Source organism: Nonomuraea sp. NPDC049624 (assembly GCF_040675255.1).
GTDB lineage: Bacteria > Actinomycetota > Actinomycetes > Streptosporangiales > Streptosporangiaceae > Nonomuraea.
Map to the genome: position 1 here is coordinate 222,494 of NZ_JBFAOR010000005.1, position 111,785 is coordinate 334,278.

Consider the following 111,785-nt stretch of genomic DNA (forward strand, 5'->3'; position numbering starts at 1 on the left):
ACCCGTACTTCTCCGAGCCGGTCGACTACTTCGGCGGGCAGCCGGTCAACAAGATCTTCGCCGACCAGGTGCGCGCCATCCCGGCCGTGGAGTCCACCGACGACGACGCCGAGGCCAGTGAGCTGCTGAAGAAGCTGCTGCAGCGTGCGGTGGTGGGCGGCAAGGACCCCAAGGCCGTGCTGGACGAGGCGGCCGCGCAGATCGCGTCCGCCACGAAGCGGGAGATCGGATGATCGTTCGGCGCCGTCTGGTCCCCTGGATCTTCGCGGGGCCCGCCGCCGCGCTGCTGGCGCTCTTCTTCGCCTACCCCCTCGGGGCCAGCCTCTGGCAGAGCCTCCAGCGGACCGAGGACGGCGTGGCCGAATGGGCCGGCCTGGAGAACTACCAGCGTCTCCTGCACGACGACAGGTTCCTGCAGTCCCTGGTCAACGTCGGGCTGATCCTGGTCGTGCAGGTCCCGATCATGATCGCGCTGGCGCTGGCGCTGGCGTACGTGCTCAACCAGTCGTGGCTGCGCTTCCGCGCCACGCTGCGGATCGCGTACTTCCTGCCCGCCGTGACGACGCTGGTCGCCTACGCGGTGGTCTTCCGGGTGCTGCTGCGCACCGACGGCGGCATGGTCAACCAGCTGCTCGGCGCCGAGATCGCCTGGCTGGACGACCCGGCCTGGGCGCGGGTGGCGCTGATCGCGTCCATCACCTGGCGGTGGACGGGCTACAACATGATCATCCTGCTGGCGGGCCTGCAGGCGATCGGCAAGGAGCAGTACGAGGCCGCCTCCATCGACGGGGCCGGGCCGCTGCGGTCCTTTGTCAGCGTGATCGTGCCGCAGCTCAAGCCGGTGATCCTCTTCTGCTCGATCACCTCCACGATCGGCACGCTGCAACTGTTCGACGAGAACAAGCTGCTCACCGACGGCGGCCCCGACGACGCGACCACCTCGCCGATCCTGCTGCTCTACCAGGTCGGCTTCAAGCAGTTCGACTTCGGCTACGCCGCGGCGATGGCCTGGGTGGTGGTGCTGCTCATCGGGGTGCTCTCCTACGCCCAGTTCAAGTGGTTCGGGAAGGAGAAGTCATGAAACGCCTGCTGCTCTGGCTGTTCATGGCGGCCGGCGCGGTGGTCAGCGTCGCGCCGTTCTACTGGATGTTCGTCGCCTCCACGCACGACACGTCCGAGCTGTTCCGCAGCCCGCCTCCGTTCCTGCCCGGCGACCACCTGCTGGACAACCTGCGGTCGCTGGAGGAGACCATCGGCTTCTCCCGCGTGGTGCTCAACAGCCTCGGCACGGCCCTCGTCTACACCGCGCTGTCCGTGCTGGTCAGCGCCATGGGCGGGTACGGCCTGGCCAAGTACCGCTTCCGCGGGCGCGGCCTGCTGCTCGCGGTGATCCTGGCGACGATGATGATCCCGTTCCAGGTGCTGCTGGTGCCGCTGTTCCAGATGATGGCCAGCATCGGCTGGGTCGACTCCTACGAGTCGATCGTCATCCCGTTCCTGGCCAACTCGTTCGGCATCTTCCTCATGCGCCAGGCCTTCCTCGACTTCCCCGACCAGCTCATCGAGAGCGGACGCCTGGACGGGGCCGGAGACCTGCGGATCTTCTACCGGATCGTGCTGCCCGTGGTCCGGCCGCAGCTCGGCGCGCTGGTCATCTTCACGTTCATGAGCCAGTGGAACTCCTTCATCTGGCCCCTGCTCATGCTCACCAGCGAGGAGAAGTACGTGCTGCCGGTCGCGCTCAGCCACCTCACCGGGCTGACCCGCGTCGACTACTCGGGCCTGATGCTGGGCGCGCTGCTGGCCACGCTGCCGCTGATGCTCATCTTCTTCGTCTTCCAGAAGCAGTTCGTCTCCGGGCTGCTCGGCGGAGCGGTGAAGGGGTGAGCCCGACGGTGGGCCACTGCCGCGACAGCGGCTCATCGTCGCCGGGCGTCCCGCTCCGCCACCTTGGCGGAGCGGCGGGCCGCCGCGGAGGACGAGTGGGACCGGCTGCGGGCCGCGAGAGCCGGCCTACGGAGTGAGGACCACCTTGTTGCACTCGTCCTGCTTGTGCTTGAACAGGTCGAACGCGTGCGGCGCCTCGCTGAGCGGCATCCGGTGCGAGATGACGAAGCTCGGGTCGATCTCGCCCGCGCGGATCCGGTCCAGCAACGGAGCGGTGTACCGCTGCACGTGGCACTGGCCGGTGCGGATGGTCAGCGACCGGTTCATGACGGTGCCCATCGGGAACTTGTCGACGAATCCGCCGTAGACGCCGACGACGGAGACCACGCCGCCGTTGCGGCAGGCCATGATGGCCTCGCGCAGCACGTAGGGGCGCTCGGTCTCCATCCGGGTGGCCTGCTTGGTGCGGTCGTAGGCGTACATGGCCGGGGTCGGGTGGTGGGCCTCCATGCCGACGGCGTCGATGCAGGCGTCCGGGCCGCGTCCGCCGGTCATGTCGCGCAGCGCCTCCAGCACGTTCACCTCCTCGTAGTTGAGGATTTCGGCGCCGGTCCGCCGGACCCGCTGCAGCCGGTAGGGGAAGCGGTCGATGACGATGACCCGGTCGGCGCCGAGCAGGAACGCGCTGGCCGCGGCGAACTGCCCGACCGGCCCCGCGCCCCAGATCGCGATCGTCTGGCCCGGCTTGATGTCGCACATCTCCGCGCCCATGAAGCCGGTGGGGAAGATGTCGGACAGGAACAGCACCTTCTCGTCCGGCAGGTCGTCCTCGATCTTGATCGGGCCGACGTCGGCGAACGGGACGCGCACGTACTCGGCCTGCCCGCCGGGGAAGCCGCCCAGCATGTGGGAGTAGCCGAAGATGCCGGCGGGCGCGTGGCCCATCAGCTTCTCGGCCATCCCGGCGTTGGGGTTGGAGTTCTCGCACACCGAGTACAAGCCGTCCTGGCAGGCGAAGCAGGCGCCGCAGGCGATCGGGAACGGCACCACGACGCGGTCGCCGACGCGCAGGTTGTGCACGCCCGGGCCGACCTCGACGACCTCGCCCATGAACTCGTGGCCGAGCACGTCGCCCTTCTTGACGGTCGGGATGTAGCCGTCCACGAGGTGCAGGTCGGAGCCGCAGATCGCGGTGGAGGTGACGCGGACGATCGCGTCGCGGGCGTTGAGGAGCTGCGGGTCCGGGACGTCCTGGATCTCCACGTGGTTGCGGCCCGCCCACACGTTGGCCTTCATGCCCGTCCTCCGATCGGCTGTGCGGGACGCTGGTGGAGCTGGCGCAGGGCGCGGTGGCCCTCGGGGCTGCCCTCGGAGCGGAGCACCTCGCCGGTCTCCATGACCTGCTTGAAGCGGCGCAGGTCGTCGCGGACCTGCTGCTCGGGGTGCTCGCCGAACATGCGGGCGACGGCGGCGGCGAGCTTGCGGCCGGGCGCGCCGTACTCCAGGGAGGCGTCCACGACGGTGCCGCGTCCGCCGGGGCCGTCGGTGAAGCTGACCAGGCCGGCGGTGGAGACGCCGGTGCCGGGCACGGTCCGCCAGGCGATCAGGTCGCCCACCCGCTCGTCGATGATCTCGGCCTCCCACTCCAGGTCGACGATCGGGCCCTTGGCCTTCCAGCGGGAGCGGCGCTGGTCGATGGTGCGCACCGAGTCCAGGTGGACCATGAAGGAGGGCAGGTTCTCCAACTCGCGCCAGAAGCGGTAGACCTCCTGGCGCGGCTTGTTGATGGTGATGGAGGCGCGCACCTGCAGCGGGCCCTTGGTCCTGGCGGTGCCGCGCCGGGCGCAGGCGGCGTCCAGGGCGGTGATCCCGGCGACCGCGCCGAGCGCGGCCAGCGCGCGGGCACGGCGGGCGCCGGTGCGGTTGGCGGCGGCCCTGCCCAGGACGCCGAGGTCCATCGTGTCGCCGGCGACCCTGGTCCATGCCCACCGGGCGGGGCTCTTGGCGCCCAGCAACAGCGCGGCGTGCAGGAGTTCCCGCCCGCCGACGAGCCTGGCGACGGCCGTGGCCCCCGGGGCGTCGTCGACGCCGCACAGGCGGGTCACGGCCCGTGGTGCCCCCAGTTGCGCCGCGCCCAGCGCGAGGCTGGCCCACCCGAGCGCACGGGCGAATCTGTCGGTCATCATGCGTCCTAACACAGGTTGCGGTGGAATATGCATGCGCCGCAGGCGGCCCCAATCTGCTGACGCCCCCGCGTCCTCCACCCCTTGCCCCTGGCAAAACCGATGACACCAGCGGATTCAGGCACGAAAGGTGCACACCCCCTCGACCGCCGTCCATCCCCCTGTCCCGGCCCAGCCCGTCGCTCCGGGAACGAGCCGTTATGACGTAACTCACCCTCCTCGACGTCACATCTCGGCCGCCGATCTCGTCTTGAAGGCGAAGGCGAAACGAGGAGGATCCGATGCGCTCATCGGTGCGGAAACGTCAGTCGTCGGGGCTCGGTCATTGGTCGTTCATGTTCGCCGAGGTGGCGATCTGGTCCTTCGCCGTCCTGGTGGTGACCGGGCTGTTCCTCATGGTGTTCTTCGACCCGGACATGTCCCCGGTGCTCTACCACGGCGTGTACACGCCGCTGAGCGGCGTCCCGGTCAGCAGGGCGTTCGACTCGACCATGCGGCTGAGCCTGGAGGTGCGCGGCGGGCTCTTCGTCCGGCAGGTGCACCACTGGTCGGCCCTGGTGTTCGTGGCGGCGGTCGCGATGCAGTTGCTGCGCATGTTCCTGACCGGCGCGTTCCGGCGGCCGCGCGTGCCGCAGTGGCTGATCTGGGTGACGCTGCTGCCGCTCGGGATGGCCGCGGGGGAGACCGGCAACATCCTGCCCGACGACATGCTCTCCGGCGGCAGCCTGTGGCTGATCCAGTCGGTGCTGCTGTCGATTCCCGTCGTCGGGTCGTACGCCGCGCAGCTGCTCTTCGGCGCCGGGTTCCCCGGCGACAGCATCATCCCCACCATGTACTGGACGCACGTGCTGCTGATCCCAGTGGCCATGGTGGCGCTGCTCGCCGCCCGCGAACGGCTGGTGCGGCGGCACGGGCACTCGCGGTTCGCCGCGCCGGTCCCGGCGCGCGCGGGCGTGCGCCCGTTGATGGCGGGCACGACGATCGGGGTCCTGGTCATCCTCGGCCTGGCCTTCCAGATCGCCCCCATCTGGTTGTACGGCCCGGCCGGGCCCGGCCAGATCTCGGCCGGCTCGGTGCCCGACTGGTACATGGGCTTCCTCGACGGCGCTCTGCGGATCATGCCGGGCTGGGAGCTGACGATCGGGGGGTACACGCTCAGCCTGGCGGTCCTGGTGCCCACGCTGGTGGTCCCCGGGGTGTTCCTCACCGCCCTGGCCGGCTACCCGCTGGCCGAGCGCCTCGTCCTGGGGCGGCTCGGCCGGCGGGACGCGCTCGGCCGGCCCAAGAGCAGGAGCCGCCTGGCCGCCGAGGCGACCGGCCCGGCCGTGCTGGACCGGCCGCGCGAGGCGCCCGTGCGGACCGCCGTCGCCGCCGCCGGGGTCGCCTTCTACGGCCTGCTGTGGGCCGCCGCGGCCAACGACCAGCTCGCCCACCAGTTCCACCTCTCGGTGGAGGCCGTGACGATCTTCTTCAGGTACGCCGTCCTCCTCGGCCCGGTCGTCGCCTTCTGGCTGACCCACCGGCTCTGCCTCGGCCTGCGGCTCCAGGACCGGCACGACCTGGAGCACGGGCCGGAGAGCGGCGTGATCGTGCGGAGCGCGCAGGGCGGCTTCCACGAACGCCCGATGCACCTGGAGCCCGAACGGCAGCACGCGGTCACCGCGCCGCGTGACTGACCGCGCCGGCCCGGCAGCTTGACCTTGACACTGTGACAAGGTCTTCACTGGTCGCCGAGGAGGTGGTCCCGATGACCAGGCAGGAACAGGCCCCGGACACGACCGGCGCCGTCGCGGGGCTGGCGGCCGGCGACCCGTCCGTACGGCTGCGGGCGGCCCTGGCGGTGGGCACGACGCCCGACCCGCGCCTCGTCGGCGCGCTCGTCGAGCGCTGCGCGGTCGAGCCGGAGTTCCACGTGCGCGACATGCTCACCTGGGCGCTCACCCGCCATCCGGCGGAGCTGACGGTCCCGCGGCTGCTCGGCGAGCTGCGTTCGGAGCGCGCGCAGGCACGCAGCCAGGCGCTGCACACGCTGTCCAAGATCGGCGACCGGCGGGCGTGGCCGGCGATCACCCGGCAGCTGCTGACCGACGCCGACGACGAGGTGGCGCGGAGCGCCTGGCGGACCGCGGTGCTGCTGGCCCCCGAGGAAGAGAAGCCCGGACTGGCCGAAGTATTGTCGACACAGCTCGGGCGCGGCCGACGGGAGACCCAGCTGAGCCTCAGCCGGGCGCTGGTCGCGCTCGGCGAGGTGGTCGAGCCGGTGCTGCGGGCCGCGATGGCCGACCCGGATCCCGGCGTGCGCACGCACGCGGGGGCCACGGAACGGCTGCTGCGCGACCCGGAGGCCGGATTCGAGTTCGCGATCGAGGAGGCGAAGCGCGTCGTGGCCCTCGGCGCCGGCGGCCAGGAGGGATGATGGGCTGTGCTGATCGGCGACGTCGCGCGACGGTCCGGGGTGAGCGCCCGCATGCTGCGCCACTACGACGCGCTCGGCCTGGTGCGCCCGACGGGCCGCAGCCACGCCGGCTATCGGGAGTACTCCGGCGCGGACATCCAGCGGATCTTCCACATCGAGAGCCTGCGGTCGCTGGGCCTGTCGCTGCGTGACGTCGGCCGGGCGCTCGATGATCCCGGCTTCACGCCGTCCGGGCTCGTCGAGGACCTCATCCGGCGCACCCGGGAACGCATCGCGGCCGAGACGGAGCTGCTCACGCGGCTGCGCCGGATCGACGCCGCCGACCCCGCCGGCTGGGACGACGTGCTCCAGGTCGTCTCCCTGCTGCAGGCGCTCGGCTCGAAGAACGCCGGCCGCCGCCAGAGCGCGGCCCTGTCCTCGGTCGCCGAGGTCCCGGTGGAAGCGCTCGTCGAGGCGGCGCTGGGCGAGAGCGATCCGCACGTCGCCGGAGCCCTGCGATGGGCTCTGGCGCAGTCGGGCGAGGACGCCGCCGAGCTGCTGGCGCAGGGCCTGCACGCGCCGGTGGCCGAGGTGCGCAAGCGCGCGGTCCAGTCGATCGCCGAGCTGCCGGACGCCGCGGCGACCGCCCTGCTCCGGGACGCCCTGACCAGCCCCGACGTCGTGGTCCGCCGCTACGCGGCCCTGGCGCTCGGGGCCCGCGGCGTGGACGAGGCCATCCCCACCCTCATCGACATGATCGTCGAGGGGACGAACGACGTCGACGCGGCCGACGCCCTGAGCACACTGGCGGGCCGCCCCGGAGCGGCAGACCCGATCGCCGCCGGGCTCGTGGACCGCCTCACCCGGCCTGGCGCCGAGCCGTCCGCGCGCCGGCGGCTGACGCAGGCGCTCGCCGACATCCCCGGAGCCACCGCGTCACGTGCCCTTGCCGACCTGGCGCAGGACGACGACCGCGCCGTCGCGCTCACCGCCACCTACATCGTCGGACTCCGCAGGCGATAAGCAACCACGGTTGACCAACGTCGATTAGTCAACTAGGGTTGCTTATATGCCGGTAGACGACGTACCCGTGCCCCAGGGGCCCGCCGACGCGCTCGCGGCGGTCGTGGCGCTGCGGCGCCGGGCCGACCAGCTGGAGGACGCCGCCGTGGAGCAGGCCGTGCGCGCCGGGTGGGGCTGGCCGCAGGTCGCCGAGGCGCTCGGCGTCACCCGCCAGGCGGTCCACAAGAAGCACGCCAAGCGGCTCATCGCCGCCGGCGCGATGCCGAGGAGACGACGGTGAGCGCGATCGACCACTACATCAACGACATCATCGCGCGGGGAGCGGCCGAGGCGCGGGCGGACGGCTCCGCCGCCACCGAGGCCCACCACCTCCTGCTGGCCATCACCGCGATCGAGGGCACCGCCGCACACCGCGTGCTGACGGCCACGGGGCTCCGGCGGCAGGCGATCAGAGATGCGCTGGACCGGGAGTTCGAGCACAGCCTCGGCGTGGCCGGGGTGTCCCTCGCCTCCTACGGCCTGCCGGAACCCGTCCGCCACGCCAAGGATCATCCCAAGCTCGGCGCCTCCGCCCGGCTCGCGCTCGAACGCGGCTTCGCTGCCGCCAAGGGCAAGAAGGACCTGCGCCCCGCGCATCTGCTGCGCGGGGTCCTGGCCGCCGGCGTCGGCACCGTGCCGCGCGCGCTCGCCCTGGCCGGCGTCGACCGGGCCGGCCTGATCGATCGCGTCGAGGAGACGCTCACGCGCGACAGCTGGTAACCGGCCCCCCCGTTCCCGCGCTCCGGCCCCGTTCGGGCCGCGACGCGTCATGCCCTCGCGCCGGACTTGCGCCGGCGGGTGCTCAGGCGCGGGGTCATCCGATCACGAAGAGAGGTCATCTCATGACGAAGAGCGACGGTCTCGTGCTCGACGTCGACGGGCTGCGCATGCGCTACGGCCCGCTCGACGTCCTGCACGACGTCACGTTCCAGGCCCGCCACGGCGAGGTCGTGGCCTTACTGGGGCCCAACGGCGCGGGCAAGACCACCACGATCGAGATCTTGGAGGGCTTCCGCATCCGGTCGCAGGGGCGGGTCTCGGTGCTCGGCGCCGATCCCACCCACGGCGACGAGCGGTGGCGGGCCAGGCTCGGGATCGTGCTGCAGTCCTGGCGCGACCACGGCAAATGGCGGGTGCGCGAGTTCCTCGCCCACCTCGGCGGCTACTACGCCCCCTACGCCGTCCCCGGCATCCCGCGGCCCTGGGACCCCGACGAGCTGATCGAGCGGGTCGGCCTGACCGAGCACGCCGGCAGGAAGCTCAGGACGCTGTCGGGCGGGCAGCGGCGCAGGCTCGACGTGGCGATCGGCCTCGTGGGGCGTCCCGAGCTGCTGTTCCTCGACGAGCCGACCACCGGCTTCGACCCGCAGGCCAGGTCCGACTTCCACGACCTCGTACGCGACCTGGCCGAGGCCCGCGAGACCGCCGTCCTGCTCACCACCCACGACCTGGACGAGGCCGAGAAGCTGGCCGACCGCATCCTCGTGCTGAACGGCGGCCGGATCGTCGCCGACGGCACCACCGCCGAGCTGGCCCGGCGGATCGCCGGCGAGGACGAGGTGCGCTGGATGCGCGACGGGCGGCGGTACGCCGAGACGACGCCCGACTCGACCGCGTTCGCCCGCGAGCTGTTCGCCCGCCACGGTGACGAGATCCAGGAGCTGGAGGTCCACCGGGCCTCGCTGGAGCAGACGTACCTGGCGCTGGTGCGCGAGGCCGAGGAGGCGGCCCGGTGAACGCGACCGTCCTGCGCGCCGGCTGGTCCCGGGGCCTGATCGAGCTGCGGCAGTCGTTCACCAACAGCGCCGAGCTGTTCTCCCACTTCCTGTGGCCCGCCCTGATGGTGGCCACGTTGTTCTTCATCCGGGACCTGTCGGTCGGCGCCCTCCCGCTCGGCGCCCTGGCCCTGCCCGGCATCCTCGGCATGAACGCCGCGACCGGCATGATCGGCATGAGCCAGCAGCTCACCGCCGACCGCGAGGACGGCACGCTGCTGCGCGCCAAGGCCACCCCGCACGGGATGCCCGCCTACCTGATCGGCAAGGTGATCTCGGTGTCCGGCGGTCTGCTGGCCGACCTGGTGATCTTCCTCGTGCCCGCCGCGCTCCTCGTCGAGGGCCTGCGGATCGGCCCGGACTCCTGGCCCGGCCTGGCCTGGGTGCTGCTGCTCGGCCTGGTCGCGACCCTGCCGATCGGCGCGGTGCTGGGTTCGGTGTTCACCACCGCACGCGCCCAGGGGCTGGTCCAGCTGCCGTTCCTGGCGTTGATCGGCATTTCCGGCATCTTCTACCCGATCACCGCACTGCCCGAGTGGCTGCAGGGGATCGCCCAGATCTTCCCCGTCTACTGGATGGGGCTCGGCATGCGGTCGGCCCTGCTGCCTGACTCGGCGGCCGCCGTCGAGATCGGCGAGTCGTGGCGGCAGCTGGAGACCGCCGGAGTGCTGGGCGCCTGGGCGGTGCTCGGCGTGCTCGTGGCGCCGGTCGTGCTGCGGCGGATGGCACGCGGGGAGTCCGGCTCGTCGGTGGCGGCACGCCGTGAGCGTGCCCTGCGGCGGGTCGGGTGAGCGCCGTGACCGCCACGACGGCGACCGGCCGGTCCCTGGCGCCGGACCTGGCCCGGGGCGTGATGTTGCTGGCGATCGCGGTGGCGCACGCGCCGGTGTTGGCCACCGGCACGGCCTTCGGGGTGCTCGACGGCGTGGCCGCGTTCCTCGATCATCTGCTCGCCCACAACCAGGCCCGGCCGATGTTCGTGTTGATGTTCGGCTACGCGCTGGGCCAGTTCGCCCACCGGCATCAGGCCAGGGGCGGGGACTTGGGCTCGCTCAGGAGGCTCCTGCGGCGCCGGGGCCGATGGTTGATCGTCATCGGCTTCGTGCACGGACTGCTCGTGCCGCTGGACATCATCGCGGTGTACGGGCTGACGCTGCTGCTGCTCGTCCCGCTCGTGCGCGCCCGGGACTCGGTGTTGTGCTGGACGGCCGGCTTCCGGGGGCCCTGCTGCTGTCCGGCGCGTGGACGCCCCCCGCACCCTGGGTCGCCGTGCTCGCGCACACCCTCACCGGCCAGGCCGGCGGCATCGGCCTGGCCGCCCTCATGGGGCTCATCGCGACACGTTCCCGCATCGGCCCCCTCACCGCCGCACTCGCCGCACTCGGCCGACGCTCCTGACCTTCTACCTGTTCCAGTCAGCGGTGTTCCTCGTGCTGTTCTACCCGTTCACGCTGGGCCTGTCCGACGACGTGGGCTTCGCCGCCGCCTTCGGCACCGCCCTCGCGGTCGGCGCCGTGTCGATCGTCCTCGCGAACTGGCTGGAGCGCGCAGGCCGTCGGGGCCCGATGGAGGTCCTGCTGCGGCGCCTGACCTACGGCCGCCGCAGCACGGCGGCCCGGTCGAAGGCTGTCTCCTAGACCTGCCGGCGGCCGGCGGGGTCGGGACGCGCCGCCGCGGCGGCCTGGCCGACACCCTGCCTGATGCGGCTCTCCATCCGCGCGACCGCGCCCGTGCCGGCCGCCATGCTGGCCCCGGTGACCTGGGCCTGGCCGGTGACGAAGATGCCGTTGTTCAGGATGGTCGTCTGGCGCTCGCGCAGGTCGCTCACGTCGACGTTGTGCTCCTCCAGGAAGTCGGCGACGGCGTCCATGATGCGCTGTTCGGCGGCCTTGACGTACATCTCCTTGTCAAGCTGCTGGAAGTAGCGGTGGTAGAGGTGGTCGGTGGCGTGCTCGCGGGGGTTGTAGGCCGCGCCGTAGTTGAAGGTGTGGCCGCGGATGGCCTTGATGCTGGCCTTCTGCTGCCGCCTGCGCCTTCTCGGCTCCGAGAGCGCGGCGAGGGTGTTGGGCAGGGCCAGCACCAGCGCCGCGGCGGTGCGCCGCAGCGCCGACAGCGCGATGCGGGCCATCCGCTCCGAGGGCGCGCAGTTGACCAGCCGGTCGACCTCGCGGTAGGCCTCCCGCAGCGGCGGCAGCAGCGAGTAGCCGGCCTCGGTGAACATCATGCCCTTCTCGGCGAGCAGCACGAACCGCAGGAAGATCGAGATCACCACCTCGCCCTCCCAGCCGGTCACGCTCACCGTGAGGTAGGGGCGGGCCCGCGTGCGCGGGTTGTCGCGCAGCTGGTGGATGAACCTCTCGCTCACCGTCGGCACGGGCGGCAGGAGGGCGTCGGGCAGCACGGCGGCCTGGAGCTCGGGGTCGGTCTCGTAGCGCAGGTCGAGGCCGTTGACGAAGAGCTTGTCGCCGACGGTGAGACCGGGCAGGCCGAGGGCGGCGATCTCGGCGGCCACCCGGTCGTAGAGCTCGCCGACCGCGAAGGGCACGACCGTCTCGCCGGGCCGGGCCTTGGCGACGTTCATGGTGAACGACCAGTTGTTGATCCGGCTGCCGTAGCCGACGAAGGGGGAGTAGTCGGCGAACACCGTGACGTTCCCGGCGCCGCGGTCGGCGATGTCCACCAGATGGTCGCGCAGCGCGGGCGAGCTGGGCAGCGGCGCCTCGGCCGGGTCGAAGGAGTGGCGGGTCAGCCTGGTCAGGATGACCGACTCGTGGGCGTCGTAGAGCTCGGCGAAGACGACGAGCCAGGCCAGGAAGATCGGGAGCAGGACGAGCGGGCTGGACAGCAGGGCCAGCGTGGCCAAGGCGAGCACGGCCAGCACGGCGTCACGCACCTGCTGGCGCCTTTGGGCCATCAGGCCGTACTTGAGCATCGTGGCCAGGTCGACGCCGGGGGACTGGGCGACGGCCCGGAAGCGGTCATGAAGAATCGAGCGAATGGTGGAATTACGCACTTTCGCGTCGAGCATCATGGCGATGCAGAGATATCGCGTGACTTCCGTCGCGGCCGGGCGATCACCTTGGAAATGACGGCCACAATTAGCGCATACCAGGGAATCGGGCGAATTCGGGCTGTCGCAGTGACCGCAGTTCATCAGCTCAGTCCTCTGGTCGGGGGCTTTGTGGACTCTGACGTCACCTCGACTTTAACGAGCGCACGGCCGGCGTCGCCAGGTAAAAAGAATTCGCCCGGAGGACATCATTCGCCAAACGCAATAAACAACAATGCCGGGCCTCAGATCTCCTTGAGGAAGACGATCGCGTCCGCCTGGCCGACGGTGGCGGGGTCGAGGGCCAGGTAGGTGTGGTCCACCGGGACGCGGGGCGCCGGCCCGCGGTCGAGCGCCCCGGCCAGGCGGCGGGGATCGACGACGGCGCGGGCGTCACACACCTCCGACAGGATGCCTTCAAGGGTGTCGGGGGCCGGGACGTCGGCGCCGCGGGAGCCGAAGGTCGAGGCGGCGAAGGCGTACCGGTCGCCGACACCCGCGGCGAGCACGGCCCCCGCGCTCCACCACCGCAGCTCCTCGCCCGCGAACCGCCACCGGCTCTCGTCGCGCTGCAGGTGGCGGTTGTGGGCGAAGACGAGGGTGGGGCCCCGGCGCTCCTCGCGCCGGACGATCGCGTCGAGGTTGCCGGCCATCATCGCGTCGCGCAGGCCCATGAGCGCGCCGAGCCGGCGCGGCGAGGGGTCGGCCATGCCGGCGTGGTAGCGCAGCAGCCCGGCGGCGGCGCGGGCGTGCAGGCCGGCGCGCCACCGGTCGTCGCCGGACGTGACGGCCGCCAGGTGCGGGGCGTGCGCGGTGAGCAGCACGCAGAGGTCGTCGGCGATCAGGCGCAGCTCCGCGACCTCCGGCGCGCCGCCGATCGAGCGGGCCGGGTCCGTGAGGGCGGCCGGGTCGGTCCAGCGCTCGTCGGGGCCGAGCAGCTCATCCAGCCTTTCGCGGGTCAGGGGCAGGTCGAGGTGGGGGGCCAGGTAGTCGTACAGGGCGGTCAGGGCCGGGCGCGGGGCGGCCGGACCGGTGATCTCCACCGGGGCGTCGAAGCCGTCGAAGCGCAGCCGGTCGCCTGGCGCGCACCGCTCGTTGCGGGCCCGCATCCAGCGCAGGAGCTCGCGGTTGGCGGGCGAGGCGCCGAACCCGTGGCTGAAGCCGCGGCTCATCGCCTCGTCGAGGGTGACGTCGCCGCCGGTGACGTACGCGTCGGCGGTCAGGCCGGCCAGGCAGTCGCTCTCGACGGCGATCGACCGGTAGCCCTCGTGCTCGACGAGGTGACGGAAGAGCTCGTTGCGCAGCTCCAGGAAGGCTTCGACGCCATGCGTGGGCTCGCCCAGGCCGAGCACGCGGACGCCGGGGCGCAGCAGCGCGGCGAGGGCGCCGCCGGTGAACGCCTGGACGGCGTCCCGGATCGAGGTCGTCATGCCTTCAACCGTATCGTTGAACTTCTAGTGTAAACTTCTGGCCGATCCACCGGCGGGCAGGGAGGCATACCCTCAACATGCGGCCCATCGATCTGGCGCGCGCGCACGGCCTGTCCACGCAGGCGGTGCGCAACTACGAGGACGCGGAGATCCTGCCGCCGTCCGAGCGTTCCGCGCACGGCTACCGCGTCTACACCCCCCGCCACGCGGCGGCGCTGCGCACGTTCCTGGCGCTGGTCCCCGCCCACGGGCACGCCACCGCGACCGCGATCATGCGGGCCGTGAACGGCGGCGGCCTCGCGGCGGCGCTGCGCCTGATCGACGAGGGCCACGCCCAGCTCGCCGAGGACCGCGGCACGCTGGAGGCCGTCGAACGCGCGCTGCGCGACCTGGCGCCGCCGCGCGAGGCGGAGCCCGGCGTGACGTTCATCGGCCCGCTGGCCCGCCGGCTGCGCATCAAACCGGCGACGTTGCGCAAGTGGGAGCGGGCCGGGCTGACCGTGCCCCGGCGCGACCCGCGTACCGGCTACCGGGTCTACACCGCCGCCGACGTCCGCGACGTGCTGCTGGCCCACCAGCTGCGGCGCGGCGGCTACGGGCTGGAGCAGATCCGGCAGGTGCTGGACCAGGTGCGCGCGGCGGGCGGCATGGAACCCCTGCAGGCGACGTTGCGCGACTGGCACGACCGGCTCACCGCCAGGGGCCTGGCCATGCTCACCGCAGCGGGCGCGCTGGACGCCTACCTGCGCGAGGGGAACTTTGCCACCGGGGAGGGCATCTAACACGCCGTGGAAGCGTCGAACGCCGGAGAACCGCAGCGCATAGGGCAGTACTGGCTGGCCGGACGGCTCGGGTCCGGGGGCCAGGGCGTGGTGTACGACGCCTACGACCCCGAAGGCCGCCGGGTCGCGCTCAAGGTCCTGCACATGGCCGACAGCCCGGCCGGCCGCGAGCGGTTCGCCAAGGAGGCGGCCGCGGCCGGGCGCGTGGCGTCGTTCTGCACGGCGCGGGTGCTCGACTGCGACCTGTCGGGCAGCAGGCCGTACATCGTCAGCGAGTACGTGCCGGGCCCGAGCCTGCGCCGGGCGGTCGAGCAGGGGCGCCGGTTCGCCGGGGACGACCTGCACCGGCTGGCCACGGCGATCGCCACCGCCCTGACCGCCGTGCACGACGCGGGCGTCATCCACCGGGACCTCAAGCCGGACAACGTGCTGCTCGGCGCCGACGGCCCGCGGGTGATCGACTTCGGCGTCGCGCGCACCGCGGACATGTCGCTGACCAGGACCGGCGAGGTGGCCGGCACGCCCACGTACATGGCGCCCGAGGTGTTCACCGGGCAGCGGGCGGGCGCGCCCGCCGACGTGTTCGCCTGGGGCGCGATCATCGTGTTCGCCGCCACGGGCGCCGACCCCTTCCGCGCCGACAACCTCGGCGGGGTCATGCACCGGGTGTTGTCGGCCCAGCCCGACCTGAGCGGGCTGCCGCCCCGGCTGGCCTCGCTGGTGTCGGCCGCGCTGGAGAAGGATCCGGCGGCCCGTCCCACCGCCCGCGACCTGCTGCTCGCCCTGGTCAGCGGCAACAGCGCCGACACCCGCGGGCTGCTGACGGCGGGCAGCCGCGCCGCCAGGGGCGTGCACGTCCCCGAGCAGGCCGACCCGGCGCTCGGCACGATCGCCGAGGACGCCTACGGCGCGCTCGCGCCCGAGGAGCGCGAGCTGGCCGCCGAGGTGTTCCTGCGCCTGGTGACGGTCACCGAGGACGGGCACGAGGCCGTGCGCTGGGCGTTGAAGGAGGACCTGCTCGCCGGCCGCTCCGAGCGGGAGACGCAGGCGATCGAGCACATCCTCCAGGTGTTCTCCTACCTGGTGACGCAGAAGGACGAGGCGGTGGCGCTGTCACGTCCCGCGCTGCTGCGCGCCTGGCCGCGGCTGCGCGTCTGGGTGGACGGCGACCGCGACGGGCTCGCCGTGCTGGGCCAGCTCAGCGACGCCGCCCGCCAGTGGGCCGGCAACGGCCGCAAGGACGGCGACCTGCTCCAGGGCAGCCGCCTGGACCAGGCGCTGACCTGGGCCGCCACCGGCCGCAGGCACATCACGCTGACCCCTCTCGAACGTGACTTCCTGGCCGCGGGCACCGGCCTGGCCAGGCGGCGCGTGCGCCGCCGACGCCTGACCACGGCCGCGCTGGCCGGGCTGCTGGTGGTGGCGCTGGCCGCGGGCGGCCTGGCCGTGCTGCGCGGCCGGCAGGTGACCGAGCAGAGCCTCCTGGCGGGCCGGCAGCGCGACCAGGCGGTCGGGCGGCAGGCCGCCGCCGAGGCCGACCGGCTGCGGACGAGCGACCCGGCCACGGCGATGCTGCTCAGCGTGGCGGGCTGGCGGCTGGCCCCCGGCCCCGGCACCCGGCGCAGCCTGACGACCTCGCTGACGATGCCGGAGAGCGCCGTCTTCCGCGACCCCGGCGCCAAGGGCGTCTCGGCGTCGGCGTCGGCGGCCGGCGGGCGCGTGCGGGCCATCGCCGGCGAGGACGGCGTCCGGGTCTACGACGTGCCCTCCGGCCGGCAGACCGCGTTCTGGCGGTGGCCGCGCGGACTGGAGGCGCTGCCGTCGGCGGCGGCGCTCAGCCCGAGCGGGCGCACGCTGGTGGTGGTCAGCAGGGACACGGCCTACGCCTGGGACGCCAGGACGGGCGCCAAGCTGCACGAGCACCGCATCGGCGAGGGCAGCCCCGGCGTGCACGTCACCTTCGACGGCAACGAGAACCTGGCCGCGGTGATGCGCGAGACCACCCTGGAGTTCCTGTGGGACACCAGGACCGGCGCGTCCTACACCCCGGACCTGGAGTCGGGCGTCGCTCCGGCGATCGCGCCCTCCGGCGCCTACATCGCGGGCGTCGGCCCCAACCAGGGCGGGCTCAAGGTGATCCGCCTGCCCAGCCTCACCGTGGACACCCGCCTGCCGAAGGCGTGCGGGCCGGTGGTGGCCTTCACGCCGGACAGCAGGCGGCTGCTGTGCGCGAACGGCGACATCGCCGCCTTCGACCTGGCCACCGCCAGGAAGGTGCCCGACTCCGACCAGCCGTTCTGGCAGGAGTCGGCCCTGGACGACACGCTGAACGGCCGGCTGCGGATGAGCCCCGACGGCCGCCGCATGCTGGCCGTCGAGGGCCGGACCCTGCACCTGCTCGACGCGGACGACGGCGACGAGCTGGCCCTCTACCGGGCCGAGGGCGAGCCCGAGGACGTCTGGCTGGAGGCCGACGGCCACACCGTCCGGTACGTAATCGACAACTCGACCATCACCGCCGACCTGACCTCCCGCCTGCCCTCCACCCGGCTGCCGCAGGGCTACGAGCTGGACGCCTTCAGCCGGGACGGCCGCCTGGCCGCCGCCACCAAGGACTCAGGGCCGGTCCGCGTGTGGGACGGCGTCCGGCTCGGCCTGCCGATGGCCGGCAGCGCGGGCGTCACCGGACAGCTGTTCGACCCGGCGGGCGCCCGGCTGGCCGCCGAGGGCGCGGACTCCTCGGCGGCCCTCTGGGACGTCGCCACCGGCCGCCGGTTGTGGCGCCACGCCGTGCCGCGCACGCAGTTCGTGTTGTCGAAGACGTTCACCCCCGACGGCCGCCGGCTGGTGCTGTCGCTCAAGGAGCAGAGCGAGCGGGACGCCCGCAACGAGCTGGTCGTCCTCGACGCCGGCACCGGCCGCACGCTCGCCCGGCACCATCTGGCCACGGTCACCGAGACCATCGTGGCCACCCGCGACGGCACGGCGGTGGTGACCGCCACCGGCAAGATCTACGACCTGCGCACCGGCAAGGCCGTCGGCCCCGGCTTCAACCGGTCGGGCCTGGCGATCGCGCTCAGCCCTGCCGCGCAGGTGCTCGCCCTCGGCTCGGCCACGGTCGAGCTGTGGGACGTCGCCACCGGCCGCGAGCTGCCGCCCGCGCTGCGCGTGGCCGCCCGGGGGCAGGTCGAGACCGTGCTGTTCAGCCACGACGGCTCGCTGCTCGCGCTGATCGGCAGGTCCATCGGGGAGACGTTCGACGACGTGTACACCGTCCAGGTCTGGGACGTCGGCTCGCGGGAGCGGATCGGCTCCTTCCCCATCGGCATCCTGGACCGGCTGGCCTTCAGCGCCGACGACCAGACCCTGTACGTCTCGGGCAACGCCTCAGGGACGATCATCCGGATCCCGGTGGGCGCCGAGTCCGTGGCCCGCCTGGTGTGCGAGCGCGCGGGCCGCACGATGAGCCCGCAGGAGTGGCAGCGGCACCTGAAGGACGTGCCCTACCGGGACGTCTGCCCCGGCGTGCGGCACGGACGGTCGTGACGGGCGCCGCTCCTCAGATCGCGGGCAGGCCCCGATCGCCGTCCAGCACGCCGCCGCGCAGGTCGTCCGGGGCCGTGACGCGCGGCGGCACGCGCAGCGTCAGCATGGCGACGTCGTCGTCGTTGTCCTCGGGCCGGACCCGCTCCAGCAGCATGTCGCCGAGCGCGTTCAGCGGCCGGTGGGTGTGGGAGGCGGCGTACCGGCTCAGGCGGGCCAGGCCCTCGTCCAGGGAATGCCCGGGGGACTCGATCAGCCCGTCGGTGTAGAGCACGAGGGTGGACCCCGGCGGCAGCTCCACGACGGCGTCGGCGCGCACACCGCGGATGCCGGTGCCCAGCAGCAGGCCCTGGCCCTCCTCCAGGAAGCGGGTGCGGCCGTCGCGCTCGACCAGCAGCGGCGGCGGATGGCCCGCGTTGCTCCAGCACAGCACCCAGCGGCCGTCGTCGGTGTGCTCCAGCCGGGCCAGGACGACGGTGGCCATGGTGGCCTGCGCCATGCGCACCACCGCGCGGTCGAGCCGGTCGAGGATGGCGCTGGGCCGGTCCTGCTCGGCGCCGGCGTAGGCGCGCAGCATGTTGCAGACCTGGGCCATCCCGGCGGCGGCCTCCAGGTCGTGGCCGACCACGTCGCCGATCACCAGGGCGGTGGCGCCGTCGGGCATGGTGAAGGCGTCGTACCAGTCGCCGCCGACCTGCGAGGCGCGGGGGGCGGGCACGTAGAGGGCGCTCATCTCCAGGCCGGGCACCGACGGCAGGCGCGGCAGCAGATGGCGCTGCATGGTCTCGGCGACCCGGCGCTGCCGCTCGTACAGGCGGGCGTTGTCCAGGGCGAGGCCGGCGCGCCGGGCGATGTCCTCCACCAGCAGCAGGTCGGCGGTGGTGAACGCGCCGGACCGCTCGGCGCGGCCGAGCGTCAGCGCCCCGACCACCTCGCGCACGCCGCGGATGGGCGCGATGCCCGCAGAGTGCATGCCGGTCCTGCGGAACAGCTCCTGCTGGAAGACCGCGATGCCGGAGTCGGGCGCGCCCTGGTAGGTCTCCGGCCCGGCCAGCGTCGCAGTGACCCCGCGCAACGCCCGCGACAGCGGCATCGGCGACTCCTCGGGGACCGCGGGCATCGGCCCCTCCAGGTCCTCGTGGTGCACCAGGACGCCGTCCTCGTGGTGGACGACGGCGGCGCGGTTCACGCCGCCGTGCTCGGTGAGCAGGTCCACCACCACCCAGTCCGCGAGCAGCGGCACCACCAGGCGGACGAGCTGGCGCAACGTCTCGTCCACGTCGAGGCTGGAGGTGAGCGTCGTGGTGGTCTCGGCCAGCAGGGCCAGCCGGTCGAGCTCGGACATCGACGTCCCGTGCTCGGGCTCCGGGACCTGCGCGCCGGGCTCGTCGGCGTCGTGGAAGAGCACCAGCGCCCCGGTCCTGCCGTCGGCCAGCAGGCAGGGCGTGACCAGCCAGGAGGCCGGCAGCAGGGAGCCGTCGCCGCGGGCCAGCCATTCCCGCTCGCCCTGGGAGGTGCCGCCGGTGATGAGCGGGCGTCGCATCGCGCACCGGCTGCGCGGCAGCGTCTCGCCGCGCGGGCCGCGGTGGAGCAGGTCGTGGGCGTCGGCGCCGAGCAGGTCGGCGGCGGGACGGCGGAGCAGCGCCTCGGTGCGCGGGGCGACCTCGACGATCCGGCCCCGGTCGTCCACGACGTACGCGCCCGCGTGGGTCAGGTCGCTCAGCCCGCGGGGACGTCCGTCCTGCGGCCGGTGCGGCCCGGCGTCGTGCTCGGGCACGTTCATGATGTCGGCTCCTCTCCTGCCCACCTCCTACCCGCCGTCCTGTTCGTCACCAGGGACGCCCGCGGTCCTGACAGTATGGCCGAGCTTATGGGGATCTACTCAGTACCCGAGAATCCAGGTGCGGTCGCCGGCACCGTCGGAGAGGAACGACGCCAGGGCGCCTCCTTCCTCGGCGACGGCGGCCCGCTCGGCCGGGGAGAGGCCGCGCAGCGGCGTGACCAGCACGGTGTCGTCCTCGACGGTCCAGGTGGCCGAGACCCGGCCGTCCACCAGGACCATCCGGGCGCCGGCGACCGACAGGCCGCGGTGTTCGCGGTCGATGATCCGGCCGCGGTCGTCGTAGCCGAGGACCGCGTTGTCGAAGGCCGGCAGGAACCGTACGGGGGCGGGCGTGCCGGGGTCGGGGCGCGGCGCGCGGGGCAGGTCCAGCAGCTCGCGGCCGCGCTCGTCCCGGAAGGCGACCAGTTCCTCGCGGACCGCCGCCACGGCCCTGGGCAGGCCCGCCAGGCCGGACCAGGCGCGCAGGTCGGCCGTGGCGGCGGGGCCGTACGCCGCCAGGTAACGCCGTACGAGGGCCTGCCCCACGGGGTCGGAGCCGTCGGCGGACGGCGGGTCCACCTCCCGCCCCAGCCAGGACGACAGCGGCAGGTTGCGCACGCCCGCCCGCGTCCGCCACAACCCGCGCGGCGGGAGCTGCGCCATCGGGACCAGCGCTGCGACCAGCATCTCGCCCAGCGCCCGCGGCCCCGGACCAGGCCAGCGACCGGCCACCGCCCGCGCGAGCTGCGACATCGAGCGCGGCTCGCCGTCGGCCAGCACCGCCCGTCCGGCCGCCGCGAGCTCGTCGAGGTCCACCCCGGCCAGCTCACGCCGGTAGACGCCGAGCACCCGCTGGCGCAACATCGCGTCGTGCCGGGCCCGCCAGGCCAGGACGTCGGCGGCGGTGACCAGGTGGACAGTGCGCCGCATCAGGTGGGTGCGCACCACGTCCCGGCCGGTCAGCAGGCCCGACAGCGTGGCGGGGTCGAAGGCGCGCAGCCGTGACCAGAGCCCGGTGAAGGGCTCCTGCGGCTCCTGCGCCTGCAGGCCGCACAGGTGCGCGACGGCGTCGAGGACCGGCAGGCCGGCGCGGTCCAGCAGCAACTGGCGGGCGAGCGTGGCGCGGTTGAGCGCCCGGGTGCTCAGAACGGTCATCTCCTCTTCCCGTGTCTCAGGATGCTCCTTTTCGTGCGGTGCCCATGCTGGCGGAGGAAGCGGTCAGGTTGTGGCCTCTTCTTACGCCATCATGAGAAACAAGCAGAAGACCTCGGCACGCCTGCTCTCGCTGCCCCAGATGCGCCGCGACCGGCCGGGGGCGCAGGTTCGACGACGGCATCGAGGTCGTCGGCCCCGCCGGGCTCAAGGACGCCTTCGCCCAGCCGGCCCGCCGCTGCACCGCCGCCGCCTGGCCCGGCTCACTTCTTCGGGAGGCGGGCGACGTCGGAGACCGGGCCCAGATGGGCGAGCTTGTCCGGGTTGACCACCGAGTGGATGGCCTGGATCACGCCGTCGGCGACGTCCAGCTCGACCACGCCCGCCACGCGTCCCTCGGCGTCGTACATGACCGCGCCGGGGCGGCCGTTGACCCAGGCCGTCCGTACCGTGACGCCGAGCGCGCGGACCCGGCGCAGCCCCGCGACCAGCATCTTGACGACCCGGGGCGCCCCGGCCGCCGGTCTGGCCATCGCCTGCGCCTTGCCGCCGCCGTCCCCGTGCAGGACGACGTCGGGCGCGAGCATGCCGAGCAGCGCGTCGAGGTCGCCGCCGTCGGCCGCGTCGAAGAACCTGCGGGCCAGTTCCTCGCCCGTCGCCCGCCGCGCCTGGGTCGGCACGGTGTCGCGGGACTGCCGCCCGGCGGCGACGCGCTGCCTGGCGCGGGTGAGGATCTGCCGGCAGTTCACCTCGGTCCTGCCGGTGATCCGCGCGACGTCCTGGTAGCCGTACCCGAACACCTCGCGCAGCATGAGCACCGCCCGCTCCACCGGCGACAGGGACTCCAGCAGCACGAGGAACGCCATCGACAACGAGTCGGCCAGCTCGGCGTGCTCGGCCGGACCCGGCTCGCCGGTGTGCGCCACGACCGGCTCGGGCAACCATTCGCCCACGTACGTCTCCCGTCGCACCCGCGCCGAGCGCAGGTGGTCGATGCCCAGCCGCGTCACCGCGGTCGTCAGGTACGCCTTCGGCTCACTGATCACGGTCCCCGCGTTGCGCGCCCTGGTCAGGCCGAGGAACGCGTCCTGCACGATGTCCTCGGCGTCGCCCACGGAACCGGTCATCCCGTACGCGATGGAGAACAGCAGCGGCCGGTAACCGGTCACGTCCGGCTCCTCCGCCCGGGGCAGGGGGTCGGTCCCGTCGGCTCCTGTCCCGCGGCTCATCTGCTCGGCCTTTCCGTCCTGGGGTTCTTCTTGCGTACGACGCCCAGCAGGGTAGCCGTGCGGCTGGACCTCGTCGTGACCAGGCGGGCGGGTCCGGTGGTGCACGGAGGTCACCACGCGATCGGGCCGAGGCGGTCGACGAAGACGCCGGTGGGGCCGTCGGGGCCCAGGGTCGCGAGCCGGACGATCGAGTCCGTGCCCTCGGTGACCGTCAGCAGGCCGGTGTGACGGTTCATGTCGGTGGCGGCGAACTTGTGGTTGGCGGTCTCGCCGGGGGTGGCGACGTTGAACTTGATGTGCGGGAGCGCATGGGCGTACCGGACGGTGATCATGTTCAGGGCCGCCTTGGAGGAGCTGTAGGCCAGCTCGTGCATCTTCGAGACGGGCTGGTCCGGATCGGTGACGACGGCGAAGGAGCCGCCGCCGCTGGACACCATCACCACCCGCGGGTTCTCGGCGGCCTGGAGCAGGGGCAGGAAGGCGTGGGTGACCCGGACGGGGCCGTAGACGTTGGTGTCGTAGACGGCGTGGATCTCGCCGGCCGTGGCGTCCGCGGGCGGGACGGCGTTTCCCGGCGCGCCGGCGTTGTTGACCAGCACGTCCAGGTGGTCGGTGTGCTCGCGGACGAGCCGCGCGGCCTCGTTCACCGACGCGTCGGAGGTCACGTCCAGGGGGATCATGATCACGTCGATGCCGTCCTCGGCCAGCCGGGCGGCGGCGGCCTGCCCGCGGCCCTCGTCGCGGGAGCCGAGGAAGATCGTCCAGCCGAGTGTGCCGAGGCGGCGGGCGGCTTCGAGGCCGAGGCCCTTGTTGGCTCCGGTGATCAGTGCGGTGGTGCGTTCCGTGTTCGTCATGCGCTCTAAGACGGAACCCCCTTCGCGCGTGTGACAGGTTGTGATCGACGTCACAACAGGCTGGTCCAAGGCCGGGGAAACGAACGCCGCCATGACCTCGGAGGCGTGACCGTGCCTTGTTCGTGCCGGGACGAACGCCGGCGGTGGCTGCTCGCTGGCCATCGAACTACTCGCCGTCAAGGAGTGGCACGGCGCCGTGCGGCGTGAGGCCGGTGGGCGCCGTGCGGGCCGGTGGACACCGCCCGGTTGTCCCTTCTTGCGGCGGCGTTGCGGTGCGGCGTGGCGCTGGGCCTGACGCGGGCGGGTGCGCGGGTCACACGAGCTGGTCATCGTCCTGTGGCTGACGGCGCGAGAACGCGGAGCTGATCCTCGTGCCCGGCACGGCGGCGGACGCGCAGGCACGGTGGGGGACAGGAACGAACTGTCGGTGCGGCCCGGCATTCTGGCGAGCGGCGGAGACGTGGAGGATGCGACACGCCGGAGACGCTGCGTGTCCGTCTGGCGGGCCGGATGCGGCGCGGCCGCGGTGGGCGCACGATGGGGACGCCCGGTCGATCACGCGGGTAGGGCGCTGACCTGCGGCGACGAGGTCCCGTCCCTCTCGTTGTCGCCGCGATGGCGACTTCGTCCCGACCTCCCATGCTCATGGTCAATTTCTGGATTTGAATTTCCAGAAATTGGAAAATGTTAGGGTGTCGCCGTGACTGCGGAGGTCGGCGTGGTGACGCCTTGCAAGCATTGTGGAGCTCCCATCGAGCAGCGGCCGGGGCGCGGGCGGCCGAAGTCGTACTGTCCGGAGAAGGGGTGCCAGGCGGCGGCCAAGCGGGAGCGCGAGCTGCGGCGGGCCACCCCCGGGCTGGAAGGCGCGCTGGCCAGGGCCGAACAACTGTACGACCGGATGGAGACCGGGCTGCTCGCGGCCATCGAGCCGCTGGCCAAGGCCCTGTCCGACGAGCTGAGCCCGGCCGGGGTCGAGGCCAAGGTGAGCGCCGTCCAGGCCGAGGCGCACACGCGGGTGGCGATCGCCCGCACCGAACGTGAGCAGGCCTTCGAGCAGGTACGCCTGGCCCGTGAGGCCACCGAGCACGCGCGCCGGCAGACGGCCGAGATGCGAGCCCGGCTGGAGGAGGCCGAGAACGAGCGCGAGACGGCGCTGCAGGACGCCGAACGCGCCCGCGAGCAGGCCCTGGCCGCGTTGCGCGAGGCGGCCAGCACCGAACGGCAGGCGTTGCAGACCGCCGAGAGGGCGGTCCGGCGGGCCGAGCAGGCCGAACGGCGGGTGAAGGAGGCCTCGCGCCAGGCGGAGCTGACCGAGCAGACCCGGGATCAGGTCGTCCAGGAGCTGGCCGAGCAGGCGGAGGCGGCCGAGGAACGGGCCGAGGAGGCGCGGGCGCAGGCCGTACAGGCCGGGCTGGAGGCGGACCGGGCGCGGGAGGAGCGAGACCGCGCCCGGGAGGAGGCGGCGGCGGCCGGGCGGGCGCGCGAGCTGGCCGAGCGGGCGGTGATCGCAGCCACGGCCAGGGAGGAGGCGGCCGCGCAGGAGCGGGAGCGAGCCGTTGAGCGGGCAGAACGCGCCGAACGCGCGGCCACCGAGGCCGAACGGGACCGGGCGGTCGCGCAACGGGAGGCCGCCCAGGCCGCGGCCGAGGCGGGCGACCTGGCCCGGAGGCTGGCGTCGGCCGAGGAAGAGGCCGCCGCGGCGCTGGCCAAGGAGCGCAGACAACACGCCCGTGAGAAGGCGCGGGCCGCGGCTGCGGCCGGTGAACGCGACCAGCTGCTGGGGGAGTTGCGGCTGGAGCGCATGCGTCTGGCCGACGTACGGGCCGAACTGGACGCGGCCCGCGCCGAGGCCGCGCTGCTACGGGAACGAGCGGTCGCCGCCGAACTCGCACAACGAGCCCCCGCCCCCGAACCACGGGCGACACGGACCGACTGACCACGGACCGACTGACCACGGGCGACACGGCGCGGGCCGAGGAGTCAGCGCAGGGGGCGGAAGAAGGTCCTGACGTCCTCGACGAGCAGGTCGGGGGCCTCCATGGCGGCGAAGTGGCCGCCGCGGTCGAACTCCGACCAGTGCACGACGTTGTGCTCGCGCTCGGCGATCCGGCGCACCCCGGCGTCCCCGGGGAAGACGGCGACGCCGTGCGGCAGCCCGGAGTACTCGGCCACCGCGCCCCAGCCCTTCTGCCCCTCCTTGTAGAGGCGGGCGGAGGAGGCGGCGGTCCCGGTGAACCAGTAGACGCTCACGTCGGTGAGCAACTGGTCAAGGTCCACCGCGTCCTCGGGCAGTTCGCGGGCGGGGTCGGTCCACTCCTTGAACTTCTCCACGATCCAGGCCAGCTGCCCGGCGGGGGAGTCGTGCAGCCCGAACGCGAGGGTCTGCGGCCGGGTCGCCTGGATGATCGCGTAACCGGCCCGGTCCTGGTCCTGGTACTGGCCGAGGCGGGCGAGCTCGTCCGGGGCGAGCTCGCGGAGCTCGGCCGGGTCGCCGCTGGGGAACCCGAGCGCGCCGTTGACGTGCACGCCCACGACGTTCCTGGGCGCGGCGCGGCCGAGCATCGGCGAGATCACCGAGCCGCTGTCGCCGCCCTGCGCGCCGTACCGGTCGTAGCCGAGGCGGTCCATCAGCTCGGCCCACGCCCGTGCGACGCGCTCCAGGTCCCAGCCGGGCTCGGTGGTGGGGCCGGAGAAGCCGAAGCCGGGGATCGAGGGGGCGACGACGTGGAAGGCGTCGGCCGGGTCGCCGCCGTGGGCGGCCGGGTCGGTGAGCGGGCCGATGACGTTCATGAACTCGGCGACCGAGCCCGGCCAGCCGTGTGTGACGATCAGCGGCAGCGCGCCGGGCTCGGGGGAGCGGACGTGCAGGAAGTGCACGTTCTGCCCGTCGATGGGGGTGGTGAACTGCTCGAAGGCGTTGAGCCGCCGCTCGGCGGCCCGCCAGTCGAACGAGGTGCGCCAGTACTCGGCCAGCTTCTTCGCGTAGCCCACCGGGACGCCGTAGGACCAGCCGACGCCGGGCAGCTCGTCCGGCCAGCGGGTCGCCGCCAGCCGGGCGCGCAGGTCGTCCAGCTGGGCCTGCGGGATGTCGATGCGGAACGGGCGGATGCGCGGGTCGTCGTTCATGTCCATGACTGTAGGAAGGGGCTAGGACAGCTTCAGTCCTAGGATGGGCGGCATGCTGGAGACGTCGGCGCGGTTGTTGCGTCTGTTGTCGTTGTTGCAGACGCCCAGGGAGTGGTCGGGCGCAGAGCTGGCCGAACGGCTCGGCGTCTCGCCCCGCACGGTCCGCCGCGACGTCGACCGGCTGCGTGACCTGGGCTACGTCGTGGACGCCACCCCGGGCACGGCCGGATACCGGCTCGGCGCCGGGGTCGGGGTACCGCCGCTGCTGCTCGACGACGAGGAGGCGGTCGCGGTCGCCATCGGGCTCGGCACGGCGGCGGTCTCCGGCGTGACCGGCATCCAGGAGACCTCGGTGCGGGCGCTGGCCAAGCTCGAACAGGTGCTGCCGGCCCGGCTCCGGCACCGCGTCGGCGACCTGCGTTCGGTGACGGTACCGCTGGCGGGGGCGGCGGAGGCGGTGGACCCGGCCGCGCTCACGGCGATCGCCGCGGCGGTCCGCCGGCGGGAGAGCCTGCGGTTCGACTACCGCTCCCACGACGGCGTCGCGGATCGCCGTGCCGCGGAGCCGTACCGGCTGGTCAACTCGGGTCGCCGCTGGTACCTGGTGGCCTGGGACACCGGCCGGGCGGACTGGCGCACGTTCCGCGTCGACCGGCTGCGGCTGCACAGCCCGAACGGCCCGCGTTTCACGCCCAGGGAGCCGCCCGCCGCCGACCTCGTGCGCTACGTCTCCGAGCGGATCTCGGTCGATCCCTACCGTTACCAGGGGCGGTTCACGGTGCGGGCGCCGGCGGACGTCGTCGCCGCCCGGATGCCGCCGACCATGGCGGTGGTCGAGCCGGTCGGCGACGGCTCCTGCGTCCTGTCAGCCGGGTCGCACTCGCTGGACGAGCTGGCGATGTGGGTCGCGCAGCTCGGCGTGCCGTTCGAGGTGCACGAGCCGCCCGAGCTGGTCCGGCACGTCCGCGCCCTCGCCGCCCGTCTCCTCGACGCCGCCCCCGCCGCCGATCCGGCGTAAGGCCCCGATCCGGAGTAAGCGCCGATCCGGCGTGAAGCGCCGGATCCGGCGTAAAGCCGCCATCCGGGGTGAAGCGCCGCACCGGCTCGACCGCGGCTACGGCGGCCCGTCGGACTGACTGTCGGGCGGCCCGTCGGGCTGGCTGTCGGGCTAGCTGTCGGACCGGTTGTCGGGCTGGGCGAGCCAGGCCACGCACCGGCGCGTCAGCTCAGGGTCCCGGGCCGCGTCCAGGTGGCCCGCTCCGGGGTGCACGGTCACCCTGATCCGGCCGGCGTGCCGGGGGTAGACGTGCTCGATCGTCTCGCGGAAGCGCAGCGCGCCCTGGGGCGGCACGTGGCTGTCGTCGGCGCCGCACTCGAAGGCGATGGCCGGTCCGTGGGCGTAGGCGCCGATGTTGGTGAGCGGGTTCAGCCGGTCGAACCACCACTGGGCATGGCGGCCCGCGTGTCCCTGCGGCAGGAGGCGGGCCGGGTCGTCCAGCGCGCACATGCCCGGACGGGTCCAGTCGGCGGTGGCCGCGACGGCCGCCGCTCTGCGTACCCGGTGGTCCAGCCCGGCCAGCGCCACCGCGCAGTCGCCGCCCATCGACACCCCGCCCGCGACCGCGCCGGGTCCCGCGCCGAGCTCCGCGGCCGCCCAGTCCAGGACCCGGACGCATTCCACCGTCGTACGGCCCAGCAGCGGCCACATCTCCTGGCGGAAGTCGCCCAGGACGCGCTCGGCCAGCTGCTCAGGGCTCTCGCCGCCGCGCCGGCCGTGCCGCCAGGGGGCGAGGCTGACGGCGACCATGCCCTGCCCGGCCAGCTCGCGCATGGCGGGCAGGCAGGCTCGCGTGTCGCCGCCCAGGTGCGGGAGCCACAACGCCACGGTGGCTCCGCCCGCGCCGGCCGGCGGCTCGATCCAGGCCACGGGAACGTGGTCAACCCACGCGTGACGCACGTCCTGGCTCTGCTGCTCAGTGCTCATCACGGTCTCCTCGGCTCGAACGTGCCAGATTCCCCGTTCGGCGCGACGTAGTCGGGCCGGGGGTGGCGCGGCGGGGCGTCGCCATGCCACACTCACTGTTATAGAACTCTTGTAAGAGTTATAGAACGAGGTGAGCAGGATGCGAGAAGCGACGCCACTGCGCGAGCCCGCGCCGGCGGCCGGGCTGATGGGCGAGCCGGGAGCCCGCGGCCGGTTCGGCGGGTACGGCGGCCGGTACGCGCCGGAGTCCCTGGTGGAGGCGTGCCGCGAGGTGGACGAGGCGTTCCGGCAGGCGTGGGCGGACCCGGGCTTCCGCGGCGAGCTGACCGAACTGCTCGCGCTGCACGCCGGACGGCCGACCCCGCTGACCCCGGCCCGCCGGCTGTCACAGGAGCTGGGCGTGCGCCTCCTCCTCAAACGCGAGGACCTCACCCACACCGGCTCCCACAAGATCAACAACGTGCTGGGCCAGGCACTGCTCGCCAGGCGGATGGGACGGCGCAGGCTGATCGCCGAGACGGGAGCGGGCCAGCACGGCGTGGCCACCGCGACCGCCGCCGCGCTGCTCGGGCTGGAGGCGACCGTCTTCATGGGCGAGCGCGACATCGAGCGGCAGAGCCTGAACGTCTTCCGCATGCGCATGCTCGGCGCCGAGGTCGTCCCGGTCACCACGGGAAGCCGCACCCTCAAGGACGCCACCAGCCAGGCCATGCGGCACTGGGTCGGCGTCACCGGCGACACCCACTACTGCGTCGGCTCGGTCATCGGGCCGGACCCCTACCCGTGGATGGTCAGGGAGTTCCAGCGGGTCATCGGCGACGAGGCGCGTGCCCAGTTCGCGGCCGGCCAGCCGACCGGCGTGCCGGACCACGTCGTCGCGTGCGTCGGCGGCGGCTCCAACGCGGCCGGCACGTTCGCCGGCTTCGCCGGCACCACGGCGCGCTTCGTCGGCGTCGAGGCGGAGGGCGGCGCCGGGGCGGCCCGCGGCAGGCTCGGCGTCCTGCACGGCTGTCGCTCGCTGTTCCTCCAGGACGACGACGGCCAGATCGTCGAGGCCCACTCCGTCGCCGCCGGGCTGGACTACCCGGGCGTCGGCCCCGAGCACGCCCACCTGCGCGAACTGGGCCGGGCCCGGTACGTCACGGTGACCGACGAGGAGGCCGTGGCCGCGGCGTTGCGACTGGCGCGCGCCGAGGGCATCGTCCCGGCGCTCGAATCGGCGCACGCCCTGGCCTGGGTGATCCGCGCGGCCGGCGGCGAGCTGCCCGCCGGATCGACCGTCCTGATGACGCTGTCGGGCCGGGGCGACAAGGACGTCTCCGCCCTGAAGGAGCTGCTGTGACCGACATCCTGACCCCCGGCGCGGTCGAGCGCCACCTGCGGGCCCGCCGGGACGGCGGCCGTGCCCTGCTCATGCCGTACGTCACCGGCGGCATCACGCCCGGCTGGACGCGCTACCTGCGGGCGTTCGCCGCAGCCGGCGCGGACGCCGTCGAGGTCGGCCTGCCCTTCTCCGACCCCACGCTGGACGGCGTCACCGTCCAGCAGGCCAGCCAGGCGGCGCTGGCCAGGGGGGCGAGCACCCGCCGGATCCTCGCCGACCTGGCCGACGTGCGGGACGTGGGCGTGCCGTTGATCGCCAGCACCTACTACAACCTCGTGCTGCACGACGGGCCCGAGGCGTTCTGCGCGGCGCTCCGGCGGGCCGGCGTCGACGGCCTGATCGTGCCCGACCTGCCGGTGCACGAGGCGGACGAGCTGGCGGACGTGGCCGCCGCCGCCGGGATCGACCTGGTCCTGCTGGCCTCGCCGGCGACGCCGGAGCCGAGGCTGGCCGAGATCGCGCGCCGCAGCCGCGGATTCGTCTACGCGGTGTCCCTGATGGGCACCACCGGCGAGCGGGCCACGCTGGCGGAATCGGCGGCGGAGCTCACCGCGCGGCTCAGACGCAGCACCGATCGGCCGATCTTGCTAGGATTTGGCATTTCCACGCCTGACCAGGCGCGGGAGGCCGGCCGGCACGCCGACGGAGTGGTGGTCGGCGCCGCGGTCATGCGGCGGGTGCTCGACGGCGCCGGGCCGGACGACCTGCGGGCCTTCGTCGCGACCCTGCGAAAGGCCCTCGACCAGGAGTGACGCACCACGATGACCCCCGACGCCGGGCACGAGGCGAGATACCGCGCCATCGCCGCCGACCTCGCCGCGAAGATCCGGTCGGGCCATTACGCCCCCGGCGAGGCGCTGCCTCCGCAACGGGAGCTGAGCGCCTCCTACGGGGTCACCCTCATGACGCTGCGCCAGGCGTTGCGTGAGCTCAGCGACGAGCACCTGATCGTGCAGCGGCCCGGCAAGGGCACGTACGTGGCTCCGCCGCACCTGGCCTACCAGCTCGGCTCGCTCCGCAGCCTGGCCGACGACCTGCGCGAACAGGGTCACGACGTGCGGACCGTGGTGGCCGGACGGGCGATGCGCCGGGCCCCCGAGCGGATCGCCGCGGAGCTGCGGCTGCGTCCCGGCGACACGGCCCTGCGGCTGGAGCGGGTGCGCGAGTTCGCCGGGCGGCCGGCCGTCCATCAGGTGTCCTGGGTGCGCAGGCCGGTGGCCGACCAGATCCGCGACCGCGACTTCGCCGCCGTCTCCCTCTACGCGGCGCTCGCCGACGCGGGGGTGGCGGTCGCCCGCGCCTCGGAGGTGGTCGGGCCCGGCCTGCTCGACGCCGCCGCCGCGCGCCGCCTGCACGAGCCCGAGGGCAGCGCCGTGCTGGTCAGCACCCGGATCACCTACACGCCCGACGGCGTTCCTGTGGTGTCCGACCACGCCACCATCCTGGGCACCATGATGGAGATCCGCACCGAACGGGCGGCCACCGGCCTTTCGCTCGCCTGGCGGGCCACCAGCTAGGGCCTCACTGCAGGGCGGCGACGGCCTTGTCGACGCTGTCGTGGAAGGACAGCAGACGGGTCAGCCCCATGATCTTGAACGGGTGCTCGATCTCCGGGCTGAGCCCGGCCAGCGCCAGGCCGGCGCCCGCGTCCTGGGCCCGCTGATGGGCGCTGACCAGCACGGAGATGCCGGTGGAGTCGCAGAACCGCAGCCCCGACATCTCGATCACCAGGCCGTCGCCCGGCGCGAGGCCGAGCTCGTCCAGGGCCTCGTGCAGGCGGGGGGAGGTGTGGTGGTCGAGGTCGCCGGCCACCGCGAGGATGCGGATGCGCCCCGAAGGGGGCTGGGAGGTGATGGTCAGACCGTGGTCGTGCTGCACTGGGGCTCCTCAGAAGAGACGCCCGTCGAGCGGGCGGGGACGGACAGGGCGAGCACCGCGGTGTCGTCCGACACGCCGTCGCCGAGGGTCGTGATCAGTTTGTGCACCGTGGCCAGCAGGCCGTCGGCGCTGGTGGGGGCGGCGGCGGCCAGGTAGGCGGCCAGGCCCTCCTCGTCGAGCCTGGCCCCGGTGCCGGTGCGCGCCTCGGTCAGGCCGTCGGTGTAGAGCAGGAGCGCGTCGCCGGGCCCCAGACGGGTGCTCACCTGGGCGAAGTACGGGTCGCGCAGGATGCCGATGAGCTGCCCGCCCTCGGGATGGACGGCCTCGACCGCGCCCGCGGCGCGCACCACCAGCGAGGGCGGATGCCCGCCGCCGGCCAGGGTGACCTCGAAGCCGCCGTCCACCGGGTCGAGCACCCCGAAGACCGCCGTGCAGTACGGCGGCGGCATGACCTGACCGGCGTGCTCCTGCTGCAGGACCGTGTCCAGGTTGGCCAGCACCGCGCACGGGTCGGGGTCGTAGACGGCGGCGGCGCGCAGGGTGTAGCGGACGAGCGAGGTCAGCACGGCCGCGTCGGCGCCCTTGCCGCAGACGTCCCCGAGGAAGAACGCCCAGCGGTTGCCGTCGAGCGGGAACAGGTCGTAGAAGTCGCCGCCGACCTCGTCCACCGAGACGGGATGGTAGGCGGCGGCCGCGCGCAGGCCCGGCACCTCCGGCAGGGTGTGCGGGACGAGCGTCTGCTGCAGGGTGCGCGCCAGGCGCTCGGCGTCGGCGCGCAGCCCGCGCTCGGTGGCCAGGGTGCGGGAGGCGGCCAGGCGCAGCTCCAGCTCGTCCGTGACCAGGGCGGCCAGATCTCGCAGAGCGCTGACGTCCTCGTCGGCGGCCTGCCGGGGACGGACGTCCATGACGTTGACGCTGCCCACGCAGCTGCCGTCGGGGACGGTGATCGGGGCCGCCGCGAAGAAGCGCACGCCGGTCCCGCCGGGCGGATCGGCGGCCGTCGCCGGGTCGGCCGTGACGTCCGGGATCACGCACACCTCGCCCCGCGCGAGCACGGCGGAGTACAGGCTCTCCGCGCAGCCGCCGGGGAACGGGCCGTGGGCGGCCATCCGGCGCACCCCCTCGTCGCCGGCGAACGTCACGGTCGCCATGGGGGCGTGGAACATGCGCGCCGCCAGCGAGGCCACCCGGTCGAGCGTCGCCTGGCCCGGCACGGCGGGGAGTTCGTGCCGCTGGAGGGCCGCCCCGCGGTGCGTGTCATCGGCGGTGCTGACGTCCGGCTCCTTCCGCTCGCTCCGCCGGCACAGGCGCCGAGCAGGGGCGGAGGGCCGACCCCCGGAGTCATTTGCCCTATTCTACCTACGGTCGAGGTGATATCTGACCTGCTGGTCCACGGCCGCGGCCGCATCACCGGCGCGAGGCGGGGTAGACGCGCCCGCAGCGAACAAGGGGGAAGCCGGATGACACACGACGACCACGGTGAGCGGCGGCCGGCGGCGGCCGGTGCCGGGATCTTCACCGTGGACGACGAGGTCGGCCGCGACCTGGCCGCCGTCGACTGGGAGGCCACCCCGCTCGGCCCTCCGGAGCACTGGCCGCAGAGCCTCCAGACGGCGGTCAGCATCCTGCTGTCGTCCCGGTTCTCCATGTGGATGGCGTGGGGGCCGGAGCTGACGTTCTTCTGCAACGCCGCCTACCGCCGCGACACGCTGGGCCAGAAGTACCCGTGGGCGCTGGGCCGGCCGGCCCACGAAGTGTGGGCGGAGATCTGGGACGACATCAGCCCGCGGATCGACGCCGTCCTGTCCACCGGGAAGGCGACCTGGGACGAGGCGCTGCTGCTGTTCCTGGAGCGGGCCGGCTACCCGGAGGAGACGTACCACACCTTCTCCTACAGCCCGCTGCGCGACGACCACGGCTCGGTGGTCGGCATGCTCTGCGTGGTCAGCGAGGAGACCGAGCGGGTCATCGGCGAACGCCGCATGGCCACCCTGCGCGATCTCGGCTCCGATCCCAGCGTGGTCCGCACCGAGCAGGAGATGCTCGCCTTCGCCTGCCGCCAGCTCGGCCGCAACCTCCAGGACCTGCCCTTCACCCTGACCTACCTGTTCGACGGCGACGGCCGGGCGCGGCTGGCCGGCTCGACCGGACTGCCCGCCGGGCATCCGGCCGCCCCGGCCGTCCTCCCGCCCGGCGACCCGGACGCGGTCTGGCCGGTCCAGGCCCCGGCCCGCGGCGAGCCGGCGCTCGTGGCGCTCGACGCGGCCCCGTACGCCGGGCTGCCGCCGGGGGACTGGCCGGAGCCGCCCACGCACGCGCTGGTGATGCCGCTGCTGCAGCAGGGAGGCATGCCGTACGGGTTCCTGGTGGCCGCGCTCAACCGCTACCGCGCCCTGGACGACGGATACCGCGGGTTCGTCGAGCTGGCCGCGGGGCACGTCGCCACCGGCATCTCCTCGGCCCGCAGCTACCAGGCCCAGCAGCGGCGGGCCGAGGAACTGGCCGAGCTCGACCGGGCGAAGACCGTCTTCTTCTCCAACATCAGCCACGAGTTCCGCACGCCGCTCACCCTGATCATGGGCCCGGTGCAGGAGCTGCGGAACACGCTGGCCGGGGCCGCCCCCGAGGTGCGCCAGGACCTGGAGGTCGTGCACCGCAACGCCCTGCGCCTGGGCCGGCTCGTCAACACGCTGCTCGACTTCTCCCGGATCGAGGCCGGCCGCATGCAGGCCCGCTACGAGCCGGTCGACCTGGCGGCGGTGACCGCCGACCTGGCCAGCGTCTTCCGCTCGGCGGTCGACAAGGCCGGCCTGTCCTTCGAGGTGGACTGCCCGCCGCTGGACGAACCGGTCTACATCGACCGGACCATGTGGGAGAAGGTCGTGCTCAACCTGCTGAGCAACGCGCTGAAGTTCACCTTCGACGGCTCGATCGCCGTCCAGGTGGGCGTGCGCGACGGGCAGGCCGTGGTGACCGTCTCCGACACGGGCATCGGCGTCCCGGCCGAGGAGCTGCCGCGGCTGTTCGAACGGTTCCACCGCATCGAGAGCGCCCGCTCGCGCTCCAACGAGGGCAGCGGCATCGGGCTGGCCCTCGTCCAGGAGCTCGTCGGCCTGCACGGCGGCACGATCACGGCCGAGAGCGCCGAGGACAAGGGCACGACCTTCACCATCCGGCTGCCCTTCGGCGCCGACCACCTCCCGGCCGGGAGCCTGGTGCCGGCCCGCCCGGCGGAGCCGGTCTCGTCCGGCGCCGAGCCGTTCGTCCAGGAGGCGCTGCGCTGGCTGCCCGAGGACGACGTCACCGGCGCGGGCACGTCCTCGGACGTCTCGGCGGACGGCGGCGGCGCGCCGGGGCCGAGCGGCGGCCCGCCGGCCCGGGTGCTGATCGCCGACGACAACCGGGACATGCGCGAGTACCTGGCCCGGCTGCTCAAGGGCGCCGGCTACCACGTCACCGCCGTCGGCGACGGTCTCCAGGCGCTGGACGCCGTGCACGCCGAGGAGCCCGACCTCGTGGTCAGCGACGTGATGATGCCGCGCCTGGACGGCCTGGCCCTGGTCGCGGCCCTGCGGGCCGACCCGCGCACCGCCGGCGTGCCGGTGCTGCTGCTGTCGGCGCGCGCGGGGCAGGAGGCCTCGATCGAGGGCCTGGCGGCGGGCGCCGACGACTACCTGGTCAAGCCGTTCTCCGCGGCCGAGCTGCTGGCGCGGGCACGGGCCAACGTGGAGCTGGCGCGGCTGCGCAACCATCACGCCCGCTGGCGCAACGCCATGATCGACTCCTTGCAGGAGGCGTTCTTCGTGACCGACGAGGACGGCGCGGTGATCGAGATCAACTCGGCGTTCACCGACATCCTCGGCTACGGCCCCGACGGCCTGCCCTACCGGCCCCGGCACCCCTGGTGGCCGGACGAGCGGCGCGACCCGCAGGCCCACGGCCTGGTCGCCGAGGCGTTCGGCCGGCTCGTCGGCGAGGGCAGGGGCAGCGCGGTCATCCCCGTCACCCACCGCGACGGGCACCAGGTGTGGGTCGCGGTCACGTTCAACTCGGTCACCGACCCCGACACCCGGCGGCGCCGCGTCGTGGGCACCCTGCGGGACGTGACCGCCGAGCACTACCTCGTGCAGCGCGAGAGCGCGCTCGCCGCGCTCGGCCTGCGCGTCTCGCAGGCCGACAACCTGAACGACGCCCTGGCCGGCGGCCTTGACGCCCTCCAGGAGGTCTGGCACGCCCGCCAGGTGGCAGCCGTCGTCTGGGACGAGGACGCCTCGCGCGGCGTGGTCACCGCGCCGTCCGGCCCGGCCTGGCAGGACCTGCCGGAACAGGTGCGGGCCAGGCTCACGGGCCTGCGCGAGCAGCCACCCCTGCGGGCCGTCGCCGCCGAGACGGACGGGGCCGGCATCACCCTGGACCACCCCGAGGGCCTGCTCGCCGTCTGGATCGACCTGGGCCAGAACCGGCCGTTCACCCAGGAGGACCAGACCCTGCTGGCGCTGCTGGCCGGCCACCTGGGCCAGGCCCTGCACCGGGTGCACCAGCTCGACCAGCAGCGCGAGGCGGCCGTGGCGCTCCAGCGCGCCATCCTCGGCCCGTCCCGGCTGCCCAGCGGCTTCGCCGTGCGCTACGAGCCGGCCAGCCGCCCGCTGGAGGTCGGCGGCGACTGGTACGACATCGTGCCGCTGTCCGGCCAGCGCATCGGGATCGTCGTCGGCGACTGCGTGGGGCGCGGGCTGGAGGCGGCGGCCGTCATGGGACAGCTGCGCAGCGCGTGCCGGGCCCTGCTGCTCCAGGACGCCGGGCCCGCCCAGGTGTTCACCGCGCTCGACCGGTTCGCCGCGCTCATCCCGGGCGCCAAGTGCACCACCGTCTTCTGCGGCGTCCTGGACACCGCCACCGGCGACCTCGTCTACTCCAGCGCCGGCCATCCCCCCGGCATCCTGGCCCACGCCGACGGCAGCACCGAGCTGCTGGAGGGCGGCCGCTCGACCCCGCTGGCCGTACGGTCGGCCCGCGGGCGCACCGAGGCCAGGTGCACCATGCCGCCCCGGTCCACCCTGCTGCTCTACACCGACGGGCTGGTCGAGCGGCGGCGGCGTCCGCTGACCGCGGGCATCGGCGAGGCCAGCACCGCCGTCCAGGTCGGGCGGTCCACCCCGATCGAGGAGCTGGCCGGCGACGTCATGTCGTCCCTCACCCCGGACGGCGGCTTCAACGACGACGTCGCGCTGCTGCTCTACCGCCAGCCCGCCCCGCTGGAGATGGACTTCCCGGCCGAGTCGAGCCAGCTCGCCCCCGTGCGCTCGGCGCTGCGGGAGTGGCTGGCCCGCTGCCAGCTCACCCCGTTGCTGGCGCAGAACGTGCTCGTGGCGGCGGGGGAGGCGTGCGCCAACGCGATCGAGCACGGCCACCGCAACGCTCCCGGCCGGACGATCCGCCTGCGGGCCGTCGCGACCCCCGGCGACCTGCGGCTCACCGTCGCCGACACCGGCCGCTGGAAGCCGCCTGAGCCGGAGGCGAACCCGCACCGGGGCCGGGGCGTGGCGCTCATGCGGGCCCTGATGAACGAGGTCACCATCGAACCCGGCGCGGCCGGAACCACCGTCGACATGCAAGCGAGGATCAGCTCATGACCACCCCTCTGACCCTTGCTGCCTCGACGCGGCCGGACGGCACCCGGGTCCTGGCCGCCGCCGGCGAGATCGACATGAGCAACGCCGGGGCCCTGGAGGAGGCGCTGGCCAAAACCGGCGACAGCATGGTGCTGGTCGACCTGAGCGAGGTGGAGTACCTGGACAGCGCGGGCCTGACCGTGCTGTTCACGCACGCCTCGCGGATCCGGCTCGTCGCCAACGCGGTGCTCGACCCCGTCCTGACGATCGCCGGCTTCGCCGACGTCGCCGCCATCCAGGAGATCACGTACGTCGACCCGTCCCAGGACGGCCACCACTCCTGAAACGGCAAGGACCTTCGGCTCGCCGGCGTTCAGGCCGGGTAGGCGTGCGTCTCGGTGGCCTTGACCGAGGCCCAGATCCGCTGGCCGGGGGTCAGGTCGAGGTCGGCGACGGCGGCGGGGGTGATGTCGGCGAAGGCCGTCAGGGGGCCGTCGAGGTGCACGCGCACGTTGTCGCCGTGCCGTTCGATGCCCTCGATCCGGGCGTGCCAGAGGTTGCGCGGGCTGCCGTCGGGGCGACTGCGGTACAACGCCACGGCGGCGGGCGGGAAGGCCACGAAGGCCGGCCCGTCGAGCTCCTCCGACGTGTGCAGCAGCACCTCGCCGACCCTGACCCGCACGCCCTCGGCCACGCCGCGATAGAGGTTGAGCCCGACCAGTCGGGCCACGTAGTCGGTGCGCGGATGGCGGGCGACCTCGGCCGGCGGGCCCTCCTGCACGACCGTGCCGTGCTCGATGACGATCAGCCGGTCGGCCAGCACCATCGCGTCGAGCGGGTCGTGGGTGACCAGCACGGTCGCGCCCGCGAAGTCGGCCAGGTGACGGCGCAGCTGGGAGCGGATCTCCAGCCGGGTGTGGGCGTCGAGCGCGGCCAGCGGCTCGTCCAGCAGCAGCAGCTCGGGCCGTACGGCCAGCGCGCGGGCGAGGGCGACCCGCTGCGCCTGCCCGCCGGACAGCCGCCGCGGCCTGGCGGCGGCGTGGGCGGCGAGCCCGACCCGCTCCAGCAGGGCGGCGGCCGTCCGGCGGGCCTCGGCCTTGGGCACGCCCTGGCAGCGCGGCCCGAAGGCGACGTTGTCGAGCGCCGACAGGTGCGGGAAGAGCAGGTAGTCCTGGAAGACCATGCCGATCGGGCGGCCCTCGGCGGGCAGCGTGTGCAGCGGCGCGCCGCGCAGGCTGATGTGCCCGCCGGTCATCGGGGTGAGCCCGGCCAGGGCGCGCAGGGCGGTGGTCTTGCCGGCGCCGTTGGGGCCGAGCAGCGCCACCACCTCGCCGGCGGCGACCCGCAGACAGACGTCGAGGGTGAAGGCCGGCCGGGTGACCACCAGCCGGGCGTCGAGAGTCACGGCGCGCTCACCCACCGGTCGCGCAGGCTGGCCAGGATGACCACCGAGACGGCCAGCAGCACCAGGCTGAGCACGATCGCCGCCTCCGGCTCGGTCTCCAGCGCCAGGTAGACCGCCAGCGGCATCGTGCGGGTGGTGCCGGGGAAGTTGCCGGCGAACGTGATCGTCGCCCCGAACTCGCCCAGCGCCCGCGCCCAGCACAACACGGCCCCGGCCACCACGCCCGGCATCACCATGGGCAGCGTCACCCGGCGGAACACCGTCCAGCGGGAGGCGCCGAGCGTCGCGGCGGCCTCCTCGAAGCGCTGGTCGGCGCCGCGCAGCGCGCCCTCCACGCTGATCACCAGGAAGGGCATCGCGACGAACGCCTCGGCGACGATCACCCCGGCCGTCGTGAACGGCAGCGTGACGCCGAAGGCGGACTCCAGCCACTGCCCGGCCAGGCCGCGCCGCCCCAGCACCAGCAGCAGCGCCACGCCGCCGACCACCGGCGGCAGCACCAGCGGCACGGTGACCAGCGCGCGCACCAGCCGCCGCCCCGGGAACGACACCCGGGCCAGCAGCCAGGCCAGCGGCACGCCGAGCAGCAGACAGAAGACCGTGGCGACGGTGGCGCACAGCAGCGACAACCGCAGCGCCTCCAGCACGTGCGGCTCGGCCAGCCGCCGGAGCAGCGTGGACCAGGGGGCCCGGATCAGCAGCCCGGCCAGCGGCAGCACCAGGAACGCCAGCCCCGCCAGCGCGGGCACGACCAGCATCCACGGCGCCCGCCCGGAGATCTCACGGCCCGCGGCCGGACGCCCGGCGGGCGAGTCCGCCGGGCCCGGACGCCGGAGGCGGGCGGTCACGGGGCCTCGAAACCGGCCCTGGCCAGGACGTCCTTGCCCTGCTGGGACAGCACCAGGTCGACGAACTGCTTGGCCAGGGCGCCGGCCGGGGCCTTGGCCAGGGCCGCGATCGGGTAGTCGTTGACCGCCTGGGCGGCCTCGGGGAAGTCGATGCCGGTCACCTTGCCGCCGGAGGCGATCACGTCGGTCCGGTAGACCAGCGCGGCGTCCACCTCGCCCAATTGCACCTTGGTGAGGGTGGCCTTGACGTCCTGTTCCAGGGTCACCGGCGTGACCTTGAGGCCGGCCGCGCCGAGCGCCTTGACCGCGGCGGCCCCGCACGGCACCTGCTCGGCGCAGAGCGCCACCTTCACCGCGGGGTCGGCCAGGTCCTTCAGCTCGTCGACCTTGGCCGGGTTGGCGGCGGGCACCGCGATCTGCAGCCTGTTGCGGACGAACGTGGCCGGGGCGCCCGCGAGGGAGGCGTCGGTGACCGTCTTCATGGTGGCCGGGCTGGCGGCGGCGAACACGTCGGCCGGGGCGCCCTGGACGATCTGCTGGGCCAGCGTGGCGCTGGAGCCGAAGTTGAACCTGACCGTCGTTCCCGGATGGGCGCTCTCGAAGCTCTTGCCGAGCTCGGTGAACGTGCCGGTCAGCGAGGCCGCCGCGAACACCGTCACCTGCCCGGCGGCCCCGCCGGCCGACGCGGCGGGAGCGGACGAGGCGGACGTGGCCGGCGTGCCCGAGCCGCAGCCTGCCAGGCCGGCCAGCGCGAACGCGACGGGCAGGGCGATCGTCGAAAGACGCCTGAACACCAAGGGGGGCTCCTCACACCTGACTGGCCACGCGCTCGTGACCGGGGACCTCCACGACGACGTTGGTGGACTTGATCACGGCGACCGCCACCACCCCCACCTGCAGGCCCAGCTCGTCGGCCGCCTGCCGGCTCATCAGCGACACCACGCGGAACGGCCCGGCGGCGATCTCCACCTGGGCCATCACCGCGTCGCGGATCACCTCGGTCACGATGCCGCGGAAACGGTTGCGCGCCGAGGAGCGGCCGCCCTCGCCGTCGGACTCGATCTGCGCACGGGCGAAGGCCGCCAGGTCGGCGCCGTCGACCCGCCGGTGGCCGTGCTCGTCGCGCTCGGCCGCCAGCCGGCCCGCGTCGACCCACCGCCGGACGGTGTCGGAGCTGACCCCGAGCAGCGCCGCGGCCTCGCTGATCCGGAACGTCGTCACAAGCCCACACCCTACCTTCCGCATATGCGACCCTGAAGCCCGGACAGGCTATGCAACAGCGACACGATCACCGGGCATGTCGTCGCATTCACGAGAGCAGGCCCGGCGACCGCGTCTGGTCACTGCCGCCGGACCATCTTCCCGTCCGCGGTCAGCGCGGCGTGACGCTCGCCGGCGACCTGTGGACGACGGCCGCCACGGCGAGCGCCACGACCACCAGCAGGGCGCTGACCCACAGCGCCGACCGGTAGCCCAGCCCGGCGGCGATGGCCGCGCCGCCGATCGCCGGGCCCGCGGTGGCGCCCACGTTGAGCGCCGCCGTGGCGAAGGAGCCGCCGAGCGAGGGTGCCGCGGCGGCGGCGTACAGGACGCGGGCGATCAGGGTCGAGCCGACCGCGAAGGACAGCGCGCCCTGGACGAAGACCAGCACGAACGCCGCGGCCGGCACGTCCGCCGCGACCGCGAACAGCGCCCATCCGGCCGGCAGCGCGAGCCCGCCCGCGACCAGGACCAGCGCCGGCCGCGCGTCCGACAGCCGGCCCGCGGCGGTCACCCCGGCGAACGACCCCAGCCCGAACAGCGCGAGCAGCACCGGCACCCACCCGTCGGAGACGCCGCTCACCTCGGTGACCAGCGGCGACAGGTAGGTGAAGGTGCAGAAGGTGGCGGCGTTGACCAGCGCGCCCAGCGCCAGCGCGACCAGCAGGCGCGGCTCGCGCAACGCCCGCAGCTCCTGCCGGGCCCGCGGACGGGCGCTCTCCTGCCCGCCGGCCGGCACCGACCGCACGACGGCGAGCACAGCCGGCAGCGACACCAGCGCCACCGCCCAGAACGCCGACCGCCAGCCGAACGCCTGGCCGAGCACGGCGCCCGCGGGCACCCCGGCGACGCACGCCAGCGTGATCCCGCCGAGCAGGACGGACGTGGCCCGGCCCTTGGCGTCGGGAGCGGCCATGCCGGCCGCCGTCGCCAGGCCGACGGCGAGGAATCCGGCGTTGGCCAGCGCACCGAGAACGCGGGTGACCAGCAGCACGGCGAAGTCGGTGGTGAGCGCGCCCGCCACGTGCACGAGCACGAAGGCGAGGAGGAAGACGAGCAACGCCTGCCGGCGGGGCCAGCGAAGGCTGAGCAGCGCCATGAGCGGCGCCCCGACGACCATGCCCGCGGCGAACGCGGACGTCAGCGCGCCCGCGGCCGGGACGGACACGCCCAGGTCGGCGGCGATGGCCGGAACCAGCCCGGACAGCATGAACTCCGACGTTCCCTGGGCGAACACGGCCAGCCCGAGAACGTAGATGGCGAAAGGCACGAGCGGTACTCCAAAAACAGCACGAAGGAACGCGGCGCGCCGGCGGCACAGCGAGGCGCGGGCGCTACCGCGAGGAGGAAAGGCCCGGGTTCGACGCCACGACGGTGGCGGAACAGCCGGGAGGAACCGGTCCGTACGAAGGTGATCGGATGCCGCAAGGACGCGCGGTCTTAGGGACGGCGCGGCCGCAGGACATCACGAGAAGCCACCGACGATCGGTGGCTAGCGTCTTGACGCCTCGGGACCGGACACGCGCCACACCTTAGCCGCAGATCATGCAAGCCGTCCACCGGGTTCCCGCGCGGCCGGTCACGCGGTCTCGGCGCTGAGTGCCTGGGCCACCGGCCGGCGGGCCGCCAGCCGGGCGGGCAGGGCGACGAACGCCGCGGTCGTCAGGAGGGTGGCCAGCGCGGCGCCGGCCAGCCACGACAAGGGGGCCTGCACCGAGTTCCCGGCCGCGAAGAGCGAGAGCAGGCCGAGGCCGAGGGGGACGCCGACGACGGCGCCGGACAGGCTGGGCAGCAGCTGGGCGCTGGACAGGCCCGCGGCGACCTGCCCGGGGGTGGCGCCGAGCGTGCGGGCGACGGCCATGGTGGCGCGCGCCTCCATGGCGGTGGTCCAGGTGAGCGTGACGGTGTTCACGACGGCGAGGACGACCAGCAGGACGGTGACGGCGAGCATCAGCCGGCGGTCGTGCTCGCCGCGCAGATTGGGCAGCACGGAGGAGCCGTCCAGGCCGTAGCCCCGCTCCGGCTGGACGTGGAGGGTCAGCAGGGCGACCATCGCGATCACCGTGGTGGCGGTGGAGCAGGCCTGGAGCACCGCCCGGCCGGGCCGGCGGGCGGTCAGGCGCAGCCCGAGCAGGAGCGGCGTGGGCAGCAGCGCCGACAGGGCGGTGATCCAGGGCCGGTGACGGGGCGGGCGCGCGGTCGCCGACAGCGCGGTGACGGTGGCCGTGCGCATGGCGCGCAGCGTGGGACGCAGCGTGGACAGCACCGCGACCACCACGGCGAGGACGGTCGCGGTGACCACGACGGAGCCGCCGAGCTCGGCCGCGTCACCGATTCGGCTGGCCGTGGGGGCGGCCAGGGCGGGCGCGGTCAGGCGGGCGATCGCCAGCCCCAGGGCGTCGCCGGCCAGCGCGAGAGCCAGGTACTCGGTGAGCAGGACGGTGGCGATCAGCCCGGGGGTGGCGCCGACGGCCTTGAGCAGCCCGGCCCGGCGCGTCTGAGCGGCGGCGCGCCCGGCCGCCAGGGCCGCGACCCCGGGGACGGCCAGGAAGCTGAGCAGCCAGCTCCCGACCACCAGGATCGGCTGGCTGTCCTTGAGGATGACGGTGTCCTGCTCGGCCGTGAACTGCCAGGAGTGGAAGTTGACCGGCAGCTCCGGGTCGCGGTGCGCGTCGCGGAACGCCTCGGTGGCGGCGGGGTCGCGCAGCTTGAGGTCGATGGCCGTGGTGACCGGCAGGCGCCGGGCGGCGGCCAGCGTGCGGGCGTCCGCGCTGGTCAGCCAGGCCAGGCCGGCGTAGTCGCTGGGGCCGCCGCCCGGCCCGATCTGCGCCGCCCAGGGGTAGACGGGGGTGGCCGCGGTGACGGCGATCCCGACGACGGGGTACGGCCGGCCGGCGATGGTGACGCGGTCGCCGACCCCGACGTCCAGGGCGGTGGCGAAGCCGCGTTCGAGGACGGTTCCGCCGGGCCGTACCCACCGGCCCGAGGTCACCAGCGGCCGGTTGACCGGGCCCGGCCGCTCGGCGAAGCCGTGCACCACCACCTGGGACGACGTCGAGCCGCGCGCGGTGAGGTCGGCGTAGACGATGCGGTAGGGGCCGTGGTGGGCGACCACGTCGGGGGCGTCGGCCAGCGAGGCCAGGGCGGAGGTCGCCGCGCGGCCCGAGCCGCCGGACAGCGCCACCACGTCCGGCCCGGCGGTGGCCGCGCGGGTCTGTGCGTACAGGGACCGGCCGGCGTCGCCCAGGGACAGGCCCAGCGCCATCGTCGCGGTGGCCACGGTCACCGCGAGCAGCAACATCGCGGCCTGGACGCGGTGCCGCCGCACGTCGGCCAGGACCAGCCGGGTGACGAGCACGACGGCGCCCATGACGTTCAGTCCTCCAGCCCGATCAGGCCGCCCAGCCCCCGCGGGCGGGCGGCGGCCAGGTGGGTGTCGTCGACGAACATGCCGTCGCGCATCGAGACCAGCCGGTCGGCGGTGGCCGCCACCCGCTCGTCGTGCGTGACGATCACGAGGGTCTGCCCGGCGGAACGCAGCTCGCCGAAGATCCTCAGCACGTCGAGGGTGGCGGCGCTGTCGAGATTGCCGGTGGGCTCGTCGGCCAGCACCACCAGCGGCTCGTTGACCAGCGCGCGGGCGACGGCGACGCGCTGGCGCTGGCCGCCGGACAGTTGCGAGGGCAGGTGCCGGGCGCGGGCGGCGAGGCCGACCCGGTCCAGCAGCGCGTCCGCGCGCCGCCTGGCCTGGCGGCGCGAGCGGCCGGCCAGCAGCGCGGGCAGCTCGACGTTCTCGGCCGCCGACAACTCCTCCACCAGGTGGAACGCCTGGAAGACGAAACCTATTGACCGGCGTCGCAGGCGGGCCAGGGCTCGCTCGCTCAGCGTGTCGACGCGCCGGCCGGCCAGCCACACCTCTCCGCCGGTGGGCCGCTCCAGGCCGCCCAGCAGGTGCAGCAGGGTGGACTTCCCGCTGCCGCTCGGGCCGGTCACCGCCAGCGTCTGCCCCTGGGGAACCTCCAGGTCGACCTCGTCCACCGCGCGGACCCGGCTCTGCCCGTGGCCGTGCGTCTTCAGCAGGCCGCGGGCCCCTAACACGATCATGCGCCCTCGTCTTCGTCTTCGGCCCGGGACCAGGTGCGTTCGCAGGCGTCCAGCCAGCGCAGGTCGGCCCGCAACCGGAGCACGACCCCCTCCAGCAGCAGGCCGGCGGGTGATCCGGGCGGTTCGTCCAGCGCCGCCTGCTGGACCTCGCGCAGGCGGCGCAGCAGCTCGCGGCGCTGCGCCGCCACCAGCTCGACCGGGTCGGCCAGCCGGGCCGCGGCGGCGGCGGCGAGTTTGAGGTGGAACTCGGCCAGGTCCGGTTTCGGCCAGCCGACCTCGGCGAGCCAGGCGGCCACCCGGCGCTGGCCGTCGGGGGTCAGCGCGTAGACCTTGCGGTCGGGCCGCTCGGGGAGGCCGTCGGCCCGTTCGCAGGCGACCAGCCCGGCCTTCTCCAGCCTGGCCAGGGTCACGTAGATCTGGCCGGGGTTCATCGACCCGCCCAGCGGGCCGAGGTGGTGCCGCAGGCGGGCGCGCAGGTCGTAGCCGTGCGACGGCTCCTTGGCGAGCATCGCCAGCACCGCGTCCTGCACGGCCCCACCCCCTAACGGTTAGCCAATAGATAGCGGTTAGCCGTAGGGGGTGTCAAAACCTGCTCGGACGGTCGCGGCCTGATCATCCACCGGCCCAGGCCGTACATCGCCAGGCCGAGCAGGACGAACCCGGCGGCGACCGGGTGACGCAGCCCGGCAGGCAGGTGGCCGGGAACCAGGAGCGGCGCAGCAGGTCGGTCCCGCTGTCGAGGCCGCCCCGGCTACCGCACCCAGCCCCCGGAGGCGATGATCGCCAAGGCCGCCCGGGGGATCGTCGCCGCGCTCACCCGACCAGCCCGAACCGGGTGGTGATGGCCCGCAGCCCCTCGACCACGTCGGCGGCCGAGGGCGCGGCCTGCGGGTCGTTGAGCCACTGGGCCATCACCCCCAGCAGCAGCGCGAGCTGCACCGAGCCGACGGCGCGCACCTCGCCGTCGCCGATCTCCTCCTCCGGCACCCCGGTGAGCTGGGCGGCCATGCCGCGCCGCCCCTCGCGCTGACCGGCCACGAGCTGTTCGCGCAGCTCCGGCGAGTGCTCCGCCTGGACCAGCGCCTCCAGGTTGGCCAGCCACAGCGTGCGGTGCTCGTTGACCGAGCCGACCAGTTGCTCCCACAGCGCCTCGAAGCTCTCGGCGGGCGACCTGCCGGGGTCGTGGAGGGCGGCCAGCGCCGCGCCGACCTGCTCTCCCCATTCGCCCATGGCCTCGACCAGGGCCGCGTTGAGCAGCGCCTCGCGCGAGCCGAAGTGGTAGCCGATGGCGGCCATGCTCACGCCCGACGCCGTGGCGATGTCGCGGACGGTGGTGCGCCCCCAGCCCTTCTCCTCCAGGCAGCGCCGCGCCCCGGCCAGCAGGTCTTCGCGATTTCCCATGGCCGGAAGCCTAGCACGTACGCATCAGACAATCGTCTTGCGCATTTGCCCAAATCTGCGTACGGTGGGGAGCGTTCACCGACGAAAGAGGACATCCCGATGCGAATCCTGATCTCCGGCGGCAGCGTCGCCGGCCCCGCCCTCGCCTACTGGCTGAACCGTCACGGCCACCAGGTCACCCTCGTCGAGCGCGCCCCGGCCCCGCGCGGCGGCGGCGCGGCCATCGACTTCCGCGGCTCGGCCCTGGGCGTGCTGGAACGCATGGGCCTGCTGGCCGAGATGCGCCGGCACGCGACCACGATGACCTCCATGACGCTGGTCGACGAGGCCGGCGACGCGCTGGCCGTGCTGCCCGCCACCGCGATCTCCGGCGAGCTGGAGGTGCTCAAGTCCGACGTCACGAAGGTGCTGTACGAGGCCACCCGCGACACCGTCGAGTACCTGTTCGACGACACCGTCACCGCCCTCGACCAGGACGCGGCGGAGGTGCGGGTGCGGTTCGAGAAGGCCGCGCCGCGCGCGTTCGACCTGGTGGTCGGCGCCGACGGGATGCACTCCAAGGTGCGCGCGCTCGCCTTCGGCCCCGAGTCGCGCTACGTGCGCGGCCTCGGCATCTACGGCGCGCTGTTCACCACCGGCAACATCCTGGACCTGCGGGACGCGGGCCTGATGCACAACACCCCCGGCCGCAGCGCCATGGCCTTCACCGCCCACGGCAACACCGAACTGCGGGTCGGCCTGTCGTTCGCCGCCGACGACCTGGTCTACGACCGGCGCGACCGCGCCCAGCAGGAACGCCTGGTGGCCGAGCACTACGCGGGAGCGGGCTGGCAGGTGCCCCGGCTGCTGGCGGCCATGCGGGAGGCCGAGGAGTTCTTCTTCGACTCCTCCGGCCAGGTCGTGATGGACACCTGGACCAACGGCCGGGTCACGCTGCTGGGCGACGCGGCCTACTGCGCGGCGCCGACCTCCGGCCGCGGCACCTCGCAAGCCCTGATCGGCGCGTACGTGCTGGCCGGGGAGCTGGCCGAGGGGCCCGACCAGGCCACGGGCCTGGCCGCCTACGAGCACCGGATGCGCGACTACGTCGAGCGCAACCAGCGGCACGGCCGGGCCGCGGCCCGCTGGTTCTTCGGCACGCCGGACGAGCCCATGCCGGACGAGGCCGACGACGCGGTCCCGCTCAAGGAGTACGCGCTCTGAGGTCGTGGCCGAAGACCCACGGCGGCTCGGAGCCGCCGACCCGGGAGATCGGCGGCGGGTTCGTCCGCGATTCAGCCGGTCTTGCGGATGGCCAGGCCGTGGTCGCCGCCGGCGGCGATGAACGTGAGCCCCGGCCCCCACGCGTTCGGCCTCGGCGGCATCGGCACCGGGACGCCGGTGCCCGTCTGGCCGGAGTTGTACTGTCCCCAGCCGTACGCCTCGCCGCCGCCGGTCAGGGCCAGGCCGAAGGCGCACCCGGCGGCGACGTCCTTGACGTCCGACAGGCCCGGGACGAGCTGCGGCTGCTTGACGAGCGCGCCGGTGAAGGCCACCTGGGCCTCGGTGTTGTCGCCCCAGCCCCACACGTTGCCCGACCCGTCCACCAGGTAGCTGTGCCGGCAGCCCGCGGCCACCGCGCGCACCTGGCCGTACCTGCCGACGACGTGCACCGGGCTGTAGGACGCGGTGACGGAGGTGGTGCCGTTGCCGAGCTGGCCGGAGTTGTTGGCGCCCCAGGCCAGCAACGTGCCGTCGGAGCGGACGGCCAGCGAGTGGGAGAACCCGGCGGCGATGTCGTAGACCGGCCCGCTCTCGCCGCCCAGGCCGGGCAGCACGGTGGGGCTCGCCTTCGCCGCGTTCGTGCCGTCGCCGAGCTGGCCGCGCGAGTTGTCCCCCCAGACCAGCACGCTGAAGTCGTTCCGCAGCGCCATGCTGTGGAACCAGCCGGCCTCGATGTGGGTGATGCCGCGCAGCTCGCCGACCGGCTGCGGGGTGGCGTACGAGCCGCCGAACGCGCCCAGCCCGAGCTGCCCGTCGTTGTTGACGCCCCACGCCCAGACGTGGCCGTCGCCGGTGCGCGCCAGGCTGAACCCCCAGCCCGCCGCGACCTCCACGACCCCGGTCAGGCCCTGGACCTTGACCGGGACGTTGCTGTCGGTGTGACCGCCGTCGCCGAGCTGGCCGTTGTTGTTCTGCCCCCAGGCCCAGACCGAGCCGTCGGCCGCGATGGCCAGGGAGTGGGTGAGGCTGCCGGCGACCTCGGTGAAGCCCTGCTCCTCGGCGCGTACCTTGACGGGGAGCTGCTGGTCGGCGTACCCGCCGTCGCCGAGCTGCCCGAAACCGCCCTTGCCCCAGGCGATGGCGTGCGTGGCGGGCGGCGCCGCCTGTGCTGTCGCCTGGGCCGGGACGGCTGCCGTGAGCGCGGCGGCCGCCACGGCCGCCACGGCCGCCACCAGGACGGCCCGCGATCGTCTGCCGAGCCTCCTCGGGATGGAGAGCTGCATCTGACCTCCTCATGGTCCGGGCGCCGTCGGACGACGACGCCTCAGACCATGGGCGTTCCGCGGCGTTCCATCCCGTTCCATCCGCAGGCCGCCCGTGCCGCCGTACGGGCGCACCCGGCCGGCAGCCGCGCCCGCCGGGAGCGGGGAAGGCGGGACGGAGACGGTCAGTTCACCCGGGTGACCCGGTTCAGGGCCGGGGCGGGCAGCGGGCTCCTGGCCCGGATGTAGGACTCGAACGCCTCGATGTCGCGGACCTTCTCCACCCGCTCGGTGCCCTCGGTCAGCACCGAGAAGCCGTCGCCGCCGGTCGCGATGAAGGAGTTGGCGGTCAGGCGGTACTTCGCGGCGGGGTCGACGACGACGCCGTTGAGCTTGATGCTCGCCGGGTCGATCCGGTCGCAGGCGGGCCTGGCGTTGTCGTAGGTGTAGGTGAGCCCCTGGGAGACGCCGAGCACGCGCGCGGTGCCCTGGCCGCACCACTGCTGCTCCAGCAGCCGTTCGAGCTGGGCGCCGGTGAGCGTCATGGTGACGAGCATGTTGCCGAACGGCTGGACGCGCAGCGCCTTGCCGTGCGTCACCAGGTTCGACATCTCGTTGCCGGTGGGGTTGACGATCAGGTCGCCGCCGATGCCGCCGCCGTAGGGCGGCTGGACGGCGATCTGGGCGCCGCCGTTCTCGGCGGCGGAGGTGGCGAACAGGCGGGCGTCGGCCAGGGCGTGGCCGACGGTGGACTCGCCGGCGGCGTTGCGCTGGGCGGTCAGGTCGCGGGCGAGCAGGCCGACCGGCCGGTCGAGCAGCTTCTGCGCCTGCTCGTCGGTCCGGCGGCGCAGGGCGGCGATGCGGGCGTCGGGCTTGATGTCGTGGGTGACGGTGATGTTCTCGGCCTTGGCGGAGGTCGGGTTGCCGGTCGCCCGGTCGACGGTCAGCACGACCTTGGTGAGCTCGCGCGTGTGGGCGGAGGTCTGCGTGACCGGGATGCCGTTGACCAGGCAGTTGTACGGGTTGTGCGTGTGCCCGGAGATCACGGCGTCGACCTCGGGGTCGAACCGCTGCACGATGTCCTTGATGGGCCCGGCCAGGTTGTTGCACTCGTTGGGCAGGCCGCCGCCGGTCTGCCCGCCGCCCTGGTGGATCAGGACGACGATCGTGCGCACGCCCTTGGCCTTGAGCTCGGCGGTGTAGGTGTTGACCGCCTCGGCCTCGTCGCGCCCCTCCAGCGGCTTGGTGGGGCCGGGGGCCTCGTTGAGCGCGTTCTTGTAGTCGACGCCGATGATGCCGACCTTGACGCCCTTGACCTCCTTGACGATGTAGGGCGTCAGCGCGGGCCTGCCGGTGGTGGTGTCGACGATGTTGGCGCCCAGGTAGGGGAACGCGGCGCCCTTGAAGCCGGGAAGCGCGCATCCGTCGATCGGGTGGCAGCCGCCGTTCTCCATCCGGCGGAACTCGGCGATGCCCTCGTCGAACTCGTGGTTGCCGACGCTGGAGGCGTCCAGGCGCATCATGTTCAGCGCCTGGACGCCCGGCTCGTCGTGCAGGGCGGTGGCGTTCATGGTGCTGGAGGAGTAGTTGTCGCCGGCCGAGAGCCGCAGTGTGCCGTCGGGGTTGTCGCGCTGGAGCCGGTCCATGTGGGCGGCCAGGTACTCGGCCCCGCCGGCCTCGACCGGCCCGGACGGCGTCATGGCGAAGCTGGTCGGGAAGCCGGAGTGGAAGTCGTTGAAGGCCAGTAACTGGATGTCCACGGCGTCGGCGCGGGCGGGCAGCAGGCTGGTGCTGCCGAGCACCAGCGCCATGAGGAGGTTGCGCATGGCCACGAAAGTGACATAGTCCCATCGAGTCACACAAGAGGGAAATTTTCTAACATTGGACGTCGAATGTGAACTATTGACATACCTTGCGGGAAGCGGGAGGGTTCCTCCCATGTCACCGATCCTGGCCAGAATCCGAGGGATCGAGCCCACCCTCACGGCCACCCACCGGCGCATCGCCGAGACGATCCTCGCCGAGCCCGCCACCGTGGCCGCCTCGACCATCGGGGAGCTGGCGGAGCGGTGCGGCACCTCGCTCACCACCGTCACCCGCTTCTGTCGGCAGCTCGGCCTGGCCGGCTACCCCGAGCTCAGGCTGGCGCTCGCCGCCGAACTGGGCCGCAACGACGCCGCCCCGCGCGAGCAGGGCCTGATCGCCTTCTCCCCGGACGACCCCGCGAGCCTGGTGCTGCGCAGCCTGCTGGCCAGCGACCTGCGCGCCATGGAGGAGACGGCGGCCCAGCTCGACCTCCAGGCCGTGGACCGGGCCGCCGAGGCCCTGGTACGGGCCCGGTTCATCGACTTCTTCGCGGTCGCCGGCAGCGCGGGCGTGGCCATGGACCTGCACCTGCGCCTGCACGCCATCGGCCGCCCCGGCGCGTTGTGGACCGACGTGCACAGCGCCGTCTGCAGCGCCAACGCGCGCAACCGCGACGACGTGGCGCTCGGCATCTCCCACTCGGGCACCACGGCCGAAGTGGTCGAGCCGCTGGCCATCGCCAAGCGACGCGGCGCCACCACCGTCGCGGTCACCAACTTCCCCCGCAGCCCGCTGGCCGAGGTGGCCGACATCGTGCTGACCACCGCCGCGCAGGACACCCCCTTCCGCGCCGGCGGCGTGGCCGCCCGCCACACCCAGATGCTCGTCCTGGACTGCCTCTACATCGGCGTCGTCCAGCGCACCCACGAGACCAGCGACCAGTTGCTCACCGCGGCCACCGACGCGGTCAGCAAGCACCGCCTGCCCCCACGCTAGGAGTCCCCATGCGCCTTGCCGCCGCCGCTGTCGCCTTGGCGATGGCGGTCACCGCCTGTGCCCCCTCCGCCACGACGAGTGCCGATTCCGGCAAGATCACCCTCTCGGTCTGGGGCTGGGGCCCCGAGGCGAACTACGACAAGATGTTCGCCGAGTACGAGAAGCTCCACCCCGGCATCGACGTCGACGCCCGCTCGTTCACCACGGCCACCGAGTACGACACCATCCTGTCCACCGGCCTGGCCGGCGACAGCGGCCCCGACCTGGCCTGGCTGCGCGCCGGCGCCAACCTCCAGCCGCTGGTCGAGGCCGGCCGGCTGCTCCCGCTCGACACCAAGGACGTGCCCGGCCTGGCCGCCTACGACGAGAAGGTCCTGCGCTACGCCAAGGGCGACAAGGACGGCAAGGTCTACGGCGTGCCGTTCGCCGTCCAGACCCTCCAGGTGATCTACAACAAGAAGATCTTCGCCGACAACGGCCTCACCCCGCCGAAGACGTACGCCGACATGGTCTCCGCGGCCGAGAAGCTCAAGGCCAAGGGCATCGTGCCGTTCGCCTTCGGCGGCAAGGACGACTGGATGCTGCCGATCGTGGCCGGCATCTTCGGCACCGCCCACTGGGGCGGCGACGCGTTCATCGCCGACGTCAAGGCCAAGCGCAAGAAGTTCGCCGACCCCCGCTTCGTCGAGGGCATCGACCAGCTCAACAAGCTCAAGCCGTACTTCCCCGACGACGTGGCCGGCGTCTCCTACACCGACGCGCAGATCCTGTTCTCCTCCGGCAAGGCGGCCATGTTCCCCGGCGGCCTGTGGGAGCTGAACTTCTTCGGCGAGCACGCCAAGGACGTCGAACTGGGCGTCTTCACCCCGCCCGCGCCCGAGGGGGAGGGCGTCATGCCCGGCTTCACCGACGGCTCGTACGGCGTCAACGTCAAGACCAGGCACAAGGCCGAGGCGCTGAAGTTCGCCGCCTGGCTGGCCTCCAAGGACTACGGCCAGCTCTATACCGACACCTTGCGCATCTTCTCCGCCGTGCCCGGCGTCACCCCCAAGGACCCGCTGCTCAACGAGGTCTCCGCCACCTTCGCCCAGCACGGCGGCACCTACTTCATGAACGAGTTCGCCTACGGCAACCCGACCTCGGCCACCGTGTTCTCCAAGGCGTTGCAGGAGATGATGCTGGGCCGCATCAGCGCCGAGGAGGCCGCCGAGCAGCTCGACAAGAGCGTGGCCACATGGCTCTAGCCGCCCGGCGGGGATCGTCGTACGTGTTCCTGGTCCCCGCCTTCCTCCTGTACTCGGCGTTCGTGGTCTATCCGCTGTTCACCGGGCTGACCTACAGCTTCTTCTCCTGGAAGGGCACCCTGCGCGACCAGCCGGCCGGGCTGGACAACTACGCGCACCTGCTGTCCGGCGCTTTCCTGGACCAGCTGCTGCCGGCGCTCGGGCACAACTTCCTGCTGTTCGCCGGCACCATGCTGGTGCAGAACACGCTGGGCCTGGCCTTCGCGCTGGCGCTGTTCCGCGTACGGCGTGGCAAGCGGGCCCTGCAGACCATGTTCGCGCTGCCGTACCTGGTCAACCCGCTGGTCATCGGCTACCTGTGGACCCTGCTGCTCAGCCCGGCCTTCGGCCCGGTCAACGCGCTGCTCAAGCCGATGGGCCTGGCGATGCCGTGGCTGGGCGACCCCGGCACCGCGCTGCCGACCGTCATCCTGATCACCAGCTGGCAGTGGGTGGGCTTCCCGATGCTGTTGTTCAGCGCCGCGCTCGGCGGCATCCCCCAGGAGTACGCCGAGGCCGCCAGGACCGACGGCGCCGGCTCCTGGCAGGTGTTCTGGCGCGTCACGCTGCCGCTGCTCAAGCCGGCCATGGCCACCGTGACCATCCTCAGCTTCATCGGCAGCATGGGCACCTTCGCCCTGGTCTACGCCCTGGGCGGCTCCAACGGCGCCCCCGCGGGCGCGACCGACGTGCTCGGCCTGCTGTTCTACCGGACCGCCTTCGCCTCGGGCGACGTCAACGCGCTGGGCACGTCCTCGGCGCTGGCGGTCTTCATGTTCACCTTCATCTTCGGCTCGACGCTGCTGCTGGAACGGGTCCTGAGGAGGAAGCCGTGAAGGCCGCGGCGATCCGGGTCCTGCTGTGGGGCTACGCCGTCTTCTCCATGTCGCCGCTGCTGGTCATGCTGCTCAGCTCGCTCCGGCCGACCAGCGAGATCTTCGACCAGCCGCTCGGCTGGCCCAGCGGGCTCGGCAACTACGCCAGGGCCTGGACCGACGCCTCCTTCTCCACGTACGTGGTGAACTCGGCGATCGTCGTGGTCTGCTCGGTGCTGCTGGGCGCGGTGGTGTCGTTGCTGGCGGCGTACCCGCTGGGGCGCCGGGAGTTCCGGGGGCGCGGGCTGTTCGCCGCCTACTTCGTCTCGGGCATGACGCTGCCCGCCCACCTGGGTGTGCTGCCGCTGTTCTACCTGCTGGAGAGCATGGGCCTGGTGGACTCGCTGGCCGGGCTGGTGCTGGTCTACGCGGCCGGGTCGGTGCCGTTCAACGTGTTCGTGCTGACCGCGTTCTTCCGCCAGCTCCCGCACGAGCTCGACGAGGCCGCCGCCCTGGACGGCGCGGGCCCCTTCGCCACCTTCTGGCACGTGCTGCTGCCGCTGGTACGGCCCGCGCTGGCGACCGTGGTGGTCTTCCAGTTCGTGCCGATCTGGAATGACTTCTTCTACCCCCTGGTCCTGATGCGGGACGAGAGCAAGCTGACCCTGCCGGTCGGCCTCACCCACTTCTTCGGCCAGTTCCAGAACGACTGGGGCACGCTCTTCGCCGGCCTGGTGATGACGACGATCCCCCTGGTCGTGCTCTTCATCCTGGCCACGCGCCAGATCGTCGCCGGGCTCACCGCCGGCATGAACCGTTGAGGACAGTTTGATGGATCTTGTGATGGCCTTCGCCGACGAGACGCGCTCGCGGCTGGACCGGCTGATGGCCGAGCAGCTGCCCGCCATCAGGCGCGCGGGCTCGCTGGTCGCGGCGACCGTGCGCGCCGGAGGCGTCCTGCACGCCTACGGCACGGGACATTCGGAGGCGGTGGCGCTGGAGGTGGCGGGGCGCGCGGGCGGGCTCATCCCGACCAACCGGCTCACCCTGCGCGACCCGGTGGTGCTGGGCTCGGCTGATCCCGGCACGTTCGACCCGCTGGCCGAGCGTGACCCGCGCACCGCCCACCAGGTGCTGGCGCTGCACACGGTGGAGGACTCCGACGCGTTCGTGATCGCCTCCAACTCCGGCGGCAACGGCTCGACCGTGGAGATGGCCCGGCTGGTCAAGGAGCGCGGCCTGCCGCTCGTCGCGATCACCTCGCTGGCCCACTCGACCGCCATCACCTCGCGGCATCCGTCGGGGGAGCGGCTGTTCGAGCTGGCCGACATCGTGATCGACAACCTGGCCCCCTACGGGGACGCCGTCCTGACGACCGGGCACGGCCCGGTCTGCGGCATCTCCTCGATCACCTCGGCGCTGATCGTGCAGCTCATGGTGGCCGAGGCGATCGGCGAGCTGCAGGCGGACGGCACGGTCCCGCCGGTCTACCTGTCGGCCAACATCCCCGGCTCCGACGCGCACAACGACGCCCTGGTGGCCCGCTACGCCGGCCGCATCAGGACGGGCGCGCTGTGAGCCTGACGATCGCCGCCTTCTGGCCGCCCCCGCCCCACGAGACGACGGCCGCCCGCTACCGCGAGATCGCCGAGGCCGGGATCGACCTGGTCATCACCGGCAACTACCTGAACGACCGGGTCATCCTGCGGCACGCCCTGGCCCGCGCCGAGGAGGCCGGGCTCGGCGTGCTGGTCGCCTCCGACCCGCGGGTGGAGGTGCTCATGCGCGACCTGGACGTGGACCCGGCGCCGCTGATCGCCCAGGTCGTCGAGGACTACCGCCCGTTCCGCTCCTTCCGCGGCCTCAGCCTCATGGACGAGCCGACGGCCGAGCAGTTCCCGCGGCTGGCGGCCGGGGTCGCCGCCGCGCGGGCGGCCGGCGCGTTCGCCTACGCCAACCTGCTGCCGAGCCACGCCACCGGCCCCTACGACGCGTACGTGGGGGAGTTCGCCCGGGTCGTCCGGCCGGACGTGCTGTCCTTCGACCGGTACCCGTTCCTGGCCGGCGGGTTCGACGAGGGCTACCTCGCCGACCTGGCCACCGTGCGCGAGCACGCCCGCAGGGCCGGGCTGCCGGCCTGGATGTACGTCCAGACGCTGGCCTACGACGGCCACCGCGAGCCGTCGGCCGCCGAGCTGGCCTGGCAGGTCAACACCGCCCTGGCCTACGGGTACACCGGCATCCAGTACTTCACCTACTGGACGCCCGACCCGGCGCGCGGCGAGGGCTTCCAGCCGGCGCTCATCGGCGGCGACGGCGTGCCGACCGAGCGCTACGGCGTCGTGCGCGACCTCAACACCCGCTGGCTGCGCCCGGTGGCGGCCGAGCTGACCGGCTGGACGTCGGCCGAGCACGCCGGCGACGTCCTGATCGGCCACTACGGCGAGCGGCGGCTGGTCTGCAACGCCCGCTTCGACCGGCCGGCGGAGGTCACGCTCGACGGGATCACGCAGGCGTTCGACCCGGCGACCGGCTCGTACCAGGCGTGCGGCGCCACCGTCATGCTCGCGCCCGGCGCGGCGCGGCTGGTCCGGTGACGCTCTTCGCCGGGGTGGACGCCGGCGGCACCACCACCCGCGCCGCCGTGCACGCGGCGGACGGCACCAGGCTCGGGCACGGCGCCGCCGGCCCCGGCAACCCGGCCGCGCACGGCCCTGAGGCGGCCCGCCTGGCGATCGGGCAGGCCCTGCGCCGCGCGCTCGACGGCGTGGACCCCTCGCTGGTGGCCGCCTCGGTGGCCGGCGTCGCGGGCGGCGACGACGCCTTCGCCGCGACGCTGGGCCGGACGTGGGCCGAGTGCGGCATCGCCGCGCCGCCGCGCATGGTCGGCGACGTGGAGGTCGCCTACGCGGCCGGGACCGCCGCGCCGTCCGGCACGCTGCTGCTGGCCGGGACGGGCGCCGCGGCGGCCCGCTTCTCCGGCCGGACCGTGACCGCGGTGGCCGACGGGCTCGGCTGGCTGCTCGGCGACGAGGGCGGCGGGTTCTGGATCGGCCGGGCGGGGGTGCGGGCGACCGTCCGCGCCCTGGACCGCCCCGGCGAGGCCGTGGACGACGGCCGTCCCGAGGGAGGCATGGGCCGCGCTCCGGGTGCCGGGCTGCCGTACGGGCCGCTGGTGGATCTGGTGAGCGCGCACTTCGGGGTGACGGGCGAGCCGCGGCGGCGGGCGGACCGCATCGTCCGGCTGGCCCAGGCCGACCGGATGCTCGTGGCCGCCGCCGCGCCGCTGGTGTCGCGGGCGGCCGAAGCCGGGGACGAGCGCGCGGCGGGCATCGTCGCCGAGGCCGCCCGGCGGCTGACCGCGACGGCGGCCCGGCTGTCCGGCGACGGGCCGCTGGTGCTGGCGGGCGGCGTGCTGACAGCGGACGGCCCGGTGCGCGCCGCCGTGCTGGCCCGGCTGGCCGGGCGGCGGGTGACGACCGCCCGCGACGCGACGGCCGGGGCGTGCTGGCTGGCCGCCCTCGACCGGCTGGGCGACCGGGCCGCCCACGAACGCTTCACCGCCCTCGCGCCGCCCGGCTAGTACGGTGCCCGGGGCAGCGGGTACCGCCCTGCGCCGCCCCGCTTGTACGGTGACCAGGGCAGCGGGTATCGCGCCCGTGCCGCGGAAAGGACGGTTCGCCCCTCATGCAGGTCCCGCAGATGGATCGTGCTCTGCTGAGCCGGCTGCTGCCGGGCGTCGCGGCGGAGGAGCTCACCGTTCGCCAAGGGCAGTTCCACCAGGTGGTGATCGGCCCGGATCGGGTCGTGTGCCTGCCGCGCACCGAGGCCGCGGCCGCCCGGCTGCCGCAGCGGGCCGCTGCCCTGCGCCTGCTCGCCGGGTTCGACCTCGGCTTCCGCACGCCCCGGCCGTTGCCGCAGGCCGGCGATCCCGGCACGGACGAGCCGCGGTTCCTGGTCCTCAGCCGCGTTCCCGGAGCCCCGCTGGAGGCCGGAGAACTCGAAGACCCGCAGGTGGCCGAGGCCGCGGCGGCGCAGTACGTCACGCTGCTGCGCGAGCTGGCCAGGATCGGGGCCGAGGACGACGTGCGGGCGGCGCTGCCGGCGCCACGGGATCGATGGCGGCGGTTCACGGCGGGCGTGCGCGCCGAGCTGTTCGGGCTCATGTCCGAGCGCGGGCGCCGGCGAGCCGAGCGGGAGCTCGCGGCGCTCGACGGCCTTCCCCACGTCACCGACGCCGTGGTGCACGGCGACCTCGGCGCGGAGAACGTCCTGTGGGAGCACGACGACGGGCTGCCGGTGCTCAGCGGGGTGATCGACTGGGACGAGGTGACGATCGGCGATCCCGCCGAGGACCTCGCGGCCGTCGAGGCCGGCTACGGCAGGCCCTTCCTGGATCGGGTGCTCGCGCTGGGAGGCCGGCCGGACGGCGCGATGGCCACCCGCATCGCCGTGATCCGCGCGTCCTTCGCCCTGCAGCAGGCTCTGTCCGCGCATCGGGACGGCGACGAGGAACAACTCGCGGACGGCCTGACCGGCTACCGCTGACCTCCTCCGGGAGAACGGGGCTCAGGCGGACGGCTCCTCGGCCGGGAACAGGATCGGGCTGATCAGGTGGCGGGTGCGCTCGGGCGTGGGCGGGTTGGCGATCCTGGGCAGGAGCGCGGCACGCAGGTCGGCGATCAGCGCGGCGCGTTCGTCGGGGCTCAGCCAGATGGCGTGCTGCCGGTAGCCGACCAGGTCGGCGGCCGGATCGGCCTGGTCGCGGTCGAGGTAGGCGCCGAACTCGGCCAGCAGCGCCGCCATGGCCACGGCGAACGCGCGGCGGTGGTCGTCGCGCGAGGCCGAGGCGGCGGTGTCGGCGTCGATGGCCGCCCGCGCCGGGCGTAGCCGGTAGCGGCGCTCGACGGCCCCGCGTACGCGCTGCTCGCCCTCCACGTCGAGCAGGCCGCCCTCGGCCAGCAGGCCGACGTGCCGGTAGACGGTGGCCTTGGAGACGTCGGGCAGCAGGTCGCACAGGTCGGAGGTGGTGAGCGTGCGGCCGCCCGCCATGGCGTGCACGATGCGCAGCCGTACGGGGTGCAGAAGCAGGTCCACCGTGTCCATGGACGTACGATCTCACACCTGCTACCTTTCTCAAATCTGAGAAAGGACGGATCATGACCGACCACGCCCTGGACGCACCTCCGCTGGGCCGCCTGCACGACGTCGCCGGCCGCCGGATCATGCTGCACCGCTCGGGCGCCGGCGGCCCGCCCGTGGTGTTCCTGCCCGGCGCCGGGGCCGTCGGCCTGGACTACCTCAACGTGCACGACCGCGCCGCCGAGCTGACGACCAGCGTGCTCTACGACCGCGCGGGCACCGGCTGGAGCGAGCCGGCCGAGCTGCCCCGCACCGCGGCCGAGGTGACCGACGAGCTGCGCGCGGCGCTGCGGGCGGCGGAGGTGCGCGGCCCGTACGTGCTGGCGGGGCACTCCCTGGGCGGCGCGTACGCCCGCCACTACGCCCGCCGCTTCCCCGGCGACGTCGCGGCGCTGCTGCTGCTCGACCCCTTCCACGAGGACATGGCCGCCCGCGCGCCCCGGCAGGCGCGCGAGATGCTCGACCGGATGCGCGAGCAGGCGCTCCCGGAGGCGACCCCGGAGCAGCTCGACGCCGCCCGCCCGGCCGTCGAGCGGCTGCTGGCCGCCTGGCCGGACGGCGTGCGCGAGGCGCTGGTCGACCACCACCTCACCGCCTGGCGCACCGGCTGGCTGGAGGGCCGCAACCTCTACGACGAGGTCTCCGCGGAGTTCAGGGCCGCGCCGCCGGCCCCCGACGTGCCGGTGATCGTGCTGTCGGCCATGGGGGCGGACGCCACCCAGTCCCAGCTGTGGCCGGAGGATGTGCTGCGGGAGATCAACGCCGGCAAGCTCGCCCTGCACGCCGAGCTGGCCGCCTCCTTCCCGCGCGGCGAGCACCGGGTGCTGGACGACGCCGGGCACGGCTGGCTGCACGAGGAGCGGCGCGACGCCGTGCTCCAGGCGCTGGCCGACCTGCTTCGGGCCCTGTGAGATCCAGGGCCCCGGCTCAGGGGCGCAGCGCCTTGAGCGCCAGGTCGACCAGCGCGTCGGCGTACTGCGGGGTGAGCGGGCCGGTGCGCAGCAGCCAGCGCTGGTAGAGGGGGGCGTAGAGCAGTTCGAGCGCGAGGTCGAGATCGGCGTCGGGGGCGAGCTGGCCGGCCTGCTGGGCGCTGCGCAGGCGGGCTTTCTTGGCCTCGTCGACCGGGCCGGCCAGCTTCTCGCGGTATTGGGCGGCCAGCTCGGGGTCGGCGACGATCTCCAGGTTGAGCGCCCGGATCGGCGCCTCGAACGCGGGGTCGGCGAACTCCGCCACGGTGGCCCGCATGACGGTCTTCAGGTCGGCCTCGATGTCGCCCGTGTCGGGCAGCGTCACGCCCTGGTCGTGGCCGCCTTCGCTCAGCGCGAGGAAGGAGTCGAAGACCACGGCCCCCTTGGACCGCCACCACCGGTAGATCGTCTGCTTGCCGACGCCGGCCCGCGCGGCGATCGCCTCGACGGAGACCTTGGCGTAACCCACCTCGGACACCAGTTCCCTGGCGGCCTGGAGGATCGCCTGCCGGGAGCGTTCGCTGCGGCGCGCGGGATCGGGCTGCTTCACGCCGGCCATCATAGCGCATCAACGAGACGAGACGGTCCGTCTTGACAAGTGGCCCGGTCTTGCCGGCACACTGAGGGACCTGCGGCGAGACGGACCGTCTCGTCTTAGAGATGGAGGAGGCGAGAGCGCATGCGCGTATGGTTCGTCACGGGTGCGTCCCGGGGGCTGGGCCGGGCGTTCACCGAAGCGGCCCTGGACCGGGGCGACCGGGTCGTGGCCGCCGCCCGCGACGTCGGCCCGCTGGCCGAGCTGGAGGCCCGGCACCCGGGCTCGCTCGTCCGGCTGCCGCTCGACGTCTCCGACCGCGCCGCGGTGCTGGAGGGCGTGGACCAGGCGGCGGCCGCGTTCGGCCGGCTCGACGTCGTGGTCAACAACGCCGGCGGCATGCTGTTCGGCATGCTGGAGGAGGCCACGGAGGAGCAGATCAGGGCGCACTTCGACGTCAACCTGTTCGGCGCGATCTGGGTCACCCAGGCGGTGGCGCCGTACCTGCGGGCCCAGGGGTCGGGGCACATCCTCCAGGTCACCTCGATGGGCGCGGGCGGCGGCATGGCCTCGGTCGGCCTGTACGCGGCGGGCAAGTCGGCGCTCGACTCGATCACCCAGGCGCTGGCCATGGAGCTCGCGCCGTTCGGCGTCAAGGTCACCAACCTGCAGATGGGCGGCTACGACACTGGCCTGTTCACGCTGGGCACCACGGCCACCGAGCCCGACCCGGTCTACGACGGGCTGCGGGCCGAGCTGGCCGCCATGTGGGGCGAGGACGCCGGCCCTCCGCCGAGCAACGCCGCGCCCGTCGTCATGGAGCTCGTGGACCTGCCCGAGCCGCCGCGCCGGCTGATCGTCGGCAGCCGCTCGTACGACCTCGTCCAGCAGATGGACGAGGCCCGCACCGCGGAGTACCGCGCCTGGGAACACCTCAGCCGCAAGGCCGCCGGCTGACCTCGGGGGACGGGTTCCAGGGGGCGGACGGGCGGGGATGGGCCGGGCGTTGTCCTGGTTCCGGCACAATTGCGGTGTGCGAGTCGGATTGCTGGGGCCCTTCGAGGTCCGGAACGCCCAAGGGGCCGTGGTCGAGGTTCCCGGTGTCCGGCTGCGCGCGCTGCTGGCCGCCCTCGCCCTGGAGCCCGGCCGGATCGTCACGCGCGCGCGGCTGATCGACTGGATCTGGGGGGAGCGGCCGCCCGCCGACGAGGTCAACGCCCTGCAGGCGCTGGTGTCCAGGCTGCGCAGGGTGCTGCCCGACGGCGTGATCGAGGCCGAGGCCGGCGGCTACCGGCTGGCCGTGCCGCGCGAGGCCGTGGACGTGTGCCGCTTCGAGCAGCTGATCGTCCAGGCCCGCGCCGCCGCGCCCGCCGCCCGCGCCGACCTGCTGCGCAGCGCCCTGGAGCTGTGGCGCGGCGCCCCCATGGCCGACATCGCGATGCAGGACAGCGACACCTTCGACGCCGTGGTCACCCGGCTCGACGACCTCCACGTCGCCGCGCTCGGCGACCGCATCGACGCCGACCTGCGGCTCGGCCGGGGCGCGGAGCTGGTCACCGAGCTGACCGGGCTGGTGGCGGCGTACCCGCTGCGCGAGGGGTTCGTGGCGGCGCTGATGCGGGCGCTGGCCGAGGCGGGCCGCGGGAACGAGGCGCTGGCCCTCTACCAGCGCACCCGCGAGCGGCTGGCCGACGAGCTGGGCGCCGACCCGTCGGCCGAGCTGTCGGAGCTGCACACCGCGCTGCTGCGCGGCGAGGTGGGGGAGCGGACGGACAACCGCAGGACCAACCTGCGCGCCGAGCTGACGAGCTTCGTCGGCCGGCAGGACGACGTCTCCGCGGTCGCCGACCTGGCCACCAGGTACCGCCTGGTCACCCTGACGGGCGCGGGCGGCTCCGGCAAGACGCGGCTGGCCACCGAGACCGCCCGCACGATGCTCCCCGAGCTGCCCGACGGCGCCTGGCTGGTCGAGCTGGCCCCGGTCCGGGCCGGCGGCGAGCTGGCGCAGGCCGCCCTGACCACGATCGGCCTGCGCGACCAGGGCATGCTCGGCGGCGGACGCGGCGGCGACCCGATGGACCGGCTCATCACCGCCATCCGCGACCGCTCCATCCTGCTCATCCTGGACAACTGCGAGCACGTCATCGAGGCCGCCGCGGCGTTCGCGGACCGGCTCCTGGGCGAGTGCCGCGGCCTGCGCGTGCTGGCCACGAGCCGCGAGCCGCTCGGCATCACCGGCGAGGTGTTGTGGCAGGTCGAGCCGCTCACGCTGCCCGCCGAGGGCTCCTCGCCGGCCGAGAGCGGGTCCTCGCCCGCGGTGCGGCTGCTGCGCGACCGCGCGGACCTGGTGCGCAAGGACATCGGCTCCGACGCCCCCACCCTCGCGGCCATGGCGCGGATCTGCCGGGCGCTCGACGGCAACCCGCTGGCGATCGAGCTGGCCGCGGCCCGGCTGCGCACGATGTCGGTCGACCAGCTCGCCCGCCGTCTCGACGACCGGTTCCGCCTGCTGACCAGCGGCAGCCGTACGGCGCTCGCCCGGCACCGGACGCTGCGCGCGGTCGTCGACTGGAGCTGGGACCTGCTGAGCGAGGCCGAGCGCGGCGTGCTGCGCCGGTTGTCGGTGTTCTCCGGCGGGGCGAGCCTGGAGGCGGCCGAACGCGTGTGCGGCGACGAGGCGTCCGCCGGTGAGCTGGTCTTCGACGTGCTGACCGCGCTGACCGAGAAGTCGCTGCTGCTGGCCGACGACGAGGGCGCCCCGCGCTACCGCATGCTCAACACCATCAGGGAGTACGCGGCCCAGCGGCTGGCCGAGGCCGGGGAGTCCGAGGCGGCGCGGCGGGCGCACCTGGCCCACTTCACCGAGCTGGCCGAGACCGCCGACCCGCACCTGCGGCGGGCCGAGCAGCTGGAGTGGCTGGCCGTGCTCGACGCCGAGCACGACAACATCATCACGGCCCTGCGCGGGGCGATCGCCGAGGGGTGGGCGTACGAGGCGATGCGGCTGGCCGGGGCGGCCGGCTACTACTGGTTCCTCAGCGGCCACCGGGCCGAGGGCGCCGAGCTGAGCATCGCCGCGTCCGGGCTGGAGGGCGAGGTGCCCGACGAGGTGCGGGCGATGGCGTACCTCATGGTGACCATGTTCGTGACGTCCGGCGTGGGCGGCGACCAGTTCCAGGCCCGCGAATGGATCCAGGAGGCGCACCGGCTGGCCCGCAGCAGCGGGTCCCGCAAGCCGCTGCTCGGGTTCGCCGCGCTGCTGGAGCGCACGCTGCAGGGCCCGGCGGCGTTCCTGCCCGCGTTCGAGCCGCTGATCGCCGACGCCGACCCCTGGGTGCGGGCGCAGGGCAGGCTGGCCGGCGGCCGGTTCCGGCTCACGCTCGGCGGCGACGAGACCGACGTCGATCTCGACGCCGAGACCGCCCTCGCCGAGTTCCGCGCGCTGGGCGACCGCATGGGCATCTCCCTGGCGCTGACCTTCCTGGCCGATCGGCTCGCCATGCGCGGCGAGTTCGCCCGTGCCTGCGAGTACTACGAAGAGGGCGCCGTGGCGCAGACCGAGGTGGGCGCGACCGAGGACGTCGTGGGCGTGTGGGCCCGGCTGGCTCAGCTGCACTGGCTGCTCGGCGACGAGCGGGCCAGCGCCGCGGCCATGGCCGAGGCCCAGCGGCACGCCGACGGGATCGTCTGGCCGGACTCCCTCGCCGAGCTGGCGCTGGGGCAGGCGAAGCTGGCGCGCTGGCGCGGCGAGGCGGACCAGGCGCGCGAGCACCTGGCCACCGTTCAGGCGGTGCTGTCCAACGATGAGATGGTCGGCTCGGTCCGCTCCACGATCATGGACCTGTACGGCTACCTCGCCGACGACGTCGAGCAGGCCCGGGCGTACCGGCGCAGGGCGTTCGACGCGGCCGTGGAGAACATGTTCCCGCCGACCATCGCCGAGGCGCTGGTCGGGATCGCCGACGTCGCGCTGCGCGAGGGCCAGGACGAGCAGGCCGTGCGGCTGATCGCGGCCAGCGAGGCGGTGCGCGGCACGCCGGACCGCTCGCTGCCGGACGCCGCCCGCATCGCCGATCAGGCGCGCGAGCGCCTCGGCGAGACCGCGTTCGCCGCGGCGGACCTCGACGGCCGCCGCCGCGATTTCCGGGAGCTGGCCGAGCTCACCCTCGCCCGCTGAACCACGGTTCGGAATTGTCGGTTGCGGACGGCATTGTTATGGCATGACCGAGACGCCCCCTTTCACCGTCCTCGCTGATGACACGGCCTACGCCGAGGCCGTGCAGCTCGCCGTGGACTCCTCCGCCGCCTACTACGCCGACGGCACCTCCACCCTCGACGACGACGCCTACGACCGGCTGGTGCGCGGCATCCAGGCGTACGAGGAGGCCCATCCCGAGCAGGTGCTGCCGACCTCGCCGACGGGCAAGGTCGCGGGCGGCGCGATCGTGGGGGACGTGCCGCACACCGTGCCGATGCTCAGCCTGGACAACGTCTTCGGCGCCGAGCAGCTCGCCGACTGGGCCGCCTCGGTCGAGCGCAGGCTGGGCCGTCCGGTCACCGCGTGGAGCGTCGAGCCCAAGCTCGACGGCCTGGCCATCTCGGCCCGCTACCGCGGCGGCCGGCTGGCCCAGCTCGTCACCCGGGGCGACGGCACCGCGGGCGAGGACGTCTCGCACGCCATTGGCACCATCGTCGGCCTGCCCGAGCGGCTGGCCGAACCGGTCACGGTGGAGCTGCGCGGCGAGGTCATGATGACGACGTCGCAGTTCGAGGAGGCGTGCGCCAAGCGTTCGGCGCACGACGGCACCACGTTCGCCAACCCGCGCAGCGCCGCCGCCGGCACGCTGCGCGCCCAGGACCGGCCGTACGTGTGCGAGCTGACGTTCTTCGGCTACGGCGCGCTGCCCGCACCCGGCGACGACTCCGAGCTGGCGGTTCGGCTGCGCGAGCTGCCGCACAGCCAGGTCATGGAGTGGGTGGCCGGGCAGGGCGTGCAGACCACGGCCGCCACCGCGGTCGCCGGGATCGTCACCGACACGCTGGAGCGGGTGCAGGAGCGCGTCGGCGAGATCGCCGCGGCCCGCGCCGGGCTGCCGTTCGGCATCGACGGCATCGTGATCAAGTGCGACCTGGCCGCCGACCAGGCCGAGGCCGGGTTCAGCTCGCGCGCGCCGCGCTGGGCGACCGCCTACAAGCTGCCCGCCACCGAGAAGATCACCAAGCTGGTCGGGGTGGAGTGGAACACCGGCCGCACCGGGATCATCGCCCCGCGCGCCGTGCTGGAGCCGGTCGAGCTCGACGGCAGCGTCGTCACCTACGCCACCCTGCACAACGTCGCCGACATCACCCGGCGCGGCCTGATGCTCGGCGACAGCGTGGTGGTCTACAAGGCGGGCGACGTGATCCCGCGCGTGGAGTCGCCGGTGGTGCACCTGCGCACCGGTGAGGAGCAGCCGATCCCGATCCCGCAGGTCTGCCCGTCCTGCGGCGACGCCATCGACAGCTCGCAGGAACGGTGGCGGTGCGTGCGCGGGCGGGCCTGCCGGGCGATCGCCTCCATCGTCTACGCCGCCGGACGCGACCAGCTCGACATCGAGGGCCTGGCCGAGAACCGCATCAAGCAGCTGCTGGACGCCGGTCTGATCGCCGACTTCGCCGACCTGTTCTTCCTGACCCGCGAGCAGCTGCTCAGCCTGGAGCGCATGGGCGAGACCAGCACCGACAACCTGCTGGCCGCCTTCGAACAGGCCAAGGGCCGGCCACTCAGCCGGGTGTTCGCGGCGCTCGGCGTCCGCGGCACCGGCCGGTCGATGAGCCGCCGCATCGCCCGCCACTTCGGCTCGATGGAGGCCATCCGGGCCGCCGACGCCGAGGCGATCCAGGCGGTCGAGGGCATCGGCCCGGAGAAGGCACCGGTCGTGGTGGCCGAGCTGATCGAGGTCGGGCCGCTGATCGACAAGCTGGTCCGGGCGGGCGTGAACATGGCCGAGCCGGGCTGGACGCCCCCCGCCGAGCCCGGCTCCCCGGAGACCGGCGACGCGTCCGGGCTGCCGCTGGCCGGGATGTCGGTCGTGGTGACCGGCGCGATGAGCGGCACGCTGGAGGCGTTGAGCCGCAACGAGATGAACGAGCTGATCGAGCGGGCCGGCGGGAAGGCGTCCTCCAGCGTCTCGGCCAAGACGTCGCTGCTGGTGGCCGGAGAGAAGGCCGGTTCCAAGCGGGCCAAGGCCGAGAGCCTGGGGGTGCGGATCGTGCCGCCGGAGGAGTTCGCCGAGCTCGTCGGCTCTTTTCTGTAGCTTCGGGGGCCGTTCTGTGGGGGCGAGCGGCTGGCTATACGGCGTCAACACCGCCCCCATCGGCAGCTTCTCCGCCTGACACGAACAAGCAGCAGCCCTCGCACCCCGGCAATGCGAGGGCTGCAGCATGCCCCTGAGCCGGAGTAATGCGGCTGCATTCGGATCACGATGGCGATCAGCCGGGCCACCGCGGCTCGCGAAGGCGCTGCCGGGGGCCCGTCGAGTCATGGCTGAGCGCGAGGCCGGGACCGAACCCGGAAATGCTGCGTCATCGGAGGTGGCTGCCAAGGGCTGGCGTATTCGGCATGCCGGACACATCTCTCTCGCAGTGGTGCGTTTGTGTGCCGCCTCTGGGCGAGCGTTTATTGCGACGGGTCCAGCCAGGTGAAGTCCGGGCGGATGCCCCGTCCGATGAGGTCCTGGCCCGTTGAGCTCAGATCGAACATCGCCGACAGGTCCGGTTCGGTGCCCGGCGTCGTCCAGCAGGCTTCCAGGCTGGTCAGCAGGCCGCTCAGAACGCGCCGGAACTCCAGCGACAGCTCCGGCTCCGCCGTCGAGGGCAGGAAGTCCTGCACGTCCGGCAGGGTGATCGGCGCGCCACTGAAGCTCCACACCCCGTCGACCTTGACCAGCCGCTTCTGGACGAACAGCTCCTTGAACAGGTAGTAGTGCGCATGGTTCGTCCCCGCGCTGGTGGGGACGTCGGGCGAGCCGGGAACGCCTTCCCCTTCGCGCTTGATCCGGTCGATCGTCGCGATCGCGTCGTCGACGGTCTGGATCGGCGGCGCGAGGGGGACCTCCACCGCGAGGGCGTCCTGGTCGATCGCCGGCTCGGTCTCCCGGAACGTCGCGATGATCGTGTCGTAGAAGGCGCCGATCGTCGGCGGGGGCGCTGTGTCCAGGAGGGCGACCGGAGGAAAGTCCGGATGCTCGATCTGCATGAACACCGCAAGCTGGTCCTTGTTCAGTGGCTTGAGATCGACCGGTAGCTCCTGGGCGATGCCGCCGGGCAGCTCGTTCGCCGGGTAGACGGGCAGGAAGTCCGCGTGCGCGATCGACGGCGTGCCGCCCACCGCGGTCAGCAGGTTTCCCGCCAGTGCGAAATGGTGCATCTCCTGGACCACCACTCGGTGGACCACGGTCCGGGTGTGGTCCGGATCATTCGTGACCGACCACTCGGCGCACAGATACGGCGGGATCGTGGCGAACTCCAGCCGCATCGCGAGTTCCAGAGCGCCTTTGAGGTCGTCCGGCGAGAGAATGCGCGCCTCGACGTACTCCCTGAGTGTTTTCATGGGGAAATCCCCGTCGTCATCGGCCTCATCGCACAACGCCACTCTCGGTTCACCGGGGCCGCGCACTTTCGCCGATCCCGGCGCCGCGTCCGCATTTTCTCAGACAGCCGGCATTTTTCCCGGGTTCATTCCGGCTCATGCGTCAGCATTGTTTTGCCGAAAACTCGAACAGGGGTGGCGGAAGCGTTCTGCCGGCGAGCACCGGCGCACCCACGTCGAACGGCTCGACGACCGGGCTGACCGCGACCTGGTCTCGGTCACCCGGAAGGGAGCCATATCGAGAACTGTCCTGGTGATCCCAAAAAAGTCTTGGACGAGCGGTTACTGAAATCGTTTTCTGGAGGGGCTGGAGCCGCACCTCCCCTCGTCACCCCGCTCCGGCACCAGGAGGAGAACCATGAGGTCGTTACGCACCCTGGCCGCCGTCGCCGTGACGCTGGCCCTGACGACGAGCCCGGCGGCGGCTCAGTCGCCACCGTCCGGTCGGGACAAGCCGGTCGCCATCGTCTCCGATCAGGCGGGCGAGACCTTCACCGAGTCCGTCAGCACGGCGGATGCCGTCGGAGTCCGGACCATCACCTGGACCTCGAACACCGGCGTGAAGCTCAGGCTTCAGGGAGTGCTGCCCGGCAGCACCGTCCGGGTCGTCCACGCGCCGCCCCAGGTCCCCGGTGTGGACCCTTCCGCACAGCTCGCCGGCGGCCGAGCGGTCGGGCTGTCCATCACCGGACCGAACCTCAGCAAGTCCGACCTGCTGAAGTACGCCGGGTCCCTCCCGGATCCGGCGACCAGCGGGGGCGCCGCCGCCCTGAGCACCCCGGTGGACCGGAACCCGGACTGGTACCTGGTCGCCGACGTCACGTTCGGCAACGCCCACGTCTACGCCTCGTACGGCTACTGGCTGGTCAACAGCGACGGAGCCGGGAACTGGGGGGTCCTCGGCCAGATCTGGCACAGCGCCCGCGACCAGGCGAAGGGTACGGAGATCAAGCAGACCTGGCAGTGGACCTATGTCCCGCCCGGCAACTGGATCGTCGACCAGGACCCCAAGTGGACGCAGTTCTTCGAGCCCTGCCGGCAGCAGCCCATCTCCGTCAGCATCTTCGGCTTCTCGGTCGGCGGCAGCATCTACAACTGCCGGGGCCAGGTCGACCCCTGGGCCTGGGCCAACAACACCGACACCGGCGTCGGGGTGAGCTGGAAGGGCAAGAGCGGCTACACGACCATCGGCGGCGCGACCGACTTCGCCATCTACAGCCCCTCGACCGCGGCCTGGAGTGTCGCGGGCTGGATCTCTCTGATCGATGACTGACCGTCAGCCGTCAGGCGGACTCTGAGTTCTCGGGCCAGGCGAGGCTCGCGGCGATGTAGCCGGTCACCAGGGGCGAGTGATCGGTGCTTCGCCTGGCCAGGACGAGGTGGGTCGAGGGATGATCGGCCAGCGGGACGTAGCGCACGCCCGGGACGGGATTCGTCCGCGTCGTCCGCTCGGGAACGAAGATCGCGGCCTGCTGCCACAGGACCGCGTGCAGCGCCTCGCCGAGTGATCGCACCACCGGACCGTCGCCCGGAATCTGCCAGAACTTCACCCAGGTGGGGTCCGCCTCGCTGGGCAGCCGGACGGTCCGGTGGCCGTACAGCTCGGCGCGGTCGAGTGAGGGCCGGTCGGCCAGCGGGTCGTCCATGGGCAGCGCCACGTACACAGGCTCGGCCCGGACCGCGTGAACCGCCAGCCCGGTCTCGTCGAACGGCGTGAACGTGATCGCCACATCGACCTCGCCGCGGCCCAGCCCGATCGTGGGATCGGCCACGTTGCCCTGGCGAAGCTGGACCCGCGAGGCCGGATACCGCTGGGTGAAGCTCCGGGCCGCCTCGGCCGACAAGGCCGACTCGGCCGGGCCCAGCACGCCGATCCGCAGTACCGGCTCACCGTTCGCCTGCCGTACTCGCTCGACCGCGCCCGCGGCGGCGGCGAGCAGTCCCCGGGCCTCCCTGAGCAGCACCTCGCCGGCCATGGTGAGGATCATCCCGCGCGTGGTGCGGACGAACAGCGCGCATCCCAGCTCCGCCTCAAGTTCGCGAATGCGCTGACTCAGCGGCGGCTGGGAGATGAGCAGGCGGCGGGCGGCACGGCCCACGTTTCCCTCTTCCGCGACGACCACAAAATACTGCAATCGGCGTAAGTCCACACGCGCGACGGTATATCGAAACCTTCCCTATGGATCTACCGAAGGGGCTTGAACTTGATGAGGCCCGTTCGTCCCGGTCACGGTTCGACGGCGGCGACGGCTGGTGGCGGCGCTTTCCGGAGTGAGGTGCACACCTGCGTGTGACGGTGAGCCGCCCTTCGCCGGCGAGTTCGGCGAGCCGGTCGAGCTCGGCCGCGGCCTCGGCGTAGTCGCGGACGAAGATCGGGGCGACGCGGACCCGGCCGGACCCGTCGCCCTGGTAGCCGCGGACGGTGACGACGGTGCCGCCGTCCTTGACGGCGGGGAGCACGGCGGCCTCCAGCACGGCGGCGTCGAGGAGCCCGTCGACGCCGCCCGGGTGGTGGCGGCGGACCGTCGCGGCGAAGTCGTCGTCCCGCGGCACGACCTCGTCGGCTCCGCACTCGCGGACGAAGGTCTCGTCCCGCTGGGCGGCGTCGGCGACGACGACCAGCCCGGCCTGCTTGGCGAGCTGGACGAAGTACCCGCCGACGGTGCCGGCCGCGCCGGTGACGGCGACCGTCGCGCCGGCCGGGTTCACCGTGGCGCTGCTCACCCGGATCCTGACCCGGCCGGGACCGATCGGTTCGGCCGCCAGGTCGAGCTCGCCCAGAGCGTCCGGTCCGCCTGGCCGCCTCACGCCGATCGCTTGAACCATGGTCGTTCGTCCTCACTTGTTCGTTGCCGTCTGGGTGGCGATGGGCAGGGCCGGTTCGGTTACGGCGACGCGGGGGCGCGGAGGCCCTCCAGCAGCAGGCTGCACACCTCGTCGAGTTCGGCGCCGACGCCGGGGTTCTGCCATTCGGCCGCGTGGGCGAGGTGGTGGAACTTGGCAGTGGCGTTGAAGACCACGCGGGCGGTGGCCTCGGCGTCGCCGGTGCGGAGGCTGCCGTCGGCGGCGCCGTCCGCGATGATGGCCGTCAGCTGGCCCAGGAGGTCGGCGACGTGGTCGGTGGCGACGCTGCTGTGCGCGGCCGCGAGGATGCCATAGGCGGCGAACAGCTCGGGGTCCTCGCGGATCTTGGCCTGCCTCACGGCCAGGACGGCGTGCAGCCAGGCACGCAGTCGCCGCGCCGGCGGGATCGCGCTGTCGGCGGCGATGACGGCGAGGGCGTCGCGGTTGCGGTCGAGCCAGCGCCGGGTCACGGCCTCGCGCAGCGCCTGCTTGGAGGGGAAGTGCTTGTAGACGGCGGCGTGGCTGACCCCGAGCGCCCGGGCGACGTCGACGACCGTGGCCTTGTCCGGTCCGTGGCGGCGCAGGATCTCCTCGGTGGCCGCCAGGACGGCGTTCGCGTCCAGCGGGGTCCGGGCGGCCATCAGCGCCTGCCGCCCGTTCGCTCGCTGTCCAGCAGCGCGAGCAGGGCGGGGGCGTAGCGTTCGCCCGCGACCGCCCCTCGGGGAACGGCCTGCTCGATCGTGTCCAGGTCGTCCTCGGTCAGGCGCAGGCCGGCGGCGTCCACCGCCTCGGTGATGCGGTGCGGCCGGCCGGCCCCGACCAGCGCGACGACGTCCCGGTGCGCGCGCCCCTGCGCCAGCACCCACGCGATCGCGAGCTGTGCGACCGTGACGCCGCGGGAGGCGGCGATCTCCCGCAGCCGCTCCACCAGCGCGAGGTTGGTCTCGACGTTGCCGGCGGCGAAGCGGGGCAGGTGCCCGCGATGCCGTGCGTCGGCCGCCGACGGTCGCCACGTCCCGGTCAGCATGCCTTGGGCGAGCACCCCGTAGGCGGTGACGCCGATGCCCTGTTCGTCGGCGCTGGGGCCGTACGCGCCGGACATGCCCGCACAACCGAGCCCGACCGCCCCCACGCGGACGTCGGCGCCGAGTGTTCTCTGCTCCATAAGGGAGACGCTAGGCGGGTTGGTAACAGATGTCAAAACTTGTAACTCGTTACCTCGATGATCGGCGGCGGGAGGGAAGATCGGGGCCGCCCTTGTGCAGCCGGGCGTTGATCTGGCCCGCCTCCTCCGCCGTGATCACGCCGTGCGGCAGGTCCACGCCCAGCGCCGTGGCCAGCTCACGCTGGCGGATGTCCACCAGGCTCTCCACCAGGGTCGCGTACGCGTGCGCGTGACGCCGGGCGGCCGCCCAGCCGGCGGTCACCAGGCCCGCCGCGACCACGGCGCCCGGCCACCAGGCACAGCCGAGGAGCGCGTACAGCAGGCCCCAGCTCACGGTGAGCGCTGCGGTGTCGAGGGATGCGCGGGCCTCCCGTACGGGCACCCGCTGGTGTTCCTCCAGCAGCGACCACAACCGGGGCCACACCAGGGAGACCCGCAGCCCGTGGTACTCGGCCCGCACCCGCTCCTCCAGCAGCGCGAGCCGCCGCCCCGGCCAGGTCAGCCTGCGCCCGCGCCGCTCCAGCAGCCACAACCGCTCCACCGCGCCCACCGCCAGCCGGGCCAGGCCCGCCGCCCCGGCGGCGGCCAGCACCGCGACGACCCCCACGGTCACCAGCGCCACCGGGTCGAGGCCGGCCCGGGTCAGGTCGGCGCGGGTGCGCCGGACGAGCAGGCCCAGGTCGAGGGCGTCGGAATGGCCGAGGGTGAGCGCGCACCAGGCCGCCGCCGCGAAGCACAGGCCGAGCGGCCAGGCCGGGGACAACCAGCGTTCGGTGGCCTTCTTGCCCACCTCGGCGAGCAATCCGTCGAGCACCGCGGTCACGACTCCGTGAAGCGCATGGGCCGCCGGCGCAGGTCGCAGACGGGGGGCCGGTTCGCGGCGTCGCGGCCCGATCGGCGGGGGCACCAGCCGTCGGGGCAGACGTACACGCCGCGCAGCTCTGGCCCGGCCGCGCCGAACAGCAGGTACGGCTGCGCGTCTCCACGGGCCTCGTCGGCGTCGGCCGGGGCGGGGTCGAGCAGCGCCAGCACGTCGCGGGCCGTGCCGCCCTCGTCGAGCACGGTCAGCGCGTCGGCCAGGGCCGCCGTCCAGCCGCCGGCGGCGGCGTCGCGCCGCAGGGCGGGAAGTTCGGCGCAGAGGTACGCCCGCGCCTCGTCCTCGGTCATGCCCACATCGTCCACGACGGACGGCACTCTCCGGTATCCCTCGATTCCGCCGGCCGCTCTGAGGGGACATGGGACCCGACCCGGCCGAGCTGCTGGCCCGCTTCGAACGCGAGGACGACCTCGAAGCCCTCGACCAGGCGGTCGGCCTGTACGCCCGGGAGGGCGGCACGCCGTACGGCAGGGCGCTGCTGATGCGCCACGGCCGCACCGGCGCGCGGGACGACCTGGACCGGGCCGTCGCCGCCTGCCTGACCGCCCTGGAGGGTCCCCCCGCGGACCTGCGGGAACGACTCGCGGGTCTGATCGCCGCGGCCGACGCGCTGGTCGCGAAGTGGGACCTCACCGCCGCCCCGGCCGACGTGGACGCCGCGATCGTCCGGTACCGGCAGGCGGTCGAGCTCGTCCCCGGCTCGGCCGCGGCGCTGTCGAAGCTGGGACTGGCCATCGCCAGACGCCGCGTGATGGGCGGGGGAGGGCCCGGCGACCTCGCCGACGCGCTGGAGCTGTGCCGCCGGGCGATCGCCCTGGGCCGTCCCGACGACGACTCCGACCTGGACCGCGCGGCGGACCTGAACAGGCTGTCGGTGGTGCTGAGCGTGCGGGCGACGGAGGCCGGTGACCCGGAGCTGGCCCGGACGGCGATCGAGACCATGGACGCCGCGATCGCGCTCCTGCCTCCGACGGGGCTGCACCGCCGGCGGTACGAGATCGGCCGGTTGACGATCCTCGGCAACCGCTTCGCCCTGCTGGAACGCCCGGAGGACCTCGACGAGCTGCTCACCGGCTGGGCCGCCCTGGCGGACAGCCTGCCCGCCGACCTGCCCGCCCGCCGCTTCGCCGTGCTCCAGCACGGCCTGATGCTGTACGCCCGGTTCGGCGTGACCCGGCTGCCCGCCGACCGGGACGACGCGATCACCGTCCTGCGCCGGGCGCTCGGCGACCCGCGCCCGGGGCTGTCCGCGCTCGACCGGTTCGCCGACCAGGTGCTGCGCAATCTGCTGTGGAACCGCATCGGCCAGGGCGCCCGTCTGGAGGACGTGGACGACCTCGCCGCCCGCGTCCGCGCCCTCCTGCACGACCGGCCCGGCGACCAGGAACTGCGTGAGGAGTTGCAGGCCACGGACACCGCCCGCTTCTCCGTCACCGGCGACCAGGCCGACCTGGGCACGGGCGAGGACCTGCAGGACGAGGTGAGCCGGGCCACGGCCAGGGTGATGAGGGCGATCACCGCCGATCCGGAGGAGCTGGAGGCGGCCATCGCCCAGGCCGACCGGGCCCTGACCGCGCCCGGCCACGACGAGGACCGGCTCCACCTGCTGCGCTTCACCCTCACCGGAGCCCTGTACGCCCGCTACGCGGCGCGCGGCGACCGCCGGGACCTCGACCGCTCCGCGGACATGCTCGCCGACCTGGCCCGGACCGGCCTTCCGGTCACCGGCCACGTGAAGGTGCAGCTCGCTCTCGTCCGGTGCGCCGTCCACGACCTGACCGGCGAGCGGGCCGTCCTCGACGACGCGCTCGCCCTCGTCGCGGAGGCGGACCCGCTCATCCCGCCCGGCCACGACGACCGCAGGCTCGTCGAGCACGTCAGAGGCATGACGATGTCGCGCCTGCACCGCCAGGACGGCGATCCGGCCCACCTGAAGGCGGCCGTGGACGCCTACCGCGCGGCGCTCGACGCGACACCCGCGAACCACCCGTACCGCAGCGTGTTCGAGTCGGAGCTCAGCATCGTGCTGCAGGACGGCGCCGCCCACTCCGCCGGCGCAGGAGCCGGCGCCGCCCTCGACCTGGCCCGGCGGGCCGCACGGTCGGCGCCGCCCGGCGAGCGGCGCTTCAACGCCCGACTGGCGCTGGGCCGGGCCCTGGCCCAGAACTCCCGGCTGGCCGCCGACCCCGGCACGCTCGACGAGGCGATCTCCGCCCTGCGCCAGGCCCTGCCCGAGCTGCCGGACGGGCACCCCAACCGGGCCTACGCCCTGACCGCGCTGTCGCAGGCCCTCACGGCGCGCGCCGAGTCGACCGGGTCCGCGGCCGCCCTGGACGCGGCGATCGCGGCGGGCGAGGAGGCGCTGCGACTGCCGGTGGGCGGATCCGTCCGGGCGAACGCCATGCTCAGCCTGGCCGAGGCGCGGCGCAGCCGCGGCCAGCGCACCGGCGACCGCGCCGACGTCGAGTCGGCCGCGCTGATCCTCACGCAGGCGCTCGGCGAGCTGCCCGAGGACCACCCGCAACGGCCGCCCTGCCAGACCCAGCTGGCCATCGTGCTGTCGCAGCGGTACACGATGCTCGGCGAGGTGGCCGATCTGGACAGGTCCGTCGATCTCGCCCGTTCCGCGGTGGCCGCGCTGCCGCCGCGCTCGCCGCTCATGGGCCCCGCGCTCCAGGCGCTCAGCGGCGGCCTGTGGAAGCGGGCCGACCACCGCGGCGACATGGCCGACCTCGACGAGGCGGCCGAGACGATCGAAGGGGCCCTGGCCGCTCCCACCGCCGACCTGACGCAACGGGCGCCGATGTTGTACCACAAGGCGGGCGTGCTGCGCCGCCGCGCCGACGTGCGCGGCCGGCCCGGCGACCTCGACGAGGCGATCGCGGCCGGCCGCGAGGCCCTGGCGATGCTCCCGCCCGGCCACGCCTACCGGCCCGTCCTGGCCAAGGGCCTGTCGCTGCTGTACGTCAGCCGCTACGACGACGACCCCGGCGACCTGGCAGAGATCGTCCGGCTGGGCCGGGAAGGGCTGGCCGCCACGCCCAGGGACGACCCGTCGTGGGCCGGTCAGCAGCAGGTGGTGGGCCACGGCCGGCTGCTGACCTTCTGGCGTACGGGCCGGCTGCGCGACCTGCGCGCCGCGATCGGGCACCTGGAGGCGTCGGTGGAGGCGACCCCGCCCGACGATCCCCTGCTGGCCGCCCGCGCCTCCCAGCTCGGCCTGGCCCTGAACGAGAGGTACGAGCGCCGCCACCGCCGCCGCGACCGCGACCGCGCCATGGCCGCCTTCCGCCTCTCCGCCGGCGTCACCTCGGAGGACTCCCTGGCCCGGCTGGAGAACACCCGCCTCTACGCCGGGTACAGCCTGCACCACGGCCAACCGGTCGAGGCCCTGGAGCAGTACCGGGTGTGCGTGCAGGAGCTGCTGCCGCTCGCGGCCTGGCGCGGGCTCGACCGGGGCTCGCAGGAGTACCAGCTCAGGCAGGCGGCGGGGCTGGCCACCGAGGCGGCCGCCGCGGCGCTGGTCGCGGCGTCGCCAAGGGCCGCCGTCCAGCTGCTCGAACAGGGGCGCAGCGTGTTGTGGGCCCAGCTGCTCCAGACCAGGAGCGACCGGAGCGAGCTGCGCGCCCGTCATCCCGGGCTCGCCGCCGAGTTCGACGAGGTGAGCGCCGTCCTGGACAGGCCGTCGGCCGGCGGGTCGCTGCAACCGGACGAGCTCGGCTCGATCGGACGTCCCGACCGGCGGCTCGAAGCCGACCTGCGGCGCCGGGCGACGGCCCGCTTCACCGAGCTGTGCGACCGGATCAGGGAGCTGCCGGGCTTCGCGTCGTTCCTGCGGCCCCCTGACTTCGCGGCCCTGCGCGCGGCCGCCGACCGCGGGCCCGTCGTCCTGGTCAACGTGGACCGGCGGCGCTGCGACGCGTTGCTGCTCACGCCGGGCGGGTTGCGGGTGCTGCCGCTGCCGCGCCTGAGCCGTGAGGAGGCCGCCGGGCGGGCCCGGGAGTTCCGCCGCACGCTCGCGGCGGCGCACGGCGGCATGGCGGCGCGCATCTCCGCCGCCCAGACCGTGCTGACCACGCTGGAATGGTTGTGGGACGCCGTCACCGGCCCGGTGCTGCACGAGCTCGGCCTGCCCGCGGCGGCGGACGGCGACCCGCCGCGGCTGTGGTGGTGCCCCACCGGGCCGCTGGCGGGCCTGCCGTTGCACGCCGCCGGACGGCACCGGGACGGCGGCCCGTGGGCGGGCGACCACGTCGTGTCCTCCTACACCCCCACCTTGCAGGCCCTGCTGCGCGCCAGGGCCACGCCGCCGGCGCCGCCCTCCGCGCCGGTCCTGGTGGCCGCGCTGGCCGCCACCTCGCGCCCGGACCGGCAGTACGCGAACCTGCCCCAGGTCCCGGCCGAGGTACGGGCCATCCGCGACGCGCTGGGCGCGCGAGCGGTCGTCATGGAGGACTCGGCCGCCACCCGGCGCGCGGTGCTCGAGGCCATCCCCGCCTACCGGCGGGTCCACTTCGCCTGTCACGGCGACCAGGACGACGCCGACCCCTCGGCCAGCCGCCTGGCGCTGCACGACGCCGACCTGACCGTGCTCGACCTGACCACCGTCGGCGTGGACGGCGGCGACCTGGCCTTCCTGTCGGCCTGCGAGACCGCGCAGGGCGACGCCGCGCTCACCGACGAGGCCATCCACCTGGCCGCGGCGTTCCAGCTCGCGGGCTACCGCAACGTGATCGGCACCCTGTGGTCGATGTACGACGCCTCGGCCGCCGAGGTGGCCGCGGACGTGTACGCCGTCCTCGCCGCGGGCGACGCCGAGCCCGCGGTGGCGCTGCACCGGGCCGTCACCCGGCTGCGCGGCACCGCCCGCTTCGGCAGCCCGATGTTCTGGGCGCCGTACGTGCACCTCGGCGTGTGACCCGCGAGCCGCGGCCGGTCAGCGAGGGCAGTCGGAGGGCACCCTGAACAAGCCGAACTCCAGGCGCAGCGAGTCGTCGGCGGGCAGGGCGATCGCCCGCGCCGACGGGTCGGACATGTAGCAGGCGGGCAGGAGGAAGTACCGCTGGTTGGAGTTGATCAGCAGGCGCAGGCCGGTGTAGCGGAAGCGGTACATCGCGGCGGGGTCGGGCAGGGCGGTCTCGGTGATGCCCGGCCCCTCCAGGTTCAGGCGCCGGGCGGCGTAGACCACCGTGCTCGGCAGCCTGCGCATGCCGGCCAGCGTCCGGTTGGCCTCCCGCTCTCCACGGGACTGCGCGAAGAGGGTGATCGCCCACAGCAGCAGGAACAGCAGGAGCGCCATGCAGAGCGTGCGCCGGACGAGCTGATCGGTGGCGGCGGGCGCGTGGCGCGGGTCGAGCCGTCGCCGCAGGGAGGAGCAGTAGACCAGCAGGAAGACGCCGAGGCCCAGGCAGAGGGGCATGGCGTAGGCCGGCAGCGGCCGCCATCCGGCCACACCCGCGTAGGGCGGCAGCGACCTCCATTCGCCCAGGCTGGCGTAGGGCGGCATCAGTCTCCATCCGGCCAGGCTCCCGATGCCCAGCGCGGCGCCGGCCGCCCCGAGGACGGCCATGACCCTGACCGCCCACTTGGCGAAGGCGGGATGCCGCTCGGCGGACCGGGTCAGCCACGCGTGCGCCGGGGGCGCGACCAGGGCCGCCACCAGTACGAGGATCAGCGGCTCTGCCGCCAGCGTGACGCTGCGCAGCGCGTAGTCCTGCAGGGACAGGCCCAGCATGCTCTGGTCCACGCCGAGGCGGGCGTACATGGTGTTGGTGCGGACCGCCCCGAAGTACACCATGATGGCGGCGATGAAGGTGGTCGGCGTCACGACGTGGGCGAGGATCCGCCACAGGCGGGACACGTCCTGGCCGGTGCCGCCGTCGTCGTCCGGGGGTGCGGCGGCGGGTGGCGGGGCGGTCACGACGGGGCCGGCGCCGGGCCGGTGTCCTCCGGCGGCGGCTCGGGATTGCCGCCGGGCGGCCCGGTCTCGCCGCCGGTGTCCGGAGGCTCGCCGGGCGGCTCGGTGCCGGGGGCTTCGGAGGGCGGCTCGCCCGAAGGCCCGACGGGCTCCGACGGCCCGGACGTGGACTCGGACGAGGTGCCGGACGAGGGCTGGGAGGAAGGCTGCGAGGATCCGGGCGAGGCGGTGAGCGTCGCGCACTCCGGAAGGGTCTGCGTGCCGGACACCACCGCGCACGCGTTCCTGAGGTACTTGTCCGGGACCTGGCCACCCTCCCGCTCGATGCGGGCGATGATCTGCCGGACCCTGTCACTGTCGCCCAGCGCGGCGGCGCTCTCCAGTTCCGCCTGGTCGACCATGGCGAACAACTGCGTGCGCATCTGCTGGGGAACGGACTCGCGGAGACTGTTCGCGGTGTGGGCCTGCTTGATCGACTCGTCCCATTTCCCGCTGTTCGCCTTGATCACCGCGCCGCAGGCGTTGGCCACCGCCTTCTCGCTGTCGGAGCTGCCGGGGTCGGCGGCCACCTGGTCGATCTTCTGCGCCGCCGGTCCGGCGAAGTCCCGGTTGTTGAGGACCTGCTGGCAGTCCACTCCCACCTGCGCGGTGGGGTCGGGCAGGTCGCCGGCGTCGTCGGGGACGATCGGGGCGTCCGGCGTGATGACGGGCCGGGCCTGCTGGGGCGCGCCGGGCCCGGCCTCGCCCGCCCCGGAGCCGTCCTGACCGCCGTCACCGCCGCCACAACCGCCGGTCAGCGCCACGGCGATGAGCAGCGTCACCACCGCCCGCCAGGACATTCCCACCGTTCCCCCGAATGCTCCACGACTCATCGGAAACAGGTCATACCGCTTGCAGTGGGACGCCACTCTCGGACGACCCGAAGCTGGGGAATCCTTTGTCCTGCGCGGGCAGGGCGGAAGGCAGGGCGGAAGGCGGCCGGGCCGGTGGGGCCGGCCCGGCCGGGTGCGTCAGGAGGGCGGCACCGCGCCGTTCTTGGAAACGGGCACGGCGAGCTGCGCGGCGCCGGTGAGCCTCAGCTCCTCGGCGGGCAGGTTCGCCAGCACCGGGTTCAGGTGCTTCAGCGTCAGCGACACGATGGGGGTCGCCGGGCTGACGACGTCGAACTTCTCCAGGTCGACCCAGCGGACCAGGGCGAACACGTCCGCCGGGATCTGGTCGCCGCTCTTCTGCACCGGGACGCAGAGCTGGCGGGCGGCGGCCACCTGCACGGTCCTGGGCGGGATCTGGTTGACCAGGACGGGGTTGAGCTGGGTGAGGTTCAACGCCTTGTTCATCGACGGGTTCGGCGTGTGCGCGTAGCACAGCAGGTCGATGTGCGAGATGACGTTCAGCAAGTCCGGCGGCGGGACGACGCCGTTCTTGCTGACCGGCACGCACAGCTGCTGGGGCGAGCTCAGCGTGACGCTGAGGCCGGGCAGGCCCTGCAGGACGGGGTTGAGGTGGCGCAGCGACAGGGGCAGGTTGATCTGCGGGCCGCTCACCCGGTAGCAGGACAGGTCGACGAACCTGACGAAGTCGAGCGCGGGAGACGGCGGGATGACGTTGTTCTTGGCCACCGGCACGCAGAGCTGCTCACGCGGGCCGAGCGTGACCTGCACGGGCGGCTGGTTGGCGAGCACCGGGTTGATGTGCTTCAGCGTCAGCGCGACGGCCGGCGGCTGGTACGTCGTGGTCTTGAAGCAGTCGAGGTCGAGGTTCGACACGAACTCCTTGGCCGTCGGCAGCGCCAGGGCCCCGGCGGGGGTCGCGACGAGGAAGGCGGCGGCGAACACGGCCAGACCGGCGGCTAAGAGACGTCTTACCGCGGTCGTGGCGTGACGATGGGGGGCAGGTCTTCCGTTCATCCATCCTCCTGGGCGGTGATGTGCCTTGACTGTGCGCCCGCGCGACCTGCCCGACAAGGTGGCTGGCCGCTGTTTGACAGGCCCCTGTCAGCAGGCCCCCGCGGTGGAGCGGCGCCTCAGGACAGGGTGACGGTCCCGACCAGCACGCGGTGGTCGGAGCACAGGCAGCACGGCGTCGAGCTGGGCGGCGCGGTAGGCGTCCACGGTGGATGATCAGTGACGTACAGCGGACCGGAGGCGGGTCCGCCGCGTCAACGCCCCGACGCCGTCAGGCGCGCTCGGCCCAGCCGGACTCCAGGAGGTCGAAGACGGCGTCGAGGGCGGCGCGCGGGTCGGGCTCGGCGCCGGCCAGCTCGGGGATCTCCAGCACGTAGCGGGCCAGCGCGCGCACGGTCATGTCGGCGGGGCCGCGCCCGGTCTCGGCCGCGATCGCCTCGGCCAGCGGGCCCTCGGCGGCGATCCAGAGCCGGCGCGAGTACTCGCGCAGGGCGGGCGTGCCCACGATCAGGTCGCGTTTGCGCCGCTGCTCGGGCGGCAGGTCGCCGGCGAACGGCCCCCGCTCGGCCAGGCAGCGCCGCAGGGCCGCCAGCACGCTCTGCCCGGCGGGCCGCTCGCGGACGGCGGCGGCCAGCCAGACGTGCCGGTCGTCGCCGTCGTCGAAGATCAGCGCGTCCTTGCCGTCGGGCACGTGCGCGAACAGGGTGGCGATGGAGACGTCGGCCTCGTCGGCGACCCGGGCGACGGTGACGCCGTCGTAGCCGTGCTCGGCGAACAGCCGCACCGCGGCCTCGGCCAGGGCCTTGCGGGTCTGCGCCTTCTTGCGTTCGCGGCGTCCTGTCGTCATGCTCTCATCGTAGCAAAAACTAGAATGATTCTGAATTCATAACCACTACAGGAATGAGCGCCCCCGTGTCCTCCTCCTCCGCGCCCTGGGACGTCCGGCGCCTGCCGTCCGCGCAGGGCAGGCACTTCCTGGTCACCGGCGGCAACGCCGGCATCGGCTACTTCGTGGCCGAGCAGCTCGCCGGCACCGGCGCCACCGTGATCCTCGGCAGCCGCGACCCCGCCAGGGCGGAGACCGCCGCGCTCTCCATCCGCGGCCGGGTCCCGGGCGCGCGGGTCCGGCAGGTGCCGCTCGACCTGGCCGACCTCGCCTCGGTCGAGGCCGTCGTCGCGGCGTTGCGGCTGCCGAGCCTGGACGCCGTCGTGTGCAACGCCGGCGTGCTGCTCGACCACCCGCCGCGGCGCGAGACGAAGGACGGCCACGAGCTGATGTTCGCCACCAACCATCTCGGCCACTTCGTGCTGGTCGCGCACCTGGCGCCGCTGCTGGCCGCCGCCCCCGCCGCCCGCGTCGTGACCACCGGCAGCCTGACCGCCAGGTCCGAGACCCTGGACCTGGACGACCTGCAGAGCCGTGGCGACGTCCGGCCCAAACGGGTGTACGCGCGCTCGAAGCTGGCGCAGATGCTCTTCGGCTTCGAGCTGGACCGCCGCCTGCGCGCCGCGGGCGCCACCACGGCGAGCGTGGTCACCCACCCCGGCGGCGCGCTCGACTCCCTGACGCCCTCGCGGCCGTTCCGGCCACGCACCGCCGGCGAGCGGCTGCGCGGCCTGCCCGCCGGGCTGCTGCTGCAGGGCAAGGAGGCCGCGGCGTGGCCGGCGGTGCGGGCCGTGCTGGATCCGTCCGTACGCGGCGGGGAGCTGTGGGGGCCCAGGGTGCTGGGGATGCGCGGCCTGCCGGCCCGCGAGCCGGTGCGCGGGCACCTGGCCGACCCCGAGCTCGCCGCCCGGCTGTGGGCCGCGAGCGCCGAGCTGACCGGGCTCGATCCCTTCGCGCCCGGCCGCACGCCTTCCGGGTGACCGGCGGGCCGTGGTGCTACGCTTCGACGATCGTGCCCGGGTGAGGGCTCAGCTCCGGGCGGCGGCGTCGGCCGGATGCGCGAGGCGTTCGCCGAGCTGGGCGGGCGCCTGTCGGTGCGCGGCGTGCCCGGCGAGGGCACGACCGTCAGCGGCACCGTCCCGGTCTAGGCGCGCTCGCCGGGCTGGACGAACTCGGGCTGGTCGAGGACGCGCAGCCAGCTCCCGTCGGGCTGACGCCGCACGACCTGGGCGCGGGCGCCCGAGCCGTCCTTGGGCGGGGTCGAGGTGAGGGCGAGGTCGCCGCTGACCAGCGTCGGCAGCGGCTGCTCCGGCTCGAAGTGCGGGCGGCCGGCCAGCACCTTCTCCCACAGCTCCTGGATGGCGGCCCGTCCGACGGTGCGGCTGCCGGGCGGGTAGGCCAGCACGGCGTCCTCCTCGTAGAGCGCGGCGACGCCGGCCGCGTCGCCGGCGTTGGAGCGCTCGACGAACAGGCGGGTGATGTCCTCGGGCTGCATGGCCTTCTCGTATGTGGTCATGGTGCCAGCCTGCCGTCTGCATCTCCAGAAGTCCAACAGATGGTTCTTATGTTCTCTACAATCTGAGGTTATGGAACTGAGGCAGCTGGAGTACTTCGTCGCGGTGGCCGAGGAGCGCAGTTTCACCCGTGCGGCCGAGCGGGTGCACATCAGCCAGTCGGGGGTCAGCGCCCAGATCCGGCAGCTCGAACGCGAGCTCGGCGCCGAGCTGTTCGACCGGTCGGCCCGGGTGGCCACGCTCACCGTCGCGGGCAAGGCGGCGCTCGAGCACGCCCGCGCCGCGCTGGCCGCCGCCGGCGCGGTGGGCCAGGCGGTGGGCGAGGTGACCGACCTCATCCGCGGCACGCTGACGGTCGGCATGGTGCTCGGCTGCACGATCACGCCCCTGTTCGACGCGCTGGCCGCCTTCCGCTGGGCCCATCCGGGCGTGGAGCTGTCCCTGCTGGAGGACAACTCCGACAAGCTGGTCGAGGGCGTCCGTGGCGGGGCGCTCGACCTGGCGCTCATCGGCGCCGCGAACGGCGTCCCCGAGGGCCTGGAGTCGTTGACGATCGTCAGCGAGCGGCTGGTGGCGGCCGTCCCGCCGGAGCACCCGCTGGCCGGGCGCAGGCGGATCGCCCTGCGCGACCTGGGCGAGCATGCGATCGTGTGCATGCCGCGCGGCACGGGGCTGCGGGCGGTGTTCGACGAGGCGTGCGCGGCCCAGGGGCTGCGGCCGCCGATCGCGCTGCAGGCCGGCGCCGCCGACGCCATCGCCGGCCTGGCCGTGCGCGGCCTCGGGGTGGCGATTCTCAGCGAGTCGATGGCCGCGCTCCACCGCGACCGGCTCACCGCGCTGCTCATCGACGACGTGCGCACGCCCGCCCTGCTCGCCCTGGTCTGGCGGGAGGGCGGCGGCCCGGCGGTGCGGGCGCTGCTGCCGCACGCCCGCCGCGCGTTCTCCGGCGGCCCCGACGGCGCTCCCGGCGATCGTCAGGATGTCCTTGACACGGCGCTTCGTCAAGGGAAGGCTGACAGCATGATGACACACAGACAGAGCATCCGGGAGACGGCGCCCGTCGAGCAGCTGGCGACGAGGTGTTCGTTCTGCGGCAAGCCGCACGAGGAGGCCAGGAAGGTCGTCGCCGGGCCCGGCGTCTACATCTGCGACGTCTGCATCGACCTGAGCCAGCAGATCGTCCAGGCCGAGCTCCGCAGGGAGGGCGAGCCCGCGCCGGCCGGCGACGGCGGGTCGCGCGTCCACTGGGGCCCCGCCCCTGACGACAAGTACGTGTCCGGCATGTCCGACGAGGACGTGCTGGCCTCCCTGCCCCGCCAGGCGCTCACTCTTGAGCAGGCCGAACGCGACCTGCGCGCCTGGGTGGGCATCCTGCGCGACCGCAACGTGACGTGGGCCAGGATCGGCGAGGCTCTCGGCATCACCCGCCAGGCGGCGTGGGACCGGTTCGCCGTCCACGTCGAATTGCGGTGACGGCCCCAAAACTGCAATCCACTTCATTTTTGCAGTAAAGTCCTGCCATGACCGAAGGGCTTCGCGAGCGCAAGAAGCGCAAGACCCGCCGGCACCTCTCCGACGTGGCGATCGGGCTGTTCGTCGAGCGCGGCTTCGACCAGGTTACGATCGCCGAGATCGCCGCGGCGGCGGAGGTGTCGGTGAACACGCTCTACAACTACTTCACCGCCAAGGAAGATCTCGTGCTGCCGCCCGAGGAGGCCTCGCCGCAGCGGCTCGCCGACATCGTGCGCGAGCGCGCGCCGGGCGTGTCGGCGGCGCGGGCGGTGCTGGCCCGCCTGCGCGAGGAGGTGCGCGGCCGGGAGCGCAGCCTGGGGCTGACGGCCGGGTTCGGCCAGGTGCTGGAGATGATGCTGGCCGCTCCCACGCTGCGCGCGCGCCTGGAGGAGCTGGCCGGGCAGATGACCGACGCGCTCGCCGACGTGCTGGCCGAGGAGACGGGGGCCGAGCCGGGCGATCCGCTGCCGCGGGCCGTCGCCTGGCAGATCGGCGGCCTGCACTCGCTGGTGTACGCCGAGGTCGGCAGGCGGGTGGCCGCCGGGCAGGGGCCCGACGCCATCGCCGCGGCCGTGCTGGAGCTGCTGGACGTGACCGAGGGCCTGCTCGGCGAGCCCTTGCTGACCTATGCCGTACGGGAGGGCTGAGCGTTGTTCCGGGTGACCATCCGCGGGAAGTTCGACGGGATCGACGAGGAGGGGGAGGCCGCGGTGCTGGCGGCGCACGACATCGCGTTCACCGAGGCGGGCACGTTCACCCACGACGGCAGCGTGTCGGCGTTCACCTTCCGCTGCCAGGTGCCCGCCGGGCCGGACGACGGTGAGCCCGAGGCCACCGGGCGGGCGGTCGCGGCGCTGGAGGCCTACGGGGTGCCGTACCGGGCGCTGCAGATCGCGGTGACGGACATGCGGGACATCAAGATCCGTCGCAAGGGTCGCCACTGATCCCACATCTGGGATATCGTCCCGAATATGGGACAGGATTTGGACGAGCGGCTGGCCGGGCGGCTCGCCGAGCTGCGGGTCGAGCGCGACTGGTCGCTCGACGAGCTGGCGCGGCGCGCCGGCATCAGCCGTTCGACGCTGTCCCGGCTGGAGCGCGGCGAGATCAGCCCCACCGCCGCCCTGCTCAACAAGCTCTGCGCGGTCTACGGACGCACGATGTCGCGCCTGCTGGCCGAGGTGGAGCCGGAGCCTGCACAGGTGGTGCGGGCGGCGGCCCAGGCGGTGTGGCGGGACGAGAGCTCGGGCTTCGAGCGACGTTCGGTCTCGCCGCCGCATCCGGGGCTGCGCGGCGAGGTCGTCGAGGGGCGGCTGCGGCCGGGCGCCGACATCGCCTACGACGAGCCGCCGGTTCCGGGGCTCGAGCAGCACGTCTGGGTGCTGGAGGGCGTCGTGGAGATCACCGCCGACGGCCGCGTCCACCGGCTGGAGGCGGGCGACTGCCTGCGCTTCCGCCTGTGGGGGCGGTCGCGGTTCCGCTGCCCGGGGCCCTCGCCGGTCCGTTACGCCCTGCTCGTCGTCCTGCCGTGAGGAGCCCTTTCGTGCACACCGTCACCCGCATGTCCCCGCAGGAGTTCGCCGGCAGCGTCGAGGAGCTGGGCGTGCTGCTGGCCGACGCCGTCGACGGCGGCGCCTCGGTCGGCTTCCTCAAGCCGTTCGGCCCGGAGGAGGCCGCGGCCTGGTGGCGGGGACAGGCGGCGGCGGTGGCCGAGGGCGGCATGGCGGTGTGGGCCTGCCGCGACGCCGGCGGCTTCCTGGCCGGCACGGTCAGCCTGGTGCTGGCCCGCAAGCCCAACTCGCGGCACCGGGCCGAGCTGGTCAAGCTGCTGGTCCACCGCCAGGCGCGCGGGCGCGGCCTGTCCCGCCTGCTGCTGGCCGCCGCCGAGGAGGGCGCCGTCGCGGCCGGGGCCGGCCTGCTGGTGCTCGACACCGAGACCGGCAGCGCCGCCGAGCACGTCTACCGCACCGGCGGCTGGACCCGCTACGGCGTCGTGCCTGGCTACGCCGGGGCCCCCGACGGCACCCTGCTCGACTGCAGCTTCTTCTACAAGCGCCTCACGGCCGGCGCGTGAGCCGGTCGGGGCCCCGGCGGGCGGCTCTCGGCGGGGGCCCGCCTAGAATGAGCTTCGGATCTTCATCGGGGGGTTGACGTGCCGTCCTGGGCAGAGCAGGCGATCTTCTGGCACGTCTACCCGCTGGGCTTCCTGGGCGCCGAGCGGGCCGCCGTGCCGCGGGTCACCCACCGGCTCGCGGGCCTGACGCCGTGGCTCGACCACGCCGCCGCGCTGGGCGCCGACGGGCTGCAGCTCGGCCCGATCTTCGCCGCCGAGACCCACGGCTACGACACCCTCGACCACTTCCGCATCGATCCGCGCCTGGGCGACGACGGCGACTTCGACGCGCTGGTGTCGGCCGCGCACGAGCGCGGGCTGCGGGTGCTCCTCGACGGCGTCTTCAACCACGTGGGCCAGGGCTTCCCGCGCTTCCAGCAGGCCCTGCGCGAGGGGCCGGGCTCGGCGGCCGCGCGCTGGTTCCGGCTGCGCTGGCCCGCCGGCGGCGGCGCTCCGGCGCACGACGACTTCGAGGGGCACCAGTCGCTGGTCGCGCTCGACCACGCCGAGCCGGCCGTCGCCGAGCACGTCGCGGCGGTGATGGCCCACTGGCTCGACCGCGGCGCCGACGGCTGGCGGCTGGACGCCGCCTACGCCGTGCCGCCGCAGTTCTGGGCGCGGGTGCTGCCCGAGGTGCGCCGCGGGCGGCCGGAGGCGTACGTGGTGGGGGAGGTCATCCACGGCGACTACGCCGCGTTCGTGGCCGAGACCGGCGTGGACGCGGTCACCCAGTACGAGCTGTGGAAGGCGATCTGGAGCTCGCTCAACGACCGCAACGCCTTCGAGCTGGCCTGGGCGCTCAAGCGCCACACCGCCTTCGCCGAGTCCTTCGTGCCGATGACGTTCGTCGGCAATCACGACGTCACCCGCCTGGCCAGCCGCCTGGCCGACGAGCGCCACCTGCCGCACGCCCTGGCCGTGCTGATGACGGTCGCCGGCACGCCCTCGCTGTACGCCGGCGACGAGTACGCCCTGCGCGGCGTCAAGGAGGAGCGCGAGGGCGGCGACGACGCCGTGCGCCCGGCCTTCCCCGGCTCCCCGCTGGAGATGCCGCCGGCCGGCCTGCCGGTGCTCGGCCTGCACCGGCGGCTCATGGCGCTGCGCCGCCGGCACCGGTGGCTGGCCCGCGCGCACACCACCGACCTGGTCCTGTCCAACCAGCTCTACGCCTACGAGAGCCGCTCCGGCGGCCACGCGCTGGCCGTCGCGCTGAGCACCTCCGACGAGCCGTCGCAGGTCAGCCTGCCCTTCTCCGGAAGCCTGGCCGCCGGCGACGGCGTCCTGGACGGCTCGTCGCTGACCCTGCCCCCGCACGGCTGGGCCGTCGTCGAGCCCTGAACAGGGCGACCTACCTGTAATCACTACGAACAGTAGCGTTATGGCAACGTTCCGCTACAACTTCCTCGGGGCATCACCATCGCGACAAAGCCGACGCGCTCGCCGACAGGGCGAGGCAGCCTGCCGAAGCGGGCCCGTCGTGCGTCCCCCGCGAGAGGAATGCCTTCTCATGCCCATGACCCGGCTCCCCCCTGTCCTGTGCGCCGCCGCGCTGGCGGCCGCCACCCTCACCGCCCCCGCGCAGGCGGCCGGCCCCACCACGGACGCCGCCGCCTGCATCCGGCACCTGGCCAGGAACCACACCTACAAGGACGGCTCCCGCACCTACACCACCGACGGCGCCGGACGGCCCGCGCGGGCCCTGGCCCCGCAACTGGCCAGGAAGGCGGCCGCGCGCAGCGGGTGCGAGGCCACCGTCGGCAACTGGGGCGGCAGCGGCGACTGGCAGGGCGGCCATCTCATCGCCTCCTCCTTCTCCGGCGCCAGCCTGCGCTACAACCTGGTCCCCATGCGCGGCCGGCAGATCAACCAGGGCCTGATGCTGCGCGTCGAGAACGGCGCCCGCGCCTGCCTGGAGGCCAAGGGCGGCGCGGTGGCCGACTACCGCGTCGAGGTGCACTATCCCGACGGCACGACGGTGATCCCCGACCGCATCCACGTCTCCATGTCGGCGACGATCTCCGGGGTGTCCCGGCGGGTCACGGTGACCTTCCCGAACGCCACCCTGTCGGCCCGTGAGCTGGACTCCTGGCACACGAAGATCACCAACGCGTTCCGGACGGCGCACTGCATGAGCGGCTCTGACAAGGCGTAGCCACCGGTGTTGTGGGAACCCTGCATGCGGGATCGACCCGTTCTGGTGTGGGATCGTCCTCATGACGAACGCAGGAAGACGGCGGCGGTTCCCCACCGGTGACCTGGCCAGGATCGCGGTGTTCGCCGCGCTGATCGCGGTGCTGGGCGCGCCGGGCGCGGTCAATGTCCTCGGCAACGCGGTGCCGATCACTCTCCAGACGCTCGGCGTCATGCTGGCCGGGGCCATCCTCGGCAGCCGGCGGGGGGCGCTGGCGGTGGTCGTGCTGCTGGTGCTGGTCGCGGCCGGGCTGCCGCTGCTGGCGGGCGGGCGCGGCGGGCTCGGCGTGTTCACCGCCGCCTCCGCCGGGTTCCTGCTCGGCTGGGTCCCGGGGGCCGCGGTCACCGGGCTGCTGGTGGAGCGGGCAGGCCGGACGCCGAGCGTGCTGCGGCTGCTGGTGGCGTGCGCGGTGGGCGGGATCGGGGTGGTCTACCTGGTCGGCGTGCCGGTGCAGGCGCTGGTCACCGGGCTGCCGCTGACCAAGGCGCTGGCGCTCAGCGCGGTGTTCCTGCCGGGCGACGCGCTCAAGGCGGTGGTGGCCGCCCTGGTGGCCAGGGGCACGCAGCGCGCCTATCCCGACGCCGTTCCGGCCGTCCACCGCGAACGGGTGCGCTGATGCCGGTCGCCGAGCACGTCCTGCGGCACGCCGCCGACAGTCCGTCCCGGGTCGCGCTGCGCGGTCCGGGCGGCTCGCTGACTTACGGTGAGCTGGCCGGGCGCGTCCAGGGCGGGGCGCGGCATCTGCGCGGGCGCGGCGCGCTGGCCGCCATCGCCCTGCATGACCCGGTCGAGCTGCTGATCGCGGTGCTGGCGGCCGATCTGGCGGGGGTGACGCCGCTGGTCGGCGATCCGGCCTGGAGCGCGGAGCGTTGGGCGCGCGTGGCCGGGTCGGCCGGCGCGGACCTGCGGGTCGAGGAGCCGCTGCCGGCCGTGCCGGGCGCGCCGCTCGTGCCCGAGCCCCGTCCCGGCGACCGGGCGTGGGCGTGCTTCACCTCCGGCAGCACGGGCCGGCCGCGCGCGGTCGCGCGCACCCGCGCGTCCTGGACGCGGTCCTTCCCGCACCTGACCGAGTTGACCGGCATCGGCCCGGCCGACGTCGTCCTGGTGCCCGGCCCGCTGGTCTCCTCCCTGTACGCCTTCGCCGCCGTGCACACGCTGGCCGTGGGCGCGACGGCCGTGGTGCCGGGCGGGCGGCCCACGGCGGCGTCGCTGCGCGCGGCGACGGCGATCCACCTGGTGCCCCACCGGCTGCCCGAGGTGCTGGAGCAGGCCCCCCGCCTGCGGACGGCCGTCGTCGGCGGCGCGGCGCTGAGCGGGCAGGCCCGGGAGCTGGCCGGGCGGGCGGGGGTGCGGGTGATGTCCTACTACGGCGCGACCGAGCTGTCGTTCGTGGCCTTCGACGCCGACGGGGGCGGGTTGCGCGCCTTTCCCGAGGTCGAGATCGAGGTCAGGGCCGAGCCGGGGCGGGCGCTGGGCGAGGTGTGGGCGCGCTCGCCGTGGCTGGCCGAAGGCTATCTGGGCGGCGCGCGGGGGCCGCTGCGCCGCGACGGCGCGGGCTGGATGACGGTCGGCGACCTGGCCGAGCCGTACCGGGCCGGGCAGGTGCTGCGGGTGCGCGGGCGCGGCGACGGCGCGATCCAGACCGGCGGCGCGACCGTGGTGCCCGAGGACGTCGAGGCGGTGTTGCGGAACGTGCCGGGGGTGGGGGACATCGTGGTGATCGGGTCGCCGCACCCGTCGCTCGGCTCGGTGGTGACCGCGGTGGTCGAGGGGGCCTCGCCGCCGCCGCGCGCGCTGCTGGAGGCCGTCGCGCGCAGCGGGCTGGACGTGGCGCAGCGGCCCCGGCGCTGGTACGCCGTGCCCGTGCTGCCGCGTACCGGGTCGGGCAAGCCGGCGCGCGGGCTGGTGGCCGACCGGCTGGCCGGCGGCGACCCCGAGCTGCGGCGGCTGGTCTGACGTGGGCGGACGACCCGTCGTCGTGGCGGCCCGCCGTACGCCGATCGGCACGGCCGGGCACGCCTTCAAGGACGTGACCGTCGACCGGCTGGCCGCCTCCGTGATCGAGGCGGTGGCCGCCGAGGCCGGTCGGCCGGTGGAGGACGTGGTGCTCGGCAACTGCATGGGCCCCGGCGGGAACGTGGCCCGGGTCTCGGCGCTGGCCGCCGGGCTCGGGCACGGCGTGCCCGGCCTGACCGTCGACCGGCAGTGCGGCAGCGGGCTGGCCGCGATCCTGGTGGCCGGGCAGGCGGTGGCCGCGGGGGAGATGGACCTGGTGATCGCCGGGGGAGCCGAGAGCGCCTCGACCGCGCCGCTGCGCACGCCGCGGGGCGCGGACCGTCCCTACGACCGGGCGCCCTTCGCCCCCGAGGGCCATCCCGACCCCGACATGGGCCCGGCCGCCGAAGCCCTGGCCGGCGCGTACGGCATCAGCCGCGACCGCCAGGACGACTACGCCCGCCTCAGCCACGCCAAGGCGCTGGCCGCCCGCGCGGCGGGCGCCTTCGACCAGGAGATCGTGCCGGTCGGCGGCCGGGCGGAGGACCAGCGTCCCAGGGCGTTGCGGGCGGCGTCGCTGGCCCGGTTGCCCGCGGCGTTCGTGCCGGGCGGTACAGTGACCGCCGGTAATTCCTCCCCGGTCAGCGACGGCGCGGCCGCCGTGGCGCTGGCCCCCGAGCGGGCCGGCCTGCCGGGGTTGCGGCTGTTGGCCGGGTCCGTCGTCGGCTGTGATCCGGCGCTGCCCGGGTGGGGGCCGGTGCCCGCGGTCCGCCGGGTGCTGGCACGTGCGGGGGTGGACATGGGACGGGTGGCCGCGGTGGAGATCGTGGAGGCGTTCGCGGCGCAGGTGCTGGCCGTCACCGACGCGCTCGGCCTCGACCCGCTGGAGGCCGACCGCGAGCGGGTGTGCGCCGGCGGCGGCGCGCTGGCGCTCGGCCATCCGTGGGGCGCGACCGGCGCGGTGGTGGTGACCAGGCTCTTCTCCAGGCTGGTGCGGGCCGGGGCGCCCGCGGGCACACTCGGGCTGGCGGCCGCGGCGGTGGGCGGCGGGCTGGGCGTGGCCGCGCTGTTCGAGGTGGTCGCGTGATCGAGTTCGCCGACGTGCACGTCCGGCTGGGCGCCCGCGACGTGCTGCGCGGCATCACCGCGAGCCTGACCGAGCGCCGGGTGGGCGTGGTCGGCGCGAACGGCTCGGGCAAGAGCACGCTGGCCCGGCTGATCAACGGCCTGGCGGTGCCCACCTCGGGCGAGGTCACCGTGCTCGGCCTGGACACCCGCCGTCAGGCGGCGCGGATCAGGCGGCGGGTGGGGTTCCTGTTCACCGACCCCGACGCGCAGATCGTCATGCCGACCGTGGCCGAGGACGTCGCCTTCTCCCTGCGCCGCAAGGGCCTGCCGCGCGAGGAGGTCGAGCGCCGGGTGCACGAGGTGCTGGCCCGGCACGGCCTGGACGGACACGCCGACCATCCCGCCCACCACCTGTCCGGCGGCCAGAAGCAGTTGCTGGCCCTGTGCGCGGTCATGGTGCTCGAACCCGACATCCTGGTCATGGACGAGCCCACGACGCTGCTCGACCTGCGCCATTCGCGGCAGGTGGCCACGTTGTTGCGGGAGATGCCGCAGCAGGTGGTGGCGGTGACGCACGACCTGCCGCTGCTGGCCGGGTTCGACCGGGTGCTGGTGCTGGACGAGGGCCGGGTGGTCGCCGACGGCCCGCCGGCCGAGGCGATCGGCCACTACACCAGGCTGATGGCGTGAACGGGCTCACCGGCGCCCACGTGCCGGGCGGCTCGTGGCTGCACCGGCTGCCGCCGGGGGTCAAGCTGGCGGGGCTGGCGGTGTCCTGCACGGTGCTGGTGCTGTTGCGGCCGCCGCTGGCGCTGGCGGGGGCGGCGCTCGTGGTGGCGGCGTCGTACGCGTCGGCGCGGGTGGGGGGACGGGCGGCGTGGGCGCAGGTGCGGCCGGTGCGCTGGTTCGCGGTCATGCTGTTCGTGCTGCAACTGGTGTTCGCGGACCTGGACGCGGCGGTGTCCTCGACGTTGCGGGTGGTGCTGGCCGTGGCGCTGGCGGGGCTGGTGACGCTCACCACGCGGACGGCCGACATGCTGGCGGCGCTGGAGCGCGCGCTGTCGCCGGTCAGGTTGGTGGGGCTGGACCCGTTCCGGCTGTCGTTGCTGCTCTCGCTCACCGTGCGCAGCGTGCCGGTGGTGGCGTCGCTGGCGGTGCGGATCAGGGAGGCGCAGCGGGCGCGGGGGGTCGAGCGCAGTGTGCGGGCCTTCGCGGTGCCGCTGGTGGTGGGCGCCCTGCGGCACGCGGACGCGCTGGGCGAGGCGTTGTCGGCCCGCGGGCTCGACGACTGACCCCCACTTCATCACAAAGCGGACATAAGGCAGTTACAACTTACACCTCCACTTTTGGCCAAATATAGCCTTCTTGCGTAAATAAACGACAAAACGGACGTCGATCGTTCGTTGCGCAAGGAGTCCTTCCCCCGTGCTGCCCACCAGAGCGCTGCTCGCCGCCTGCCTGCTGGCCCCCCTTCCCGTCGTCCTGCAGGGGACGGCGCACGCGGCCGCGTACTGCTCGATTCCCGACACGCCCGCCCTCACCGCCCAGGAGTCGGGGCCGCGCGAGGGCTACCTGGCCGGATCGGGCAGCGACGCCTTCGTGGACTGGGTCTATCCCAGCCCGCGCCCGGCGGCCAAGGAGCCGACGGCGGCCCAGCGCCGCGACTACGCCGGCTTCCCCAACCTCACCGCGATCGACGTGGTCAGGCCCGACGGCACGCCCGGCCAGAAGCTGATCGCCACCTGGTCCACCAACGTGGACGCGGTCATGGCCCAAACCAGCGGCATGGCCGTCTCCGACGACGGCGGCCTGACCTTCGGCCCGGCGCGCAGCACGCCGCTGCGCGAGGCGCCGGTGCAGTTGCACGACGGCCGCCTGTTCGGCACCGCCTACTACCTGTCGAAGGTCGACGCCCACACCAACGAGCTGGACGTGCACACCTCCACCGACCTCGGCCAGACCTGGGACACCGCCAAGGCCACCTTCACCAGCCCGGACGAGCTGGTCGGCGGCGGCGTGGCGCACGGCGTGCCGATCCAGCTGGCCGACGGGACCGTCCTGGTGACCGTCTACGCCCGCTACACCGCCACCGGCGGCAAGAACCAGGCCGAGCTGTACGCCAGCGCCGACGGCGGCCGGACCTTCGCCCGCCGCGGCGTCATCGCCCGCCCGGCCGGCGAGGCGACGTACAACGAGACGGCCGTCGAGCAGACCGCCGACGGCAGCCTGCTGGCGGTCCTGCGCAAGGACGGCGGCACCTACTCCACGCTGGCCTGGAGCCGTTCCACCGACGAGGGCCGCACCTGGTCGGCGGTGCGCGACCTGCAGCTGTCCGGCCAGAGCTGCACGGTGCGCGGCGTGGCCCCGCGCCTGCTGCTCATGCCCAACGGCGTGCTGGTGCTCAGCGCCGGCCGCCCGGACGACTGGCTGGCGATCTCTCCCGACGGCCGCGGCGACTCCTGGACGCAGCAGCGCGTGACCTACCACAACCGCGACGGCGTCTACGACACGCACGGCTCGTCCGGGTACACGGCGCTGGCCGCCGTCGGCGCCAACCGGCTGGTCCAGCTGTTCGACAACTGCAAGCTGCCCGGCGTCAAGGCCGACGGCACGCTGAACGAGACCGCCTGCCCGGCGAGCGGCAGGTTCGAGAACGGCGGCTGGTACGCCGTCAAGCGCCGCCACCTGGACGTCCTGGCACCCGGCGCGGGCCGGATCGACCTGGCCGCCAAGCAGCGCGCCGGCGAGCTGACCGTCGAGACCAACATGACCTGGGCCGACGCCCGGCGGCCGCGGGTGCGCCCCGACGGCGCCTTCGACGGCAGCACCGCGTACTGGTCCAGCGCCGTCTCCCAGGGCCCCGGCGAGTACGTCCTGCACCTGGACCGCGAGCAGACCTTCAACCGGATCGGCCTCAGCCTGCGCCCGGGGCACCCGGCCTCGGCCGGCGTCTACGTCTCCAAAGACGGCGCGGACTGGGGCCGCCCGGTGGCCACGGTCACCGGCCGCACCGACTACGCGCTGCGCCACCAGCCGGTGAACGCCACCGGCCGGCACGTCAAGATCGTCGTCGAGGCCACGCCGGACTGCGACGCCGAGATCGGCCCGAGCTGCGCGATGCTCAACGAGGTCGAGCTCTACTCCACGACCGACACCTTCGACAACGACCCGATCTGGCTGCGCCCGCGCGGCTACCAGAGCCTGTCGGCGGCGTGGGTGTCGCCGTACGAGGTGGGCGCCGACCGGGCGCTGACGTTGTCCGACAAGTCCACCACCTTGATGGCCAAGGCGGCCCGCACCACGACCGCGAGCGCGCGCAAGACCCTGGAGTTCCGCTACAAGCCGGTCAGCGTGACCAACTCCTTCCTGTTCACGGTGACCAGCGGGACGACGTCGGCCTACCACCTGAGCATCAGCAGGGCCGGCGCGGTCAGCCGCTACGACGCCGCCGCCAAGAAGTGGACGACCCTGGCCCCCGCCGGGACGGTCGGCGAGGGCTGGACCAGGATCCGACTGGAGGCCACCACCTCCTCCGCCACCCTGTACGCCGGTGACCGGCAGCTCGCCACGTTGCCCCGCACGGCCGCCGTGACCTCGATGGACGGCTACGCCTTCAGCAGCGCGGGCACCGCTCCGGCCGACGACGAGGCGCTGTTCGACGACGTGCGGTTCGAGGACCGCTGACCTCGCGCGGCGGCGCGGGAGCGTGCCCGCGCCGCCACCTTGGCCTGCCTTGCGCCGCCTCGACGGGCCGTGCCTATGATCGCGCCATGCCTCCCCTGACGCTTCCCCGCCAGCACGCCCGCACGGCTCGCTTCACCTACGGCGTCCCGCGGAACTTCACGATCTCCCCGGACGGCGCGCGGGTGATCTTCCTGCGGTCGTCGTCGGGCGAGGACCCGGTGCACCGGCTGTGGTCGTTCACCGTGGCGACGGGGGAGGAGCGCCTGCTGGCCGAGCCGGGCGCGCCCGTGCCCGGCGAGCGGCTGTCGGAGGCCGAGCGCGCCCGCCGGGAGCGCACCCGTGAGCACGCCCGCGGCATCGTGGACTACGCCACCGACGCGGCCGTGACCAAGGCCGTCTACGCGGCCGACGGCGCGCTGCACACCGTCGACCTGCTGACCGGCGAGGTGACCGCGCTCGGCCTGACCGGCTCCGACCCGCGGCTGGACCCCACCGGCGAGCACGTCGCGTTCGTCTCCGGCGGGGCGCTGCACGTCGGGGAGCGGCCGCTGCTGGTCCCCGACGGCACCGACGTGACGTGGGGGCTGCCCGAGCACGTGGCGGGCGAGTCGATGGGCCGTCACCGCGGCTACTGGTGGGCGCCCGACGGCACCCGGCTGCTGGCCGCCCGGGTGGACAACGCCGCGGTGCAGAAGTGGTGCCTGGCCGAGCCGGCCGAGCCGGGCCGGCCGCCGCGGACCATGGCCTACCCGCCGGCCGGCACGGCCAACGCCGACGTGTCGTTGTGGCTGGTCACGCTGGAGGGCCGGCGCACCCGGGTGGTGTGGGACCGCGCGGCCTTCGAGTACGTGGCGGCGGTGTCGTGGACCGTCCAGGGCCTGCTGGTGCTGGTGCAGAGCCGCGACCAGCGCACGACCCGCGTCCTGGAGGTCGATCCGGCCACCGGGGCGACCACGCCGGTGCGCGAGGACACCGACGACGCCTGGCTGGAGCTGGTGCCCGGCGTGCCGTCGCGCACGGCCGCGGGCGAGCTGGTCTGGACGGTCGACCGCGACGACACCCGGCGCCTGATGGTGGGCCGGGACGTGGTGACCCCGCCGGGCCTGCAGGTGCTGGCGGTGCTGGCCGTCGACGGCGACACCGTGCTCCTCCACTGCTGCGAGGAGCCCACCGAACGGCACCTGTGGACCTGGTCCAGGGCCGAGGGCCTGGTCAGGGTGACCGCCGAGCCCGGCGTGCACACCGGCACGCGCGCGGGCGGGGCGACGGTCGTGGTGCGCCGCTCCCTGGAGGAGCACGGGGTGCGGGTGAGCGTGGGCGGCCGGACGATCGCCTCCCACGGGGCGGTCCCGGTGCTGCGGCCGCGGGTGGAGCTGGTGTCGCTGGGCAAGCGCGACCTGCGCACGGCGATCCTGTTCCCCTCGGGGCACGTGCCGGGGTCGGGGCGGTTGCCGGTGTTGTTGTCGCCTTATGGGGGGCCGATGGGGGCGCGGGTGCTGCGTGGCCTGGACGGCTTCGCGATCGAGCAGTGGTTCGCCGAGCAGGGCTTCGCCGTGCTGGTGACCGACGGCCGGGGCACGCCGGGCCGGGGGCCGGCCTGGGAGCGGGCGGTCCGGTTCGACAAGCTGAGCGCCGCGCTGGAGGACCAGGCCGACGCGCTGCAGGCCGCCGCCGCCCGCCATCCCGACCTGGACCTGGGCCGGGTGGCGATCCGCGGCTGGTCCTACGGCGGTTACCTGTCGGCGGCGGCGGTGCTGCGTCATCCCGGCGTCTTCCACGTGGCCGTGGCGGGCGCCCCGGTGACCGATCCGCGCCTGTACGACACCCATTGGCAGGAGCGCTACCTGGGTCACCCCGACGAGCATCCCGAGGCCTACGACCGCTGCTCGCTGCTGACCGACGCGCCCGGTCTGAGCCGTCCGCTGATGCTGGTGCACGGCCTGGCCGACGACAACGTCTTCGCCGCCCACACGCTGCGCCTGTCGGCGGCGCTGCTGGCCGCGGGCCGTCCGCACACGGTGCTGCCGCTGAGCGGCGTGACGCACATGGCCCCCCAGGAAGACGTGGCCGAGAACCTGCTGCTGCTGGAGCTGGACTTCATCCGCCACCACCTATCTCAGGTTTGACTTATATAAGCCGATCCTGAAACACTGAGGTCGTGCACGCGTTCGACGTCCTCGGGGATCCGGTCCGCCGCCGGATCCTGGAGCTGCTGGCCGGCGGCGAGCAGAGCTCCGGCGAGGTCACCGCAGTCATCCAGCGAGAGTTCGGCGTCTCACAGCCGGCGGTCTCCCAGCACCTGAAGGTGCTGCGCGACAACGGGTTCGCCAGCGTGCGGGCCGAGGGCACGCGACGGCTCTACGCCGTGGAGCCCGCGCCGCTGCGGGAGGTCGACCTCTGGCTCGACCGTTTCCGCGGCTTCTGGGACCAGCGCCTCGACGCGCTGGCCACCGAGCTGGCGCGGGGCAGAAGAAAGAAGCACGATGGACAGCCTTGACGAGATATCCCGGATCAGGCGCGAGCTGACGGACGGCGAGCGCAAGACCGTGACCCTGGCCCGCCACTACGACGCGGAGGTGGCGGACGTCTGGGACGCCTGCACCGACGCTGAGCGCATAGCCCGCTGGTTCATGCCGGTCTCCGGCGACCTGCGGCTGGGGGGCACGTACCAGCTGGAGGGCAACGCGGGCGGGGAGATCCTCGCCTGCGAGCCGCCCTCCTACCTCAGGGTGAGCTGGCTGTTCGGGCCCGACCCCGGTTTTTCCGAGGTCGAGGTGCGCCTGTCGGCCGAGGGCGAGGGCACCAGGTTCGAGCTGCGCCACACCGCCGAGGTGCCGCCGGAGATGTGGGGCCGGTTCGGGCCCGGGGCGGTCGGCGTGGGCTGGGACCTCGGGCTCCTGGGCCTGCGGCTGCATCTTTCCGGGCTGCCGATGCCCGACAAGGCCGGCTTCGAGCTGACCGCCGACGGCCGCCGTTACATCACGGCCAGCAGCCGGGCGTGGGGCGCGGCCTTCGCGGCGGCCGGGGCCCCGCCCGAGGCCGCCGCCGCCGCGGTCGCGGCCACCACGGCCTTCTACCTACCGACGGAGGACCAGTCATGAGCCAGAAGACCACCACGTTCCTGATGTTCCAGAACCGCGACGCCGAGGAGGCGATGAACTTCTACGTCTCGCTGTTCGAGGACTCCAAGGTGGTGGCCGTCTCCCACTACGGCCCGGAGGGGCCGGGGCCCGAGGGCACCGTCATGCACGCCACGTTCACCCTGGCCGGCCAGGAGTACATGTGCATCGACAGCAGTGAGCGGCACGCGTTCGGCTTCACCCCCTCGATGTCGATCTGGGTCGCGTGCGAGACCGAGGAGGAGATCGACCGGCTCTACGCGGCGCTGGCGGAGGGCGGCCGGCCGCTGATGCCGATCGGCTCGTACGGCTTCAGCACCAGGTTCGGCTGGGTCAACGACCGGTTCGGCGTCTCCTGGCAGCTGAACCTGGCCTGAGGGCCGCTCCCGGCGGAGGTCAGGCCAGGCTCTGGCCTCCGTCGAGGGTGAGCACGGTGCCGGTCGCGAAGTTGTTGGCCATGAGGAACAGCGCGGCCGAGGCCGCCTCCTGCGCGGTGCCGAACCGGCCGAGCGGCGTGTTCCGGCCCGCCGCGGCAACCGCCTCCGCGCCGTCGAGGCCGAGGCTGCCGCGCGAGAGCGGCGTGTCCACGATGCCGTACCTGACGGCGTTGACCCGCAGCCGCATCGGGGCGAGCTCGACGGCCAGGGTCCTGGTGAGCCCTTCGACGGCGCCGAGGATCGCGATGGCGGCGGCCGCGCCGGGGACGGGCCGCTGGAGGTAGAGGCCGGAGCTGAAGGTGACCGAGCCGCCGGGGGGCATGACGCGGGCGGCGGCGCGGGCGGCGGCGTAGGCCCCCCAGAACCGGCCGTCCACGGCCTGGCGGAGCCGGTCGACGGGGGTGGCCAGGAACGGGCCGCCGGCCAGGCCGCCCGCGGTGACCAGCAGGTGGTCGACGGAGCCGCCGGCCTCGTCCAGCACGCGCTCCAGGTCGTGTTCGTCAGTGCCGTCACCGGCGATGCCCGTCACGGTGGCGCCGGGGGTGCGCACCTGCTCCACGGCCGCGGCCAGGCGGTCGCGGTCGCGGGCCACCAGCGTCACGCGCGCCCCGGCGGAGGCCAGCAGCGCGCCGGCCGCGAGCCCGATGCCGGAGCTGCCGCCGACGACCACGACGGTACGGCCGGCCAGCGCGGCGGGCAGGGGCAGGCTCACCGGGACGGGGGCAAGGGTGTTCACGGTCATGATCGCTCCTCAGAAATAAACCAGACAGTTGGTTTACGAGAACCCTGGCGTGCCTCCGCCGAAATGTCAACCGGATGGTTTAATTGCCGCCATGAGCTACGACGCGGAGGCGACCAGGCGGCGCATCCTGGCGGCCGCCACGGCCGAGTACGCCGAGCACGGCTTGGCCGGTGCCAGGATCGATCGCATCGCGACCGCCGCCCAGGCCAACAAGCAGGCCATCTACCTCTACTTCGGCGGCAAGGAGAAGTTGTTCGGCACGGTGGTGCGCAACAAGCTCGACGAGATCTGCCACGCGGTGAGCCTGGACCCGCGCACCCTTCCCGAGGCCGTCGGCGTGCTGTTCGACTGGTATCAGGAGCATCCGGAGCTGGTGCGGCTGCTGATGTGGGAGGCGCTGGAGGTCGGCGAGGCGCCGGTCGAGGGGGAACGCGAGCGCAGGGAGTCCTACGTCGAGCACGTCGAGGGCCTGGCGGCGGCCGGCATGCGCGACCGCGCGACGGCCCAGGACTGGCTGTTCACCGTGCTGGGCCTGGTGGCCTGGAACTTCGCCGCCCCGCAGATGCGCCGGCTCATCCTCGACGAGCCCGACCCGGGCCGGGCGCTGGCCCGTCGCCGCGCGGCGGTCGTGGCGGCGGCGCGAGCCCTGGCGGCGGCGCACGTGCCGGCCGACGCCGTCTGAGGGCTGCGGCGAGTAGGGTGAGTAAGTGTTCACCCACCCTCTCGCGAAGGGCACGACATGAGGCTCGTCATCTTCGGCGCGACCGGCCGCACGGGGCTGGAGCTCGTCCGGCAGGCGCTCGGCCTGGGGCACGAGGTCACCGCCGTGGTCCGCGACGCCGCCCGGCTGCCGGACGGGCTGCGCGACCGCGTCGAGACCGTGACCGCCGACCTGGCCGACCCCGGGGCCGTCGCTTCGGCGATCAAGGGCGGGGACGCCGTCCTGATCGCGCTCGGCCCGCGCGGGCGCGGCCCGACCACCGTGCACACGACCGCCATGCGCTCGATCCTCCAGGCGATGGCGCGGGGCCCGGCGCGGCGGGTGCTGCTGGTGAGCGCCGCGGGCATGGTCGCCGACGCCGGCGACGGCCTGTTCACCCGGTACGTGCTCAAGCCCCTCCTCCTGCGGCCGCTGCTGAAGAACTCCTACACAGACCTGGCCGAGTCCGAGCGCCTGCTGCGCGCCTCGGGCCTGGACTGGACGATCGTGCGCCCCTCCCGGCTGCTCGACGGCGGCCCCACCGGCCGCTACCGCACGGCCCTGGACCTCAACCTGCGCGGCGGCCGTTCCACCACCCGCGCCGACCTGGCCGAATGCATGCTGAAGCTGGCCGCCGACCCGGCCTCGGCGGGGCACGTCGTCTCGGTGGCCACCTAGACGATCGAGGAGAGGAAGTCGTCGAGCAGGGCGATCTGGACGTCCTCGGGGAAGCGGCCGGGGTCGAACAACGCCTGGACGACGAGCCCGTGCGTGAAGGCCACCGCGCCGGCCGCGAGCCGTTCCGGGTCGGCCGCCGGGGGCAGTTCGCCGAGGTCGCGGGCGGTCTCCAGGTGCGCGCGCAGCGCCGAGCGCAGGCGGGTGTAGCGGGCGGCCTGGCCGGCGCCGAGGTCGTCGTCGGCCAGGGCCAGGTCCCAGGAGCTGACCCAGATGCGGTTGCGGGCGACGTCGGCGGGGCCCAGCGGCAGGATGTCGAGCAGCGCGGCCCTGAGCGCGGCCAGGCCGGCGGCCGGGGGCTCGCGGCGGGGACGGGCGGCCGTGCGCTTCTCCAGCAGGTCGAGCGCGTGCCCGACCAGGGCCCGCTTGGTGGGGAAGTAGTGCATGAGCAGGCCGGTCGACACGCCCATGGCGGTGGCGACGGCGCGCAGCGTCAGCCCGCCGAACCCCTTGTCGGCCAGCACCTGCCAGACCGCCTGCGAGACGTCGTCGCGGCGGGCTTCACGGTCTCCTGCGGCGGGCGGCATGCTGCTACCTTACATACCGAACGCTCGTTACGTACCTTGGGACGGTGTCCGTGTTCGCTCTTCCGCTCGGCGACGAGGCCGAGCTGCGCCCGCTGGAGCCCTGGCGGGCCCAGGAGTTCCTGGATCACATCGACCGCGCCCGCCCCCTGGTCGACCCGTGGATCCCGTGGGCCGCGCGCAGCACCGACCTGGCCTCGGCCACGGCCGTCCTGCAGCGCTACGCCGACGACCAGGCGGCCGACGGCGCCCGCATCTACGGGATCTGGCTGGCCGGCACGCTGGTCGGCGGCGTGATGTTCACCCGGTTCGAGGCAGTTTCGGGGGTGTGCGAGATCGGCTGCTGGCTGGAGCCGGCCGGCCAGGGCCGGGGGCTGGTGACCCGCGCCTGCCGGCTGCTGATCGACTGGGCGTTCGCCGAGCGCGGCATGGCGCGCGTGGAGTGGTGGGTCTCGCCGGGCAACACGCGCAGCATCGAGGTCGCGCGCCGGCTCGGCATGACCCGCGACGGCGTGCTGCGCAGGCGTTTCCCCCACCGGGGCGAACGGCACGACAGCGAGGTCTGGTCGCTGCTGGCCGACGAGGCGCCCGCCGGCGGCGTCAAGGCCGAGCTCGACCGGCTGATGGCGGCCTTCCTGGACGCCTTCACCAACACCGGCGGGCGCCGCCCGGACGTCGGCGCCGTCCGGGAGCTGTTCGTGCCGCAGGCGGTGATCGTCAACAACACCGGGCCGGAGCCTGTGGTGCACGACCTGGACGGTTTCGTCGAGCCCCGGCAGCGGATGCTGACCGACGGGACGCTGACGGAGTTCCGCGAGTGGGAGGTCGCCGAGCGCACCGAGATCTTCGGCTCGGTCGCCCAGCGGTTCAGCGACTACCGCAAGTCCGGCGTCCGGGACGGCGTGGAGTTCACGGGGGCGGGCCGCAAGACCACCCAGTTCGTCCGGACGCCCGCCGGGTGGCGGATGAGCTCGATGGCCTGGGACGACGAGTAGCTGCCGGTTCAGGCGGTCACCTTGTCCAGGAAGGCCCGCACGTTGGCATGCGTGCGGGCGGCCTTCTCGGCCGGCGTCAGCGACTCCTCCACCACGCCGGCGCCCGCGGCCTCCTTCTTGCCGCGCAGGTAGAGGGGGCAGGCCAGGTCGGCGCACAGGTACTGCCCGACGGTGTTGCCCTGGCGGCCGGCCTCGCCGGTGCGGCGGGCGGTCATGAGGGCGACGCCGCCGCTGGTGTGCGTGGTCAGGCAGAAGGAGCACATGCTGCGCGAGGTGAAGGAGCGCGAGCCGCCGGAGGTGACCCGCAGGGCGACGCCGACCAGGCAGCCGTCGGCCTCGGCCACCAGGTAGGCGCGCTCGGGGGCGCCGGGATCGCGCCAGCCGAGGAAGTCGAGGTCGTCCCAGGGCAGGTCGGCCAGGTCCTTGGGCAGGCCGGCGCGTTTGGCCTCGCCTTTGGAGCAGTTGATGAACGACGTGCGGATGTCGTGTTCGGTCAGGGGTCTCATGAGTGTGGAGGCTAGCTTTTCTTAACGGTAGTATGCAAATACTTAAAGGCTGTAAGAAAGGGTGCTGCCGTGGCCCGAGCGGGAGTGACCGTCGACCGCCTGACCAGGGCGGCCGCCGACCTGGCCGACGAGGTCGGCTTCCAGAACGTGACCGTCTCCGCGCTCGCCCGCGGCTTCGGCGTCAAGCCCGCGGCCCTGTACGCGCACGTCAAGGACATCCAGGAGCTGCGGGTCAGGGTGGCCGAGCTGGCCCTGGGCGAGATGGCCGACCGGGCCGCCGCCGCGCTGGCCGGCCGGTCGGGCAAGGAGGCGCTGGTGCCCTTCGCCGCGGCCTACCGCGGCTACGCCAAGGAACATCCGGGCCGGTACGCCGCCACCCAGCTGGAGCTGGACTCCGACGCGCTGGACGTCAGCGCGGGCCGCCGGCACGCGGAGCTGACGCGGGCCGTCCTGCGCGGCTACGACCTGTCCGAGCCCGACCAGACCGACGCGCTGCGCATGCTGAGCAGCACCCTGCACGGTTACGTGACCCTGGAGATGGCCGGCGGGTTCCGCCGCCATCCCCGCGAGGTGGACGCCTCCTGGTCCAGGGCCCTGGACGCCCTGGACGCGGTGCTCAGGAACTGGCCGCCGGCCTGAGCGCGGGGCCTGCCTTCAGGGGCGTTCCCTGGCGTACTTCAGGGGTGTTCAGGGGCGTTGCGTCGCGGTGCCTGCTGGCCGCGGCGCCGCCGGTGCCGCACAGTGGCCGGATGAGTGATGCGACGAAGGGCCAGGCCCTGTCCGGCGGCGTGGGCGGGGCGGCCGCGCTGGAGCCGCTGCTGCGTGAGGTGCTGGCCGCCCTGGCCGAGGGCGCGCGGCGGCGGGGCGGTCCGCTGCCCGCCCGCACGCCCCAGGAGCTGGCCGCCGAGGTGGCGCGGGCGTTCGCGGCGGAGGGCGAGCGGCTGGGGGCGCTGAGCGAGCTGCTGGCCTACGGGAGCGCTGATCCGGCCGACCCGTTCTGCGCGGCGCACCTGCACTGCCCGCCGCTGGCGGTGGCGGTGGCGGCCGATCTGGCGGTCTCGGCGCTCAACCCGTCGCTGGACTCCTGGGACCAGGCGCCGGCCGCGACCGCGCTGGAGACGTCGCTGCTGGCGGAGCTGGCCCGGCTGGTGGGGTTCGGGGCGGCCGCGGCCGGCGTGCTGACCTCGGGCGGCACCGAGTCCAACCTGATGGGCCTGATGCTGGCCAGGGACCTGGCGGTGGGCCGGTCGGCGGGCGTCCGGGCCGAGCTGTCGGGACTGCCGGGCGGGGGCCCGCGGCTGCGGATCTTCGCCTCCGAGGCCGCGCACTTCTCCACCCGGCGGGCCGCGGCGCTGCTCGGGCTGGGTGAGGACGCGGTCGTCGCCGTCCCGGTCGACCGGGAACTGCGCATGGACGCCGCAGCGCTGGCCGGGGCGCTGCGGGCGAGCGCCGGGCGCGGTGAGCTGCCGGTGGCGGTGGTGGCCACGGCGGGCACCACGGACACCGGGGCGATCGACCCGTTGCGCGCGTGCGCGTCGCTGGCCGCCGAGCACGGCGCCTGGCTGCACGTCGATGCCGCCTACGGCGGTGGCGCGCTGCTGTCGGACCGGCTGGCCCCGCTCCTGGACGGTCTCGCGCTGGCCGACTCGGTGTCGCTGGACTGGCACAAACTCGGCTGGCAGCCGGCCGCGGCAGGGGTGTTCCTGGTGCGCCGGGCCGAGACGTACGCCTCGCTGGCCCGGCGGGCGGCCTACCTCAACCCGGCCGACGACGAGGAGGCCGGGTACCCGAGTCTGCTGGGGTTGTCGCTGCGCACCACGCGCCGGGCCGACGCGTTCAAGATCCTGGTGACGCTGCGCACGCTGGGCCGGTCGGGGCTGGGCCGCCTGGTGGAGGCCTGCCACGACCTGGCCCGGCACGGCGCGGCGGCGGTGCGCGCCCATCGGCGGCTGGAGCTGCACGCCGATCCGGTGCTGACGGCGTTCCTGTTCCGGTACGTGCCGGCCGATCCGGCGCGCTCGGACGAGGTGAACGCGGGGCTGCGGCGCAGGCTGCTGCGGGAGGGCAGGGCGGTGGTGGGCCGGACCGAGCTGCCGGGGACCGGCCCGGGGCGGGTCCGGCTCAAGCTCACCCTGCTCAACCCGCACGCCACGCCGGGCGACCTGGACCGTCTGCTGGCCGTGGTCGCCGCGGCGGGCGAGGCCGAGGAGTCGGCCTCCTGACCCGGTTCGCGCCCGCCAGGGTCAGGTGAGCAGGGTGGACGGGTCGCGCTCCGGCGGCCCGGCGGGCCACCAGTGGCCGTCGTGCTCGGTGAAGGGGTACCAGCGGCCGTCGCGGCCGTAGCGGACCTGGCGGGGGCCGAGGGTCCAGCGGTTGCGCCAGGTCTCCAGCTGGGGCGGCGGGTCGCCGTCCCAGCCGGACTCCAGCAGCGCCTGGGCTCTGGCCAGGTCCTGGCGGGCCGGGGTCCAGGGGGTTTCCAGCACGTCGAGGCCGGGGGCGCCGCCGTACCGCCAGGCCTGGACGGCGGCGTCCAGGCCGAGGTCGAGGTCGTGCTCGGCGGCCAGGCGGACGCGGTCCTGGTATTCGGTCAGCGGTTCCAGGCGGCCGTGCAGCAGGATCTGGCGGGCGCGGCCGGCGGCGGAGGCGGCCAGCACGGCCAGGGCGGCCACGTCCACGCCGGGTGCGGGGTCGAGGGCGAGGGGGGTGAAGGCGGCCTCCCGCGGGGGCGGTTCGGGCAGCGGCGGCTCGCCGAGCGCGAAGGCCTGCGCGGCGGGCACCCCGCCGCCGGCGTCCTGCCCGGTGGCGCCGTCGCCGGGCGCGCGGGCGGGGGCCGGGACGGGCAGGTCGCGGTTCTGCAGGGCCTCGATCAGTTCCTGCTCGCCGCGTCCGCGCAGCAGCAGCAGGACGAACGGGTCGCCGTCCAGCAGCCAGGACGCCTGGTAGCACAGGGCGGCGGCGTGCTTGCAGGGGTGTCCCCAGTCGGGGCAGGAGCATTCGGGCTCCAGGTCGCCGACGGTGGGCAGCAGCGGCACGGCGGCGTCCTCGGCGGCCTCGACCAGGTCGTGCGGGACGTCGCGGTCGAGCAGGGCGGCGATGTGCCCGGCCTTGGCGGCGACCTGGTCCAGGAAACGTGCCCAGGCGGCGTCGGTGAGCTGTTCGACGCGGACGACGGTGTCGTACTCGTGTTCGGTGACGGCGGCCAGCCGGCCGGGGCTGACGGTGATCGGGCCGACCTGGCCGGTCTTGGCGTAGGCGCGGCCCTTGCGCAGCAGGGTCTGGTCGAGTGAGGTGTCCTCCAGGGCCTTGATCCACGCCTGGCCCCACCAGGTGGTGGCGAAGCGGGCGCCGGCGCGTTGCGGGGGGAAGGCGGCGAATCCTCGTACGGCGGTCATCTGAGCTCCACGAGTGCGGCGAGTTCGGCGTCGGTCAGCTCGGTGAAGGCGGCCTCGCCGGAGGCCAGGACGGCGTCGGCGAGCGAGCGCTTGGCGCCGAGCATGGCGGCGATGCGGTCCTCGATCGTGCCTTCGGCGATGAGGCGGTGCACCTGGACGGGCCTGGTCTGGCCGATGCGGTAGGCGCGGTCGGTGGCCTGGTCCTCCACCGCGGGGTTCCACCAGCGGTCGTAGTGGATGACGTGGTCGGCGCGGGTGAGGTTCAGGCCGGTGCCGGCGGCCTTGAGGGAGAGCAGGAAGACGGGGACGTGGCCGTCCTGGAAGCCGGCGACCAGCTCCTCGCGGCGGGCGACCGGGGTGCCGCCGTGCAGGAGCTGGGTGGCGACGCCGCGGCCGGACAGGTGGCGTTCCAGGAGCCTGGCCATGGCGACGTACTGGGTGAACACCAGCACGGCGCCGTCCTCGGCGACGATCGTGTCGACGAGCTCGTCCAGCAGTTCCAGCTTGCCCGAGCGGCCGGTCAGGCGGGGGGACGATTCGTGCAGGTAGTGGGCGGGGTGGTTGCAGATCTGTTTGAGGCCGGTCAGCAGTTTGACGATCAGGCCGCGCCGGGCCATGCCCTTGGCGTTCTCGATCTGGGTCATGCTCTCGCGGACGACGGCCTCGTACAGGGCGGCCTGTTCGGTGGTGAGGGGGACGGGCCGGTCGGTCTCGGTCTTGGGCGGCAGTTCGGGGGCGATGCCGGGGTCGCTCTTGCGGCGGCGCAGCAGGAACGGCCCGACGAGCCGGGCCAGCCGGGCGGCGGTGTCGGCGTCGCCGGACTCGACCGGTTTGGCCCAGCGGGCCCTGAAGCGGGTCAGGGGGCCGAGCAGGCCGGGGGTGGTCCAGTCGAGGATGGCCCACAGTTCGGACAGGTTGTTCTCCACGGGCGTGCCGGTGAGGGCGACGCGGGCGCCGGCGGGGATCTCGCGCAGCGCCTTGGCGGTGCTGGAGGCGGGGTTCTTGACGTGCTGGGCCTCGTCGGCGACCAGCAGCCCCCAGGGGTGGGCGCCCAGGGTGGCCGCGTCCAGGCGCATGGTGCCGTACGTGGTGAGCACGAACCCGTCGTCGGCCAGGGTGCGGGCGTTGCCGTGGTAGCGGCGGACCGGGACGCCGGGCGCGAACCTGGTGATCTCGCGTTCCCAGTTGCCCAGCAGCGAGGCGGGGCAGACCACGAGGGTGGGGCCGGTGCCGGCGCGGTGCAGGTGCAGCGCGATCAGGGTGATGGTCTTGCCCAGGCCCATGTCGTCGGCCAGGCAGCCGCCGAGGCCGAGCGAGGTCATCCTGGCCAGCCAGCGCAGCCCTTGGAGCTGGTAGTCGCGCAGGGTGGCGGCCAGGCCGGGCGGCGCCGGGACGGGTTCGGGGTCGGTGAGCCGGTCGCGCAGGTCGGCGAGCCAGGCGGTGGGTTCGACGGCGATCTGTTCGGGTTCGTCGCCGCCGTCGATCTCGACGGTGCCGGTCAGGGCCGCGCCGAGCGCCTGCAGGCCGGTCAGGGGCTTCAGGTCGCGCTGGCGGGCCTTGCGGGCCAGGGCGGGGTCGATGAGCACCCATTGGTCGCGCAGCCGTACGACGGGCCGGTGGGACTCGGCCAGCAGGTCCATCTCGGCGGCGGTCAGCGGGGCGCCGCCGAGCGCGAGCCGCCAGTTGAAGCTGGTCAGGTGGTGGCCGCCGAGGAAGGAGGGCAGGTCGGAGGGCGCGCTGTCGCGTTCGCCGACGACGGCCTGGGCGCTCAGGCCGCGGACCAGGGAGCGCGGCCAGTGGACCTCGACGCCGGCGGCGGCCAGCCGGTCGGCCGCGCCGGTCAGCAGGTCCGCCACGTCGCCGTCGGTGAGGGCGAGCTCGTCGGGCACGGCGTGCTCCAGCAGCCGTTCCAGGCGGGGCCAGGCGCGGGCGGCGCGGCGCAGGGCGAGGGTGACCTCGATCCTGGCGCGGGCGCCGAAGCCGGGGTCGCGGCCCTGCCACAGGTCGGCGGCGTCCAGGACGAGCGAGGGGTCGGCCAGGCCGTGCACCTGGACGACGGCCCGGAACTCGGCCTGGGCCAGGTCGTCGGCCTCCAGCCGGAGCGAGAGCCGCACGCCGGAGTCGAGCCCGGCCGAGACCTCCTCGGCCCAGGGCCGCAGGTGGGGCACCTTGACGGGCTTGACGGCGGCGAAGGCGGTGGTGCCGGTGGCGCGTACGGCTCCGGGCGAGCGCGGCATGGCGTCGGCCACGGCGTCGAGGAAGGCGCGGACCAGGGGCTCGGCGTCGGGCAGCAGCAGGTCGCCCACGGGGATGGCGCGGGCGGCGGCGGGCATGGCCGCGGCCAGCTCGCGCACGCGGCGGGCGTCGGCGGCGTCGAGGGGGCCGGCGCGCCAGGAGTCGTGGCCGTCGGGTGAGACGGCGGGCAGGATGCGGCCGCGGGTGACGAGCTGGAGGGCGACCAGCGCGACGGCGCCCCAGAACCGGGTGGCCGGGTGGGCGGCGGCGTCGGCGCGGGCCCTGGCCAGCACGGCGACGGCGTCGGCGACGGGGATCTGCGTGACGGCGCGCTCGCGGGCGCGGGGCCGGCCGTCGTCGCCTGGTTCGATCACCGTGGCCGTGCCGTCGCCCTGGTCGTCGAGGAAGACCAGGTGGCCGGACCTGGGGGGATCGCCGGGACGGAAGATCGCTGGGTGTCGCGCCAGATCCGGAAGAGCACTCATAGGCCGTACAGTGTACGGTACATCGGGGTGTGGTTTACCACAGAGCACATCGGCCGTCCGCCTCATTACCGCCATAACGGATCATTCGTAGCCTGGGGGACATGACGGATTGGTTGATTGCGTTGATGGAGAACCTCGGCGCCTTCGGGGCCGGGCTGGCGATCATGCTAGAGAACCTGTTCCCGCCGCTGCCCAGCGAAGTGATCCTGCCCCTGTCCGGCTTCACCGCCAGCAGGGGCGAGCTGGACCTGCTCGACGTGCTGGTGTGCACGACGCTCGGCTCGGTCGTCGGGGCGCTGGCCCTGTACGGGGTGGGCGCGCTGCTCGGCCGCCAGCGCACACTGGCCATCGCCGCCAAGCTGCCGCTGGTCAAGGTGACCGACATCGAGAAGACCGAGGCGTGGTTCCTGCGGCACGGCCGCAAGACCGTGTTCTTCGGCCGGATGATCCCCATCTTCCGGAGCCTGATCTCCGTGCCGGCGGGGGTGGAACGCATGCCGCTGGTGACGTTCACCCTGCTCACGACGGCCGGCAGCGCCATCTGGAACACCATCTTCGTGCTTGCGGGATACTTTCTCGGCGAGAACTGGTCGCTGGTCGAGGCGTACGTGGGGATCGGCACCTACGTGGTGATCGGCCTGGTGGCGCTGGCGATCGCGGTCTTCGTCGCGGTACGGCTGACGGAACGGCGTAAGGGAAGGCATGCGAACCGCCGCTGAGGGGCTGAGGGTGCTGGGCGCGGTGGTCCTGGGCGGGCTGACCGCCGTGGCCGGCGCGCTGTTCCTGCTGCTCACCCTGCCCTTCCTGGGCCGGCCGCGGGTTCGGGCGACAGCGGCGGCGCTGGCCGCCTTCGAGGCGCGCCGCCTGCGCCTGGACACCGCGGCGCTGGACGCGCTGTCGGGCTGGGACACCCGGCCGGCGCGCTACCTGGCCGCCAGGATCCCGGCCGGGGTGCTGGGCGGGCTGGTGGTGACGCTGCTGGTCCTGGGCGCGCGCACGGCGATCCTGCTGCTGGGGGCCTGGGCCCGCGGCGAGCCGTACGACGGGATGACGCCGACGCCGCCGCTGGTGCTGTACTTCCTGGTGGGCGGCTGCGTGTTGCTGTTCATCGCCGTGTCGGGGCTGGTGGGGGTGCACGCGCTGGAGCGGCGGCTGGCCGGGCGACTGCTGGGGCCCGACCGTACCGAGGCGCTGGAGCGCCGGATCGCCGAGCTGGCCGAGAGCCGGGCCGGGATCGTGGCCGCGGTCGACTCCGAGCGCCGCCGGATCGAGCGTGACCTGCACGACGGGCTGCAGCAGCGTCTGGTGGCCCTGTCGATGCTCATCGGACGGTCCCGGCGGGGGCGTCCCGAGCTGCTGGAGCAGGCGCACGAGCAGGCCCAGCAGGCGCTGGCCGAGCTGCGCGAGGTGGCCTGGCGGGTCTACCCGAGCGGGCTGGACTCCCTCGGGCTGGGCGAGGCGCTGGCCGGGGTGGCCGAACGCGCGGGCGTGCCGGTCAAGGTGGTGTGCGACCTGCCGGGCAGGCCGCCGATGGCGGTGGAGACGGCGGCGTACTTCGTGGTGAGCGAGGCGGTGACCAACGCCGCCAAGCACGCGGCCGCCACGATGGTGACGGTCGAGGTCAGGCAGGAGGACGACAGGGTGCTCGTACGGGTGAGCGACGACGGCACGGGCGGCGCGCGCCCCTCGGGAGGCGGCCTGTCGGGGCTGGCCCGGCGGGTGGCGGCGCTGGACGGCGCCTTCGAGGTGGTCAGCCCGCCCGGCGGCCCGACGACGGTGGCGGCGGGGCTGCCGTGCGGGTGATCCTGGCCGAGGACTCCACGCTGCTGCGCGAGGGTCTGGTCCGCCTGCTGGGCGAGGAGGGCCACGAGGTGCCGGCCGCCGTGAGCGACGGCGAGGCCCTGGTGGCGGCGGTGGCCGAGCACGCCCCCGACGTCGTGGTGGTCGACGTGCGCATGCCGCCGACCCACACCGACGAGGGGCTGCGGGCGGCGCTGGAGATCCGGCGGCGCTGGCCGCAGGTCAAGGTGCTGGTGTTGTCGCAGTACGTGGAGAAGCGGTACGCCGCCGAGCTGATGAGCGCCGACGTCGAGGGCGTGGGCTATCTGCTGAAGGACCGGGTGGCGCAGGTCGGCGACTTCCTGGACGCGCTGGAGCGGGTGGCGGCGGGCGGGGCGGCCTTCGACCCGGAGGTGGTGCGGCAGTTGCTGGCCCGTACCACGCAGGTCGATCCGCTGGCCCGGCTGACCGCGCGCGAGCGGGAGGTGCTGGAGCGTATGGCCCAGGGCATGACCAACGCCTCGATCGCCGGGCAGTTGCACGTGTCGCAGAGCGCGGTGGAGAAGCACGTCAACTCGCTGTTCGACAAGCTGGGCCTGTCGCACGCCAGCGGGTACAGCCGCCGGGTGCTGGCCGTCCTGCACTTCCTGAAGTCCTGAAG

Annotated in this window: 104 protein-coding genes (1 of these 104 cut by a window edge); 62 read left to right on the top strand and 42 right to left on the bottom strand. The window is 73.9% G+C overall.

All coding sequences use genetic code 11. From position 1 onward, the window contains the following. The 3 genes in view from AB0J76_RS21900 to AB0J76_RS21910 are tightly spaced (each overlapping or abutting the next) and all read left to right on the top strand, a layout consistent with a single transcriptional unit that may run on beyond the window. On the top strand, positions 1 to 233 hold the end of the coding sequence (locus tag AB0J76_RS21900) for a sugar ABC transporter substrate-binding protein (protein WP_352324783.1). Its footprint begins 1,084 nt before the window's first position; only the last 233 of its 1,317 coding nucleotides appear in the window; its start codon lies off the left edge, out of view; its stop codon occupies positions 231 to 233. Continuing rightward, positions 230 to 1,081 carry a sugar ABC transporter permease gene (locus AB0J76_RS21905; protein ID WP_352324784.1) on the top strand — a complete coding sequence of 284 codons (852 nt, stop codon included), beginning with the start codon at positions 230 to 232 and terminating at the stop codon, positions 1,079 to 1,081. The genes AB0J76_RS21900 and AB0J76_RS21905 overlap by 4 nt, the downstream gene beginning before the upstream one ends. Next, complete coding sequence (locus tag AB0J76_RS21910; RefSeq protein WP_352324785.1) at positions 1,078 to 1,887, top strand: carbohydrate ABC transporter permease; 810 nt, start codon at positions 1,078 to 1,080, stop codon at positions 1,885 to 1,887. Before AB0J76_RS21905 ends, AB0J76_RS21910 begins: the two co-directional genes overlap by 4 nt. 126 nt (positions 1,888 to 2,013) lie before the next feature. Here AB0J76_RS21910 and AB0J76_RS21915 read toward each other — a convergent pair whose 3' ends face one another. Both AB0J76_RS21915 and AB0J76_RS21920 read right to left on the bottom strand, forming a co-directional pair. Continuing rightward, positions 2,014 to 3,183, bottom strand: a complete 1,170-nt coding sequence (locus tag AB0J76_RS21915) for a zinc-dependent alcohol dehydrogenase (protein WP_352324787.1) — start codon at positions 3,181 to 3,183, stop codon at positions 2,014 to 2,016. Beyond that, entirely contained in the window at positions 3,180 to 4,073 is an 894-nt protein-coding gene (locus tag AB0J76_RS21920; RefSeq protein WP_352324788.1) for an SRPBCC family protein, read from the bottom strand. Before AB0J76_RS21920 ends, AB0J76_RS21915 begins: the two co-directional genes overlap by 4 nt. A 278-nt stretch (positions 4,074 to 4,351) precedes the next feature. Between AB0J76_RS21920 and AB0J76_RS21925 the strand changes: the two genes are divergently transcribed. The 9 genes from AB0J76_RS21925 to AB0J76_RS21965 all read left to right on the top strand — a co-directional run bounded on the left by AB0J76_RS21925 (position 4,352) and on the right by AB0J76_RS21965 (position 10,939). Further along, positions 4,352 to 5,746 carry a cytochrome b N-terminal domain-containing protein gene (locus AB0J76_RS21925; protein WP_364390267.1) on the top strand — a complete coding sequence of 465 codons (1,395 nt, stop codon included), beginning with the start codon at positions 4,352 to 4,354 and terminating at the stop codon, positions 5,744 to 5,746. Between the two features lie 71 nt (positions 5,747 to 5,817). Continuing rightward, positions 5,818 to 6,486 carry a HEAT repeat domain-containing protein gene (locus tag AB0J76_RS21930; RefSeq protein ID WP_352326940.1) on the top strand — a complete coding sequence of 223 codons (669 nt, stop codon included), beginning with the start codon at positions 5,818 to 5,820 and terminating at the stop codon, positions 6,484 to 6,486. Between the two features lie 6 nt (positions 6,487 to 6,492). After that, positions 6,493 to 7,488 carry a HEAT repeat domain-containing protein gene (locus AB0J76_RS21935; protein WP_352326928.1) on the top strand — a complete coding sequence of 332 codons (996 nt, stop codon included), beginning with the start codon at positions 6,493 to 6,495 and terminating at the stop codon, positions 7,486 to 7,488. Between the two features lie 46 nt (positions 7,489 to 7,534). After that, positions 7,535 to 7,768: a hypothetical protein gene (locus tag AB0J76_RS21940; RefSeq protein ID WP_352326929.1), complete on the top strand. Its 234-nt coding sequence runs from the start codon at positions 7,535 to 7,537 to the stop codon at positions 7,766 to 7,768. Further along, positions 7,765 to 8,247, top strand: a complete 483-nt coding sequence (locus tag AB0J76_RS21945; RefSeq protein WP_352326930.1) for a Clp protease N-terminal domain-containing protein — start codon at positions 7,765 to 7,767, stop codon at positions 8,245 to 8,247. The genes AB0J76_RS21940 and AB0J76_RS21945 overlap by 4 nt, the downstream gene beginning before the upstream one ends. Positions 8,248 to 8,369: 122 nt before the next feature. Next, positions 8,370 to 9,263 (top strand): ABC transporter ATP-binding protein, encoded by an 894-nt coding sequence (locus AB0J76_RS21950; RefSeq protein ID WP_352326931.1) that lies wholly within the window; start codon positions 8,370 to 8,372, stop codon positions 9,261 to 9,263. Then, complete coding sequence (locus tag AB0J76_RS21955; protein WP_352326932.1) at positions 9,260 to 10,093, top strand: ABC transporter permease; 834 nt, start codon at positions 9,260 to 9,262, stop codon at positions 10,091 to 10,093. Before AB0J76_RS21950 ends, AB0J76_RS21955 begins: the two co-directional genes overlap by 4 nt. Positions 10,094 to 10,499: 406 nt before the next feature. Then, a complete protein-coding gene (locus AB0J76_RS21960; RefSeq protein WP_352326933.1) occupies positions 10,500 to 10,700 on the top strand; it encodes a hypothetical protein in 201 nt (66 codons plus the stop codon). Between the two features lie 23 nt (positions 10,701 to 10,723). Then, positions 10,724 to 10,939: a DUF418 domain-containing protein gene (locus AB0J76_RS21965; protein ID WP_352326934.1), complete on the top strand. Its 216-nt coding sequence runs from the start codon at positions 10,724 to 10,726 to the stop codon at positions 10,937 to 10,939. Here AB0J76_RS21965 and AB0J76_RS21970 read toward each other — a convergent pair. Continuing rightward, complete coding sequence (locus AB0J76_RS21970) at positions 10,936 to 12,315, bottom strand: hypothetical protein (protein ID WP_352326935.1); 1,380 nt, start codon at positions 12,313 to 12,315, stop codon at positions 10,936 to 10,938. The genes AB0J76_RS21965 and AB0J76_RS21970 overlap by 4 nt on opposite strands. 281 nt (positions 12,316 to 12,596) lie before the next feature. Continuing rightward, positions 12,597 to 13,781 carry an erythromycin esterase family protein gene (locus tag AB0J76_RS21975; protein ID WP_352326936.1) on the bottom strand — a complete coding sequence of 395 codons (1,185 nt, stop codon included), beginning with the start codon at positions 13,779 to 13,781 and terminating at the stop codon, positions 12,597 to 12,599. Between the two features lie 77 nt (positions 13,782 to 13,858). Here AB0J76_RS21975 and AB0J76_RS21980 point away from each other — a divergent pair, with 77 nt between their 5' ends. Then, positions 13,859 to 14,563, top strand: coding sequence for a TioE family transcriptional regulator (locus AB0J76_RS21980; RefSeq protein ID WP_352326937.1), 705 nt, complete (start codon positions 13,859 to 13,861; stop codon positions 14,561 to 14,563). A 6-nt stretch (positions 14,564 to 14,569) separates the two neighbouring features. Continuing rightward, positions 14,570 to 18,109, top strand: coding sequence for a serine/threonine-protein kinase (locus AB0J76_RS21985; RefSeq protein ID WP_352326938.1), 3,540 nt, complete (start codon positions 14,570 to 14,572; stop codon positions 18,107 to 18,109). Positions 18,110 to 18,122: 13 nt separating this feature from the next. On the opposite strand, the gene AB0J76_RS21990 is transcribed toward AB0J76_RS21985, so the two are convergent. The 4 genes from AB0J76_RS21990 to AB0J76_RS22005 form a co-directional block, all read right to left on the bottom strand. Then, on the bottom strand, positions 18,123 to 19,889 hold the full coding sequence (locus AB0J76_RS21990; RefSeq protein WP_364390272.1) for a SpoIIE family protein phosphatase: 1,767 nt from the start codon (positions 19,887 to 19,889) through the stop codon (positions 18,123 to 18,125). A 99-nt stretch (positions 19,890 to 19,988) separates the two neighbouring features. After that, the gene (locus AB0J76_RS21995; RefSeq protein WP_352326001.1) at positions 19,989 to 21,083 is read right to left on the bottom strand and encodes a winged helix DNA-binding domain-containing protein; all 1,095 of its coding nucleotides are present in this window, start codon (positions 21,081 to 21,083) and stop codon (positions 19,989 to 19,991) included. A gap of 260 nt (positions 21,084 to 21,343) precedes the next feature. Continuing rightward, entirely contained in the window at positions 21,344 to 22,249 is a 906-nt protein-coding gene (locus AB0J76_RS22000; RefSeq protein WP_352326002.1) for an RNA polymerase sigma-70 factor, read from the bottom strand. A gap of 170 nt (positions 22,250 to 22,419) precedes the next feature. Continuing rightward, on the bottom strand, positions 22,420 to 23,163 hold the full coding sequence (locus tag AB0J76_RS22005) for an SDR family NAD(P)-dependent oxidoreductase (protein WP_352326003.1): 744 nt from the start codon (positions 23,161 to 23,163) through the stop codon (positions 22,420 to 22,422). A 700-nt stretch (positions 23,164 to 23,863) separates the two neighbouring features. On the opposite strand from AB0J76_RS22005, the gene AB0J76_RS22010 reads away from it, so the two are divergent. Then, positions 23,864 to 25,099: a hypothetical protein gene (locus AB0J76_RS22010; protein ID WP_352326005.1), complete on the top strand. Its 1,236-nt coding sequence runs from the start codon at positions 23,864 to 23,866 to the stop codon at positions 25,097 to 25,099. A 44-nt stretch (positions 25,100 to 25,143) separates the two neighbouring features. Here the strand turns inward: AB0J76_RS22010 and AB0J76_RS22015 are convergent, their stop codons facing one another. After that, complete coding sequence (locus tag AB0J76_RS22015; RefSeq protein WP_352326007.1) at positions 25,144 to 26,289, bottom strand: epoxide hydrolase family protein; 1,146 nt, start codon at positions 26,287 to 26,289, stop codon at positions 25,144 to 25,146. Between the two features lie 52 nt (positions 26,290 to 26,341). On the opposite strand from AB0J76_RS22015, the gene AB0J76_RS22020 reads away from it, so the two are divergent. Then, the gene (locus AB0J76_RS22020) at positions 26,342 to 27,307 is read left to right on the top strand and encodes a WYL domain-containing protein (RefSeq protein WP_352326008.1); all 966 of its coding nucleotides are present in this window, start codon (positions 26,342 to 26,344) and stop codon (positions 27,305 to 27,307) included. A 150-nt stretch (positions 27,308 to 27,457) separates the two neighbouring features. On the opposite strand, the gene AB0J76_RS22025 is transcribed toward AB0J76_RS22020, so the two are convergent. Further along, complete coding sequence (locus tag AB0J76_RS22025) at positions 27,458 to 28,273, bottom strand: prolyl oligopeptidase family serine peptidase (protein WP_352326009.1); 816 nt, start codon at positions 28,271 to 28,273, stop codon at positions 27,458 to 27,460. Positions 28,274 to 28,412: 139 nt separating this feature from the next. On the opposite strand from AB0J76_RS22025, the gene trpB reads away from it, so the two are divergent. Genes trpB through AB0J76_RS22040 form a run of 3 tightly spaced genes read left to right on the top strand, consistent with a single transcriptional unit; the run spans position 28,413 to position 31,174 of the window. After that, positions 28,413 to 29,615 (top strand): tryptophan synthase subunit beta, encoded by a 1,203-nt coding sequence (trpB, locus tag AB0J76_RS22030; protein ID WP_352326011.1) that lies wholly within the window; start codon positions 28,413 to 28,415, stop codon positions 29,613 to 29,615. Further along, positions 29,612 to 30,409 carry a tryptophan synthase subunit alpha gene (gene trpA / locus AB0J76_RS22035; RefSeq protein WP_352326012.1) on the top strand — a complete coding sequence of 266 codons (798 nt, stop codon included), beginning with the start codon at positions 29,612 to 29,614 and terminating at the stop codon, positions 30,407 to 30,409. Before trpB ends, trpA begins: the two co-directional genes overlap by 4 nt. Before the next feature lie 9 nt (positions 30,410 to 30,418). Continuing rightward, positions 30,419 to 31,174: a GntR family transcriptional regulator gene (locus AB0J76_RS22040; RefSeq protein WP_352326013.1), complete on the top strand. Its 756-nt coding sequence runs from the start codon at positions 30,419 to 30,421 to the stop codon at positions 31,172 to 31,174. Between the two features lie 4 nt (positions 31,175 to 31,178). Here the strand turns inward: AB0J76_RS22040 and AB0J76_RS22045 are convergent, their stop codons facing one another. Together AB0J76_RS22045 and AB0J76_RS22050 are read right to left on the bottom strand one after the other, a co-directional pair. Beyond that, the gene (locus AB0J76_RS22045) at positions 31,179 to 31,535 is read right to left on the bottom strand and encodes an STAS domain-containing protein (RefSeq protein WP_352326015.1); all 357 of its coding nucleotides are present in this window, start codon (positions 31,533 to 31,535) and stop codon (positions 31,179 to 31,181) included. Continuing rightward, positions 31,514 to 32,749: a GAF domain-containing SpoIIE family protein phosphatase gene (locus AB0J76_RS22050; RefSeq protein ID WP_352326016.1), complete on the bottom strand. Its 1,236-nt coding sequence runs from the start codon at positions 32,747 to 32,749 to the stop codon at positions 31,514 to 31,516. Before AB0J76_RS22050 ends, AB0J76_RS22045 begins: the two co-directional genes overlap by 22 nt. A gap of 246 nt (positions 32,750 to 32,995) precedes the next feature. On the opposite strand from AB0J76_RS22050, the gene AB0J76_RS22055 reads away from it, so the two are divergent. Together AB0J76_RS22055 and AB0J76_RS22060 are read left to right on the top strand one after the other, a co-directional pair. Then, entirely contained in the window at positions 32,996 to 37,168 is a 4,173-nt protein-coding gene (locus AB0J76_RS22055) for a SpoIIE family protein phosphatase (protein WP_364390278.1), read from the top strand. Then, complete coding sequence (locus AB0J76_RS22060; protein ID WP_364390280.1) at positions 37,165 to 37,491, top strand: STAS domain-containing protein; 327 nt, start codon at positions 37,165 to 37,167, stop codon at positions 37,489 to 37,491. Before AB0J76_RS22055 ends, AB0J76_RS22060 begins: the two co-directional genes overlap by 4 nt. A gap of 29 nt (positions 37,492 to 37,520) precedes the next feature. On the opposite strand, the gene AB0J76_RS22065 is transcribed toward AB0J76_RS22060, so the two are convergent. The 9 genes from AB0J76_RS22065 to AB0J76_RS22105 form a co-directional block, all read right to left on the bottom strand. Continuing rightward, positions 37,521 to 38,552 carry an ABC transporter ATP-binding protein gene (locus AB0J76_RS22065; protein WP_364390282.1) on the bottom strand — a complete coding sequence of 344 codons (1,032 nt, stop codon included), beginning with the start codon at positions 38,550 to 38,552 and terminating at the stop codon, positions 37,521 to 37,523. Further along, positions 38,549 to 39,310 carry an ABC transporter permease gene (locus AB0J76_RS22070; RefSeq protein WP_352327750.1) on the bottom strand — a complete coding sequence of 254 codons (762 nt, stop codon included), beginning with the start codon at positions 39,308 to 39,310 and terminating at the stop codon, positions 38,549 to 38,551. The genes AB0J76_RS22065 and AB0J76_RS22070 overlap by 4 nt, the downstream gene beginning before the upstream one ends. Before the next feature lie 86 nt (positions 39,311 to 39,396). After that, entirely contained in the window at positions 39,397 to 40,197 is an 801-nt protein-coding gene (gene modA / locus AB0J76_RS22075; RefSeq protein ID WP_352327749.1) for a molybdate ABC transporter substrate-binding protein, read from the bottom strand. A gap of 10 nt (positions 40,198 to 40,207) precedes the next feature. Next, positions 40,208 to 40,621, bottom strand: coding sequence for a helix-turn-helix transcriptional regulator (locus AB0J76_RS22080; RefSeq protein WP_352327748.1), 414 nt, complete (start codon positions 40,619 to 40,621; stop codon positions 40,208 to 40,210). Between the two features lie 151 nt (positions 40,622 to 40,772). Then, positions 40,773 to 41,930 (bottom strand): Cmx/CmrA family chloramphenicol efflux MFS transporter, encoded by a 1,158-nt coding sequence (locus AB0J76_RS22085; RefSeq protein ID WP_352327747.1) that lies wholly within the window; start codon positions 41,928 to 41,930, stop codon positions 40,773 to 40,775. Positions 41,931 to 42,239: 309 nt separating this feature from the next. After that, positions 42,240 to 44,030 (bottom strand): ABC transporter permease, encoded by a 1,791-nt coding sequence (locus AB0J76_RS22090; protein WP_352327746.1) that lies wholly within the window; start codon positions 44,028 to 44,030, stop codon positions 42,240 to 42,242. A gap of 5 nt (positions 44,031 to 44,035) precedes the next feature. Continuing rightward, positions 44,036 to 44,764 carry an ABC transporter ATP-binding protein gene (locus tag AB0J76_RS22095; RefSeq protein WP_352327745.1) on the bottom strand — a complete coding sequence of 243 codons (729 nt, stop codon included), beginning with the start codon at positions 44,762 to 44,764 and terminating at the stop codon, positions 44,036 to 44,038. Continuing rightward, positions 44,761 to 45,294, bottom strand: a complete 534-nt coding sequence (locus tag AB0J76_RS22100; protein WP_352327744.1) for a PadR family transcriptional regulator — start codon at positions 45,292 to 45,294, stop codon at positions 44,761 to 44,763. The genes AB0J76_RS22095 and AB0J76_RS22100 overlap by 4 nt, the downstream gene beginning before the upstream one ends. Positions 45,295 to 45,577: 283 nt before the next feature. Next, on the bottom strand, positions 45,578 to 46,165 hold the full coding sequence (locus tag AB0J76_RS22105) for a TetR/AcrR family transcriptional regulator (protein WP_352327743.1): 588 nt from the start codon (positions 46,163 to 46,165) through the stop codon (positions 45,578 to 45,580). A gap of 99 nt (positions 46,166 to 46,264) precedes the next feature. Between AB0J76_RS22105 and AB0J76_RS22110 the strand changes: the two genes are divergently transcribed. Next, positions 46,265 to 47,368 (top strand): FAD-dependent monooxygenase, encoded by a 1,104-nt coding sequence (locus AB0J76_RS22110; protein ID WP_352327742.1) that lies wholly within the window; start codon positions 46,265 to 46,267, stop codon positions 47,366 to 47,368. Positions 47,369 to 47,439: 71 nt separating this feature from the next. Here the strand turns inward: AB0J76_RS22110 and AB0J76_RS22115 are convergent, their stop codons facing one another. Continuing rightward, complete coding sequence (locus AB0J76_RS22115; protein WP_352327741.1) at positions 47,440 to 48,651, bottom strand: hypothetical protein; 1,212 nt, start codon at positions 48,649 to 48,651, stop codon at positions 47,440 to 47,442. 164 nt (positions 48,652 to 48,815) lie between these two features. Continuing rightward, on the bottom strand, positions 48,816 to 50,456 hold the full coding sequence (locus tag AB0J76_RS22120; protein ID WP_364390286.1) for a bifunctional metallophosphatase/5'-nucleotidase: 1,641 nt from the start codon (positions 50,454 to 50,456) through the stop codon (positions 48,816 to 48,818). A 112-nt stretch (positions 50,457 to 50,568) separates the two neighbouring features. Between AB0J76_RS22120 and AB0J76_RS22125 the strand changes: the two genes are divergently transcribed. The 8 genes from AB0J76_RS22125 to AB0J76_RS22160 all read left to right on the top strand — a co-directional run bounded on the left by AB0J76_RS22125 (position 50,569) and on the right by AB0J76_RS22160 (position 58,078). After that, positions 50,569 to 51,432 carry a MurR/RpiR family transcriptional regulator gene (locus AB0J76_RS22125; protein WP_364390288.1) on the top strand — a complete coding sequence of 288 codons (864 nt, stop codon included), beginning with the start codon at positions 50,569 to 50,571 and terminating at the stop codon, positions 51,430 to 51,432. A gap of 8 nt (positions 51,433 to 51,440) precedes the next feature. Then, positions 51,441 to 52,676 (top strand): extracellular solute-binding protein, encoded by a 1,236-nt coding sequence (locus tag AB0J76_RS22130; RefSeq protein ID WP_352325785.1) that lies wholly within the window; start codon positions 51,441 to 51,443, stop codon positions 52,674 to 52,676. Continuing rightward, a complete protein-coding gene (locus AB0J76_RS22135; protein WP_352325784.1) occupies positions 52,667 to 53,551 on the top strand; it encodes a sugar ABC transporter permease in 885 nt (294 codons plus the stop codon). Before AB0J76_RS22130 ends, AB0J76_RS22135 begins: the two co-directional genes overlap by 10 nt. Continuing rightward, positions 53,548 to 54,351 carry a carbohydrate ABC transporter permease gene (locus tag AB0J76_RS22140; RefSeq protein WP_352325783.1) on the top strand — a complete coding sequence of 268 codons (804 nt, stop codon included), beginning with the start codon at positions 53,548 to 53,550 and terminating at the stop codon, positions 54,349 to 54,351. The genes AB0J76_RS22135 and AB0J76_RS22140 overlap by 4 nt, the downstream gene beginning before the upstream one ends. Positions 54,352 to 54,361: 10 nt before the next feature. Next, on the top strand, positions 54,362 to 55,108 hold the full coding sequence (locus AB0J76_RS22145) for an SIS domain-containing protein (protein WP_352325782.1): 747 nt from the start codon (positions 54,362 to 54,364) through the stop codon (positions 55,106 to 55,108). Next, positions 55,105 to 56,127, top strand: coding sequence for a hypothetical protein (locus AB0J76_RS22150; RefSeq protein ID WP_352325781.1), 1,023 nt, complete (start codon positions 55,105 to 55,107; stop codon positions 56,125 to 56,127). The genes AB0J76_RS22145 and AB0J76_RS22150 overlap by 4 nt, the downstream gene beginning before the upstream one ends. Continuing rightward, positions 56,124 to 57,113: a BadF/BadG/BcrA/BcrD ATPase family protein gene (locus AB0J76_RS22155; protein ID WP_352325780.1), complete on the top strand. Its 990-nt coding sequence runs from the start codon at positions 56,124 to 56,126 to the stop codon at positions 57,111 to 57,113. The genes AB0J76_RS22150 and AB0J76_RS22155 overlap by 4 nt, the downstream gene beginning before the upstream one ends. Before the next feature lie 104 nt (positions 57,114 to 57,217). Then, entirely contained in the window at positions 57,218 to 58,078 is an 861-nt protein-coding gene (locus AB0J76_RS22160; protein ID WP_352325779.1) for an aminoglycoside phosphotransferase family protein, read from the top strand. Between the two features lie 21 nt (positions 58,079 to 58,099). Here AB0J76_RS22160 and AB0J76_RS22165 read toward each other — a convergent pair whose 3' ends face one another. Next, positions 58,100 to 58,636: a helix-turn-helix domain-containing protein gene (locus AB0J76_RS22165; protein WP_352325777.1), complete on the bottom strand. Its 537-nt coding sequence runs from the start codon at positions 58,634 to 58,636 to the stop codon at positions 58,100 to 58,102. A gap of 53 nt (positions 58,637 to 58,689) precedes the next feature. On the opposite strand from AB0J76_RS22165, the gene AB0J76_RS22170 reads away from it, so the two are divergent. Next, positions 58,690 to 59,583 carry an alpha/beta hydrolase gene (locus tag AB0J76_RS22170; RefSeq protein ID WP_352325776.1) on the top strand — a complete coding sequence of 298 codons (894 nt, stop codon included), beginning with the start codon at positions 58,690 to 58,692 and terminating at the stop codon, positions 59,581 to 59,583. Positions 59,584 to 59,599: 16 nt separating this feature from the next. Here AB0J76_RS22170 and AB0J76_RS22175 read toward each other — a convergent pair whose 3' ends face one another. Further along, complete coding sequence (locus AB0J76_RS22175; protein WP_364390569.1) at positions 59,600 to 60,199, bottom strand: TetR/AcrR family transcriptional regulator; 600 nt, start codon at positions 60,197 to 60,199, stop codon at positions 59,600 to 59,602. A gap of 120 nt (positions 60,200 to 60,319) precedes the next feature. On the opposite strand from AB0J76_RS22175, the gene AB0J76_RS22180 reads away from it, so the two are divergent. The 3 genes from AB0J76_RS22180 (at position 60,320) to ligA (ending at position 66,471) form a co-directional block, all read left to right on the top strand. Continuing rightward, the gene (locus tag AB0J76_RS22180) at positions 60,320 to 61,132 is read left to right on the top strand and encodes an SDR family NAD(P)-dependent oxidoreductase (RefSeq protein ID WP_352325774.1); all 813 of its coding nucleotides are present in this window, start codon (positions 60,320 to 60,322) and stop codon (positions 61,130 to 61,132) included. 76 nt (positions 61,133 to 61,208) lie between these two features. Next, complete coding sequence (locus AB0J76_RS22185; protein ID WP_352325772.1) at positions 61,209 to 64,352, top strand: BTAD domain-containing putative transcriptional regulator; 3,144 nt, start codon at positions 61,209 to 61,211, stop codon at positions 64,350 to 64,352. Between the two features lie 43 nt (positions 64,353 to 64,395). Beyond that, a complete protein-coding gene (ligA, locus tag AB0J76_RS22190; protein WP_352325771.1) occupies positions 64,396 to 66,471 on the top strand; it encodes an NAD-dependent DNA ligase LigA in 2,076 nt (691 codons plus the stop codon). A gap of 362 nt (positions 66,472 to 66,833) precedes the next feature. Here ligA and AB0J76_RS22195 read toward each other — a convergent pair whose 3' ends face one another. Further along, complete coding sequence (locus AB0J76_RS22195; protein ID WP_352325770.1) at positions 66,834 to 67,808, bottom strand: ferritin-like protein; 975 nt, start codon at positions 67,806 to 67,808, stop codon at positions 66,834 to 66,836. Between the two features lie 355 nt (positions 67,809 to 68,163). Between AB0J76_RS22195 and AB0J76_RS22200 the strand changes: the two genes are divergently transcribed. Beyond that, positions 68,164 to 69,078 carry a hypothetical protein gene (locus tag AB0J76_RS22200; protein ID WP_352325769.1) on the top strand — a complete coding sequence of 305 codons (915 nt, stop codon included), beginning with the start codon at positions 68,164 to 68,166 and terminating at the stop codon, positions 69,076 to 69,078. A 10-nt stretch (positions 69,079 to 69,088) separates the two neighbouring features. Here AB0J76_RS22200 and AB0J76_RS22205 read toward each other — a convergent pair whose 3' ends face one another. From AB0J76_RS22205 to AB0J76_RS22230, 6 genes are read right to left on the bottom strand one after another with little or no spacing between them, the layout of a single operon-like run. After that, complete coding sequence (locus tag AB0J76_RS22205; RefSeq protein WP_364390294.1) at positions 69,089 to 69,904, bottom strand: LysR substrate-binding domain-containing protein; 816 nt, start codon at positions 69,902 to 69,904, stop codon at positions 69,089 to 69,091. Next, positions 69,837 to 70,631, bottom strand: a complete 795-nt coding sequence (locus tag AB0J76_RS22210; RefSeq protein WP_364390296.1) for a zinc-binding dehydrogenase — start codon at positions 70,629 to 70,631, stop codon at positions 69,837 to 69,839. The genes AB0J76_RS22205 and AB0J76_RS22210 overlap by 68 nt, the downstream gene beginning before the upstream one ends. A 59-nt stretch (positions 70,632 to 70,690) precedes the next feature. Further along, positions 70,691 to 71,290 (bottom strand): TetR family transcriptional regulator, encoded by a 600-nt coding sequence (locus AB0J76_RS22215; RefSeq protein WP_352327664.1) that lies wholly within the window; start codon positions 71,288 to 71,290, stop codon positions 70,691 to 70,693. Further along, a complete protein-coding gene (locus tag AB0J76_RS22220) occupies positions 71,290 to 71,814 on the bottom strand; it encodes an aldo/keto reductase (RefSeq protein WP_352327665.1) in 525 nt (174 codons plus the stop codon). The genes AB0J76_RS22215 and AB0J76_RS22220 overlap by 1 nt, the downstream gene beginning before the upstream one ends. A 49-nt stretch (positions 71,815 to 71,863) precedes the next feature. Further along, positions 71,864 to 72,637: a hypothetical protein gene (locus AB0J76_RS22225; protein WP_352327666.1), complete on the bottom strand. Its 774-nt coding sequence runs from the start codon at positions 72,635 to 72,637 to the stop codon at positions 71,864 to 71,866. Beyond that, positions 72,634 to 72,981 carry a hypothetical protein gene (locus AB0J76_RS22230; protein ID WP_352327667.1) on the bottom strand — a complete coding sequence of 116 codons (348 nt, stop codon included), beginning with the start codon at positions 72,979 to 72,981 and terminating at the stop codon, positions 72,634 to 72,636. The genes AB0J76_RS22225 and AB0J76_RS22230 overlap by 4 nt, the downstream gene beginning before the upstream one ends. Before the next feature lie 68 nt (positions 72,982 to 73,049). Here AB0J76_RS22230 and AB0J76_RS22235 point away from each other — a divergent pair, with 68 nt between their 5' ends. Next, positions 73,050 to 77,609: a CHAT domain-containing protein gene (locus AB0J76_RS22235; RefSeq protein ID WP_364390299.1), complete on the top strand. Its 4,560-nt coding sequence runs from the start codon at positions 73,050 to 73,052 to the stop codon at positions 77,607 to 77,609. Between the two features lie 18 nt (positions 77,610 to 77,627). Here the strand turns inward: AB0J76_RS22235 and AB0J76_RS22240 are convergent, their stop codons facing one another. The 4 genes from AB0J76_RS22240 to AB0J76_RS22255 form a co-directional block, all read right to left on the bottom strand. Then, positions 77,628 to 78,611, bottom strand: coding sequence for a hypothetical protein (locus AB0J76_RS22240; protein ID WP_352327669.1), 984 nt, complete (start codon positions 78,609 to 78,611; stop codon positions 77,628 to 77,630). Continuing rightward, entirely contained in the window at positions 78,608 to 79,447 is an 840-nt protein-coding gene (locus AB0J76_RS22245) for a hypothetical protein (protein WP_352327670.1), read from the bottom strand. The genes AB0J76_RS22240 and AB0J76_RS22245 overlap by 4 nt, the downstream gene beginning before the upstream one ends. Positions 79,448 to 79,618: 171 nt before the next feature. Further along, positions 79,619 to 80,515, bottom strand: coding sequence for a hypothetical protein (locus AB0J76_RS22250; RefSeq protein WP_352327671.1), 897 nt, complete (start codon positions 80,513 to 80,515; stop codon positions 79,619 to 79,621). A 268-nt stretch (positions 80,516 to 80,783) separates the two neighbouring features. Next, positions 80,784 to 81,359, bottom strand: coding sequence for a TetR family transcriptional regulator (locus AB0J76_RS22255; RefSeq protein ID WP_364390302.1), 576 nt, complete (start codon positions 81,357 to 81,359; stop codon positions 80,784 to 80,786). 65 nt (positions 81,360 to 81,424) lie between these two features. Here AB0J76_RS22255 and AB0J76_RS22260 point away from each other — a divergent pair, with 65 nt between their 5' ends. Next, on the top strand, positions 81,425 to 82,378 hold the full coding sequence (locus AB0J76_RS22260) for an SDR family NAD(P)-dependent oxidoreductase (protein ID WP_364390304.1): 954 nt from the start codon (positions 81,425 to 81,427) through the stop codon (positions 82,376 to 82,378). A 164-nt stretch (positions 82,379 to 82,542) separates the two neighbouring features. Here AB0J76_RS22260 and AB0J76_RS22265 read toward each other — a convergent pair whose 3' ends face one another. Continuing rightward, on the bottom strand, positions 82,543 to 82,914 hold the full coding sequence (locus AB0J76_RS22265) for a nuclear transport factor 2 family protein (RefSeq protein WP_352330593.1): 372 nt from the start codon (positions 82,912 to 82,914) through the stop codon (positions 82,543 to 82,545). A gap of 70 nt (positions 82,915 to 82,984) precedes the next feature. Between AB0J76_RS22265 and AB0J76_RS22270 the strand changes: the two genes are divergently transcribed. The 17 genes from AB0J76_RS22270 (at position 82,985) to AB0J76_RS22350 (ending at position 98,971) form a co-directional block, all read left to right on the top strand. Then, positions 82,985 to 84,385: a LysR substrate-binding domain-containing protein gene (locus AB0J76_RS22270; RefSeq protein WP_352330595.1), complete on the top strand. Its 1,401-nt coding sequence runs from the start codon at positions 82,985 to 82,987 to the stop codon at positions 84,383 to 84,385. Between the two features lie 47 nt (positions 84,386 to 84,432). Beyond that, positions 84,433 to 85,071 (top strand): TetR family transcriptional regulator, encoded by a 639-nt coding sequence (locus AB0J76_RS22275; RefSeq protein ID WP_352330596.1) that lies wholly within the window; start codon positions 84,433 to 84,435, stop codon positions 85,069 to 85,071. Positions 85,072 to 85,083: 12 nt separating this feature from the next. Further along, a complete protein-coding gene (locus tag AB0J76_RS22280) occupies positions 85,084 to 85,368 on the top strand; it encodes a DUF6204 family protein (protein ID WP_352330598.1) in 285 nt (94 codons plus the stop codon). A gap of 27 nt (positions 85,369 to 85,395) precedes the next feature. Further along, positions 85,396 to 85,956: an XRE family transcriptional regulator gene (locus tag AB0J76_RS22285; protein WP_364390307.1), complete on the top strand. Its 561-nt coding sequence runs from the start codon at positions 85,396 to 85,398 to the stop codon at positions 85,954 to 85,956. Positions 85,957 to 85,967: 11 nt separating this feature from the next. Beyond that, positions 85,968 to 86,498, top strand: a complete 531-nt coding sequence (locus tag AB0J76_RS22290; RefSeq protein WP_364390309.1) for a GNAT family N-acetyltransferase — start codon at positions 85,968 to 85,970, stop codon at positions 86,496 to 86,498. Positions 86,499 to 86,576: 78 nt separating this feature from the next. Beyond that, on the top strand, positions 86,577 to 87,875 hold the full coding sequence (locus AB0J76_RS22295) for an alpha-amylase family protein (RefSeq protein ID WP_352330048.1): 1,299 nt from the start codon (positions 86,577 to 86,579) through the stop codon (positions 87,873 to 87,875). Positions 87,876 to 88,050: 175 nt separating this feature from the next. Further along, the gene (locus AB0J76_RS22300) at positions 88,051 to 88,689 is read left to right on the top strand and encodes a DNA/RNA non-specific endonuclease (RefSeq protein WP_352330046.1); all 639 of its coding nucleotides are present in this window, start codon (positions 88,051 to 88,053) and stop codon (positions 88,687 to 88,689) included. 61 nt (positions 88,690 to 88,750) lie between these two features. After that, positions 88,751 to 89,344, top strand: coding sequence for a biotin transporter BioY (locus AB0J76_RS22305; protein ID WP_352330044.1), 594 nt, complete (start codon positions 88,751 to 88,753; stop codon positions 89,342 to 89,344). Continuing rightward, a complete protein-coding gene (locus tag AB0J76_RS22310; protein WP_352330043.1) occupies positions 89,344 to 90,684 on the top strand; it encodes an AMP-binding protein in 1,341 nt (446 codons plus the stop codon). The genes AB0J76_RS22305 and AB0J76_RS22310 overlap by 1 nt, the downstream gene beginning before the upstream one ends. A 1-nt stretch (position 90,685) precedes the next feature. Further along, entirely contained in the window at positions 90,686 to 91,810 is a 1,125-nt protein-coding gene (locus AB0J76_RS22315) for a thiolase family protein (protein ID WP_364390312.1), read from the top strand. After that, positions 91,807 to 92,481, top strand: coding sequence for an ABC transporter ATP-binding protein (locus tag AB0J76_RS22320; protein WP_352330565.1), 675 nt, complete (start codon positions 91,807 to 91,809; stop codon positions 92,479 to 92,481). Before AB0J76_RS22315 ends, AB0J76_RS22320 begins: the two co-directional genes overlap by 4 nt. After that, positions 92,478 to 93,083, top strand: a complete 606-nt coding sequence (locus AB0J76_RS22325) for an energy-coupling factor transporter transmembrane protein EcfT (protein ID WP_352330567.1) — start codon at positions 92,478 to 92,480, stop codon at positions 93,081 to 93,083. Before AB0J76_RS22320 ends, AB0J76_RS22325 begins: the two co-directional genes overlap by 4 nt. Positions 93,084 to 93,216: 133 nt before the next feature. Further along, positions 93,217 to 95,475 (top strand): exo-alpha-sialidase, encoded by a 2,259-nt coding sequence (locus tag AB0J76_RS22330; RefSeq protein WP_352330569.1) that lies wholly within the window; start codon positions 93,217 to 93,219, stop codon positions 95,473 to 95,475. An 86-nt stretch (positions 95,476 to 95,561) separates the two neighbouring features. After that, entirely contained in the window at positions 95,562 to 97,601 is a 2,040-nt protein-coding gene (locus AB0J76_RS22335) for a prolyl oligopeptidase family serine peptidase (RefSeq protein WP_352330868.1), read from the top strand. Positions 97,602 to 97,633: 32 nt separating this feature from the next. After that, complete coding sequence (locus AB0J76_RS22340) at positions 97,634 to 97,972, top strand: metalloregulator ArsR/SmtB family transcription factor (RefSeq protein ID WP_352330870.1); 339 nt, start codon at positions 97,634 to 97,636, stop codon at positions 97,970 to 97,972. Then, complete coding sequence (locus AB0J76_RS22345; protein ID WP_364390315.1) at positions 97,959 to 98,576, top strand: SRPBCC family protein; 618 nt, start codon at positions 97,959 to 97,961, stop codon at positions 98,574 to 98,576. The genes AB0J76_RS22340 and AB0J76_RS22345 overlap by 14 nt, the downstream gene beginning before the upstream one ends. After that, complete coding sequence (locus tag AB0J76_RS22350; protein WP_352325584.1) at positions 98,573 to 98,971, top strand: VOC family protein; 399 nt, start codon at positions 98,573 to 98,575, stop codon at positions 98,969 to 98,971. The genes AB0J76_RS22345 and AB0J76_RS22350 overlap by 4 nt, the downstream gene beginning before the upstream one ends. 19 nt (positions 98,972 to 98,990) lie before the next feature. On the opposite strand, the gene AB0J76_RS22355 is transcribed toward AB0J76_RS22350, so the two are convergent. Further along, entirely contained in the window at positions 98,991 to 99,773 is a 783-nt protein-coding gene (locus tag AB0J76_RS22355) for an SDR family oxidoreductase (RefSeq protein WP_352325583.1), read from the bottom strand. Between the two features lie 91 nt (positions 99,774 to 99,864). Here AB0J76_RS22355 and AB0J76_RS22360 point away from each other — a divergent pair, with 91 nt between their 5' ends. Together AB0J76_RS22360 and AB0J76_RS22365 are read left to right on the top strand one after the other, a co-directional pair. Further along, entirely contained in the window at positions 99,865 to 100,455 is a 591-nt protein-coding gene (locus AB0J76_RS22360; protein WP_352325582.1) for a TetR family transcriptional regulator, read from the top strand. A gap of 57 nt (positions 100,456 to 100,512) precedes the next feature. Further along, positions 100,513 to 101,151 carry an SDR family oxidoreductase gene (locus AB0J76_RS22365; protein WP_352325581.1) on the top strand — a complete coding sequence of 213 codons (639 nt, stop codon included), beginning with the start codon at positions 100,513 to 100,515 and terminating at the stop codon, positions 101,149 to 101,151. On the opposite strand, the gene AB0J76_RS22370 is transcribed toward AB0J76_RS22365, so the two are convergent. Beyond that, positions 101,148 to 101,735, bottom strand: coding sequence for a TetR/AcrR family transcriptional regulator (locus AB0J76_RS22370; protein ID WP_352325580.1), 588 nt, complete (start codon positions 101,733 to 101,735; stop codon positions 101,148 to 101,150). The two genes, AB0J76_RS22365 and AB0J76_RS22370, sit on opposite strands and share 4 nt — an antisense overlap. Before the next feature lie 44 nt (positions 101,736 to 101,779). On the opposite strand from AB0J76_RS22370, the gene AB0J76_RS22375 reads away from it, so the two are divergent. Continuing rightward, the gene (locus AB0J76_RS22375) at positions 101,780 to 102,727 is read left to right on the top strand and encodes a GNAT family N-acetyltransferase (RefSeq protein WP_352325579.1); all 948 of its coding nucleotides are present in this window, start codon (positions 101,780 to 101,782) and stop codon (positions 102,725 to 102,727) included. Between the two features lie 8 nt (positions 102,728 to 102,735). Here the strand turns inward: AB0J76_RS22375 and AB0J76_RS22380 are convergent, their stop codons facing one another. Continuing rightward, positions 102,736 to 103,233 carry an FBP domain-containing protein gene (locus tag AB0J76_RS22380; protein WP_352325578.1) on the bottom strand — a complete coding sequence of 166 codons (498 nt, stop codon included), beginning with the start codon at positions 103,231 to 103,233 and terminating at the stop codon, positions 102,736 to 102,738. A 69-nt stretch (positions 103,234 to 103,302) separates the two neighbouring features. Between AB0J76_RS22380 and AB0J76_RS22385 the strand changes: the two genes are divergently transcribed. Continuing rightward, complete coding sequence (locus tag AB0J76_RS22385) at positions 103,303 to 103,872, top strand: WHG domain-containing protein (RefSeq protein WP_352325576.1); 570 nt, start codon at positions 103,303 to 103,305, stop codon at positions 103,870 to 103,872. Between the two features lie 110 nt (positions 103,873 to 103,982). Next, positions 103,983 to 105,455 carry a pyridoxal-dependent decarboxylase gene (locus AB0J76_RS22390; RefSeq protein WP_352325575.1) on the top strand — a complete coding sequence of 491 codons (1,473 nt, stop codon included), beginning with the start codon at positions 103,983 to 103,985 and terminating at the stop codon, positions 105,453 to 105,455. Between the two features lie 21 nt (positions 105,456 to 105,476). Here AB0J76_RS22390 and AB0J76_RS22395 read toward each other — a convergent pair whose 3' ends face one another. Next, positions 105,477 to 106,625, bottom strand: coding sequence for an SWIM zinc finger family protein (locus AB0J76_RS22395; RefSeq protein ID WP_352325574.1), 1,149 nt, complete (start codon positions 106,623 to 106,625; stop codon positions 105,477 to 105,479). Next, positions 106,622 to 109,345 carry a DEAD/DEAH box helicase gene (locus AB0J76_RS22400; RefSeq protein ID WP_352325573.1) on the bottom strand — a complete coding sequence of 908 codons (2,724 nt, stop codon included), beginning with the start codon at positions 109,343 to 109,345 and terminating at the stop codon, positions 106,622 to 106,624. The genes AB0J76_RS22395 and AB0J76_RS22400 overlap by 4 nt, the downstream gene beginning before the upstream one ends. Positions 109,346 to 109,446: 101 nt before the next feature. On the opposite strand from AB0J76_RS22400, the gene AB0J76_RS22405 reads away from it, so the two are divergent. Genes AB0J76_RS22405 through AB0J76_RS22415 form a run of 3 tightly spaced genes read left to right on the top strand, consistent with a single transcriptional unit; the run spans position 109,447 to position 111,783 of the window. Continuing rightward, positions 109,447 to 110,064, top strand: a complete 618-nt coding sequence (locus AB0J76_RS22405) for a DedA family protein (protein ID WP_352325571.1) — start codon at positions 109,447 to 109,449, stop codon at positions 110,062 to 110,064. Beyond that, positions 110,048 to 111,148: a histidine kinase gene (locus AB0J76_RS22410; protein ID WP_352325569.1), complete on the top strand. Its 1,101-nt coding sequence runs from the start codon at positions 110,048 to 110,050 to the stop codon at positions 111,146 to 111,148. The genes AB0J76_RS22405 and AB0J76_RS22410 overlap by 17 nt, the downstream gene beginning before the upstream one ends. After that, a complete protein-coding gene (locus AB0J76_RS22415; protein ID WP_352325567.1) occupies positions 111,139 to 111,783 on the top strand; it encodes a response regulator transcription factor in 645 nt (214 codons plus the stop codon). The genes AB0J76_RS22410 and AB0J76_RS22415 overlap by 10 nt, the downstream gene beginning before the upstream one ends. The last annotated feature ends 2 nt before the right edge of the window (positions 111,784 to 111,785 follow it).

What these genes read in the sequence shown, in the direction of transcription:
- AB0J76_RS21930 (WP_352326940.1), top strand. Translation starts at nt 5,818, where the DNA reads ATGACCAGGCAGGAACAGGCCCCGGACACGACCGGCGCCGTCGCGGGG.
- AB0J76_RS21995 (WP_352326001.1), bottom strand. Translation starts at nt 21,083, where the DNA reads ATGACCGTTCTGAGCACCCGGGCGCTCAACCGCGCCACGCTCGCCCGC.
- AB0J76_RS21940 (WP_352326929.1), top strand. Translation starts at nt 7,535, where the DNA reads ATGCCGGTAGACGACGTACCCGTGCCCCAGGGGCCCGCCGACGCGCTC.
- AB0J76_RS22220 (WP_352327665.1), bottom strand. Translation starts at nt 71,814, where the DNA reads ATGGAGCAGAGAACACTCGGCGCCGACGTCCGCGTGGGGGCGGTCGGG.
- AB0J76_RS22345 (WP_364390315.1), top strand. Translation starts at nt 97,959, where the DNA reads ATGGACAGCCTTGACGAGATATCCCGGATCAGGCGCGAGCTGACGGAC.
- AB0J76_RS22105 (WP_352327743.1), bottom strand. Translation starts at nt 46,165, where the DNA reads ATGGGAAATCGCGAAGACCTGCTGGCCGGGGCGCGGCGCTGCCTGGAG.
- AB0J76_RS22090 (WP_352327746.1), bottom strand. Translation starts at nt 44,030, where the DNA reads ATGGGCGCCGTCGTGCTCGTCACCCGGCTGGTCCTGGCCGACGTGCGG.
- AB0J76_RS22285 (WP_364390307.1), top strand. Translation starts at nt 85,396, where the DNA reads ATGGGACAGGATTTGGACGAGCGGCTGGCCGGGCGGCTCGCCGAGCTG.
- AB0J76_RS22130 (WP_352325785.1), top strand. Translation starts at nt 51,441, where the DNA reads ATGCGCCTTGCCGCCGCCGCTGTCGCCTTGGCGATGGCGGTCACCGCC.
- AB0J76_RS22145 (WP_352325782.1), top strand. Translation starts at nt 54,362, where the DNA reads ATGGATCTTGTGATGGCCTTCGCCGACGAGACGCGCTCGCGGCTGGAC.
- AB0J76_RS21915 (WP_352324787.1), bottom strand. Translation starts at nt 3,183, where the DNA reads ATGAAGGCCAACGTGTGGGCGGGCCGCAACCACGTGGAGATCCAGGAC.
- AB0J76_RS22245 (WP_352327670.1), bottom strand. Translation starts at nt 79,447, where the DNA reads ATGTCCTGGCGGGCGGTGGTGACGCTGCTCATCGCCGTGGCGCTGACC.
- AB0J76_RS21980 (WP_352326937.1), top strand. Translation starts at nt 13,859, where the DNA reads ATGCGGCCCATCGATCTGGCGCGCGCGCACGGCCTGTCCACGCAGGCG.
- AB0J76_RS22400 (WP_352325573.1), bottom strand. Translation starts at nt 109,345, where the DNA reads ATGAGTGCTCTTCCGGATCTGGCGCGACACCCAGCGATCTTCCGTCCC.
- AB0J76_RS21925 (WP_364390267.1), top strand. Translation starts at nt 4,352, where the DNA reads ATGCGCTCATCGGTGCGGAAACGTCAGTCGTCGGGGCTCGGTCATTGG.
- AB0J76_RS22350 (WP_352325584.1), top strand. Translation starts at nt 98,573, where the DNA reads ATGAGCCAGAAGACCACCACGTTCCTGATGTTCCAGAACCGCGACGCC.
- AB0J76_RS22395 (WP_352325574.1), bottom strand. Translation starts at nt 106,625, where the DNA reads ATGACCGCCGTACGAGGATTCGCCGCCTTCCCCCCGCAACGCGCCGGC.
- AB0J76_RS22300 (WP_352330046.1), top strand. Translation starts at nt 88,051, where the DNA reads ATGACCCGGCTCCCCCCTGTCCTGTGCGCCGCCGCGCTGGCGGCCGCC.
- AB0J76_RS22115 (WP_352327741.1), bottom strand. Translation starts at nt 48,651, where the DNA reads ATGCAGCTCTCCATCCCGAGGAGGCTCGGCAGACGATCGCGGGCCGTC.
- AB0J76_RS22070 (WP_352327750.1), bottom strand. Translation starts at nt 39,310, where the DNA reads ATGCTGGTCGTGCCCGCGCTGGCGGGGCTGGCGTTCCTGGTGCTGCCG.
- AB0J76_RS22055 (WP_364390278.1), top strand. Translation starts at nt 32,996, where the DNA reads ATGACACACGACGACCACGGTGAGCGGCGGCCGGCGGCGGCCGGTGCC.
- AB0J76_RS21975 (WP_352326936.1), bottom strand. Translation starts at nt 13,781, where the DNA reads ATGACGACCTCGATCCGGGACGCCGTCCAGGCGTTCACCGGCGGCGCC.
- AB0J76_RS22365 (WP_352325581.1), top strand. Translation starts at nt 100,513, where the DNA reads ATGAGGCTCGTCATCTTCGGCGCGACCGGCCGCACGGGGCTGGAGCTC.
- AB0J76_RS22165 (WP_352325777.1), bottom strand. Translation starts at nt 58,636, where the DNA reads ATGGACACGGTGGACCTGCTTCTGCACCCCGTACGGCTGCGCATCGTG.
- AB0J76_RS22160 (WP_352325779.1), top strand. Translation starts at nt 57,218, where the DNA reads ATGCAGGTCCCGCAGATGGATCGTGCTCTGCTGAGCCGGCTGCTGCCG.
- AB0J76_RS22175 (WP_364390569.1), bottom strand. Translation starts at nt 60,199, where the DNA reads ATGGCCGGCGTGAAGCAGCCCGATCCCGCGCGCCGCAGCGAACGCTCC.
- AB0J76_RS22370 (WP_352325580.1), bottom strand. Translation starts at nt 101,735, where the DNA reads ATGCCGCCCGCCGCAGGAGACCGTGAAGCCCGCCGCGACGACGTCTCG.
- AB0J76_RS22275 (WP_352330596.1), top strand. Translation starts at nt 84,433, where the DNA reads ATGACCGAAGGGCTTCGCGAGCGCAAGAAGCGCAAGACCCGCCGGCAC.
- AB0J76_RS22060 (WP_364390280.1), top strand. Translation starts at nt 37,165, where the DNA reads ATGACCACCCCTCTGACCCTTGCTGCCTCGACGCGGCCGGACGGCACC.
- AB0J76_RS22200 (WP_352325769.1), top strand. Translation starts at nt 68,164, where the DNA reads ATGAGGTCGTTACGCACCCTGGCCGCCGTCGCCGTGACGCTGGCCCTG.
- AB0J76_RS22355 (WP_352325583.1), bottom strand. Translation starts at nt 99,773, where the DNA reads ATGACCGTGAACACCCTTGCCCCCGTCCCGGTGAGCCTGCCCCTGCCC.
- AB0J76_RS22230 (WP_352327667.1), bottom strand. Translation starts at nt 72,981, where the DNA reads ATGACCGAGGACGAGGCGCGGGCGTACCTCTGCGCCGAACTTCCCGCC.
- ligA (WP_352325771.1), top strand. Translation starts at nt 64,396, where the DNA reads ATGACCGAGACGCCCCCTTTCACCGTCCTCGCTGATGACACGGCCTAC.
- AB0J76_RS21910 (WP_352324785.1), top strand. Translation starts at nt 1,078, where the DNA reads ATGAAACGCCTGCTGCTCTGGCTGTTCATGGCGGCCGGCGCGGTGGTC.
- AB0J76_RS22125 (WP_364390288.1), top strand. Translation starts at nt 50,569, where the DNA reads ATGTCACCGATCCTGGCCAGAATCCGAGGGATCGAGCCCACCCTCACG.
- AB0J76_RS22270 (WP_352330595.1), top strand. Translation starts at nt 82,985, where the DNA reads ATGGAACTGAGGCAGCTGGAGTACTTCGTCGCGGTGGCCGAGGAGCGC.
- AB0J76_RS22405 (WP_352325571.1), top strand. Translation starts at nt 109,447, where the DNA reads ATGACGGATTGGTTGATTGCGTTGATGGAGAACCTCGGCGCCTTCGGG.
- AB0J76_RS22360 (WP_352325582.1), top strand. Translation starts at nt 99,865, where the DNA reads ATGAGCTACGACGCGGAGGCGACCAGGCGGCGCATCCTGGCGGCCGCC.
- AB0J76_RS22250 (WP_352327671.1), bottom strand. Translation starts at nt 80,515, where the DNA reads ATGAACGGAAGACCTGCCCCCCATCGTCACGCCACGACCGCGGTAAGA.
- AB0J76_RS22005 (WP_352326003.1), bottom strand. Translation starts at nt 23,163, where the DNA reads ATGACGAACACGGAACGCACCACCGCACTGATCACCGGAGCCAACAAG.
- AB0J76_RS22310 (WP_352330043.1), top strand. Translation starts at nt 89,344, where the DNA reads ATGCCGGTCGCCGAGCACGTCCTGCGGCACGCCGCCGACAGTCCGTCC.
- AB0J76_RS22110 (WP_352327742.1), top strand. Translation starts at nt 46,265, where the DNA reads ATGCGAATCCTGATCTCCGGCGGCAGCGTCGCCGGCCCCGCCCTCGCC.
- AB0J76_RS22025 (WP_352326009.1), bottom strand. Translation starts at nt 28,273, where the DNA reads ATGAGCACTGAGCAGCAGAGCCAGGACGTGCGTCACGCGTGGGTTGAC.
- AB0J76_RS22015 (WP_352326007.1), bottom strand. Translation starts at nt 26,289, where the DNA reads ATGAACGACGACCCGCGCATCCGCCCGTTCCGCATCGACATCCCGCAG.
- AB0J76_RS22120 (WP_364390286.1), bottom strand. Translation starts at nt 50,456, where the DNA reads ATGCGCAACCTCCTCATGGCGCTGGTGCTCGGCAGCACCAGCCTGCTG.
- AB0J76_RS22210 (WP_364390296.1), bottom strand. Translation starts at nt 70,631, where the DNA reads ATGGTTCAAGCGATCGGCGTGAGGCGGCCAGGCGGACCGGACGCTCTG.
- AB0J76_RS22390 (WP_352325575.1), top strand. Translation starts at nt 103,983, where the DNA reads ATGAGTGATGCGACGAAGGGCCAGGCCCTGTCCGGCGGCGTGGGCGGG.
- AB0J76_RS22410 (WP_352325569.1), top strand. Translation starts at nt 110,048, where the DNA reads ATGCGAACCGCCGCTGAGGGGCTGAGGGTGCTGGGCGCGGTGGTCCTG.
- AB0J76_RS22335 (WP_352330868.1), top strand. Translation starts at nt 95,562, where the DNA reads ATGCCTCCCCTGACGCTTCCCCGCCAGCACGCCCGCACGGCTCGCTTC.
- AB0J76_RS22170 (WP_352325776.1), top strand. Translation starts at nt 58,690, where the DNA reads ATGACCGACCACGCCCTGGACGCACCTCCGCTGGGCCGCCTGCACGAC.
- AB0J76_RS22095 (WP_352327745.1), bottom strand. Translation starts at nt 44,764, where the DNA reads ATGATCGTGTTAGGGGCCCGCGGCCTGCTGAAGACGCACGGCCACGGG.
- AB0J76_RS21950 (WP_352326931.1), top strand. Translation starts at nt 8,370, where the DNA reads ATGACGAAGAGCGACGGTCTCGTGCTCGACGTCGACGGGCTGCGCATG.
- AB0J76_RS22380 (WP_352325578.1), bottom strand. Translation starts at nt 103,233, where the DNA reads ATGAGACCCCTGACCGAACACGACATCCGCACGTCGTTCATCAACTGC.
- AB0J76_RS22265 (WP_352330593.1), bottom strand. Translation starts at nt 82,914, where the DNA reads ATGACCACATACGAGAAGGCCATGCAGCCCGAGGACATCACCCGCCTG.
- AB0J76_RS22215 (WP_352327664.1), bottom strand. Translation starts at nt 71,290, where the DNA reads ATGGCCGCCCGGACCCCGCTGGACGCGAACGCCGTCCTGGCGGCCACC.
- AB0J76_RS21920 (WP_352324788.1), bottom strand. Translation starts at nt 4,073, where the DNA reads ATGATGACCGACAGATTCGCCCGTGCGCTCGGGTGGGCCAGCCTCGCG.
- AB0J76_RS22135 (WP_352325784.1), top strand. Translation starts at nt 52,667, where the DNA reads ATGGCTCTAGCCGCCCGGCGGGGATCGTCGTACGTGTTCCTGGTCCCC.
- AB0J76_RS21905 (WP_352324784.1), top strand. Translation starts at nt 230, where the DNA reads ATGATCGTTCGGCGCCGTCTGGTCCCCTGGATCTTCGCGGGGCCCGCC.
- AB0J76_RS22235 (WP_364390299.1), top strand. Translation starts at nt 73,050, where the DNA reads ATGGGACCCGACCCGGCCGAGCTGCTGGCCCGCTTCGAACGCGAGGAC.
- AB0J76_RS22305 (WP_352330044.1), top strand. Translation starts at nt 88,751, where the DNA reads ATGACGAACGCAGGAAGACGGCGGCGGTTCCCCACCGGTGACCTGGCC.
- AB0J76_RS22040 (WP_352326013.1), top strand. Translation starts at nt 30,419, where the DNA reads ATGACCCCCGACGCCGGGCACGAGGCGAGATACCGCGCCATCGCCGCC.
- trpB (WP_352326011.1), top strand. Translation starts at nt 28,413, where the DNA reads ATGCGAGAAGCGACGCCACTGCGCGAGCCCGCGCCGGCGGCCGGGCTG.
- AB0J76_RS22180 (WP_352325774.1), top strand. Translation starts at nt 60,320, where the DNA reads ATGCGCGTATGGTTCGTCACGGGTGCGTCCCGGGGGCTGGGCCGGGCG.
- AB0J76_RS22020 (WP_352326008.1), top strand. Translation starts at nt 26,342, where the DNA reads ATGCTGGAGACGTCGGCGCGGTTGTTGCGTCTGTTGTCGTTGTTGCAG.
- AB0J76_RS21990 (WP_364390272.1), bottom strand. Translation starts at nt 19,889, where the DNA reads ATGAACGTGCCCGAGCACGACGCCGGGCCGCACCGGCCGCAGGACGGA.
- AB0J76_RS22255 (WP_364390302.1), bottom strand. Translation starts at nt 81,359, where the DNA reads ATGACGACAGGACGCCGCGAACGCAAGAAGGCGCAGACCCGCAAGGCC.